Genomic DNA, 112161 nt, shown 5'->3' with positions numbered 1-112161 from the left:
GATAGTCCAGGAAACTGCTCGATCCAATCCGCGTTCATTTTGCGCTCTTTTCTGCTTCGTTTTCCCAAGGTGCCGTAATCTCGGGGTTCAGGCGTGGATGTGTTTCTTCACCCCAAAAGTAAAGAAGCGCCCCCGATATGAACATCGAAAGGGCGACGAACAAGAATGGCGCCTCCACCGCCCCCGCCAGATGGGCGGCAAGTCCGACACCAAGCGCCCCGATCCCATAACCCAGATCCCGCCAGAAGCGGTAAATGCCAATGGCCGATCCACGCCAGGCCGGGGGCGTGATGTCTGCCACCGCCGCGCCAAGGTTCGGATACAGCAGCGCCATGCCGAACCCCGCGATCCCCGCGGACACTGCCCACCAAGGGGTGGAGTCCACCACCGCAATCAACGCTACGCCCGCCCCGCAGATCCACATGCCAAGCACGCTCGGCCAGAAGCGCCCGACATGGTCGGACAGGCGACCAGTGACAAGCTGCGACGCCCCCCAGACGAAGCCGTACACCCCCACGATCCAGCCCATCTCGGTCAGGCTGGCACCTTTGGCGGTCAGGTAGACGGGTAGAATCACCCAGACCAATGCATCGACGAATTTTTCGACCAATCCCGCCTGCGACAGGGCAGCCAGCCGTCGGTCGCGCCACGTCATCAGGGCAAATACCTCTCCCGTATCCGGATGGTCCGAAACACCCTTAGGATAGCGCGGCGGGAACATCGGACGGGCTGTCCTGTGTGCCGCCGTTTCCGCCTTTGCCCACGGCAGGGTGTCCTTGATCCAGACCACGGTCAAGAAGATGCCAAGCACCACCACCGCCATTCCGAAGACAAGGAGGCCAAGCCGCGCGCCCAACGCCTCTGCAAAATATGCGGTTATGACTCCAGCCAGGGCGACACCGACATATCCTGAAAACTCATTCAAACCCATCGTGAGGCCTCGCTGGTCGGCGCGCGTGATGTCGAGCTTGGAAGTCTGTGTCATTGACCAGCAGAGTCCCTGATTGACACCCAGCAACACCGTCGCTGCGACGATCCAGCCCCAGTTCGGTGCCGCCCAGATCATGATGGGGATTGGTAGAGCGATGATCCACCCGACCAGTAGAACCCGCTTGCGACCGATGCGCTCTGAAAGGCGACCGGCGACGAAGTTCATGACCGCCTTGACCACGCCAAAGGCCATCACAAAGACGGCCAACATGACGAAAGATCCTCGCACCACTCCGAACTCGGTTTCCGCGAGCGCGGGTATGACTGTGCGAGTCATGCCAATGGCGAAACCAACCAGCAGGACTTGGATGAGTTGATGTGTGAACTGGCCAAAATTCTCACGGATGCCTAGCGGTAAGGAAGCAGTAGACATCGTACTTGGGTCCTTCGTTCACGGTTGCATCAACCTTTGCTTACTGAAACAGGCGATAGCCAGAATGTCACCCTCCAAACCTTGCGACGACAGTCTGCATTCCGCTCTTTGCGACCCTCAAAGGCAAAGCATCTCCGCCACCCCGCGCCGCCCGCCCTGCCGCGAAAGCTGCACCACCAGGTCCACGCTTCCCTCGCAGTACCGCTTCACCTCTTCGAACCCCATTCCAAGCCCGGCGGCCATCACCATGATTGCGAGGCGGTCGACGGCCTTCCGCGCGGTGTCTGCATGGATAGTTGTGAACGACCCACCGTGCCCGGTGTTGATTGCCTCGAGGAAGGTTCGGCTTTCCTCCCCGCGTAGTTCGCCCAAGATGATCCCATCCGGGCGCTTCCGAGGGGAGGCTTCCAGCAATCTCGCTGGCGTCCGTTCCCCTTGGCCACTACGATCCGCCTTGAGCGCTACCGCGTTCTCCTGACGAGGGAACAGCTCATAGACATCCTCAATGGTCAGGATCCGCTCGCCTTGATCCACCATCGACAAGAGGGACCGCGCGAAGGTCGTCTTCCCAGTCGAGGTGCCGCCGCAGATCAGGATGTTCATCCGCTCCTCGACGCAAAGCTGCATGGCCTCGACGACCTGCCCGGCCTCAGCCAGCTTCATCGCCTCCCCTGCCCTTTCCCGACGTATGGCATCGAGATCAACGAGACCGCCATGCATAAGACGCAGTTCAATCAACTGATCGGTAGCGACCTACAACGGCCGGAAGGTGATGGCCATCCCGCCTTCCACGATGGGCGGTGCAACGACCGGTGCTAGGATCGCCATGTCGCCCCAGACGATCTTTCAAGAAACGGTGGGCTTCTTTTCCGAGAACTGCACGCCGACGGCAGAAGCGATAGCCTGGCCGAGGTTGTTCGAGAGAACCCGGTCGATCTACAGATGTGCGAGCCGCTCCATGTGAGTCGCGCCCGTCCACTCGATCCAGACCTTGCCGTCGGGGTTGATCGCCACCTCGACCAGATCGTCCCGCAGGAACAGGGGCGCGAGCGGCGTAAGGTAGGTCCCGAGGAAACTTGGCCGATCATCCATCACCAGATTTCCAGATCGCGATCTACCATGACCGTGATCGCGGCCTCAGGGGCGACGGTGATGATCGGCAAAAGGCTTGTGTAGGCCTCGACGGCTAAGCCCATGGCGGCACTCAGGTCTTCGCCCATGCTCACGGCCGTGTCGGAACTGATCTCGTCAGTGTATTTCGCGGCGGCGACGGCGGGGGCTGCCCCGAGAAGGGAAATGAGCGCAGCTGACCCGAACCGCTCACCAAACCGGCTGTTGACCTTGCCGGTGATGCCAACGCGACCTTGGGCATCGCCACCGAAGGCTTCCATCTGCACGGACTGCCCGTCGGGTTTGACGAGCCGCGTCCAGGCGACGAGGATGCGACCCTGGCCGATGGCCACGTCTGAGGAATAGTCCCCGAAGAGACGCGAGCCTGCCGGGATCAGGATTTGGGCCTGATCGAAGGACCAGACTGGTCGCGTTACGATGGCTGTGATCTGGCCAGGCAGGCTCGAGTCGACCGCGTTCTCGAGGGTCGCTTCGATCATCGTTCCCTGAAGCACGGTGTTCGAGGGATTTGCGATGACCTGGCTCACTTCCGTGGCGGTGGATTCTCGCCCCGACTGCACGTAATCCCGACCTATCGCATCTTGGCCCGCGGCCGGGGCTTGGGACATCCCCACTGCATCCCCTGCCCCACCCGTCTGCCCATCGTTAAAGACGACCGAAGGCGAGGGCCACGCGAGCTGCGAGTTGCGCTTCACGCTCGGCGCGCTTGGCAGCCAATTCAGCCTCACGCATTCAGCAGCACCAGCGGTGTCGGCGCTTGCTTTCAGGACCGCGATCTCCTGATCGAACTGCCGCCGCATGTCCTCCATCAGCGCGAGGTTCTGCGACTGTGCTTCTTCGAGGGCGAGCGCCAGTTCCTTGGCGGTCTGGTCCTTCTCGGCATCGGTCCTGTCGGCAAGATCACCCAACTCGCGCTGCAGCCGTTCGACCTCGGACTGAAGTGTGGCGTTCCGCGCTTCGAGGTCTTCCCGCTGGGAAGCCAGTTCCCCTTCGATGTCGGAGAAGCCATCCCCGGCGGGTTTTGCCTCCGGGCCAGGTTCGATGGCGCCGAATGGCGAGAGCCTACCCCCTGATCCTGGAACTCTTCTACGGCGGAGGTTTCCACATCGGGGATGGTGCGGCTGGAAGGCCAGACCGTCCAGAGCGCCGCAAGGCTCGCCCCCGCCAGCAGCGCACCCATGCCAAGCTTGTGTTGCCGGGTCATCTTCGGCTTGGGTCGCTCGATGTTGTAGTCCGGTTCTGTGCCCTTCTGCGGATCAGTCATCTCGGGATCAGCCATTTCAGAACTCCCATCCCTGTAGCTTGGCGAGCAGGGCCGGATCAGTGGTCACGCCGCCATCCACCCGCTCGATGCAAAAACTGCGTGCCGATCCAGATCGAATAGGCGGAGCGCAGCCCCGAGACGCGGACGATGCTGCCCCGTGTGCCGGAGTTCAGCGTTACTTCGCGTCCCGTCGCATCGACGCCGAAGATCGATGGCCGGAGACCTGGTGCGAAGGCGAAGAAGGTCGCTTGCCCATCGTTCCAGATATGGACGGGTCAGGGTCTCGTCGCCCGACCAGGCACAGCCGATGTCGCGCGACCCTGCGGCTACCGTGGTGCTTTTCGTGCGGCTCGTGCCCGCCTCGGGATAGCGCAGCACCAGCCGGTAGGTCGGATTGCGGGAGCGCCCCTCGCTGATCGACAGCGAGATCGTGCGCCGCCCGGTATAGATCGTCATGTTGGTCTCGGCCCCGGCGATCCAGGGTTTCACGGAAACCGTGGTCCGGTTCGAGAGGACCTCGACCTAGAAGGCCTCGCTGTCGCCGAGAAGGACGGAAACGATCCGCTGTCCGGCGCCCAGTTCGATGGCGGAGTTCACGCGGAGATGCGTGTCGAGCCGGATGACGTCGACGGGGTTGTAGAGAACCGACCGGACGCGGGCATCGGCGCCCATCCAGGCGGCGCGTGATCCTGTGCGCCTTGGCTGGTACCGGTCTTCTCCATGCCCTTGCGGACTTCCTAACCCATCACGATGACGCCTGCCGTCAATTCTGGCCCGTTTCGGACTCGGTGTTTCGCAGTCCAGTCAGCTACTGGGACAGCCGCTTTTACGGAGACATCTTCGGCGTGTTCGAGGTGGCGCTGGAGCTATCATTGACCGCTGTACTATGTTGGCGGATGAGTCGATGGCTTGAGCGCGTTCTGCTTATCGGCCTCGCAGCATTCGTGGTTGTGTCCGTTATCCTTTCCGGCGGTTTGCAAGGACTATACGGCCCGGGCTGAGTGTCAGATGCTGGCCACCACATCGGCGAGCATCTGTCGCACCTGACCCGCAACCTGCTTCAATGCTTCATTCGGAATTGCAGTCATCGAGGCCACCGGATCAATGACGCTGAGCTCGACGCCACCCGGCACTTCGCGAAGGATGACGTTGCAGGGCAACATGGCTCCAACCCTCGGCTCCATCTCCATGGCCTGATGCGCCACGCTTGGATTGCAGGCCCCAAGGATGCGGTAGCCCGGCGTGGAGACGTCCAGCTTCTTCTTCATCGTCGCCTGCACGTCGATCTCGGTCAGCACGCCGAAGCCCTTGGCCGTCAGCGCCGCGCGGGTGCGGGCATCGATACCTGCCACGTCGGCACCGGGGAAGCTGCGGTCGATGGTGTAACTCATGATTTTCTCCTCAGGTTGGGCGATAACGCCGCAGAAGTTAAGCGTTGATCGCGACGAAAATGGTCAACGCAGATATGAACACGGCACCAATGGGCGGGGTCATCAGGAACCTGTGCTGAAGGCGATGCCAAGATCGGCTTCGACCAACGCCGGAAATTCGTTGACCCCGTCACTGACCAAGGCGACCGTGAGGCCCGCGCACACAAATCGCGCACCTTGGCGGCCTTTTGACCGGGCAGCACCTGCGCGAAATATTTGTCCAGCACGAGTTGTGCCGCGACTAATTTCGCCACGCCTTCACAAGTCATCATGATCGACCGCACGCCGCGCGCCCTCAGCCGCGCCACTGCGTCCCGCGATTCTGCGCGCACAATCAAGGGCAAGATGACACCCGAACTCTGCCCATTTGCACAGTCCGCCGCTGGCAGCCCAAGATAAGTAGAACAATCGGTCCTGCATATCAACGCAGAAGGTTGCGACCGATGCCTTGAAAATGCCTTTAGACCGAGCCCGGTTTGTCAGGCCCTTGCACTTAACTTGTTACGCGGTTTCTCCGGGACCCCGTCTACACATGCTCCGGCGGTGCTGACAGGTTTCCATGCGCTCTTTCTTTCAGCAGCGACGCTCACGGGAACGGGTAAAACCGCGACTAAATCGCCTCTGTCGGTCTTTACGTCGGGCTCGGCTGCTCGCCTAGCGTCGATACGGTCGCGCATGGAGCCACGGATCTCTTTACCTGCTCTTTGCATAGCTTATTTGGCTGTGAGTCTCGGGATCCACCGACATCACAAGGACCCCGGCGGCCGCTGACGTTGTTTCTAAATTAGGCGTCATTGGTTCGTCATCTGCAGGAAGGAGCCTGGCATAAGATCCCCCGTCGTCAAATATTCTGCCGGGCATGAAGAGAGCATCGACGATTGCCCCTAGTCGGGCTGGTAACCCGCGATTAATTGGCGCAGGCCGACCATCGCGCCTGCTACGATGGCGGCAAGCGTCACCGGCCCGGACCAAGCCAGCGTCGCGAAGGCCGTGACCCCCTGGCCGACCGAGCAGCCCATCGCCACCACGCCGCCGATGCCCATCAGCGCCGCGCCGCCGACCTGGCGGCCCAGTTCGCGCGGGTCCTCGCAGGCTTCCCAGCGGAAGAGCCCCCGCAGGATCGAGCCGGTCAGCGACCCGACCATCACCCCCACGACCGAGCCGACCGAGAAGGTGATCCCCCCGGCGGTCGCGGTCATCAGGTAGATCAGTGTCCGCCCGACCGGCGCGGTGAAGGACGGGCCCTCGACCGAGATCTCGCCCAGGCTTTCGGCGGCCAGCCAGGACGTGCCCATGAAGCCCCAGGCCACCGCCAGGCCGGCCGCCACGCCCCAGGCGATCTGCCGCGGGTTCTGGCGCAGGCCCGCATGCGCCAGAGCCCAGATCAGGAATCCGCCGGCGATAGCAAGGATGACCACAACCGGCGGCAGGCCAAGCTGGCCGAGGTCGTGCAGGATGCCCTGCGGGCCGGTCGCATCGGGCTGCGGAAACAGCATCACGCGCAAGGGGGCCAGCGGACCGGACAGCGCGACGAAGCCGAAGATGCCCATGACCACCACCACGACCAGCGAGCGCAGGTCGCCGCCGCCAAAGCGCACCAGCGCGCCAAAGCCGCAGTTTCCGGCCAGCGCCATCCCATAGCCGAAGACCAGCCCGCCGAAGATCGAACCGGCCACGTTCCACTGGATCGCATGGTAGAAGGTGCCGCCGAGGTCGATCAGCCCGGCCCTCGCGCCGAACTGCGTGGCAAGGATTGCCACCGCCAGCACGATGCCCCACAGGCGCATCCGCGTCTGGTCGCGGCCATAGACTGCCGATTCCAGGGCGCCGAGGGTGCAGAAATCCCCAAGCCGCGCCGCAAGGCCCAGGACCACACCGCCTGCCAGGCCTACAAGGGCCGCCAGCACTCCGATCGGGACCGTTTCCAGCACCTGCGCCTCCTCCGGCGGTTCAGCCGCCCTCTGATCTGTAAAGTTGTGCCAGGACCTCGATCATCCCGGAAACCTTGGGGTCCAGCAGCGAATAGAAGATGGCCTGCCCCTCGCGCCGGGCACTGACCAGACCCTCAAGACGCAATCGCGCCAGTTGCTGGCTGACGATAGCCTGACGCGCGGACAGGAGGTTTTCAATTTCCGTGACGCTTTTCGGCCCGGTGCGCAGGTGGCACAAAATTGTCAGCCGCCCGTCATGCCCCATCGCCTTCAGCAGCGTGGCGGCCTGTTCGGCGCATCGGACCAGCCCCTCCAGATCGGGATGCGCGTCCCCCGAGGCCGCGCCCGCCTGCCCGCTGTTAAGCTGTTCGTCCCCCGCCAAAGCGCCCGCCCCGGATTTCCCTGTCCCCGTTATTGCGTCCGGCTTTGCCAAAGGGCAACCCACCTCTCGCCAGGAGGCGCCATTCGCCGTGACAGCGCGGCGCGCGCGCCTCAGTCCTGCGCTGCCTCTCCGTCCTGCGCTGCCTCGGCGATCATCCGCGCCAGAAGCGGCCAGAAGAAATCCTCGCCCGGATAGCCTTCGATCCTGCCCGCCTCGGCCCCGTTCTCGACCAGCACGAAGGTCGGCGTGAAGACCGGAGGCGAGACGAGTTCCACCCCCTCGGGCAAGGGATCGCGCAACTGCAACCGGCGCAGAGGTGCGGCGCGGCCTTCCTCGGTCAGGGGATATTCCGGTGCGACCTCCTTGTTCCAGGCGGCGCAATGGATGCAGCCGGGCTGCTCGAACATCAGAAGCTGCACCTCGGCCGCCAATACGGCGACCGACGAGGCGAGCAGGAACGCCGAAGCCAGAAGGCCGGGATAAGTCACGTTGACAGCCTTATAGAAACATAGAACTATCGTAATCTACCTTTGCCCATCCGGCAAGGCAGCGCTTCCCATGGGAGGTGGGCGATGCTTGATATCTCGTTCGGCGGTGCCGCCCTGGCGGGGCTGCTGTCCTTCCTGTCGCCCTGCATCCTTCCGATGGTGCCCTTCTACCTGTCCTATATGGCCGGCCTTTCTGTGCGCGAGCTGCGCGACGGCGACACGATTGCCCCCGGCGCACGCGGACGGCTGGTGGTGCAAGCCCTGGCCTTCGCCATCGGCGTGACCACGATCTTCGTCCTTCTCGGCCTTGGCGCGACGGCCCTGGGCCGCAGCTTTGCCCAGTGGAAAGAGCCGCTGTCCTATGTCGCGGCCGCTGTCCTGATCCTGTTCGGGCTGCATTTCTTGGGCGTCTTCCGCATCGGCTTTCTCTACCGCGAAGCGCGCGTGGAAAGCTCGTCCAACCCGCGGACGCTGGCGGGGGCCTATGTGATGGGACTGGCCTTCGGCTTTGGCTGGACGCCCTGCGTCGGCCCGGCCCTGGCCGCGATCCTGATGGTGGCAAGCGGCATGGGCGACCTATGGCGCGGGGGGATGCTCCTCTTGGTCTACGGCCTGTCGATGACGCTGCCCTTCGTGCTGGCCGCCTTCTTTGCGGGCTCGTTCCTGGCCTGGGTCGCGCGGCATCGCGCGCTGATGGGCCATGTCGAAAAGGCGATGGGCGTGATGCTGATCATCTTCGGCCTCCTCATCGCCACCAATTCCGTGAACCTCATCGCCGACTGGATGATCCGCACGTTCGACTGGTCCGCGACCCTGACCTGACAGGAGAATCCATGCTGCGCCGTCTTTTCCTTCTTGCCGCCCTTGCGCTCTCCACTCCCGCCCTGGCGGTCGAGCTGGGCGACGACGGGCTGCACAAGCCCGACTGGCTGCGCGAGACCTTCAAGGACCTGCGTGAAGATCTGGCCGAGGCCAATGCCGAGGGCAAGCGCCTGATGATCACCTTCGAGCAGCGGGGCTGCATCTATTGCACCGAGATGCACGAGAAGGTCTTCACCGACCCCGCGATCGACAAGCTGATCCGCGATCACTACTTCGTCGTGCAGCTGAACCTGTTCGGCGATGTCGAGGTGACCGATTTCGACGGCACGGTCCTGTCGGAAAAGGACATGGCGATGCGCTGGGGCGTGATGTTCACCCCGACCCTGGTCTTCCTGCCGGTAGAGGTGGCCGAAGGCGTCTCGGCTCCCGAGGCCGCCGTCGCCATGATGCCCGGGGCCATCGGCACGGGCATGTTCGAGTCGCTTCTGATCTGGGTCCGCGACCATGGCTACGAGAGCGGCGAGAACTTCCAGCGATTCGTGGCCGAACGCATGGCCGAAAGCCCCTGAACCGGCAAGAATATTATAGGCATATATCTATATAGTGTTGCTCCTATATTTTTTGTTGCCCGTAGCCTGATTCCGCCCCATAGTCGTATGCGGAGGAATACAGGGAGGATAGGAATGACACGCCAGCCTTGTCTGGTGGCAGCGCTTTCGCTGTCACTTGCAGTGCCAGCCCTGGCAGAGACCGCGCCGAAGGACGTGATCTTCGACGGTGGCAAGGTCGAAGCGTCCCTGACCGGCGCGCCGGGCGATCCGGCCAACGGGGTCAAGGTGATGACCACCAACGCGCTTGGCAACTGCGTTGCCTGCCACACCATCGCGGCCCTGCCTGACGTGCAGTTTCCCGGCGACATCGCGCCTCCTTTGGACGGCGTCGCCAGCCGGTGGAGCGAGGCGGAACTGCGCGGGATCGTCGCCAATGCGAAGATGACCTTCGACGGCAGCTTCATGCCGGCATTCTACAAGACCGAAGGCTTCATTCGCCCGGGCGGCGGCTACACCGGCAAGGCGCCCGAGGGCGATCTGCCGCCGATCCTGACCGGCCAGCAGATCGAGGATGTGGTGGCCTACCTGCTCACCCTCAAGGAATGACGGGCTGACCGCCCCACAGAAAGGAGAGACCCCGTGACCCTGACCAGACGCAAGGCCCTGACTCTCGGCCTTGGCGGCATCGCCTTCGCCGCGATCCCCGGCCTGTCCACTGCCGCGACCGTCGAGGAACTGACCGCAGCCTTCACCGGCGGTGCGGCCCCCGGCACCAGCGGCATCACCCTGACCACACCGGAAATCGCCGAGAACGGCAATACCGTTCCCGTCTCGGTCGATGCACCCGGCGCGGTGGCCATCATGCTTATGGCCTCGGGCAACCCCGAACCGGCCGTGGCCACCTTCACCTTCGGCCCGGCCGCCGGCCGCCAGTTCGCCGCCACCCGCATCCGTCTCGCCAAGACCCAGGACGTGATTGCTATGGCCAAGATGGCCGACGGCTCGATCGTCCAGGCCCAGGCCACCGTCAAGGTCACCATCGGCGGCTGCGGCGGCTGAGATATCAGGAGGAAACACCATGGTCGAAGAAGTCAAACCGCGGGTGAAAGTCCCCAAATCCGCCGCCGCAGGTGAGATTGTCACTATCAAGGCCTTGATCTCGCACACGATGGAGTCCGGTCAGCGCAAGGGATCGGATGGCAACCTGATCCCGCGCAAGATCATCAACCGGTTCACCTGCGATCTGAACGGAGTGAACGTGATCGACGTCGCGATCGACCCGGCGGTGTCCACGAACCCCTACTTCGAATTCGACGCCAAGGTCGATGCCGCCGGCGATTTCAAGTTCACCTGGTATGACGACGACGGCTCGATCTACGAGGACGTGAAACCGATCAACATCGGCTGAGTGGAAAGGACAAGGGAGGAAAACAAGCCATGCACCGCACAGCCAAGACGATTGCAGCCTTCAGCCTTGCCTTTGCCGGTGCGGCTTTGGCGGACCCGGTCGAAGATACGCTGGTGATCGAGGGGGGCGACGGCGAAACGATCGAGATCGTGACGTCTGCACCAGCGCCTGCACATCTTGCCGATGTGATGGACACCATCTACTCCGGCTGGCTTTACCGCGAAGACGAAACGCGCGACCTTCAACGCGACGACTTCGACAATCCGGGTATGCTCTATGTCGACCGCGGGCTTGACCTGTGGAATTCGGCGATCGGCAAAGGCGGCGAAAGCTGCGCGGGCTGTCACCAGGGGCCCGAGACGATGGCGGGTCTGCGTGCGGTAACGCCACGCGTAGATGCGAAGACCGGCGCACTGATGACGGTCGAAAACTACATTGACGCCTGTGTGACCCAGCGCATGGGGCTGGAATCCTGGAACTGGACCGGCAACGAGATGAAGGACATGCTTGCCCTGATCTCGATGCAGTCGCGCGGCATGGCGGTCAATGTGGCCATTGACGGCGCTGCGGCCCCTTTCTGGGAAAAGGGCAAGGAACTCTACTACACCCGGTTCGGTCAGCTTGAGATGTCCTGCGCCAGCTGCCACGAGGACAACCAGGGCAAGTTCATCCGCGCCGACCACCTCAGCCAGGGTCAGATCAACGGCTTTCCGACCTATCGTCTGAAGGATGCCGGCATCCTGTCTGCCCAGCAGCGCTTCGTCGGCTGCGTCCGCGACACCCGGGCCGAGACGTTCAAGCCGAATTCGGATGAGTTCAAGGCACTTGAACTGTTCGTTGCCTCTCGCGGCAACGGGCTCTCGGTCGAAGGCGTCGCAGTACGCCACTAATATCGGGGCCGCGACTGTCGGCCCCGCCACTCAAACCTGTTAACTCCGGGTCGGCCTCTGACGCGCCTGCGCGATCCTATGTGGCCGCCCGGGCTCAAGGGAGACCCGGATGATTACCCGGCGCGAATTTCTTCAGGCCTCTCTCGCTGCATCGGCGATCTATGGGGCCAGCGGTTTCGGCAACTGGTCGCGGCTGGCGGCCCAGCAGGCGCTAACGCAGGACCAGCTCTTGCAGTTCGACGATTTCGGAAATCTCACCCTGATCCACATCACCGACATCCATGCCCAGCTGAAGCCGATCTGGTTCCGCGAGCCGGAGTGGAACATTGGCGTGGGTGATGCCAAGGGACAGCCGCCGCATGTCGTGGGCCGGGCTTTCCAGGACATGTTCGGCATCGCGCCAGGCAGCCCTGACGCCTACGCCCTGACTTACGAAGACTTCGCCGCGCTTGGCCAAGCCTATGGCCGGATGGGCGGGATGGACCGCGTCGCGACCGTGGTCAAGGCGATCCGCGCCGCGCGGCCCGACAGCATCCTTCTGGATGGCGGCGACACCTGGCAGGGCTCGATGACCAGCCTTCTAACCAAGGGGCAGGATTGCGTCAACGTGATGAATGCCCTTGGCGTCGAGGCGATGACCAGCCACTGGGAATGGACGCTTGGCACCGAACGGGTGAACGAGATCGTCGAAAGCCTGCCCTTCCCCTTCCTCGGTGCGAACATCTTCGACGCCGAATGGGATGAACCCGCGTTTGAACCCTACAGGATCTTCGACAAGGGCGGCCTCCGTATCGCCGTGATTGGCCAGGCCTTCCCCTACATGCCCATCGCCAACCCGCGCTGGATGTTCCCCGAATACTCCTTCGGCATCCGTGAGGAACGGATGCAAGCCGTGGTCGACGAGGTCCGCGCCGAGGGCGTCGATCTGGTCGTCTGCCTGTCGCACAACGGCTTTGACGTCGACAAGAAGATGGCCTCCCGCGTCACCGGCATCGACGTGATCCTGACGGGTCACACCCACGATGCGATCCCTGAACCCGTGCTGGTCGGGCAGACGATCCTCATCGCCTCCGGCAGCCACGGCAAGTTCGTCAGCCGCGTCGATCTGGACGTCCAGGGTGGCAAGATGCTGGGCTTCCGCCACAAGCTGATCCCGATCTTCTCGGACGTCATCACCCCAGACGCCGAAATGGCCGCCCTGATCGACGCCGAACGCGCGCCGTTCAAGGCCCAGTTGGAAGAGAAGATCGGCACGACCGACAGCCTCCTCTACCGGCGCGGCAACTTCCAGGGCACTTGGGACGACCTGATCTGCGATGCTGTCCGGTCCGAACGCGACGTGCAGATCGCGCTCAGCCCCGGCGTCCGCTGGGGCGCATCGCTCCTGCCCGGCGACGCGATCACGCGCGAGGACATCCACAACGTCACCTCGATGACCTACGGCCAGGTCTACCGGACCGAAATGACCGGCGAGACGATCAAGACCGTCCTCGAAGACGTCGCCGACAATATCTTCAACCCCGATCCCTACTACCAGCAGGGCGGCGACATGGTCCGCATCGGCGGCATGGGCTTTGCCTGCGACGTGTCGAAACCCATCGGCAACCGAATCAGCGACATGGTGCTGCTTGAAACGGGCGGGGCGATCGACCCGGCCAAGTCCTACACCGTCGGCGGCTGGGCCAGCGTCAACGAGGGCACCGAAGGCCCGCAGATCTGGGACGTAGTGGAAGCGCATATCAGGAAGCTTGGCACCGTCCGGCTTGAGCCCAACCCCTCGGTCACCGTGACCGGAATTTGAATAGGAGCGTTCGCCAGATGACCGACGAACCCACACGCCGCGCCTTTCTGGCCGGCACCGCCGCCGCCGGGGCTGGCCTTGTCGCAAGTGCCGCCACCGCCCAGACCCCCGATCCGCTGATCACCGAGGTGCAGGAATGGGCCTCGGTCTTCGGCGACGCGGTAGATGCCACGCCCTACGGGATGCCGATCGAGTTCGAATCCCACGTCGTGCGCCGCAATGTCGAATGGCTGACCGAAAGCACCGCCTCCTCGATCAACTTCACGCCGATTCATGCGCTGGAAGGCACGATCACGCCCCAGGGCTGCGCCTTTGAACGGCACCATTCCGGGGCAATCTCGCTGTCAAAGCAGGACTACCGGCTGATGATCAACGGGCTGGTCGACAAGCCCCTGGTCTTCACCTTCGAGGACCTGCTGCGCTTTCCCCGCCAGATCAGCATCGCCTTCTGCGAATGCGCGGCGAACGGCGGCATGGAATGGGGCGGCGCGCAGCTGGAAGGCTGCCAGTTCACCCAGGGCATGATCCACAACATGGAATACACCGGCGTCATGTTGCGTGACCTGTTGGCCGAGGCCGGGGTCAAGCCCGAGGGCAAGTGGGTCTACGTCGAAGGCGCCGATGCCTCGTCCAACGGCCGATCGATACCCTTGGAAAAGGCGCTGGACGACGTGATGGTCGCCTTCTTCGCCAATGGCGAGGCGCTGCGCAAGGAACACGGCTACCCCGTCCGCCTGGTCGTTCCCGGCTGGGAAGGCAACATGTGGGTCAAATGGCTGCGCAGGATCTCGGTCTATGACCAGGCCGTCGAAAGCCGCGAGGAAACCTCGAAATACACCGACATGATGCCCGACGGCCGGGCGCGGAAATGGACCTGGGTGATGGACGCGAAATCCGTCATCACCCAGCCCAGCCCGCAGGCCCCCATCCGCCACGGCGCCGGCCCCCTCGTCATCACCGGCCTCGCCTGGTCCGGCAACGGCAAGATCACCCGCGTCGATGTCTCGACCGATGGCGGCAACTCCTGGCACCCCGCCCGCATCACCGGCGAGGCGCGCTCCATGGCGCTGACCCGCTTCCACTACGACATGAACTGGGACGGGTCCGAGATGTTCATCATGTCCCGCGCAGTGGACGAGACCGGCTATGTCCAGCCGACCAAGCAGGCCCTGCGCGAGATCCGGGGCGTGAACAACGTCTACCACAACAACGGCATCCAGGTCTGGTGGGTGCGCGCCGACGGAGAGGTCGAGAATGTCGAAATCGCTTGAGATCCTTCTCGCTTCCCTCCTCCTCGCCACGCCCGCCGCCGCCGAGTCCCTGGGCCTCGGCCGCGAAGCCCTCCCCGAGGAAATCGCCGCCTGGGACGCCACTGTTCTGCCCGACGGCACCGGCCTGCCTGACGGCTCGGGCGACGTGCTGACCGGTGAGGAAGTGTTTGGCGCCAACTGCGCCTCCTGCCACGGTGAATTCGCCGAGGGGCTGGACAGCTGGCCCGTCCTTGCCGGTGGCGACGGCACGCTGACCGATCCGCGCCCGGTCAAGACCATCGGCAGCTACTGGCCCTATCTCTCCACCGTCTACGACTATGTCCACCGCTCGATGCCCTTCGGCCAGGCGCAGACGCTCTCGGTCGACGACACCTATGCGATCACGGCCTTCCTCCTTTACTCCAACGGGCTGGTCGAGGATGACTTCACCCTCACCCGGGAGAACTTCACCACCATCGTGATGCCCAACGCCGAGGGTTTCTACCCCGACGACCGCGCCGAAACCGAATACCCGCTGTTCCGCGCCGAACCCTGCATGGCGGACTGCCGCACCGCCCCGCCCGAGGTGACGAAGCGCGCCATCGAGTTGAACGTGACCCCCAAGGATGAGAACGGCAATCCTGCGGGCACACTGCCGTTGCTGACCGCAGCTTCTCAGACCGCACCGGCCGAAGCTGCGGCCGCTCCGGCCGAGACCCCTGCCGAGCCGGCAGCGGAAACCGCGCCCGAAGCGGCGTCACCCGAGACCGAGACCACCGCCGAGGAACCGGACGCAGCCGACGAGGCCGCCGCCGATCCCGCTCTGATCGAGGCGGGCGAGAAGGTGTTCCGCAAATGCGCCTCGTGCCACAAGGTCGGCGATGATGCGAAACACGCCGTCGGTCCCGCGCTGAATGGCGTCGTCGGCCGGACCATCGCCACGGCCGAGGGCTTCAAGTATTCCAAGCCCCTCGCCGAGCTTGGCGCGGGCGGCGGGATCTGGGACGCGGCCGCTCTGCATGCCTTCCTGGAAGACCCCAAGGGCTTTGCCGCTGGCACCAAGATGTCCTTCGCCGGCCTGAAGAAGCCCGAGGACCGCGACGCCGTCATCGCCTATCTCTCCACCTTCGCCGACTGATGGGATAGCTCCCGGACCCGCTCCGGGGGCACCCTGCCAAGGACCCGCCATGCTGACCCGCCGCCATTTCCTGACCGCTAGCGCCGCCACCCTCGCCGCCCCGCTGGCGCCGCGCCGCCTCTGGGCCGCCAGCACGCTGACGCTGGGCGAGACCCGGATCGACACGCTGTCGGACGGCAACCTCGTCCTGCCCGTCGACTTCATCCTTGGCGGGATGCCCGAGGCCGAGCTTCAGGATATTCGCGCCCGCTATGGCCTGCCCAGCGACCAGCTGACCCCGCCCTGCAACGTCACCCTCCTGCGCGACGGGACCAATACCGTCTTGTTCGACGTGGGCTCCGGCCCGGACTTCCAGCCCTCCGCCGGCAAGCTGACCGAGGCGCTGGCTGCCATGGACCTGACGGTCGAGGACGTGACCCATGTCCTTTTCACCCACGGTCACCCCGATCATCTCTGGGGCCTGCTGGACGATTTCGACGAACCGCTGTTCCCGAATGCCCAGCACATGATCGGGCAGGCCGAATTCGACTACTGGACCGATCCCGAGACCGCTAACACCATCGGCGAGGCGCGGGCCACCTTCGCGGCGGGTGCCTCGCGACGGCTGGGCGTGATCGCGGACAGCCTGCGCCTACTGATCGATGGCGAGGAACCGCTACCCGGCATCTTCGCCCGGCTGACCCCCGGCCATACGCCCGGCCATCTGGCCTATGAGATCGCCGGGCCGACGCCCGCGATGGTGCTGGGCGACTGCATCGGCAACCATCACGTCGCCTTCGAGCGCCCAGACTGGGCCTCGAACTCGGACCAGGACAAGGCGCTTGCCGCCACCACCCGCACAGCCCTGCTTGACCGGCTGGCGGTCGATGGTCACGCGATCATCGGCTTCCACCTGCCCGGCGGCGGGATCGGCCGGGTGGAACGCGCGGACAAGGGCTATCGCTTCGTCGAGGAGACATGACCGCGCGCGGCGGCGTCGCGGCAACTTTGGAGAGGGTGTGACCATGATTAGAACCGGACTTGCAGCCGTCCTTGCTTTCGGCCTTTCGACCGGCCTCGCCACCGCGCAAGAGGCGACGACCTACCCCTTCGACGGCAGTTTCGATGAGGCCACCATGGCTGTCGAGGCCGCCATCATCGGCAAAGGTCTTGTAATCGACTATCGCAGCCATGTCGGCGAGATGCTGAACCGCACCGCCGCCGATGTCGGCAGCGAGGTGAAGGTCTTCGACAATGCCGACGTGTTCCTGTTCTGCTCGGCCGTCCTGTCGCGCAAGGTGATGGAGGCCGACCCCATGAACATCGCCCATTGTCCCTATGGGGTCTTCGTCACCGACCGCGAGGGCCAGGTCGCCGTCGGCTACCGCCAGATGCCCGAAGGCCCGATGCAAGAGGTCCAGACCCTTCTGGACGAGATCGCTCGCGAGGCGACGGGGCAGTAACCGCCCGGCCTCCACTGCGTCTCTGCGGCCGCCAGGATGGTTAAACGTCCGTGAACGGCCGCGGATAATTCCTTGAAATCATTGGTCTCTGGCATTCTGTCCACCGTGGACAGCCGCTCAGGCCACCACCCGACCCCGGGCACCGGCCTGATCTACCAGCCAGTCAGTGATCCCCGCCCCCACCCACATGCAGAACAGCGCGAGCCAGGCTGTCGCCACAAAGATCGACCCCCCGGTGACCCCCGCCCCGATCGCGCAGCCCCCCGCCAGCATCGCCCCGAACCCCATCAGCGCCGCCCCCGTCATCGACCGTCGCATTTGACCCTCGCCCTCGTAGCCCTCGAATTTCAACTCGCGCCCGACCCAGGCCGAGACGAGCGCGCCAAGGAAGACCCCCGGCACCAGCCCGATGTCGAACCCCAGCGCCGGCTCCTCGGTCAGGAAGAACATAAGCGTGTTGGCCGAGGGCCCCGAGAAGGTGGCCGAGGTGACCGCCACCGGCTCGAAGGCGACCTGCGCCAGGCTGAAGGTCAGCACCCACCCCAAGGCGACCGCGAACCCCACGCCCGAGGCGAAGATCATCACCGGCAGCCCGACCCGATTGTGGCGGACAAGGACAAACGCCAGGGCCGCGATGGCGAGGCCCAGCCCCAGGCCCGCCTCGTCGGGCAGGCCGACCGCATGCAGCAGGTTCACATTCGCCCCGCCCGGAGTGACCCAGAGCCCCGCCGCCCATGCGCGGACCGGAGCAAGCCAGCCATGCAGCGACATCTGCGCCACCACCGCGAAGATCAGCCCCGAGATCACCGCCCGCAGGTTGCCCGTCGCCGCCAGCACCAGAAGCCGCCCGGAGCAGCCGCGCGCCAGCACCATTCCCGCGCCGAACATCAGCCCGCCCAGGATGGCCCCCGACCACGACCCCGCGACCGCCATCATCCGCGCCTCTTCCACCCGGAACAGACCCAGAAGATGCGCCGCCTGCACCCAGATCAGCGCGGTCGAAAAGGCCAGAAGCCAGACCGCCACCCTTGGCCCCAGCGCCCCCCGCGCGAATTCGACCGTCGCCGCGCGCAGACAGAACGAGGACCGCTGCGCCGCGATCCCGAAGACGGCCCCCGTCACCAAGCCCATGGCCGTAGCAACGGTGGTTTCATCCGCATGATCAAGAACCCAAATGAGATCCATTGGCACGCCTATTTTCTTAATCATGAGCGTGCTTTGGGCCTCATGCCTTGATCTTAATCAACAAGGTAAAGGGTCAGGTGAGTCGATCGCCACCGGTCCTACTGAACCCTCCCAGAACTCGCTCAGTTCTAGCCTAGGGTTCCGTCCATACTAAATGCTTAGGTCGATGAGGTGGCCACAGAAGTCAGAAGCGACGATTAAGTCCCCGTGCGAAGGAAGACGCTAGGCTAGCACAATCTAGACCTCCATACTGGCCGACGCAGCAACTGCTACAACAACGCCGTCGAAAACAGAATCAAACCGTACTCACATACACAGAAGTGGAACCTTAGCGTTAGCTAACGTCTTTATGTGGCTCGAAACCATAAGGTTTCTTTACGGATGAGGCTCCCATGCCCCGGATCACCCTGTTGCAGATCAACGACACCCATGGCTATCTGGAACCGCATCTCGAATTGGTCTGGACGGACGAGGGTCCCTCGGTCGCAACGATGGGGGGGTTCGCGCGCATCGCGACGATTCTGGCTGCCGCGCGAGCCGAGGCGCCAGATGCGGTGCTGGTCTTCGACAACGGCGACACCTTTCACGGCACGCCCGCCGTGACCCAAAGCCGCGGCGAGGCGGCGGTGCCCGTTCTGAACGCGCTCGGCCTTTCCGCGATGACCGGTCACTGGGACTTTGCCTATGGCCCGGTGCAGGCTGCGCGACTGGCGGAGATGCTGGGCTATCCGCTTCTGGCCGCCAACTGCCACCGCGAGGCCGATGACGCACCGCGCTTCCGCGCGACGCTGACCTGTTCGGCGGGCGGGGTGCGGATCGGCGTGATCGGGCTTGCGGCCACGATCCTCGACAAGACCATGCCGCCGTCGTTCTCGACGGGACTGCGCTTCACCGACGGGATCGAGGAAACCCGAGATCATGCCCTGCGCCTGCGGGCCGACGGCTGCGCCCTGATCGTCGTCCTGTCGCATCTGGGTCTGCCGCAGGATGCCGCGCTGGCGCAGGCGGTCGATGGTATCGACGTCATCCTTTCCGGCCACACACACAACCGGCTTGAAGAGCCTTGGATTGTCAACGGCGCCCTCATCATCCAGTCCGGCTGCCATGGCAGCTTCGTCGGGCGGCTGGATCTGGACATCGACGGCGGTTGCATCGTCGGGCACCGGCACCGCCTGATCCCTGTTTCCGCCAACCTGCCCGAGGATCCCAGGGTCGCGGAACTGGTAACCAGGGCCGTGGCCCCCGAGGCCGATCTGCGCGGTCAGGTGGTCGGCCAAACCGACCGCCTTCTGCACCGAGCGACCTGCATGGACTCCCCCATGGACGACGCGCTGCTTGCCGCCATCGCCTTTGCCGCCGGCACAAAGATCGCCTTCTCAAACGGCTGGCGCTACGGCGCGCCGATCCCGCCTGGCCCGGTGACGCTTCACGACCTGTGGTGCATCATCCCGGTCAATCCCCCGGTCGGCATCGTCTCGCTGAGCGGCGCCGAGATCGTGGAGATGCTGGAGGCAAGCCTCGATGCGGTGTTCGCCACCGACCCTTTCGATCAGCGCGGCGGATATGTCAAACGGTTCTGCGGCTTGACCGTGAACGCCAAACTTGAAAATCCGAAAGGGCACCGGATCGAGATGATCTTCGATGCCGAAGGCAATCGGCTCCATGACGACAAGTCCTACCGCGCCGCCTTCGTCACGAAGCAGGGAGTGCCCACGCGGTTCGGTCGGGATCGCCGGGAACTGGAGATCGCAGCCGTCGACGCCCTACGGGAGTGGTTTGGCGCCGACAGGCCAATGGCTGTGTCGCCGGGCCGACTGCGTATCGTGTGACCGACATCGGAGAGCTTCGAATGCGTCGAGGCCGGGAAGCACCATTCCGACGCCCGAGCGTTCACCAAACCGCGAGCGGGACGCCCCTTAAGCGCCCGTTAAGGTTGCCCTCGCATCCGGCGACGCATGAAAATGCCAAGATCCCTCGCGCTGGTCGCGCTCCTCCTGCTGGTTCTCGCGCAGGTCTCTCCCATCCATGCCCAGACCAAGCCGTTGGATGCGGATCAGGCCTTTCGCCTGACCGAAGATCCCCAACCGGACGGGTCGCGCCTGTTCCGGTTCGATATCGCTCCCGGATACTACCTCTACCGCGAAAACTTTCGCGCGCGTGCCGCCGAAGGTCAGGAGCAGCCGCTGGAAACCCCGCCCGGGGAGGTCAAGGAAGACCAGAACTTCGGTCGGGTCGAAGTCTATCATGGCAGCGTGACCGTCGGGCTGACCGGACCGGGCCCCGAGGTGACGCTGACCTGGCAGGGCTGCAAGGAAGACAGCATCTGCTATCCTCCGCAGAGCCGGGTCGTCGCGGCGTCGACCGATGGGACAGGCCTCGCTTCAACCGATGATGCAGCCGCTGTGGCGGCAAAGGCTCCGACGCTGACCCTTGCCGCCGAACCGGGGCTGATCGACGGGCTGGCGCGGCGGGGCGGCACTGTGTTGGTGCTGGCGGGCTTCCTCGGCTTTGGGCTGTTGCTAGCCTTCACGCCTTGCGTCTTTCCGATGATCCCCATCGTTGCGGGCATGGTTGCGGGCGGGACGCCTCGGCCATCGGCGCGTCGCGGGCTGGTGCTGAGCGGGGTCTATGTCCTCGCGATGGCCTCTGCCTTTGCCGCGCTGGGGGGCCTGGCCGCGTGGTCGGGGCAGAACCTGCAACTAGCTCTGCAATCGCCCGTGGTGCTGATGCTGGGCGCGGGAGTGTTCGGCGTGCTGGCGCTGGCAAGTTTCGGGTGGTTCGAACTGGCGCTGCCGCAGTCCCTGACCGCCGGTCTCGGCCAGGTCACCGGGCGGCGCGGATCGTTGAGCGGGGCGGCGGTTCTGGGCTTCACTTCGGCGCTGATCGTCGGGCCCTGCGTCACAGCGCCGCTCGCCGGGGCGCTTATCTACATCGCACAGACCGGCGACGTCGTCCTCGGGGCGGCGGCCTTGTTCGCGCTGGGGCTGGGACAGGGGCTGCCCCTGCTGGCGGTCGGCGCCTTCGGGCCGCAGATCCTGCCGCGCGCGGGTGCCTGGATGGGTGCGGTGCGCACGGTTTTTGGGGTGATGTTCCTGGGGCTGGCGATCTGGCTGCTGGCGCGGGTTCTTCCGGGGCAGGCGGTTCTGGCGCTGTGGGCCGCGCTGCTGATCGGCTCGGGCGGGGCGCTGTGGCAGCGGGGCTGGGCGCCGGCCGGAGCGGTTCTGGCGCTGGCCGGCGCCCTTCAGGGCGTCGGCGCCGGCCTTGGTGGCGGCGATCCGCTGGCGCCGCTTGAACCTCTGTTGCGGCAGGCGTCGGTGGACGCACCGCAGCAGTCGGCCGCGTTTAGGACCGTGACGACCTCCGCCGCGCTGGATGGGGCGCTTTCGGAAAGCGAAGGCCCGGCGCTGGTCTATGTCACGGCCGACTGGTGCGCCATCTGCCGCAGCATCGGGCGGGGGCCGCTGGCGGACCCGATTGTCACGGCGGCCCTGGGCCCGCTGACGCGGATCAAGGCCGACGTTTCGGACTTTGGAACCGAAAGCCAGGCCCTTCTGGACCGCCTTGGGTCGGTCGGTCCGCCGACGATGGTCTTTCTGGACTCTGCGCGGACCGAGGCGCCGGGCACGCGCCTGATTGGCGCGGTTGACAGCCCGATGATGCTTCGGTCCATCGACGGGGTGGCGCGGTGAACGCCGTCACCATCGGCCCGCTGGCGTTCGAGGCAACGCGCTTTGCCGCCATCCTGGGCATCGCGGCGCTGTTCCTTGCGGCAAGTCTGGCCGACTGGCTGGCGCGGCGGCGCGGCACGGATGGCGGGATCGCGGAGGCGGTCTGGCCGGTACTCCTGAGCTGGGCCGTGGGTGCCCGGCTGGGCTGGGTCGTAATGCACTGGGCCGACTATGCGGCGCATCCGGGGGATATCCTGCGGTTCTGGCAGGGCGGGTTTTCGCTGGGCTGGGGCTTTGCCGCAGCAGGCATCGCGGTCGGCTGGCAAATCCGGCGGCGCCCCGGGCGCGCGCGCTGTCGCTGGCGATGGTCTGCATCATGGCGGTGACGGTGGGGGGGCTGGCTCTTCTGGTGGGGAACGCCCCGGGCCGGATCGCGCTGCCCGATGCCACGCTGCAGGATATGGCGGGACGGCCGGTCTCGCTGATCGCGCCGGACGGCCCTTTGGTCGTGAACCTCTGGGCCAGTTGGTGCCCCCCCTGCCGGCGCGCGCTACCAATGATGGTCGAACAGGCGCAATTGCCCGGAGCGCCGCGTTTTGTCTTTGCCAATCAGGGGGAAACGGCGGTGCAGGTGCAGGCCTTCCTGACCCGGGTCGGCATAGGCCCCGATCACATCGCGCTGGACTTGACGGCCGGCATGATGACTGCCTTCGATGCGGCGGGGCTGCCCCTGACGCTGATCTCCGATGAACGGGGCGAGATGGTCTCGTCGCATGTCGGGGAAATCTCGCGCGCCGAACTGTTGCGCCAAATTGCCAAAATCTCAGGAGTGAAAAGATGATACCCCCTTTTCCGCTTCCACGATGCGCCAAGGCGCTGCCGTTGGGGGGACTGGTTGCGCTGGCCGGCTGCGTCGCTCCGCCCATGGCCGCCGCGCCACCGCCGCATGCGTCTGGTCTGTCGCCCGAGGTATTGGCGCATTATGATGCGATGCCCGATGGCGAGCGGACCATCCCGGCCATCGATCCGAAATACCTGTCGGCCGAAAAGGCGCGGCAGGAGGTGGGTTATTATGCCCCGCATCCGCCCGGTACGATCATTGTCGATCCGGAAGCCCGGTTTCTTTACCAGGTCATGCCCGGCAACCGCGCGATGCGTTATGCCGTGGCGGTGGGCCCCGATGGCTATGCCTTTTCGGGCGAGGCGACGATCCCCTATCAGCGCGACTGGCCCGGCTGGCGACCGACCGACAACATGATTAAACGCGATCCGGGACAGTATGCGCAATATTCTGATGGTCTGCCCGGCGGACTGTCGAACCCTTTGGGCGCGCGTGCGCTCTACCTGTTCCGGGGAGCGCGCGACACCCATTATCGCATCCACGGCACCTCGAACCCCTGGTCGATCGGACAGGCAACGTCGGCCGGGTGCATCCGGCTGTACAACCAGGATATCGTCCACCTTGCCGAAAACACCGCGCCGGGCACCCGCGTGGTCGTGGTGCCCAAAGAGCAGAGCGGCCTGTGGACGCATCCCCCGATCCCCATCCCGAACGGAGAACCGACATGACCCTTGATCTGACCCGCCGTGGCCTGATCGCTCTGGCAGGCACTGCCGGGACGCTGATGCTTTTGCCGCGGGCATCCCTGGCGCAGGAACTGACGCCGGAGGCCGTGTTGCGCGACCCCGATGCGCCTGTTCTCGGCAACCCGGAGGGCGATGTCACGGTGGTCGAATTCTTCGACTATCAGTGCCCTTTCTGCAAAGGGATGCATCCGATGCTGACAGATGTCGTGACCCGAGACGGTAATCTGCGGCTGGTGATGAAGGACTGGCCGATCTTCGGCGCGCCTTCGGTCTATGCCTCGCAGCTTGTGCTCGGGGCGCACGGGCTTGGCCTTTATGACGCAACCCATGCGGCTTTGATGAAGACAGAGGGGCGGCTGAGCGAGGCGCAGATCGACAAGGCACTGGCGCCCGTGGTCGATCCGGCGCGGGCGATGGCGTCCTACAAGGCGGACCGCGGCCGGTGGGACGAACTGCTGCAAAGAAACGACGCCCAGGCAACCGCCCTGGGCTTTCAGGGCACGCCCGGAGTGGCTGTGGACACCACGCTTTTCGCCGGCGCCATCGACCAGACCACGCTGGAACAGGCAATTGCCACAGCCCGCGCCGGATAAACCCCGACATTTGACCCAGAAGAAGGAAAAGACCGATGATGATGAAACGCCGCCAGACCCTGACGCTCGGCCTCGGGGCCGCTGCCGGCCTGATTATGCCTGCCGTGGCGCATGCGCAGAATAGCGTGCGCAACAATGTCTCCAGCTTTTCCATGCAGGACTGGCGCGACCATTTCGACACGCTGGGCAAGGCCACCATCGTGGCCGACACCGTGTCGCGCGCCCTGCATTTCTGGAGTGGTGATGGATCGGATTACCGGATCTACCCGACCTCAGTCCCGATTTCGGACGAGCTGACCAAGCGCGGATATACCGAAATCGTGCGCAAAAAGGTGGGGCCGAGTTGGACCCCGACCCCGTCGCAGATGGAGCGCCATCCTGATTGGAAACCGATCCCGCCCGGACCGGAAAACCCGCTTGGCACGCATGCGATGTACCTGTCCTGGCCCGCCTATATTATTCACGGCACTCATGACACTCGCAAGATCGGACGCCGATCTTCGGACGGATGCATCGGTCTCTACAACGAGATGATCGCTGAACTTTACGCAGTCTGTCCGGTGGGCACCCAGGTGCGTGTAATCTGACGCATCAGGCGGCCGGCAGAATCAGCTCGGCCGCCTCGCCACCACCTGGCCGAGGCAACAAGGTGAATTCCCCGCCCATCCGCTCAACCACGGCGGCCACAATGGAAAGCCCCAATCCGCTACCTCCACGCGAGGGGCTGTTGGCGCCACGATAAAAGCGGTCGGTGACATAGGGGCGGTCATGCTCGCCGATCCCGGGGCCGCGGTCCAGGATGCGAAATCGAACAACGTCCCCTTCGCGGACCATCCTTGCCTCTACGGTGGCTCCGATCGGCGAAGCGAGGACGGCATTTTCCAAAAGGTTGCGCAGAGCTGATGAAAGAATCGCGGACTGCGAGGTGCGCCATTGTCCGGCGCTGGCGTGCACATCCAACCGGACCCCGCGCGTGGTGGCAATGCCGGACAGCATTTCGGTCACCTCGGCGAGGATTCGGGCACCATCCTGTGCGGGGGCACCCGCGGCATCGACCGGATCCTCTGCAGCAACCATGTCCAACAGCTGCCGCACCATCCGGTCGGTGCGATCCACCCCGGTGGCGATTTGCGCCAGGGCATGGCTCCGCGTTGTCTGATCTGGGGCTAAAACCGCGATCTGGGCCTGTGTTTTCAGTCCAGCCAGCGGCGTCTTCAACTCGTGTGCGGCAAAGGCGGTAAAGCTCCGCTCTCGATCGCGCGAAGTTTCGACGCGCCGGAACAGTCCGTTCAGAGCCGCCACCATCGGACGCAGCTCGTGTACAATGCCGAAATCGTTGAGCGGCGCGAAATCGTCGGCGCGTCGGGCAGATAGCGCCTGTGCCAGCGCGTCAAGCGGTGATAATCCCCGACGCACCGACACCCAGGTCAGCACGGCAAGCATCGGCAAAATAAGCGCGGCTGGGCCCACCAATCCGAGGATCACGCCGTCGACTAGCCGGTCGCGCACACTTCGTGCGTCGCCGACCATCACTCTAATGCCCATACCTTCATCGACATGCGTGTAGACGCGCCAGACCATTCCATCGACTTCGCGCTCGGTGAAGCCGGACATGTTCCCGGCCAGCGCAACGGTGGGCGCACCATCCGATCCGCTTTTCAGCGTTCCGTCAAAGCCCCAGACCTGGCAGACCAACTGCCGCGCGAAATCATGCCGCCCTGAGTCAGGCAGAGCGGGCGCGCTGCCGTCCGGCACGACGATCCCGGCCAGATCTGCCGGAACAAAGCCATCGCTGCGGGCGATCAGTGAGGCCACCATCTGTGCCGATTCCTGCAAGCGGCGGTCCAGCACAAGATTGACTTCGGTTCGCGTGGAATGCTGGATCCAAAAGATCGCCGAAAGCCAGACCACTCCGGTCGCCGCAAGTAGCATCAGGAAAAGCCTGAAGCGGATCGATGTCAAATCACCTCCTCGGCAAGACGATATCCGACGCCGCGCACTGTTTCGATGAACTCTGCCCCCAGCTTTACCCGAAGCTTGTGAATGTGCACTTCAATTGTGTTGCTCTCGATGTCTTCCTGCCAGCCGTAGAGCCGATCTTCCAGCGAAGCCTTGGACAGGATCGCGCCTGGACGCTCAATTAATGCCTGCAGCAGAGTGAACTCGTGCCGGGAAAAGCCGACCTCCCGGCCTCCCTTTAGGCCGCGCATCCGGGCCGGGTCCAGTTCCAGACCGTTCCAGCGCAGGACGCTGGTGGCCCTCCCTTCGCGGCGGCGAAGGATGGCGCGCAGTCGGGCGGCCAGTTCCTCTAGTGCAAACGGCTTCGGCAGATAGTCATCCGCCCCGGCATCCAGCCCACGGATCCGCTCGTGTACCCTATCCCGAGCGGTTAAAAGAAGGACAGGAATGTCCTGCCCGGCGGCGCGGATCCGGGTCAAAAAGTCCAGCCCTGACCCATCGGGTAGCATCACGTCCAGCACTACAGCCTGAAAGACGCCATCTTGTAGCGCCGCCGAAGCATCGATGCACCCTGCCACCGCGTCGGGCGAGAAGCCGTGCAGCCGCAGCCCTACCATAAGCCCGTCGCGCAAAAGGTCGTCATCTTCGACAATCAGCACCCGCATCCCTTACCCTTTAGTCGATCCGCCCCCTGCCAGAACGCAGTGGCCTTAAGCCAGCCTTAAGATAGGATCAATTTCCACTCTGTAACCCGGGGTAACACATCCATTTAGTCCAAGATTCTGATCGTGCTGCCACATTCGCGCCGTCGATTTCCATAGATAGTGTGTCGGAGCCAGTGGCCGATCTGGGCGGTGCCCAGCAGGCCGCGATCAATACTGCGCAAGATATGACTGCACAGGGCACCAGCAACCGCAACATACGCTCGACCTTCGCCCCGAGGATGGGCGCTGCATGCACCTGTTCATTGCGGCCTGGGATACCGATGTCCGGCGGCTGAACGACACGGCCGGACTGCCCTACCACAGCGTCGTCACCGCCTTGATCTGAACCCCTGAGCCGAAGGGCAGAACGCAGGTCGATGGATCAGGCCAGTCCGGGCGGGCCAAATTGACAAGGAAAACCGGGTGATAAGCAATGGGCAGCACATTCTGGAAGCCATCGCCAGCACGCCCTGGTGGAACTGCGGCGGTTCGTGCCGCCCGGCAGCGCGCGGATCGTGGCCAAGATGGAATCGGCCAATCCCACCGGCAGCATGTAGGACCGGGCCGCGCTGGCCATCGTGCGCGGCGCGGCGCAGGGCGCGCGGCTGCAGTCCGGCGACACGATTGTCGAATGCACCAGCGGCAGCACCGGAACCTCGCTGGCCAGCGTCGGGGTCGCATCGGGTTACCGATGCCTGCTGGTCGCCTCCGACGCCTTCAGTGCCGAAAAGCTGGCGCATATGCGGGCGCTTGGGGCGGACCTCGAACTCCTGCGCAGCGACAACAAGAAGATCACCGTCGAACTGGTGACCGCCTTGATCGAGACGTCGCGGCAACTCAGCCAGAAGCCCGGCCATTTCTGGGCGGACCAGTTCAACAATGCCGATGTCCTGACCGGCTATGCCGACCTGGGGCACGAGATCTGGGCCCAGACCGACGGGCGCATCGACGCCTTTGTTCAAGGGGTGGGAACCGGCGGCTCGCTGCGCGGTACGGCCGAAGCGCTGCGCCTGCATGATCCGGCCATCCGCATCGTCGCGGTCGAACCCGCCGAGTCGCCGGTCCTGTCGGGCGGCGCGCCCGGGGGCAACCTGATTGAGGGCATCGGCATGGGCTATGTCGTGCCGCTGTGGAAACCCGGCCTGGCCGATGAGATCGTTGCGGTATCGGCCGGCGAAGCCATGGCGATGGCACGCCGGTTGGCCCGCGAAGAAGGGCTGTTCGGCGGCGCTTCGGCTGGCAGAACGGCTTGAGCCGCAGGCAAGCATCGTGACGCTGATGTGCGACAGCGGCATCAAGTATCTGAGCACCGAGGTCTACAAGACCGATTGACGCCCCACCCTCTGGCGAAATGCTTTCCACCAACGCCATGTCATTGTGCGCTGTCAGAGTTCTGGTAAGGACTCGGGGGTCAGGTGCCCTTTCGGGGGAGAATCGGGAAGCCCGCCGCTGTAACGGGGACGACGGAGCGATTGCCACTGGGGATACCCGGGAAGGTGCTTCGGTCGAACGAACCGGAGCCAGAAGACCGGCCTGACAGGACAGCCGACCGTTTGGAAGACGGGGCGGTGCCTGTCATTGCGAGGTTCAGAATGACCCGACACGATCCAGTTGCGCCAGGACCGGCGCGTATCTTTTCTCCGTCCGAGCGCCAGGCACTCTACGACATCATCGCCAGTCGGCGCGATGTCCGCAACGAATTCCGCCCAGATCCGATCGACCCTGCGGCTCTGCGCAGGGTGCTGGAGGCCGCTCATGCGGCGCCATCGGTGGGTTTCATGCAGCCGTGGAACTTCATCCTGATCCGCGATCAGGAACGCCGCGCGCGAATCCATGCCGCCTTTGCCGCAGCCAATGCCGAGGCGGAGGAAATGTTTGAAAGCGAACGTCAGCAGACCTATCGGGCGCTGAAGCTGGAAGGAATCCTCACCGCGCCCTTGAACATCTGCGTGACCTGCGACCGCACACGCGGCGGCAAGGTGATCCTTGGCCGGACCCATCAGCGCGAGATGGACCTTTATTCCACGGTCTGCGCCGTGCAGAACCTCTGGCTTGCGGCGCGCGCAGAGGGGATAGGCGTCGGCTGGGTCAGCATATTCCATCCCAAGGACCTGGCCGAGATCCTGCATATCCAGCCGCACGTCGAGATCGTTGCCTATCTTTGCGTGGGCCATGTTTCAGACCTGTTCGACCAGCCGGAACTTGCCACGCGCGGTTGGCGCCAGCGTCTCGATCTCGACGGCCTGATCTTGCAGGAGGAGTGGGCCTGAGGTCGCGCCATGCCGGCGGTTTAACGCTGTCGGCATGGATCGCGCCCTGATGCTCGGTCTTCCGCAGCACCGGCGCCCAAGGGTTTTGAAAAGCAGACATGGAATCCTCGCGAAACTGACGCACATCCGCCGACAGTGCAGGATGCGTTTAGGGTCTGGACCCGTGCCCCGCAGACACCCATCTTGCCCCGTTTTGCCGTGCGGATCGGTCGGGAACCCCGCCTGCCAGAACTCAGCCACGCCCGCGGTAGCTTGGCACGCCCTGATCGGGAACCCAGACCGCCTTCGGCACCGGACCGGTCTGGTAGAAGACGTCGATCGGGATGCCGCCGCGCGGATACCAATACCCGCCGATACGCAGCCATTCCGGGGCCAAAAGATCGACCAGCCGTCTGCCGATGGAAACCGTGCAATCCTCGTGAAAGGCTCCGTGATTGCGGAAGGCTCCGAGATAGAGTTTCAGCGACTTGCTTTCCACCAACCATTGTCCCGGCACATAATCGATCACCAGATGGGCAAAGTCAGGCTGGCCCGTCATCGGGCAAAGCGAGGTGAACTCGGGCGCGGTGAAGCGAACGCAGTAGGCAGTGCCGGCCTGCGGGTTCGCCACCTTTTCCAGCACCGCAGCCTCGGGGTTCTCCGGCAGCCGGGTGGCACTGCCAAGCTGTTTCAGATCCTTGTAGATATCCGTCATGTCGGTCTCCGTCGCGGTCAGACGCCGCGTTTGTTGCCCCAGATAAGGACGTGCAGTTGCGGCAACACATGGGCTGCGAACCAGTGGTCGGCGACGACCCGGTCGACCAGCCAGCGCAGGCGTTGCAGGATGCCGTTGATGTCGATGCGGGCGTTGTCGTCCTGCGGTCCGGGCGGGGTGTGATTGCCCGGCTGAAGGTAGACCGGCAGCGCCGGGAACCGCGCGGCGGCGGCGCGGGCATAGGTATAATCCGCCTCATCGAAGACCACGAATTTTAGCACCACGCGCGGCCCCGGACCGGCGGCCTCAACGCAGGCGCGCAACGCCTCCCAGTCGGTCTCCATCGCGCTCGACGGTGGCTTCGGGCTAAGCACCAGCAGATCGAGATCGGCAAACCAGTCCCGTGCCACCGAACCCTGCGTTTCCAGTGCAAAGCGGTAGCCTTCGGCCTTTCCAGCCGCGATCAGCCCACCGAGCGGCTGGATTGCCGGATTGCCGCCCGACAGCGACACCATCACCGGCAAGCCGCCCGACAGCGCGCGCACCCGGTCCAGCACGGCGCCGGGGCCCATCGGCAGCCAGTCAGCGCGGAATCGGCGGTCCACGGCATGCAGGCTGTCGCACCAGACACAGCGATAATCGCAGCCGCCGGTCCGCACAAAGACGGTGGGCTGGCCGATCAGCGCGCCTTCACCCTGGATCGTCGGTCCGAAAATCTCGCTGACGCGGATCTCGTCCTGGGCGGTCTGGGTCATGGCCGGAACTCCGCCCAGGTTTTCGGCGTCTCGCTCACCCGCACCGCAACCGTCTCCGGCCAGCGCGACGCGCACCAGTCATGGAAATGCCGTGCCAGATGCTCGGCGGTCACTGTATCATGGCCCAGCACCTCGTTCAGATGGCGATGATCGAAGTGTTCGTCGATGTAACGCTTGAAGGGCGCCAGTTCATGGTAGTCACGCACGAAGCCGAAGGCGTTCAACTCCGCCGCCACAAGCTCTACCACCACGATGTAATTGTGCCCATGCAGCCGGGCGCATTGATGGTCGGCCGGCAGTTGGCACAACTGATGCGAGGCGGAAAAGGCGAACTCCTTGGTGATGCGGAACATCAGACCGTCCCCCGCTTGACGGCTTCGCACCAGAAATCCGCGTCGGCGTATTCGGTCGGATCAGCAATCCCCGCCAGACCGAAGGCCTCGCGCCGCTCAACGCAGGTGCCGCAGCGCCCGCAATGGACTTCACCCCCCTTGTAGCAGGACCACGTCTGCGCAAAGGGCGTGCCGTGCCTTGCACCATCGGTGACGATGGCCGATTTCGGCACGTTCACATAGGGCGCCACTAGCTCAATATCGGCATATCCGTCCAGCGCACGGCGTTGCATGATTTGGAATGCGTCGATGAATCCGGGGCGGCAATCGGGGTAGATGAAATGGTCGCCGCCGTGCACCGCCGTGGCGACGGCATCCGCCCCGCGCGTCGCTGTAACGCCAAAGGCGATGGCCAGCATGATGGCATTGCGGTTCGGCACCACGGTGATGCGCATGGTTTCTTCAGCATAATGCCCGTCGGGCACCGCGACATCATCGGTCAGCGCCGAGCCGGACAGGCTTTGGCCAATCGCGCGAATGTCGATGATCTGATGCGGCACGTTCAGGCGCGTCGCACAGGCAGCCGCAAATTCCAACTCTTTGCGGTGCCGCTGTCCGTAATCAAACGACAGCAGCCCGAGCAGGTCATGTTCGGCCGCGACCCTGTGAGCCAGCGTAACGGAGTCCAATCCGCCGGAGCAGATCACGATGGTTTTCATGCAGGTGTCCTTGTTTTGACCGGGTAGGCTGCGACCGGTATTCTGAGTGCAGTGGCTATACTGCGACGATCGTGGCAAGGGAATACGAAAGCTGTGGCCCGATGCGCGCTTGGTCAGATCCACGCCGCAAGATAGCGTTTCGCCTGCGCGCAGGCTGTAGCCAGATCATGCCCCCGCGCCAGATGGACGGCGATGGCGCTGGCAAGGGTGCAGCCGGTGCCGCGGCGGCTGCCGGGTTTGCGCACATTGGCAAATCGAAGCGGGGCCCTCTCAGGGCGCAGCAGCCAGTCGATCGCCTCGGGGCCTTCGGCATGACCTCCTTTGAGCAACACCGCCCGCGCACCCATGGCGAAAAGGACACTTGCCGTATGGTCCAGTTCGGCACCAGGGGCGAGGCCGGTCAGTATGGCGGCCTCGGGCAGATTCGGAGTGACCACGGCGGCGCGCGGGAGCAGTCGGGCGATCATCGCGGCCCGCCCGGCGGGGTCCAGCAGCGAAACCCCGGCGCTGGTGGCCAGAACCGGATCAAGCACAAAGGGCACATCGGGCAACGCTTCGGCTACCGCCACGACGATCCCTGCATTGGCCAGCATCCCAAGCTTGGCCGCAAGCAGTGGACCGGCGGCGCGGATCTGTGCTGCGACCATGGCAGGCGGTACCGGAAGCACCGCGCAACCCCCCGCTGCATCTTGCGCCGTCACTGCCGTCGCCGCCACCCTTGCCGCGATCGCGTGATCGGCCATAACCGCTAGATCACGCGCCAGCCCGGCCCCTGTGGAACTGTCTAGCCCGGCGATGATCAGTACGCTCATTGCCCGTCCGCCAGCAGGGCCAGCACCTTGGCCCCGCGCGCCGCCAGCACCTGCGCGCCGCGCCACGCGCGCAGGCCGGTCGAACAGCACAGGACCACCCGTCCCGCCGGGATCGGCCAATCGGCCAGATCGCCGGGCGCCACCATCTGCGCCCCCTGAATGCGATGCACGGTGCCCCCGGGGCGCAAATCAATCACCGTATCGTTGGCGACAATCTGCGCGGCGGCGACAAAGCCAAAGCCCGGTGCCTCAGTGGCATCGTCAAAGCCGAAACCGCCAAACCGCCAGTTTGCCATATCAAGCGTTACAATCCGGCCCAGAGGCGATGGCTCCAGCCCGATCAGCACTGACAGCGTCATCTGTGCTTGGACTGCGCCAAGCGCCGCCACCGCTGGCCCCAGCACCCCGGCACCGGCACAACTGTCGACGTGCGCGGGCAAGTCGGGAAACACCGCGCGATAACTGGGCGCCGCCCCGCAAAAGCCGCCTGCATAGCCCGCCCGCCCGATGATCGAGGCAGAGATCAGTGGCTTGCCCGCCGCAAGGCACAGGTCGGACAGGGTGTAGGTCACGGCAAAGTTGTCGGCGGCGTCCACAACCAGATCGGCGTTAGCAATCAGACCGGGGGCATTGGCCGGATCGAGCCGGTCAACAATCGCCGTGGCTTGACCATCTGGGTTCAGCGCTGTGGCACGGGCCGCCGCAGCCACGGCCTTTGGCTCGCCAACGTCGGCGGCGCGGTAAAGCGTCTGGCGGTGCAGGTTGGACATCTCCACCTGATCCGGGTCCATGATCGTCAGGTGCCCCACACCCGCCGCCGCCAGCGCCGGGATCACCGTGCAGCCAAGGCCACCCGCGCCGATGATGAGCACATGCGCCGCCGTCAGCCGCGCCTGCCCAATGGCCCCGACACCCGGCACCTGCATCTGGCGCGCGTATCGGCTCATGCGATGGCTCCGGTCGCTTGCACCCAGAGGCGCGTCTGCGCCTCGGGGTCGTGGGCGGTCACCAGATCAGTAACGACAGCCGCCACATCCGCTCCCGCCGCGAACACCTCGGGCAGCCGCGCTGGTGTCAGCCCGCCGATGGCCACCAAAGGTACCGCCCCGATCCGCGATTTCCAGCGCGTCAGTTTGGCCAGCCCCTGCGGATGCCACGGCATCTGCTTCAAAAGCGTCGGCCAGATCGGACCCAACGCGATATAGGCGGGGTTCAAGTCAAGGGCCCGGTCCAGTTCCGCCCGGTCATGGGTCGACACCCCCAGCCGCACCCCGGCGCGGGCGATGGCGTTTGTGTCGGCGCTGTCCAAATCCTCTTGCCCCAGGTGGATGAAATCCGCCCCGTGATCCAGCGCCGCCTGCCAGTGATCATTAACGACCAGTTGCGCGCCGTGGCGGGCACAGATGGCCAGCGCCGTCGTAATCTGCGCCGGAACCTCGGCCACATCGCCCTTGAACCGCAATTGCACCAGCCGCACGCCCAAAGGCACCAGCCGCGCAATCATCGCTGCATCTGGCAGCACCGGGTAAAAGCGGGGCAGGATCATCGCAGCCCCCCAAGCCCCAGATCGGCCATGCCCAGAACCGGGGTCGACGGCACCGCCATGTCCCGCGGCGGCATCAGCCCCGCCTCAAACGCCGCCCGCCCCGCCGCAATCGCCTGACCGAAGGCCCGTCCCATGGCCACCGGGTCACCAGCCTTGGCGACGGCGGTGTTCAGCAGCACCGCGTCAAACCCCATTTCCATCGCCTGCGCTGCCTGACTGGGCGCGCCGATCCCGGCATCAATGATCAACGGCACGCTGGGGAAATGCGCCCGCATCGCGTTCAACGCATCCACATGGCGCAGCCCCCGGCCTGACCCGATGGGCGCGCCCCATGGCATCAGCACCCGGCAGCCCGCATCGAGTAGGCGTTCGGCCACGATCAAGTCTTCAGTAGTGTAGGGAAACACCGCAAATCCATCGGCGCAAAGTACCCGCGCCGCCTCGACCAACGCAAAGGGGTCAGGTTGCAGCGTGTCGGCATTGCCAATCACCTCCAGCTTGATCCAGTTGGTACCGAACACCTCGCGCGCCATCTGCGCCGTGGTGATCGCCTCTTGCGCCGAATGGCAACCGGCGGTGTTGGGCAGGATGCGCGCGCCGGTGGCCTGCAAGAGCGGCCAAAAGCCGTTTGCGCCGCCATTTGCGGTTTCCCGGCGCAGGGATACCGTGATTACCCCACAGCCGGCGGCAGCGATGGCATCGGTCAGCACCAGAGGTGAGGGGTATTGCGCTGTTCCCAACAGCAGGCGTGACGACAAGTCCACATCATAAAGCCGCATCTCAGCCCCCCTGCATCGGGGCCAGAACCTCGACCCGGTCGCCGTCGTGGAGCGGGGTTGTAGCGCGGGCGGCGACGGGGATGAAACCGCCGTTCAACGCGGTGGCAAGGGTGGAGCTGCCGTAGCCAAGGGCCGTCAGCGCATCGGCCAGATTTGCGGCGGCAACCTCGGTCGGGAGGCCGTTCAGTTCAATGCGCAAAGGCGGCCTCCTGTGGTGCAAGGTCGATTTCGTCAGCCAGTTGTTTGGCCAGTGCTGGGGCGGTCAAAAAGCCGTGGCGATAGAGCCCGTTCAGATGCCAACGCCCTGCCGCCTGTGTCAGGCGCGGCACATTATCGGCAAAGGCGGGGCGCAGGCCGCTGCCCATCTCGACAATCGCCGCCTCGGCAAAGCCGGGATGCAGCGCGAAGGCCGCCGACATCAACTCACTGGCGCTGCGCAGCGTGACCGGTCCGACGGCGTCGCTTTCCACCATCGTCGCACCGACCATGAACCGCCCGCCTTCGCGCGGCACGACATAGACCGGAAAGCGCGGATGCAGCAGGCGGATGGGTCGAGTCAGGGTGACATTGGGGCAATGCAGCAGCAGCATTTCGCCCCGCACGGCGCGCAGGCCCAGCAAGGTATCACGCGCCGCGATGCCACGGCAGTCGATATTGGCCTGATCGGGCGCAAGATGCGTATCATAGCGGATGGCCACCCTGCGTTGGCGCAACCCATCCGCCAGCGCCTGCAGGGCCACGCGCGGGTCCAGATGCGCCTCGGCCTCATAAAGAAGCGCATTGGCAAATCGGCCCGCAAGAGCGGGTTCAAGCTCCGCGATGCGGTCCGCACCGATCCGCGCGTAGCCCGTTGTGCGAGTAGCGAACCGATCAAGTTCCGCCCGGTCGCGGGCTGGGGCGACCACCAGCGTGCCGTGCCGCACCACGCCGGGCACCCGCGCTGCCCACCATTCGGCGGCAGTGGCGCCCAGTCGCGCCACCTCCGGCGGGGCACTTTCCGCCTCAACGAATGGGGCCAGCATCCCCCCCGCCAGCCAGCTTGCACCCGCACCCTCGGGGCCGCTGTCCACCACCTCCACGGACAGACCGCGTTCGGCCAGCACGGTCGCGGCGCACAGCCCCGCGACCCCGGCCCCCAGAATGGTGATCATTCCGCAACCTCTGCGGCAGGCAGATAAACCTCGCCCTTCTCGCGGAACTTCGCCGCCATCGCCGCCATGCCGTCCTTCTGCGCCTCGGCCCTTATGTCATGGCTGATCCGCATCGAGCAGAACTTCGGCCCGCACATCGAACAGAAATGCGCGGTTTTATGCGCCTCTTTCGGCAAGGTTTCGTCGTGCATGCTGCGCGCGGTTTCGGGGTCGAGCGACAAGTTGAACTGATCTTCCCAGCGGAATTCGAACCGCGCGCTGCTTAACGCATCATCGCGCGCCTGCGCCCCCGGCAGCCCCTTGGCCAGATCAGCAGCATGCGCGGCAATTTTGTAAGTGATCACCCCGGTTTTTACATCGGCGCGATCGGGCAGGCCCAGATGTTCCTTCGGTGTCACATAGCACAGCATCGCGGTGCCGAACCAACCGATCATCGCCGCGCCAATGGCGCTGGTGATATGGTCATAGCCGGGGGCGATATCGGTGGTCAGCGGCCCCAGCGTATAGAACGGCGCTTCGCCACAGGTGGCCAGCTGCTTGTCCATGTTTGCCTTGATCTTGTGCATCGCCACATGACCCGGCCCTTCGATCATCACCTGACAATCCTTGGCCCAGGCGATCTGCGTCAGCTCGCCCAAAGTCTCTAACTCTGCAAACTGCGCCGCATCATTTGCATCGGCGATGGAGCCTGGGCGCAACCCGTCGCCCAGACTAAAGCTGACATCATAGGCGCGCATGATGTCGCAGATTTCGTCGAAATGCTCGTAAAGGAAGCTTTCGCGGTGGTGATGCAGGCACCATTTCGCCATGATCGACCCGCCGCGCGACACGATGCCCGTCACCCGGTTCACCGTCAGTGGGATATGGTGCAGCTGCACGCCCGCATGGATGGTAAAATAATCTACTCCCTGTTCGGCTTGTTCTATTAGCGTGTCGCGGTAGATTTCCCATGTCAGGTTTTCGGCAACGCCATCAACCTTTTCCAGCGCCTGGTACAAGGGCACGGTGCCGATCGGCACCGGAGCGTTGCGCAGGATCCATTCGCGGGTGTTGTGAATGTTGCGCCCGGTCGACAGGTCCATCACCGTGTCGGCCCCCCAGCGGATCGACCAGACCATCTTGTCCACCTCTTCAGCCATCGACGAGGTGACAGCGCTGGTGCCCATGTTGGCGTTGATCTTGACCGCGAAGTTGCGCCCGATGATCATCGGTTCCAGTTCGGGATGGTTGATGTTGGCCGGGATGATTGCGCGCCCGGCGGCGATTTCCTGACGCACGAATTCGGGTGTCACATAGTCCGGGATCGACGCCCCGAAATCCTCGCCGTCGCGCGGGGTGGGCAGGGCGGCGGCGCGGCCCAAATTCTCGCGGATCGCCACATATTCCATCTCGGCAGTGATGATGCCCGCGCGGGCATAGGCCAGTTGCGTGACCGCCTTGCCGCCCATGGCGCGCAGCGGGTTGGTCTGCACCGGAAAGTCAGGCACCAGCCGCGTGCCGGTTGCAAAGCCGTTGTCGGCGGGCTGGACGCTGCGCGCCGTATAGGCCTCGCAATCTCCTCGCGCCGCCATCCACGCGCTGCGGACGGGGGCCAGACCCCTGGCAATATCGGTTTGTACCGCCGGGTCGGTATAGGGGCCGGAGGCGTCATAAATGGTTACCGGAGGCTCGCCAGCCGAGGGATGTACGGCGATTTCGCGCATCGGCACGCGAATTTCGGGATGGATCACCCCCGCCACATAGCGTTTGGAAGAGGCGGGCAGCGGCCCGGTGGTGACGGCGGGCAACGCAGGTGCAGTTGCGAGCGCGTTGGTCTGGTCAATTTGGTTCATCAAAGCCTCTTTCGCGTTGATGACCCGTGCTAAAGGGAGAGAAGCGGGGGTTTCCCCCATGGCACCTGACCGCAAAACTACGGAATAGGCGACCGCTTGTGCTTCCTACGCCAGTATCAACTGGGTCAGGTTCAAAGGGTCGCTTCACCGGGGTTGCCCCCCATCAGCCTCTCAGTCCCTTCGGCGGGACTCCCCTGACAGTGCCGGTTTTGTAAGCAGGCACAAACGTCCCGTCAATAGCCGCTGTCCGGTCAGTTTCTAAACAGCAGCGCCGACCCCAGTGCATCCCGCGCTGTCCCGACCATAAGTGCGGGCGTCTTTTCCATCCACGCATGAACCGTGGACCGTGCGTCGGGCATGGCAGCCAATCCGCCGCCCCCGGAGGTTCGCGCAAGGTGTCCGTCTGTCCACATCGTGTCATTCCCCGGCAAGCCGGACAGACGGGGGCGATGCTGTGGCCCCTGGCCGGGACGCGGCAAAGCTGCTCCGTTGCAGCCAGCGGGGCAACGATCGCGCGAGTGCCTTGTCGCCGATCAGGACGATCTGCTCCCGCGCGAACTCCTGTGCAAAGCTGCTGTGCCCCATCCAGACCGAAGTGATTGCGCGCAGATCAGCCGAGACATAAAGATCAACATCGAATTTCGGATTAACCATGCACAGGTCGGTTGCGCCATCCGTTCGGACGATCAGCCAGTAGTTGCAGTCCGGTTTCCCGTCGATCTTCAGGATGAACTGGACCACAACCTTGCGACGAGGCAGCTCGCTGACCACAATCTTGCGCCGGATGTTCCACATGAGGAGGTGATCGTCGAGACACTCAAGTTGAAGATCCGGATCGATGTGCCGATGCGCCCAGGCTCCAAGAGCGTGCACAAGAGGCTCAAGCTCGTCTGCCGTCGGCGTCGTACGATAGTCGATATGCCCGTCGGAATCCGTGGTCCGGGTCACGAGACCTTTCACTTCCATTTCCTTCAGGCGCCGCGAGAGCAAGCTGGGCGACATGCCCGGAACGCCGCGCTGGATTTCGGAAAAGCGGGTCGAGCCCGACCACATCTCGCACAGGATGAGCATGGTCCAGCGGGGCTCCAGCATCTCGCACGCCATCGCAACAGGGCAAAACTGCTGGTAACCTTGGGGTGCCATTGCATTTCTCCGAAGCGGTGCTGAACTCGATGATGCGCCATCGCGGCGGGTCCAGCTACTTCTGAAAGTGTAGTGCATCTTCTTCAATCTGTGTAGTGGATGCACGTCGCGACCCCGCGCTATCCTGCCTGCAACGTTCAGCGGAGCGGAGGGCTTTCATGCGAATGGCCGACACCGATTGCTCTGACAGCGGGTGCGATACCCCGATGTTCGAGGTCAGCCTTGATCCGGCGGACTGGGAACAGGCTCGGACCATCGCCCACCGCATGGTCGACGACGCGATCGAGCATCTGCGTGAAGTTCGCGAGCGGTCCGTATGGCGCGAGATGCCGCCGCAAGTGCGCGAGGCGTTTAGTGCGCCGCCCCCCGTCAGCCCGGAACCGCTCGGGGACGTCTATGGGACATTCAGGGACCAGGTCCTGCCCTATTCCATGGGCAACATCCATCCGCGCTTCTGGATGTGGTACATGGGCGCGGGCACCTTTACAGGGGCCGTGGGAGATTTCCTAGCGGCCATCGAAGGGTCCAACCTTGGCGGCGGAAACCACGCCGCGGCCTTGCTCGACGGCCAGGTGATCGGATGGATCCGGTCTATGATGGAGTTCCCTGAGACGGCGAGCGGAACGCTGGTGGATGGCGGATCCAAGGCCAACATCATCGGCCTCACCGTCGCAAGGAACGCCATGGCCGGGGGGGATGTGCGTGAGGAAGGGATTGCGGGCCTCTCACAACAGCTTCGGTTCTACGCCTCCGATCAGGTTCACAGCTGCCATCAGAAGGCCGTGGAACTCCTTGGTGTCGGCAACAGGGCGCTGGTGCGAGTGCCGACAGACTCCGAATGCCGCATGGATCTGGGAGCGCTCCGTTCGGCGATCGCAGTCGATCGCGCGGCGGGCTTCCGGCCGGCCTGCGTGATCGCCACGGCCGGCACCACCAACACCGGCGCCATCGACGACCTTCCGGCCATCAAAGCGCTATGCCGCGACGAGGGCCTGTGGTTCCACATCGACGGCTGCATCGGGGCACTCTTGGCCATTGCACCGCGCCACCGGCATCTGGTTGCCGGCATCAGCGAGGCCGACAGCCTGGCTCTCGATCTTCACAAGTGGCTGCACGTGCCGTTCGAGGCAGGATGCGCCATCGTCCGGGAGGCCTCGGTCCACCGGGCAACCTTTGCCCTTCATCCGGAGTATCTGGAGGAAAAGCCGCGAGGCATCGCCGCAGCAGAATACCTTTTCGACTATGGTTTGCAGACCTCACGGGGGTTCCGCGCGCTGAAGGTCTGGATGACGCTGAAAGAGCATGGACTGAATAGGTTAGGGCGGCTGATTGACCAGAACATCGATCAAGCCCAATACCTTTCTGACCTGGTCCGCAGCGACGAGCGCCTGGAACTCGTCGCGCCCACATTGATCAACATCCTCTGTTTCCGCTTCAACCCCGGCGGTTTAGACGAAGCGCAACTGCGCGAAATCAACAACGAGATCATGCTGCAGTTACAAGAGGACGGCACGGCTGCCCTGTCGGACACCACGGTCCATGGTCGGCATTGCCTGCGCGTCGCAATCTGCAACCACCGTACGCGACGCGAGGACCTGGACGTGCTGGTTCGGGAGGTTGTGCGGCTGGGCGAGAGCCTGATGATAGGCAGCTTGATCGAAATGCCCCTGTACACCCGACGTGCGGTCGGCGGGCAGGCCCTCCAGCCATCGCCGACGATTCAGATTAAGCCGAGGAGTAGAACGTCAGGGAAAGAACGAACGTCGAGCTGCTGAATACTGACTCATTCAAGGAAGGAGAGAAGCGATGAACCCGAACAAGGCACTCTGGGAGAAGGGCGACTTCACCAAAATTGCAGCGGCAATGCGCGATAGCGGCGATGCGCTGGTCGAGGGCCTGCGCCTGCGGCCGGGCATGGACGTGCTCGACCTTGGCTGCGGCGACGGCACGACCGCCCTTCCGGCCGCGCGGAGGGGTGCGAACGTCCTTGGCGTGGACATTGCCGCGAATCTGGTCGCCGCCGGCAACGCGCGCGCGGCCGAGGCACGCCTCGAGAACCTGCGCTTTCAGGAGGGCGACGCGTCTGACCTCAGGGATCTGACGGACGCCGGCTTCGATCTGGTAATCAGCATGTTCGGCGCGATGTTCGCGCCGCGTCCTTTCGATGTGGCACGCGAAATGGTGCGTGTGACCCGGCCGGGGGGCCACATCGTCATGGGAAACTGGATTCCGGGCGACCCGACACTCATCGCGCAGGTCCTCAAGACCAGCGCGGCTTACACGCCGCCTCCGCCCGAGGGGTTTGTCAGCCCGGTGAGCTGGGGGGTCGAGGATAACGTGCGCGAGCGCTTTGGCGCGGCCGGGGTGCCGACCGAGAACATTTCCTGCGCGCGCGAAACCTATGTGTTCCGGCATCCCGGCCCGCCGAGCGAACTGTTCGGGACCTTCAAGAAATATTATGGCCCGACCATGAACGCGTTCGAGGCGGCCACTAAGGACGGACGAGCGGATCAGCTGGACGCTGAGTTGAGCCAGCTGTTCGAGCAATATAACCAAGGCGGAGCAGGGAGGACCGAAATTCCGGCGACCTTCCTCAAGGTAACGGTTTCGAAACCATAGTCGCATCGGTCCTTTCGCAAACTTCCACAGTCGACCGGGCGGGTTGTGGCCAGACAGTGCAGTCCGAAGTGCAGCCCGGCGCGCGTCTGTCGAGGGACGATTGTAAATCATCTGCGCCGGTGCCGAGAATTTTCAGCGTCTAAATCGGGGCGACAGCCCCCAAAGAACGCGGACCACCTGAAACTGCCGGGCTGCGCGGGTCTCCTCCCGACGCAGCCCGATTTAATAGCTCTAAAGCGGGCAGCTTTCCATCTTCATGTAGACCGGTGGTCACACTCATCGATGCCCTCCCTGCTTTTTGATATCTTGGGCATCTGAGAAACCTGAAAGGCCGGCATCTGCGAGTTGTTCGAGATCGGGCAGATCGCGCAGCGATTGCATCCCGAAGGCGGCAAGGAAGGTTTCCGTCGTGACGAAGGTATAAGGCGCACCACGGCGGGGTTCGCGGGGACCAGTGCCGATCAGGTCGCGCTCGGCCAACCGGCCGATCAGATCGCGGCTGACCTCCTTCCCGAAGATGTCCTTCAACCCGTCGCGGCTGATTGGCTGATGAAACGCAATGGCCGCCAGCACGGCCAGATCGTATTCCGACAGGTTCAGCGCCTGGCTGCCCACATCCGCCGCGGTGCGGATCGCTGGGGCATAGGCGGGCTTGGTTCGCAGTATCCATCCCGCGCCGACCTGCGCCACCTCATAGGGTCGGCCTTCCAGATCCATTGCCAGATCCTCGATCAACAGATCGACCGATGCCCCCTGCCCCACCACGCGCGCCAGATCATCCCGCTCGACTGGTGCCGCGCTCGCAAACAGCACCGCCTCGATCCGGCGCATCCATTCCCGCCAGCGCAGCTCAGGGGGAAGAGCGGCCAGTTCGCGGTCAAGTTCTGTGTCCTCGCGCCGCCCCATGCTCAGACCCCGTACAGGCGGAACGTGTCCCGCCCTGTCAGTTCGCGCACAACGCCAAGCGCAACCAGTCGGTCGCAGAGCCGTCGCGCTGCCCGATCCGACATGAAGGCCAATGCCCCCGGCGCCAGCACATCGCACGACAGGAACAGATCGACCGCCCGGCCCGCCGCCTTGGCTCGCAGCTTCGGGGCCACTGCCCGAAGGCGGGCCGCCGCCCGGACCAGATCGCCGGCCAGCGGCAGCGCCTGCCCGACGGCCAAGACCACGGCGCGGTGACAGGCCAACCGCAGATCATCGCCCCGCAGGCGCAGATCGCGGGGCTTGAGCGTCAGCGCCAGAAGCGGCAGCACATGCGTTGCCCCCAACGCCCTTGCCAAAGCCGCATCGGCCAGGATCAGAGCGGCGACCTCCATCCGCGGATGATCGGTCAAAACCGCCTCGATCCCTCTCGCCGCGCGGTCCACCGGTGTCGGTCCGGTGGCATCAAGGCAAAGTGCGATCCGCTCTGCCGCTATCCCTTCCAACGCATTGAACAGATGCGCCACCGAAACCGGCCGCGCCGCCGCGCGTGACCACTGCCGTGCGATCCGCCCCGCCGGGCCGGGGTCGTCGCCCGGTCCCGTCAGGTGCAGCGCATCGCGCAGGGCGCCCTGCCCTTCCCTTCGCCCCGCCATCGCAGCGCAGTTCTCGGCTGCCGCCAGGGCCAGACGGTCGCGCCACAGCGCCAGAGGCACATCCCCCGACGTCATTGCCTGACCCAGATGCGCCAGCGCGGCCCCGGACCGGAAAGCCGCAGCCTCCGGCGCCTCGGACGGCGCATCGACGATCCAGCCCGGCAGCGGAGGCAGCATCGGCAAGGTTTCCAAAGGCTCGGCGCGCGGTTTTTCCATGCCTACAGCCTAATTTGGGACGGCGCTTTCTGCCAGAGAAATGCTTCAATAGCGCCGCAGCCTTATCAGCGCAATTGTGTCCAATAAGATTGCATTATCGGACACAGCGAGAGTATGGTCCACGGCATGGACCAAACGCCCGAGAAATTGCCCTCAGAGCCCCCTGAACGGTCCAATGTCCGTGAAGAGGACGATAGCCTTGGACCGGATAGCGGCGACCCTGCCCTGCCCTCCCACGTCGCAGGCTCCGGCGCACTGGATCGTCTTGTTGAAACCGCGCGGGACTATGCGCGGCAAGCAGTGTCGGAAAACACGCTCACAGCCTATGCCAAGGACTGGGCCCACTTTTCGCGCTGGTGCCGAATGCGAGGGGCCGACCCCCTGCCCCCCTCACCGCAACTCATTGGTCTTTATATCGCCAATCTCGCCGCCCCTGCCGGGCGGGCGCCTGCCCTTTCCGTTTCCTCGATCGAGCGACGGCTTTCCGGCCTCGCCTGGGGCTATGCTCAGCGCGGCGAAAAGCTGGACCGCAAGGATCGCCACATCGCAAGCGTCCTGGCCGGCATCCGGCGCAAACATGCGCGTCCGCCTGTGCAGAAAGAGGCGATCCTGCCCGAAGATCTGCGCGACATGCTGGCCACCCTGCGCCACGATCTGCGCGGCCTGCGCGATCGGGCCATCCTGCTCATCGGCTTTGCCGGCGGCCTGCGGCGCTCCGAAATCGTCAGCCTCGACCACGGCCGCGACGACACGCCCGATTCTGGTGGCTGGGTAGAGGAGCTGGAGGACGGGGTCCTAATCACCCTGCGCGGCAAGACCGGGTGGCGCGAGGTGGAAATCGCGCGCGGCTCCTCGAACCAGACCTGCCCCGTCCATGCCCTGACGCAATGGCTGCACTACGCCCAGATCGACTTCGGCCCGCTCTTCGTGGCGGTCTCCCGAACGGGGCTGAAGGCCACCGGAGAGCGGCTTTCGGACAAGCACGTCGCCCGGCTGATCAAAATGTGCGCCCGCGAGGCGGGCCTGCGGCCAGACCTGCCAGAGGCCGAGGGAATCCGGCTCTTCTCCGGCCATTCCTTGCGCGCAGGGTTGGCCAGCAGCGCCGAGATCGATGAACGCTATGTCCAGAAACAGCTCGGCCACGCCTCGGCAGAGATGACCCGCCGCTACCAGCGTCGCCGCGACAGGTTCCGCGTTAACCTGACCAAGGCCGCAGGACTGTAGCCCCCTGCCCTTCTGACGCGCCTTTGCTGAAATCCCAAGCTCCAAACTGACCGTCTAGATTTCAGCTAAGCGCTCCAATTGAAATCCGGGACAAAATGCGACGGCCGTGCAGTGACGACGCCGTTACTGGATTGGTACACGCAGGTTACTTTGCCGTTGATCCTGGTTGGGCAGGACAACGTGTGGGGCGGTCAATCTTCAAACCCTGCCAAAGCGTCGCAATGGCGGCCCGAGCAACCTGCATCCAAACATTGTCCATCTCGAACGCCCGGTCTTCGAAAAGTCGGACTCCAGCGCGTCAGGCTCGTTACCTTGGCAGTTGGCGGAAGCCGCTCCTTCGCCCTCAATCACGCGCACCCTGGAGGACGTTGGAGCTGCGTCGAGCTTAGGCGCGGGACAAGAGCGACGTCGGGCGCATTCGCGACAAGCTTTGTGTGATCAGGCCCGCCAGAACAGCTTTCAGAGCATCGCCTGGGAGAAATGCCGCAGCGAGGAAGGTTGCTTCCCCAAGCGTCTTGCCGAGCATTAGTGCCATGCCGGCGATCCCGAAAAGATAGAGAGCGCCAATTCCGCCGATCACTGAAGCTGCGGTGGCTGAAATTGCGGGGGAAAGTGTCGTGCGCTCCATGACCCATCCCGCGACGAATGCTGCAACAGGAAAGCCAACGAGAAAGCCCACTGATGGGCCAGCAAAGACCCCGATGCCGCCGCGACCGCCCGCTAGCAGCGGGAGCCCGGCTGCCACGAGCGTCAGAAACAGGAGCACCGCAAGCGCTCCACGCTTTGCTCCCAGGACCGTTCCCGCGAGCATGATGCCCAACGACTGTGCGGTGATCGGAACTCCTGCGGACAGATCGATCTTGGGGACCAGGCCCAGAACAGCGATCAGCGCCGCAAAAAGCGCAATGTGAGAAAGGTTGCGTTCCATCACGTCCCCCATTTTGCGCCGCTTAGACCAGCCAGAGTTCGCGAATGCAAGATTTTCTGAAACCTGGGCAAACATTCTTCCGTTTGACTAAGCGATCCGCCAGCAGCACGAGCGCCGCCCTGCGAAGACGCTTCGGTCCTACCCAAGACGTCGTCTCGTGGAGTCATTCGGTCGTTTATTGCTGATATATGAAACTGCAAATGGCCTGATTTTATGCCCCTGATCGGCTACGCGCGCGTCTCGACCGAGGATCAGACCCCCCTGCCCCAGTCGCAGGCCCTGAAATCCGCGGGCTGCGTCGAGATCCACGAGGAGCAGGCCTCGGGCGGCAATCGTGCGCGACCGGTGCTTGCGCGGTTGTTGGAACGCATCGGCAAGGGCGACACGCTGGTCGTCGTGCGGATCGACCGTCTCGCGCGATCCCTCTCGCATCTGCTGGAGGTGATCGAGCGGCTGGAAGCCAAGGGCGCCTTCTTCCGCTCGCTCATGGACCCGATCGACACGTCCTCCCCGCAGGGCAAATTCACTCTCCAGGTCCTGGGCGCCGCCGCTGAGTTCGAGCGCGCCCTGATCCGCGAACGCACCAAGGCCGGACTGGCCAGCGCACGGACCAAAGGCAGGGTCGGCGGTAACCCGGGCCTGCGCGCCCGTGATCCGGCGGCGCTGCGCAAGGTCCGGCTGGCGCGGCAGGACGGCTACATGGAACGCCTGAACGAGACGGCGCAGGACTGGGTGCCCCATGTGCGACGCCTGCGGCCCGACATGGCCTGGGAAGACGTGCTGCGCATCGTCAACGGCCCCCTGCCCCGCGAGCGCCAATGGACGCAAAGCCGCCTTTTGCGCGCAGTCAACGCCTATGTGCGGGACGGCTTCCTACCGCCCACAGTACTGGACCGCGCCGGCCGCCGCGAGACCGACGACCGCCTGCCCGCCATCGTCGCCGCCATCAAGGGCGCGGACCCCGACATCACACTTCAGGCGATCTGCACTCGACTGGAAGCGATGCGCGAGCGTACGCCCCGCGGGCGGACAAGCTGGCAACCCTCCTCGGTGAAGATGCTGCTGGAAAGGGCTGAGAGGCTGGGGCTGCTTGCGTAGTCGAGATACCTTGCAAATTCTCCATGACATGGAAGGATTACAAGGCTTTGGCCAGCGCCATGCTCAGAAACTCTCTGCTCACGCAAAGGGGTTGATGATGCGAAGCTGGCCTTCGACCAGCAGGCCATCTTGCATGTCCTCGCTCCACAGCGTGGTGCAGCCCGCAACCAAAGCGCTGGCCACGATCATCGCGTCGTAGATCGAGAAGCCGTAGCGTTCCGCCAAGGCACGGCCGACGTCATGGGTCTGGAGGGTCAGGTCTTCGACGGGGCACAAAGCACGCACTCCTTCGAGAAACGCCCCTGCTTCTTCCCAGCTTAGGCCAGCCTTGCGGCGACAGTTCACCAGCGTCTCGTTTAGGACCTGAACGCTGATCCGGGGCCCCTGCCCCAGGATAATCTCGGCGCGATCGGCCTTTGGGCCATCGTCGAGCAGGTAAAGAACGACATTCGTGTCCGCGAACTCAGCGCTCATGCGCGTCATCTCGGCTCAGGCGCTCTGCAGCGGGCAGCTTGCCCCGGAAGCGGCGCAGACCCGTAAGCACCTCATCCGCGCGCGCCAGACGACGAACTCTGACCTGGCCGTCGTCCTTGACCAGATCGATCTGATCGCCTTCCTTGAGGCCAAGTTCCCGGACAAGCTCCGCGGGCAAGCGGACAGCGAGCGAGTTGCCCCATTTTGCGACCTGCATCGTGACCTCCTGCGTTGATCTACGTTTCGTAATGTATATCAAATGGGTTGCGCCGACAAGCTTGTACCCGTACCCGGGCTACTCTTGTGCGTCCCGCAACGGCTGACACCAGATTTAGAAAGGTCTTGCACGAATCTGAGTCCTCCGGCAATAGTCACGGAAAAGGGCGACTAAACGCCGAAATCCGTGAACACGCCACGGACGCGAGAGGGCAGATGAGCAGAGCCGAGACACCGGAAGACCTGAACGCTGTGATCCGTCAGCACTCTGAGTTGCTGGCGGCGCAACTGCATTCGCAGCGTGAGAGCCTGTTCCCGCCCGACGCTTCTAAGACTATGCGCAAATTCACCTCAGGTGAAGCTGCTGCTCTGCTGGGCGTCAACGACTCATACCTCAGAAAGCTTCACCTTGATGGCAAGGGGCCGTCGCCCGAAGTCTCATCGGGGAACAGGAGGCACTACTCGGCCGAAGATATTCATAACTTAAGGATACTGCTGGAGAAAACGGCTCGCAAGCCGGGAGATTACCTGCCTGGTCGTCGTGCTGGAGACCATCTTCAGATCATCGGGGTAATGAACTTCAAAGGTGGAAGCGGCAAGACAACCTCCTCGGCGCATCTTGCTCAAAGGTTGGCCCTCAAGGGGTACCGTGTCTTGGCGATCGACCTTGATCCGCAGGCCTCGCTCACGGCCTTGCACGGGGTTCAGCCGGAATTTGACCTGCTTGACGGCGGCACGCTCTACGATGCGATCCGCTACGAAGATCCTGTTCCGATCGCCCAGGTCATCCGCAAGACCTACATACCAAACTTGGATCTGATTCCCGGAAACCTCGAACTCATGGAGTTCGAGCACGAAACGCCGCGGGCACTGTCTCGCGGCAACGCGGGCTTGTTCTTCTTCCGCGTGAAGGAAGCTCTGGCGCAGGTCGATGACCGGTACGATGTCGTCGTTATCGACTGCCCTCCGCAGCTCGGGTTCTTGACCATGTCGGCGCTGTCTGCCGCGACGGGCGTTCTGGTGACGATCCATCCCGAGATGCTCGACGTGATGTCGATGAGCCAGTTCCTCAGGATGACGGCCGACCTCATGGATGTCATCGCCGATAGCGGAGCCGACATGTCGCATGACTGGATGCGCTATCTCTTGACCCGCTACGAGCCGACGGATGCACCACAGAATCGCATCGTTGCCTTCCTGCGAACTATGTACGGAGACAAGGTATTGAACGCACCGATGCTCAAGTCGACGGCCATCTCGGATGCCGGCCTGACAAAGCAGACCCTGTACGAGGTCGAACGGAGCGCCTTCACCCGGACAACCTATGACCGGGCAGTCGAAAGTCTGAATGCCGTCAACGATGAGATTGCCCAGCTCATTCAGAGGACGTGGGGGCGCTGATGACCGATAGCAAGAAAAAGCGCATGTCCATGCTCGACAGTCTGGCAGCAGCGGGGACGCCCCCTGCCCCGGGCAGCATGATGTCAAGCAATCGGGCCCTGCGCTCCGCGCGTGATGCCGTAGATGCCCATCATGTCTGGGAACTCGACCCGGTCGAGATCGAGGACGAGAGGTATTCGGATCGCCTCGACCCCAAGGATGTGGATGATCTGCGTGCGTCGATCGAGCAGAACGGCCAGACCGTCCCCATTCTCGTAAGGCGCCACCCGACCGAGACCAATCGCTATCTACTCGTCTATGGACGCCGCCGTCTTGAGGCCATTCGTGCCTCCGACAAGGTCAAGAAGGTTCGAGCGCTTATCGCGAACCTGGACGACACGGCCGCGCTGCGTGCCCAGGTTTCCGAAAACACTGGAAGGCGCGATCTGAGCTATATCGAACGCGCCCTCTTCGCCCAGGAGCTGCTCGCCAGCGGCTTTGGTTCGCAGGCTCAGATTGCCGAAGTGCTGAATGTGACCCGTTCTGCTGTGTCGATGTCGATCTCGGTTGCCAAGTCGATCGGGACCGACTTGGCCCGTGCGATTGGACCGGCTCATGGAATCGGGCGCCCCAGATGGGAATCGTTGGCGAAGGAACTCTCCAATACCGGCATGGGCATGGACGAGCTTTGCCGTGTTGCAAGTGATGCCCGAGGCAAGGCGGCTGCAGTCGAACAGGCCGAAGAGGAGCCCCAGCTTGATCCTTCGGTCGCGGCATTTGAAGCCGTTGTCCGCCATGTGAAGAAGACCACTGGTCCTTCTCTTGGCAGAAAGCCGAGACCCAAAGCGACGCCTCTTTTGATCGATGGCGCACCTGCGGGCGCCATAAAGCGGTCGGCTCGGGCGGTCAGGCTGGACCTTACGGATGTGGACGATGCCTTTGCGCAGTGGCTCGACGCCCGTGCGCAGGACGTCCTCGACGAGCTTCATGATCGCTGGAGACGCGAGACATGAAGAGAGGCAGAGCAGCAACAAAAAGGAGGCACGGTACAGGCTAAAGAAAAGGTCCCGCAAAGCTTGCGCTCCACGAGACCCCAACTTTGATCTTAGCACCTTCAAGGTAGTGGGCCAGCGCGCAAACCGCAAGTCATATGTGATTCGCGGAACGGTCTTTCTATGCCTTCGTGAACTGACATCATGGAGTACACACCGATTTCGCCGTTTATGCGGCCAATCTCGCACGCCCATCTGCGCGTGGTCGAGCGACCTGAGGCGTCTGTTCCGGGCAAGCCCATCAACAAGTGGGAACTCCTGCGCGAACTGTCCAAGGCGCAAGCGGCCTTTGGGGTCACGGAACGTGATCTGACGGTCATGCAGTGTCTCCTCAGCTTCTTCCCGGACGATGCGCTTGGCGGGAACGCTGAAATGGTCGTCTTCCCGTCCAACAAGGCGATCTGCGAGCGCCTGAATGGCATGCCCTGCTCCACCATGCGCCGACACTTGGCGCGCCTTGTCGAGGCAGGCTTGCTCATGCGGCGCGATAGCCCCAACGGGAAGCGATATGTCCGCAAGCACGGCGAAGAGCGCGTGGCTTTTGGGTTCGACCTGTCGCCGCTCTACTGTCGGACCGAGGAGATTACACGGGCCGCAGAGGCCGTGCGTGAGGCCGAGGACCGTGTGCGGCGACTGCGGGAGGTCGTGAGCCTGATGCGGCGCGATCTCGCCGCCCTCGCGGAGTTTGGAGAGGAGCTCCAGCCAGGCCTTGGCCTATGGGATCAGTTTCGCGACAAGGCTGTCCTCACAGCGCGCGCCCTGCGCCGCAAGCTTACGCTTGAAGAGCTCTCCGCATATCGGATCGGCCTCGAAGCCCTTCTTGATCATGCACGCAACGTCATTGATGGGCCTGAAACAGAAAAAATGAACACCAATGGTGCCCAGTTTGAGCGCCATCATCATAATTCAAATGAAGAATCTATAGATATTGAACCTGCCTTAGAAAAAGGAGGGGCGTCGGCCGCCGCGCCAGATGTTGAAACGGATGCACCTGGTGCTAACGTGGAAGAAGCGGACACAAGACGCGTGCCAAAGATCCCGCTCCATCTGGTGATCGCTGGCTGCCCGTCGCTCAAAACCTTTTACCAGGGCGACATCCGCCATTGGCATCAGCTCTTCGACGCGGCTTGCCATGTACGGCCCGCCATGGGGATCAGTGCGTCCGCTTGGGAAGAAGCACAACGGTTCATGGGCCCTGAGCAGGCATCCATCGTAGTTGTGGCCATGCTGGAACGCTTTGCCGACATCCGATCGCCCGGTGGCTACCTCCGCGCGCTGACATCGAAGGCGGCAGCGGGCGAGTTCTCCTGCGGGCCGATGATCATGGCGCTGATGTCCCGGCGAACCGCGGCATAATGTTCACAGCTGTGAACTGGCTCGAGCGGGACGAGAGTTCACAGCTGTGAACTACATGACAGGTCGCAAGACGATGAACGAACAGAGGGAAAGGTTGGGGGTTTGAGGGGTGACGGGAAGTGAGATCGGGAGAGTGGCTCCCGGCGCCCGTCGCGGAGAAGATCTGATGGCGAAAGCAGCCCAGAAAGTCACCCTGTCCCCCGCACGGGACATCCCCTTCGACAAGCTCGCGCTGAGCCAGTCCAACGTGCGGCGCATCAACGCTGGCGTCTCGGTCGAGGAACTTGCCGAGGACATCGCGCGGCGCGGCCTGCTGCAGGGCTTGAACGTCCGGCCCATGCTCGATGCCGATGGGGTGGAGACCGGCATGTTCGAGATCCCGGCCGGTGGTCGTCGCTTCCAGGCGCTGTCGTTGCTGGTGAAGCAGAAGCGGCTGGCGAAGACCGCGCCGATCCCCTGCATCGTGCGAGATGCCGCGTCCGAGATTCTGGCCGAGGACGACTCGCTCGCGGAGAACATGCAGCGCGTCGCCCTGCATCCGCTCGACCAGTTCCGTGCGTTTCAGGCGCTGCGCGAAAAGGGTCAGGGCGAGGAAGCGATCGCGGCAGCGTTCTTCGTGACGCCGCAGATCGTCAAGCAGCGCCTGAAACTTGCCTCCGTGACCCCTGCCCTGCTCGAGGTCTATGCCGAGGATGGCATGACGTTGGAACAGCTGATGGCGTTCACGGTGAACCCCGACCACGGGCGTCAGATGCAGGTCTGGGACGCGGTGAAGAACTCCTGGAACAAAGAGCCCTACGCCATCCGCCGCATGCTGACCGAGAGCTCGGTTCGGGCCTCGGATCGTCGCGCCGTCTTCGTCGGTATCGATGCCTATGAGGCCGCGGGCGGTGTTGTGCTGCGCGATCTCTTCCAGGGCGATGATGGTGGTTGGCTCGAGGACCCTGCCCTTCTCGATCGGCTGGTGGCCGAGAAGCTTCAGGCTGAAGCCGAAGCGCTCACTTCCGAAGGCTGGAAGTGGATCGAGGTCGCGACCGACCTGCCCTATGGCTACAGCCACGGTCTGCGGCGTCTCCTCGGTGATCCCGCGCGGATGACCGACGAGGAAAGCGCGTCCCATGCGGCGTTGCTCTCCGAATACCGCGCGCTGGAGGAGGAATACTCCGGCCAGGACGAGTACCCCGAGGAGATCGATGCGCGCCTCGGTCAGCTCGAGATGGCGATGGAAGCGCTCGAACAGCGGGCCTTGATCTACGACCCGGCCGAAGTTGCGCGCGCGGGCGTCTTCGTCACGCTGGATCGGGATGGCAGCCTGGCTGTCTATCGCGGCTATGTCCGGCCCGAGGACGAGCCGCGCGAGGAGACCGCGGTCCAGGAGGGCGACGACGCGGACGGCATGGGGCAGGGGGGTGATGTCGGGGGTTCCAGCTGGAAACCGTCGGCGACCTCTGCTGGCGGCACCGTCATTACTTCGGGTGGTCAACCGATCGGCGCCGATCCGACCGATGATGAGGACGATGGCGCGCTGAAACCGCTGCCCGAGCGGCTGGTCATGGAACTGACCGCCCACAGGACCCTTGCACTGCGCGAAGCCATCGGACGCTCGCCGGACGTCGCGCTGACGCTCCTGCTCCTGAAACTGGTGACGGATACGTTCCGCACCTCCTCTGCCTCGGGCAGCTGTCTCGAAGCCTCCGTTCGTCACGTCTACATGTCGGCGCAGGCGCCCGATCTGAAGGACAGCGTCGTGGCGAAGCTCGTCGATGAGCGTCACGCCGCCTGGGAGGCCGATCTGCCCCTCGGCGATGATGTGGCGCTCTGGGACTATCTTGCGGCCCTCGACCAGGGCAGCCGTCTGGCTCTTCTGGCGCATTGCCTCAGCTTTGGGATCAACGCGCTCCATGAGAAGGTGAACCCCTATGGAGCGGGTATCTCGGCCAGCGGTCTGACCCGCCGCATGGCTCATGCCGATCTGGTGGCCCGTGCCGTCGATCTCGACATGGTCAAGGCAGGCTGGGAGCCGACCGTCGATGGTTACCTCAACCGTGTGCCCAAGGCCCGGATCCTCGAGGCTGTGCGCGAGGCAAGGGGGGAGGGCACCGCGCAGCTGCTCGACCATCTGAAGAAGGGTGAGATGGCCACGGAAGCCGAGCGGCTCCTCAAAGGCAGCGGCTGGTTGCCCGAGGTCCTGCGCCGGGCCGATCTGGTGGCGTTCGACGGCGAGGCGGTCGGAGAAGGGCAGGGGGAGGACGCTGGTCAGCCCGAAGAGGTCGATCTCCCGGCCTTCCTGACGGCTGATCTGCCGGACAGCTATGCGTCAATGATGGCAGCGGAGTGATCTGAGCCATCCGGGGCGGGGAAACCCGCCCCAATCTCACAAAATACAGCAATATCAATATGATGAATGCGAACACTCGCATTCGGGATGAGGAATCATGTCTGCAACGACCATCATCGACACAGCCCCTTTGGGGGCGCTGATTCGCTATACCGACGGTAATCCCAAGCCGCCAGCACGTTTCACCAAGAAGCTCGCGGCCTGGGAGCGCTCGAACGGTGTCGGCCGCCTTGTGAAGAAGGAACCGCCCAGGGTCTATCCGACCTGGACCGCTCCGGCCTCCTTCACGCTCCATGAGGGGAATTTCTCCTCGGACGGGGTCATCCTGGTCACCATCATGCGCAGTCATTCGGCGGATAGCCGTCTGATCTTCGAGGTGGCCGAGGAACCGAAGCCCGGGCAGGTCTGTGTGCTGCTGGACTTCGGGGGCAATACGGAACTGCTGCATCTGGCGGAGTCCGTCACCGCAGCCGAGCTTTGGATCGCGCGGGAGGGCTATCGCAACGCACGGTTTGAGATCGTCGGCGCCGACGACGGCGATAGGGCAGGGGGCGCGGACCTGGCCGCCTGAGCCCTGTCAAGGCGTGAGGGGACTGCCCTCCGGCAGGCCTCTTACCGACCACACCCCTCGTCCCGCGAAATCGCGGGGCATCAAGGGATTCATCCCCCAAGAAGCAGGTCTTCAGCCAAGAGCCTGCCCGGGAGGCTGGCAGCGTTACATGCATCAGCGGGACAACCGGCTCCTGACGTTGGGGCACCATCCCCCGCTCGCCATTCCCTTCCTTGCCCCGAATCCCGTCTTCGAGATCAACCCGCGAGGGGTCGGACTACGGGCAAGCCCGTGCCGCCGGGTGGATTCGGACGAGCCGAACGCACCCGGTGATGTCAGCCAGTCTTCGGGCCTGCGGGGTCCTGTCGCGCGGGGGATGGTCCCCCGCCTCCAAGACAGGAGCCAAACAGATGTCCCGCAAAGATGCTCACGCTTTCGCCGCCTCCCTCGCCGCCACGCTCATGGTCTCAATCGTCGTCTTCCAGGCAGGGGATGGAACCTTCGGCGCCGTCCCCGCCGATGAAATCGACGGCGACGAGGTCGTGATCGTCTCGGAATACGATCCCTTCGGGTGAGGCTTCGGCCTCACTTCCAGAGGGCCCGGGTACGGCGCAGACGCGCCGCCGGGCCTATCGTCGGCCGAGTGGCCTTGCGCCGATGAAATGCACGGTCATCGGACTATTGCGCGCCTGCCATCACTGGCAGGCCATCCTCGCGCCATTCCGGCAAACCGCCGTCAAGGCGGCGCGCATTGAGGCCGTGTTTGCGTAGGGCGGCGACAGCCTGGTGGGCATAGATGCAATAGGGGCCCCTGCAATAGGCCACGATTTCGGTGGCCGGATCGAGCGTCGGGACAATCCGCTCGATCTCCGTCAGCGTCATGTTGAGCGCCCCCGGAATGTGACCCACAGCGTATTCATCTGCGGGGCGTACATCGAGCACGGTCACAGAGCCCTCGGCGATCCGGGCTGCTAGGTCCTCCCTGCTTACTGGCTCAGGGGCATCCTCGCCGCTTGAAAGCCCTCGCAAGAGGCGCTCGACTTGCGCGAGGTTCCGCTCCGCGACGACGCGCAGAAGGTCCATGAGCGCGAGCGTCTTCGCGTCGGTCAGCCGGTAGATCACCGCCTTGCCGTCGCGGCGACTGGTGACGAGAGCGGCTCGGCGCAACTGTTGTAGGTGTTGCGAGCAGTTGGCGATGGTGAGGTCCGTTTTGTCGGCCAGCGCCTCCACCCCACGCTCCCCTTGCGCCAGTTGTTCTAACAGCATCAGACGCGCCGGTGCCGACATGGCGCGCGCGACGAGGGCGTATTCCTCCAGCAGGGCGAGCTTAGGGCCGATTGACAAATCATGTCTCCTGACGCTACATCATTCAAGCGATAACTTGAATAATAGCGACTCCATCGCGCCCCACAAGCCCCAAGGCCCGCGCCCCATGTCCGAGACCATCCTTGCCACCGAGGCGACCATCCGTCTTGCCATCTTTCTGGGTGTTCTGGCAGCGATGGCGCTTTGGGAAGTGGCAGCCCCCCGGCGTCGGCGGGAGATTCCTCGGGTGATCCGCTGGACGAACAATCTCGCGCTCGTGGTGGTCGACACAATCATCCTACGGCTGTCGTTCCCGATCCTTGCGGTCGGGTTGGCCGTCATGGCCGAGGATCGCGGCTGGGGCCTGTTCAACAATCTCGATGTGCCGTTCTGGGTCGCGATCATCGTCTCGATGCTGCTGCTCGATCTGACGATCTATCTTCAGCATGTGATGTTCCATGCAGTGCCTGGGCTCTGGCGGCTGCACCGGATGCATCACGCCGATCTCGACTTCGACGCAACGACAGGTCTGCGCTTCCACCCGGTGGAAATCCTCATTTCGATGGGTATCAAGCTGGCGGCGGTTGCGGCCCTGGGCCCGCCAGCTGTCGCAGTGCTACTGTTCGAGGTGATCCTCAACGCGACCGCACTGTTCAACCACGCCAACATCGATCTGCCGCGCCCGGTGGACAGGGTGCTGCGCCTCTTCGTCGTCACCCCGGACATGCACCGCGTCCATCATTCAGTCGACCCGCGCGAGACCAACTCGAACTACGGCTTCAACCTGCCGTGGTGGGACCGGCTCTTGGGTACCTACATCGCCCAACCGGCAAAGGGGCACGAGGGGATGGACATAGGGATCGAGCAGTTCCGCACGCGCCGTGACCTGTGGCTTGACCGGATGCTGACGCAGCCGCTGCGCGGACCAGTCAGCGGTCATGCTCTTGACTTACCGATAGCGCCAAAGGACCGACAAGCTTGACCCTCAAACAGTAACGCGCCAATTAAGCGGAATTTGGTTCCCGGCCTTGCGATCTGGGGCTTGTTGGACGTTATGCAGCCTTCGGCCAGCGGCGATGCAGGTCGTCGATCACCACGGCGTGGGCGTGAAGCTCGCCATGCTCGGCCAGATGCGGGTGGCCTGGTGGAAGTTCCGGGTGGTCATGCGGAAGGATTGTCTGGTCGTTCGCGGGCCAGAGGTGCCACACGGCGGCAAGGCCTGCGGCGCCGATGACGGCCAGACTGATGGCCGCCACCGAAAGTCCAGCTCCCGCGCCGATCCATCCGGCAAGTGGATAGGTGACCAGCCAGCACGCATGCGAAAGTGCGAATTGCGCGGCAAAGACAGAACCCCGGTCGGCCTCGCGCGCTGAGCGATTGATGATCCGCCCGATGGGGGTTTGCGTCAGCGAGAAGCCGAAGCCGATCACGGCCCAAAGTGCGATCAGCGCGGCAAGGCTACCCACCAGCGGCACCAACGCCACGCCTGCGACCATCAGAGCCGCCCCGCCGATCATCACGGGGCGGTCTTCCAGACGGTCCAGGATGCGCGGCAGCAGGAAAGCCGCCAGCATCGACCCGGCGCCAAAGCCTGCGAAGGCGAGCGCCACGGCTTCCTCGCCCAGACCCAATCGGGCCTGCACCAGAACGACCGTGTTCACGTAGACCATTGCGCCGGCTGCGGCGACAGCGGCCTCCATCACCATCAGCCCGCGCAGGCGCGGGGTGCGGGTGTAGATGCGGATGCCCTTGGTTACGTCGGCCCAGAAGTGGCCGGGTTCGGCCTTCGCCCGCGCTGGCAGGCGCGCCGTCACAACAAGCGCAGCCGAAGCAAGAAAACCCACGACCGTGCCCAGAAACAGCACTGGGAAGCTGACGACCGTCAGAAGCGCCGCAGCCAGCATGGGCGAGGCGAGCTGTTCGAGATCTTCGGCTAGCCGGAGGAGGGACAAGGCGTTGGTGTAGTCGTCCTCGTCTTTCAGCACGTCGGGAATGACTGCCTGGAAGGCCGGGGTGAACCCGGCCGAGGCGGCCTGAAGGGCAAAAATCAGGACGTAGACCTGCCAGACCTGATCCACGAAGGGCAGGAAGGCGATCACGCCCGCCCGGATCAGGTCCAGTGCTACAAGAAAGGCTCGGCGCGGCAGGCGTTCGGCGATGGCCGCTGACACCGGCGCAAGCGTCACATAGGCCACCATCTTTATCGCCAGGGCCGTGCCCAGTACGGCCCCTGCGTTTTCCCCCGCCAACTGCCAGGCGAGAAGGCCAAGCGCGACGGTGGCAAGCCCCGTGCCGACCAGCGCCACGATCTGTGCGGCGAAGAGATGTCGGAACGTGGGGTTGCGCAGGGCGCTAAGCATCAGAGCAGCTTTGTCAGGGACTTGATCTCGGCCAGATCATGAGTCCCTGCGCCCGTCAGGCAATGGTCTATATGGTCGTGGATCAGCGCCCGCTTTGCCTCGGCCACGGCGCGCTCGACGGCGTGCAGCTGCGTGGCCAGATCGACGCAAGGCCGCCCCTCCTCGATCATGCCGATGACGCGGCGCAGATGCCCCTCGGCGCGCTTCAGTCGGGTGGCGATGGCGGGGTGGCTTGCGTGGGTGTGATCTTCTGCCATATAGAGGAGATTATCCCCCCTGGGGGGATGAGGCAAGAGAGTGAAGGGGGCCAACCCCAAAGGACGAGGATGCGAGCAATCTCGGTAACTTGGGCAGCGATCAGGGCGCTTTGCGTCTGTCTGCTCATGGCCCTGTCGCTGGCGGTTGCTCCGGCCGTGGAAGCGTTGAAGCACGGGCCCGGCGCGATGGCCGCAGAGGCTGATCATCGTGCCTATCATGCCGAGCATGGCCATGTGCATGACATTGCCGGGTCGGATCATCATGACTCGAGCGATCATGATCATGTTGGCGCGGCCTTGCTCGCGGCGCCAGGAGCCGAAGTCCCGCCACCCCCTGCGCGGACGCTGCGCCCCGCCTCCTTTGCGGCTGATGGGACTACCCGTGACGGGCCGCGACGGCCACCCCGACTGACGATGACCTGAGCCGCCGCCTGCGTCAGCGGGCGGTCCGACAGTTCCATCAGTCAGGAAAATCTAACGATGACATCCAACCCAAGGGCGCACCGACGCCCATCCCTGCCGTGGCAGGTACTTCTCGCGGTCGCCACCACTCTTGCCGCCCTGCTGCTTGCGGGCGCGGCCCTTGCCCACAACGTCACCGAAGGCGACGCGGGCTATGTGCAGGAGGTGACGGGCTTCCGCCCCATCGCCTTCATCTATCTCGGCGCCAAGCACATGGTGACGGGCTACGACCACCTTCTCTTTCTCGCCGGGGTGATCTTCTTCCTCTACCGGTCCAAGGACATCGCCACCTACGTCAGTATCTTCGCCATCGGCCATTCGGTCACGATGATCGCGGGCGTCTGGTGGTCCATCTCGATCAACGCCTACATCATCGATGCAATCATCGCGTTTTCGGTGGTCTACAAGGCGCTCGACAACCTCGGCGCCTTCCGCCTGTGGTTCGGGGTTCAGCCAAACACCAAGGCCGCGACGCTGATCTTCGGCCTGCTGCACGGCTTCGGCTTGGCCACCAAGATTCAGGATTACGATATCTCGCCCGACGGCCTGCTGGGTAACCTGATCGCCTTCAACGTGGGGGTGGAGCTTGGCCAGCTGATGGCGCTCGCCCTGATCCTGACGGCGATGACCCACTGGCGGGCGCGCCCCGCCTTCGCGCGGCAGGCCTATGCCGCGAATGTCCTGATGATGGTGGCTGGCTTTGCCCTGATGGGCCTGCAGATCACCGGATATTTCGTCGCCTGAAAGGAGGGCGAGACCCATGACCAACCGTTTCGATATCTCGAAAGCCCCCTTGCGGCCCGAACCCCGCCATCCTGCGGCGGCTGCACCCATCCAGTCCGTTCCGGCGACACCCGGCGGGTTGATCCGGTCCACCCTGCTGGCCGCCGGGGCGGCAGGGGCGATCCTCGTCCTCTTCTGGCTGCCCGCCGAATACGGGATCGACCCGACCGGCGTCGGTGGCCTGACCGGGCTGACCGAGATGGGCGAGATCAAGCAGCAGCTTGCTGCGGAAGCCGAGGCCGATGTCCAGGCCGCCGCAGCGGCGCCTGTCGCTGCCGTTGAAAACACGCCTGCCACGGCCGCCCCCGCGCCCGAAATCCTGGAGCGGCTTGACCGGATCGACGCCCAGCTTGCGGCCATCTCTGCCGTGATCGGCACGCCGCCCAGCCTGACCGAGCCTGCGGCGGCTGCCACGGTCGTTGCAGAACCAGCGCCCGAAGCGGCGGCAGCCCCTGCGCCCGACCCGGTCGAGGCCGCCGTCGCCGAGGCCGCCGCACCGGAACCGGCCACCCCCGAATGGCGCGATGAGGTCAGCTACACACTGAACCCTGGCGAGGGGATCGAGGTGAAGCTCTCCATGGAGGAAGGCCAGACCGCCCGGTTCTTCTGGACGGCGAACGGCAGCGTGGTGAACTTTGATCTTCACGGCGACGGCAGCGGCGAGAGCATCAGCTACGAACAGGGCCGGGCCGTGCCCGAGGCCTCAGGCGACCTCACTGCCGCCTTCACTGGCAACCACGGCTGGTTCTGGCGCAACCGCACCGAGGCGCCGGTCACCGTGACCCTGCGCACGGGTGGGGATTACGCAGAGATCAAGGCTCCGTGATCACTTCGGCGGGGGCAGACCAAATCTGTCTGCCCCCGCCGGGCTCGATGTTTCTAGATCGCACTCATAAGCGGGACGAAAATTCGCTAGCCCCGCTGAAAACTGCCCTGCGCAGTTTCTACGTCCCCTGGCTAGATCTCCATTTGGCTAGAGGTCTTCCCAGAAGCCAGCGCGTCTGCGAACCACTGCGGTTTCCGGCCGCGGCCAGACCATGTGATGCCTGCGTTCTCAGGGTGACGATACTTCGCCACGGCTGGCGCACGGGTGGTTTTCACCTCAATACAAATCAGGTCGGCGAGGGAGTAGCCCATCTCCTTGGCGATGGCTTCCAGCTTGGCGCGGGCTTCGGCCTTATGACGGTCCTCATAGGTGGAAATCGCCTTGGCGAGGTCCTTCTGCAATTGCCGCAGTTCCTTGAGCGACATCGCCTCGAGATTGAAATCAGCCATTGGGCCCTCGTGTCCTGAATGATGCGTCCGGGATAGCCGTCAGGCTGCAACATCGCAACTCCTACGGAGGACGCCGCGATAGGGCAGGGAGATGAGGTTGGCTTGAGCTGCCGGGTCGGCGGTTTCGCAACTGTTTCAACCCGGTTGCCTTGGTGAGGAAGGCCGAGTTCTGCGAGAGCCCCAGGTCGCCCCTATCCCCGGTGCCATCCCTTCGACTGACAATCCCCTAAGCCTGTTCGGCCTCTGGCGCGCAACCCCGCGTCAGTCCGGCCCGTGTTGCCCCTCTGGGGCTGCCCGCTCCACTCCGGCCCTCTGGAGGTTTCCGGTCGCCGTTCCGCCTCCCGTGCACGCCTCAGCCGACAGGCTTTTTCCGGGTCTTGTCGAAGGGACGGTCCCAGGGACAGGAAACACAGGAGCTTACCATGCAGAACATCGTTAACCTCGCCGGCAACATCGGTCAAAAGCCCGAAGTGCGCTCGACCCAAAGCGGCACGAAGATCACCAACTTCACCCTGGCCACCTCGCGGCCGCGCCTCTCGGAAGGTCGCGTGATCCGCGACGAGAACGGCTACCGGGTCATGGACACCGAATGGCACCGCATCACCTGCTTCAACGGCCTCGGCAAGACCGTCGCGGAGCACTGCGAAAAGGGTATGAAGGTCCTCGTCCATGGCCGCATCCACTACACGAAGTGGACCGACGCAACCGGCACCGATCGCTACGGCTGCGAGATCATCGCCGAGAAGGTTGACTTCCTGAGCCGCCCGAAGTCGGCCGAGAACGAAAACCCCGAGCTGGTCGACCGCGACGACGAGATCCCGTTCTGAGGAACGGGGTCTCCCCCTCGGGCCCGGCGGAGCAACCCGCCGGGTTCTGGGCTTCGCGACCGTCGAATGCCCCTCCCGTCCAATCGGTCATTTCGATAGCTGGGCCGCCCCAGAAATCGAAGGATGGAAAATGAAATCAACGTCTTCTGCACTCACGCCGCGTAAGATCGCCGAGTTTTGCAAGAGCCGGTTCACGATGATCTTCACCGAAGGTGAGGTGCGCTTGCTCTACGGCTGCTTGGTCGACCTGCTCGAGCGAGCCGAATACCCGCCCTATCGGGGCAGTGGCCTCGACTTGCCGTCTCTGTCGGCCATGCTCGACATCAATGTCGAGCGGCTCCGCGCCCATCGGGCGCACTTGCAGCCGATCTTCGATGCTGTGGCACGGGAAGTTTCGAATGTGGCCTTGCGACAGGCTCGCACGGCGAGCCACTCAATGCGTTCCAAGGTCACCGCGCCTTCCCCGAACCGTGCTGACGTTCCCACGACCAGCACCGAGAAGGTTCGCAAGAAGCCCGGTGTCCGGCCGCGGGCGATCGTCGAGTTTCCCGAGCCACTGGACACGACATGGAAGGACCCCGCGACCTTTGGCGAAGCCCTTCAACTGCATGCCCGCCGTCATGGCGAAACCATCTACCACCTCTACAACGCGGTGGTTAGACCCGAGGACGGTATCAATCGTAGCACGCTGATCAGCTGGGGGCGCGGCAAGAAGGTCCCGCGCGCCGCGATCAGCCTGGAAATCTTGGGCGGATCGAACGTCGCTATCGGCTACGCGCAGGCTACTTCCTGAGCCTGTCCGGTACTCCGGATCGAGCACCAGGCGATTTTGATCTGGACGACATTTCCCCATCTGAGCGCCGGCGTCTAGCGTGGCACCTGCCCGAAGATTTCAACCGACGGCCAAGCCAGGAGAAGGCAGAAATCCTGAACTGGGTCCGCACCGTGATCATAAGCGGGTCAACGGACTATCGCAGGTATCAGGCAGCGGCCATTCGCCAGTGCTATGCGGTTCGCTTCAGCTGTGCCTCGGGGCCGGTCCGCAAGTCTTCACCCGCACGGACGCCGGAAGAGTCTGGCATCGTCATCGCGCCGAAGCGCCTGAGCGACGAGATGGCCGAATTCCTTCGCTTCAAGACGTCGACATTCGCTGCCTTCGGCATGCAGCGGAATGGGGTGTGGGGCACGGAAACAGCTCCCCAGAAGGTGGAGCATTTCGGGCTGTGGTTCGGGGCGTTCGTGGCCCCACCCGAGAGCGAAGTACAGGGTCTCGGTGTCGATCCAAAACTTCTGACCTTTGCCATGATGATCTTCCCCCAGGTTTGGGATTGGTACCTTCATTGGCGCGAGCGTCGTCGCGGCTTTTACACCAAATGGGAGATCGACCTGCTATCGATCGCTGCAGCGATCTGCCGAGAAGAGACCGGTTGGCTGCGTCAATCGCCCCGCATGGGGAGCAGCCTTCGGCCGATTGAGGGCTTGGTTACCGAGGCTGATATCAACGCGGTGCAGTCGGATTGGCCCGCCGCCTGCGACCGCATGTACAAACACGCCCGTCGTCGGATCAAGGAGATCGACCGCGTTGCCCGCATTCATCGAGACCCTTTCGAGCCCATCCTGCCGGTGCTCGAAGCGCCAAGTCCGGTCGGCGAGTACCGCAAGATCACCGAAGAAATCCTGCAGCGGATGCCAGATGAACGGAACAACGCCCGTGCGGCAGCAGAAGCTGTCCGCGCTTTCCTGATGCTGCGCATCGGTCTTCACACGGGGCTGCGGCAGAAGAACTTGCGCGAACTGATGCTGTGTCGGTCAGGGACTTTGCCGACCTCGGAGCGCAAGCTGGAGGACCTTAAGCGGGGCGAATTGCGTTGGAGCAGCCGCGACCAGGGTTGGGAAATCTTGATCCCGTCGGTCGCCTTCAAGAACGCCAACTCATCGTTCTTCGGCTCAAAACCATTTCGCCTGATCCTGCCGGACCTCGGGCGACTTTACGAACTGATCGAAGCTTGGATCGAGCGGCATCGCGCGCGGCTGATCGGCGAGGCGGCTGACCCGGGTACGTTCTTCGTCAAGACGGCGAAGATGACCAGCACCAATGCGGCCTACTGCCAGAACACATTCTATGAGGGATGGCGCACCGCGATCCAGCACTACGAGATCTATAACCCTTGGACCAAGCGCGGCGCGATTGAAGGCCTGTTGCCGCACGGGCCGCACAATGTGCGGGACGTTCTGGCCACCCATATCCTGAAGCGCACCGAGTCCTACGAACAAGCGAGCTACGCCATTCAGGATACACCGGATATGGTCGCGCAGCACTACGGTCGGTTCTTGCCTCAGGACAAATCCGAGATCGCGGCACGGATCCTGAACCAGGTCTGGGAAGCGGCCTGATCAGATGAGGCGGTGTGGGTCCGGACGTGTCCCGACCCACACTCCAAATCCGAGAGTGGCACTGCCTAGTGGCATGTGATAGTGGCGTAGGCTCGCTTTACCCTATCTTTTTCCGAAGCTAGCGAATATGTTACGTGTCACTCCTAGTGGCATTCCGGAGTCCGCTTGACCTACATCGTGTCCCCATCGCGGATTGAGCCTGCTCGGCTCGAAGATGGCATCCCGCTTGACCTGGTCGAGACAGCAAACCGGCTGATCCAATCGTCGCGCGGTTTGGGTCGCAATATGCCTGTCCGTACCTTAGCCGACTTGGCCGCGATGGTGCGGATGATGAACAGCTACTATTCCAACCGTATCGAGGGCAACAACACCCGTCCGCGCGACATCGAACGGGCGCTCGCTGGTGACTTTGACGCTGATCCGGGACGTCGGGCGCTGCAGCAAGAACATGCGGCGCATGTCCGCCTGCAGGAAGAGATCGACCGCCGGGCGGTCGAGGGCACTCTCCCAGATCCGAGTGACCCGTCGTTCATCAAATGGCTGCACGAAGCCTTCTATGAAGGTGCCACCGAAGAGATGCTGACCCTGCGCCATGGCGGCCAGGTGGTCCGGATCGTGCCCGGGGAGTGGCGGCAGGGCGATGTGGAAGTTGGCGCCCATGTCCCGCCCCCGTTTGATGCGGTTCCCTCGTTCATGGCGCATTTCCACACCCGGTTTCGGTTGGATTGGCTTCATGGTCAGGTCACGCGCACACTCGCCGTGGCGACGGCGCACCATCGCTTCAACTTCATCCACCCGTTCTACGACGGGAACGGTCGCGTCAGCCGTTTGATGTCGCATGCGATGGCTCATCACGCCGGGATCGGGGCGGGCGGGCTTTGGTCAGTTTCGCGTGGCTTGGCGCGCGGTCTGCAAGACGGTCTCCCGGGCCGCGAGGAGTACCGCGAGATGATGCAACTTGCTGATCGTGTCCGTCAGGGCGACCGTGATGGGCGCGGGAACCTCTCTTTGGCAGCGCTGGTCAGCTTTACCAAATGGTTCCTGGCGGTTTGCGAGGATCAAGTCACCTTCATGGCGGGCATGTTCGACTTCGACCGACTGGGCGAGCGGCTGGCCCGTTACGCTGCGCTTTCAGGTCTCGGCGAGAGGGCAGGGGACCTGCTACGCATCATCCTCCTGCGCGGTGAGGTCGACCGTGGTGACGTGGCCGCCCTGCTGGGCGTGGCCCCACGAACTGCACGGGCCACGATGAAATCCCTCCTGGACGATGGCGTGGTCGGGTCCGAGACTCCGCGTGGAGCCTTGATGCTGCGCTTTCCGAGCAAAACCCACGATGTGTTGTTTCCACGTCTGTTTGATGCCGTTTGACGGCGGCTGATCTCTGGATCGCGCGGGAGGGCTTTCGCAACGCGCGGCTCGAGATAGTCGGTGCCGAGGACGGCAAGGGGGCAGGTGGCGCGGACCTGGCCGCCTGAGCCCTGACAATGCGTGAGGGGCCTACCCATGGGCGTGCCTCTCACCGACCACACCCAGGTCCCGCAAAATCGCGGGGCAACAAAGGATCCATCCCCCAAGACGGAGGTCATCAACCAAGAGCCTGGCCGGAAGGCTGGCGGCGTTCCAAGCATCAGCGGGACAACCGGCTCCTGACGTTGGGGCACCATCCCTCGCTCGCCATTCCCTTCCTTGCCCCGAATCCCGTCTTCGAGATCAACCCGCGAGGGGTCGGACTACGGGCGAGCCCGTGCCGCCGGGTGGATTCGGGGCATGCCCGAACGCACCCGGTGATGTCAGCCAGTCTTCGGGCCTGCGGGGTCCTGTTGCGCGGGGGATGGTCCCCCGCCTCCAAGACAGGAGCCAAACAGATGTCCCGCAAAGATGCTCACGCTTTCGCCGCCTCCCTTGCCGCCACGCTCATGGTCTCGATCGTCGTCTTCCAGGCAGGGGATGGAACGTTCGGCGCCGTCCCCGCCGATGAAATCGACGGAGACGAGGTTGTGATCGTCTCGGAATACGATCCCTTCGGGTAAGGCTTCGGCCTCACTTCCAGAAGGTCCGGGTACAGTGCAGACACGCCTCCGAGGCCTTTGACAGCCTAAGGACCGGCGAAGCCGGTCCGATGCGCGCTGATCATCCACCTGCCACCGGCCGGGTATCTTCACTTTGGATGGACAGTAGGCATTTACTTCATTGATCTGCAAGGTTGCAAACGAACTTGGCATGCCGACTAAGGTCTTCAATCCTTCCTAGAACTTCCACATCTTGCCCAGCGGTGCCGATCGGGCGAAGTGGTGGATTGTCGCCATGCCGGCATGGGCGATCAGATAGACCCAGACGAGATTGGCGAGCGCAAAGTGAATCGTCATGGCCAGCGAACCATCGGGTTCAGGTGATTGGAGGCCTGTCCAGACCTGCGCCGCATAGACCCCGCCGCTGACCGCCATAGCCGTCATTAAGAGCAGGCCGAGTCCGTGAACTGCCGATGCAAGGGGACCGGTTTCCTCATAGGCGGGCAGTTGTCCGTGCAAAAGGCGGCGCAAGTGGTTGCTCACGTCCGTCGCGAAGGCGCGGCGTCGCGCGCTCGAGAACCAGGGGAAGAGCGCCGAGGGAGCCGTTCCGCGACTCCGGAACGTCAGGGTCATCCAGAACAAGAAGGCAAAGGCCAGCGCCGCGAAACCGGAGTAGCGGTGAAGCTGGAAGATCGCGTCGCCTGCCGTCGTGTCGGTCGGGCCCTGCATGATGAGGCTTGTGGCAAGTTGGGTGCAGATGGACAGAGCAAGCCCTGCATGGACGAGGCGGGTCGAGAGGCTGTGCTGATCCGGCTGAAGAGTTTCAAGTGCGAGGGACATTGGAGGGAAGCCTTGTTGGCGGGTTGTTCCCCTCATATGGCAGCCGCCGTCCCGGATTGCCTTGCCGCCACCTTACGATTTCGTAAGAACCGACGCCTCCGGCGCAATCGAATGGAAAACCATTGAAACCCGGAGTCCTGGCCCGTTGTCCTCGAGAACCAGCTCGGCCCCATGCAGAGCGGCGATGGCCGCGACAAGGCTGAGGCCAAGCCCGGTTCCGGAAACCGATCGGCTGGCGTCGAGCCGCACGAACCGCTCCAGCACCCGGGCGCGGTCGGCTTCGGGAATGCCCGGGCCATTGTCCGAAACCTCAAGGAAAGGACGCGCATCGCGCAGTCCGGCCCTGATCCGGACGTGTGTCGGGGGCGGGCAATGCCCGATGGCGTTGGCCACGAGGTTGGTCAGGGCCTGCGAGAGCATGTCCTCGTCTCCCTCCACCTTGATGGGCATCATGGGCAGGTCGAGATCGAGGGTGTGGCCCCTGTCCTCGGCAGAGGCTTGCAGGATCTCGTGAACTGAGGCCGCCAGCGCTGCCAAGTCTACCGCTTCGTCGCGCCGCGCCACCGTGCCGGATTGCAGGCGGGCAAGTCGGAGGATCGCATCGAATGTCGCCGAGATGGCGTCGATATCTATCAGGGCCGAGCCGATTTCGTGCCGAGTCTCGGTCGGCACATCGGCAGACAGGGCCTGAGGCTCGAGCCGCATCCGGAGACGCGCGAGCGGGGCGCGCAGGTCGTGGGCGACATCGGTGGAGACCTGCCGGATAGACGCGACCCCCGCTTCGAGCCGGTCGAGCATCCGGTCCACCCGGACTGCCAGCGCCGCCAGATCGTCATTGCCGGTGTCGCCGATCCGGCGGTCAAGTCTGCCTTCGCCAACTTCGTCCAGGACCCTGTCCATCCCGTCAATGCGCCTTTCGTTCTTACGGGCGATAACGACCGCGAGTCCTATGGACAGGAGCGTGGCAAGAACCAGCGACCAGGCGGTTGTCTGGATCAGGATTTCGCCGCTTTCAGCGACCCATGCCTCGTCACGTGCCGCGATAACCCAGCCTAGGTCGGTCCGGATTCCGTAGGCAAGGTAGGCCTCGGCACTCTCGGTGCCGGTCACGTCGCTTTCCGGAATGTCCTGACCGACCAGCAGCCGTCGCGCGCCTTCGAACGGCTCGGCGACATGCAATGATCCGAGTGCCTGACCGGATCCGGCGTCGACAAAGGCGAACAGGCTAGCACCGTCCCGGCTGGATCGCACTTGCGCGAGGATCTGTTCCCGCAGGTCAGTCCTGTCCCCTGTTGCCGCGATCCTTGCGAGACTTTCAGCTCCCGACCTGACGTCAGCGGATAGGCGGGCAGTCATCTCGCGCGACAGGAACAGGTAGGAGAGCCCTCCCGCGGACAGTGTGCCGATGGCAAACACCGCCGACAGCGCCAGAGCGAAGCGCATCGACCAGGACAGTGGCCGCCTCATGGCTGGAGCACGTAACCGACCCCGTGCAGCGTCACGAGGTAGTGCTTGTCGAAGGGCTTGTCGATCTTGTTGCGCAGTCGGCTGATATGGGTTTCGACCACGCTGGTCTTGGGGTCGAAATGGAGCCCCCAGACCGATTCCAGAAGCACGGTTCGGGTCTGAACGCGACCGGGCCGTTCCATGAAATGCTTCAGGAGCAGGAATTCGCGGGGCTGAAGGTCGATACTTTCGCCATCTCGCGTGACTTCGCGTTTCAGCAAGTCGAGCCGCAGTTCACCGATGACGAGTTCCAGTACCTCATCGCGCGTCGCTGGCCTTCGGCAGATCGTGTCGATCCGAGCCAGCAGTTCGACGAAGGCGAAGGGTTTGACGATGTAATCGTCGGCGCCGCCCCGCAGGCCCGCCACCCGGTCGTCGACCGCGCCCATTGCCGTCAGCAGGATCGCGGGTGTGTCGATCTTGGCCGCACGCAGTGACTTCAGCACCGACAGACCGTCGAGCCCGGGCATCATGCGGTCGAGGATCAAGAGCTCATAGTCACCCGACATGGCCTGAGACAGCGCGTCTTTCCCGTTGGTCAGATGGTCGACGACATGGCCTTCCCCGGAGAGACCCTTCACCACGTAGGCGGCTGTTTCGCTATCGTCTTCGGCCAAAAGGATCTTCATGCGCCGCGGTCTTTCCAAAAATGCGTCCCGGCCGCCTAACGCGGCCGGGCAATGGTCTGAATTTTCGAGGGGACGTTGGATCAGCCGTCGTTCGTTTCGCCGTCGTGATCTTCTTCGTCCTGGCCGTCGCCCTGATCCTCGTGATCATCCATAGACGAAGACAGGGCCGAGGCGAAGACTTCGCCGGTCTTGGCGTCGATCAATACGGTCCAGGGCTGTCCGTCGCTGCCGATCACCACCGCCTCGTAGGCCGCGCGCCCGTTCTCGTCGCCAAAGGCGACGGTCGCCAGCGTGCCGGCATGGGCCTGAAGGGCGGCATCACTTGCTTGGCTGATCGTGACCGATGCGGAGCGGAACATGTCGAGCTCGCTCTGGTCCATGGTTTCGGCCGATGCCGCGAACGGCAGGGCCCCAAGGAGCGCGGCGGGCAGGAGGAGTATGGTCTTGCGAAGCATGGGATAGGTTCCTTTTAATGCACAGGTCTTTTCGCCTGCATTCTACAATTGGGCATCGAGTCCAAGGATCGCTTTTCCGGCTTTTTACAACTTCGTAAGAACCAAGGCTTTGGGAATTTTACTGTTTTCAGATAGGGTTTCCCGAGGGTAGTCACATCCCGATCACCGAAACGCCGAGCGGACCGGAGTGAGGATGGCCCAACTGAACTTACAATTCCTGCGAAGCGCCGCGCCCATCATTCTGGGCGCCGGTCTCTTCGCCTTGGGGCTCTATGCGCTCTATCACCTCCTGAAGCCCGTCAACCCGGCCGACGTCGCAGCGCAGATCAGGGCGACTCCAATGGGTGCGCTTGCCGCGGCGTTCGGGGCGACCGCCATCGGGTACGTCGCGCTTATCTTCTATGACTGGTTCGGCCTTCGGTTCATCGGGAAAACGCTTGACCGGGGCGTCGTGGCGCTGGGTGGCTTCCTTGGATATGCCTTCGGCAACACGATTGGCGTCAGCGTCATCTCCGGCGGCGCGGTACGATACCGGATCTATTCCGCCGTCGGCCTGAACGCATTCGAGGTGGCCGCCGTTTCTGGCTACATTGCGATCGCCCTCGGCACTGGATTGACCCTCGTCGGCATCGCGGCCCTGGCCGTCCATCCCGCCGCAGTCGGTGCCTGGCTCCCCTATGCCCCATCGACTATCCAGGTCGTTGCCGCCGGGATTACCACGGTTTCGGTTGCCCTCATCGCCTGGATGTCCGTCTCGCAGCGTTCGCTGAGCATTCGCGGTCATGAACTGCACCTGCCGCCGCCTGCCGACCTTACCGGACAACTTGTCGTCACCCTGATCGACATCGCCGCTGCCTCGTTCGCCTTGTGGGTTCTTCTTCCCGCCGGAAAACCCGACTATGCTACCTTCGTCGCCATCTATGCCGCCGCGACGATGATCGGAGTGCTGAGCCACGTTCCGGGCGGCATCGGTGTCTTCGAGACGGTGGTCATCGGCACCTTGCCTGGCTCGGTGCCGGCCGGGGATGCAGCTGCGGCACTGCTCCTCTTCCGCCTGGTCTACTATCTGGTTCCGTTCGCATTTGCCTTCCTGCTGGTCGCCCTGAACGAGATCCGGCTGGCCAGCGGCTTCGGCAGCCGTCTTATTGCCCGGGCACCGGCCCTGCAACCGGCCTTTGCCACGCTGCACGGGTTCTCGCCGGGTGTCGTCGCAACCGTCGCCTTCGGCTTAGGGGCCTGGCTGCTGCTCATCACGATGTTGCCTTCCGTGCGCGCGGAAGCGATGGCGGAAGGCGACGTCGTCGGTGTGCTTCTGCTCGAAGGCGGAACCCTCGCGTCGGCGATTGCAGGCGTCACGCTGATCATCGTGTCGCATGGCCTCGCGCGCCGGGTTTCCTCGGCCTGGTGGTTCGCCATCGGTGCGCTGTCGGCGGGGGCCGTCGCGTCGCTCCTCAACGATTTCGCGTTCGAGAACGCGGCTTTCCTGGGGGCCGGTGCGCTTCTGCTCCTGCCGTTCAGGAAAGCTTTCGACCGACCCGGCCGCCTGACGGCCGGCGTCTTCGATACCCGATGGTTCGCCACGGTCATCGGCGTCGGGGTCGCAACCGCTGCGTTCTTCTTCTTCGTGCACAAGGCCGTCCCGTATTCGAATGACCTGTGGTCGGAGTTCTCGCACGACTCGAACACACCCCGTGCGCTCCGAGCGGGACTCGCGGCGACCGCGCTCATGTTCTTTTTCGGGATCTACCTCCTGACGCGCCCGATCCGGCGGAAACCGCCCGAGGAGGCGCGCCCGGCATCGATGTCCCAGGCCGCCGTCCTGTGCGAGATGTCCGAAGACCCGCAGGCCTGGCTGAGCCAGACCGGAGACAAGCGGTTCCTGTTTTCCGAAACCGGAAAATCCTTCATCATGTATGCCGTCCGGGGCGGATCGTGGATTGCGCTCGGCGACCCGGTTGGCGAGCGGGCAGAGTTTGAAGCACTCGCCTGGTCCTTTGCCGACCAGGCCGCCCGGTCCAACGCGCGCTCCGTCTTCTACGAGGTCAGCGCGCGCAACCTCGGGCTCTGGGTCGAACTCGGCCTGACGTTGCACAAGGTCGGAGAGGAAGCGGTCGTCCGGCTTCCCGAGTTCAGCCTCGCGGGCGGTCGGTTCAAGACCATGCGCGCCGCGATGAGCAAGCACCAGCGCGACGGGTACGAGTTCACCATGTTGACATCGCCCCATACCCCCGAACTCATTGCCGAACTTCGTGCAATCTCGGATGCGTGGCTCGGCGGCAAGACCGGACGCGAGAAGGGCTTTTCTGTCGGGCGCTTCGATCCGGACTATCTGGCGCTGTTCGACATCTCGGTTGTACGAAGGGATGGTCGCATCGTCGCCTTCGCCAATATTCTGGCGTCAAAAGGCGGCGCACACCTGGCCGTCGATCTGATGCGCTATCTGCCCGAAGAGGCCTCGGGCCTCATGGAATACATGTTCCTCAGCCTCATCGAACACTACAAGGCGAAAGGGGCGCTGGAATTCAGCCTTGGCACCGCGCCTCTGTCGGGGCTGTCCGAGCGGTCGGTCGCGCGATCGTGGAACCGTTTCGGGCGGCTCATCTATCGTCACGGCGGCGCATTCTACAACTTCGAGGGGCTCAGGACCTTCAAGCAGAAGTTTCAGCCGGACTGGCGCCCGCGCTATCTGGCGCTGCCGCCCAACGTCTCGCCGATGCGCGTTATGGGTGACGTGGCCCTCCTGATTGCGGGCTCGGCGCGCGGCCTGATTGCGAAGTGACCTCATGAGCCTGTCCCTCGACCAGATCCTTCCCTCGCTCCAGGCGCTCGGCGTTCTCAGTTACTGGCTCATTGGGCTCGCCTCGATGCTTGAGGCGTTCTTTGTCACCGGCGTCGTCATTCCCGGGACGCTAATCGTGGATGCCGGCGGCATCCTCGTCCAGCGCGGGTTGCTGGACTTCTTTGATCTCGCCTGGTTCGTCGCGCTCGGGTCGGTCCTCGGATCGGAACTGAGCTACTGGACCGGCAAGCTGGCCATGAACCGCCTGCCGGGCCGGCGCCGCATCGGGGAGTCCGCCGCCTTTGCCCGCGCCAAGGGACTTTTCGAGAAGCGGGGCGGTATGGCACTGGTAATCGGCCGGTTCCTCGGGCCGGTGGCGGGGCTCGTTCCACTCGTCGCGGGCATGGCAGACATGGACCGCCGCAAGTTCCTGATCTGGAACATCCTGGGCAGCATTCCCTATGCGCTTGCCCATGTCGCGATCGGCTATTTCCTGGGCGATGTCATGGGCCGGATCGGCGGATCACTGACCCGGGTCGCGGTCTTGACCGGTGTCGTTCTTCTGGCGCTGATCATTCTCTGGACCACGCTCTATTCGGCGCTGAGACTGCTGCCGCTCGTATGGGCGGTCATGTCTGCCGCGCTGCGCAGTCTCGCAGACATCCCCGCAGTGCGGCACCGGATCGAGGACCACCCTGAGACAGCACGCTGGGTCGAGGCGCGACTCGACCGCAACGCGTTCTCGGGGCTGACGCTCAGCCTCTTGGCACTGATCTTCGTCTATATCGGTGCCGTCTGGGCCGACTCCGTCTTCGAGTTTCTCTCGGGCGATCCCTTGATTGGGCTCGACAACCGTCTGTCCGAGTTGATCCACCATTTCCAGTCGCCGGGTCCGATCCGGGTGGCGTCGTTCATCACCGCAGTTGGCGGCTGGCAGGTCGTTCTGCCGGTCATGGTGGCGGCGCTGATCTGGCTGATAACGGAAGGGCGGCGCGCGCTCGCGGTTGGACTGGCGGTTTCGGTGGCCGGAAACACCATTACCGTTGCGGCGCTCAAACTCGCCTTCGGGCGTCCGCGCTCGCCTCTCGGTGTCTTCGCCGAGACCTCTGGCAGCTTCCCTTCCGGACATGCTGCGGCTTCGGTCGCAGCCTATGGAATGCTGATGTATGTCGTCTGGCGGGCGGGGAGGCTCCGTGCCGAGACGGCGCTTCTGCTGGCTGGCCTCATGGCCTTCGCCATCGGCGTCAGCCGCATCTACCTGATCGAGCACTACCTCAGCGATGTCCTGAACGGCTGGCTGGTCGGTGCGCTCTGGGTGACGGTCGGCATCGCGATCTCGGAATGGCGACTGTCGCAGACCTCCGCCGCGACGGCGCCGATGGCCGACAGGGCGAGGGTCGCGGTTCTCTCCCTGGCCGCAGGACTGGCCGTGCTGGCCGCGTCAAACGTCTGGCGCTATGACCATCCGCGCAATGTCCCTGTCCAGGTCGCTGATCAGGTTCTGTCAGATGCCGCTGCTCTGGCGCAAATGGGCCTCCCTGCGCAAACCGAGTCGCTGATGGGCTCGCCGGTGCATCCGGTCTCTCTCGTCGTTTTCGCCCGAGACGAATTTGCTCTTTCCGATGCTGTCCTCGCATCGGACTGGACAGCGGCGCAGCTGCCGACCCCGGGCCTTGTCTTCGACGCAATCTTCGCAGCGGTCGGCGGCAGCGAAGATTCAACCGTCGAGACCGTCTCGCATTTCTGGCGCGGGCAGCCCAACGATCTCGCCTTCGTGCAGCGTGCGCCGGGCGCGACGTCATCGCTGGCCGATCCAAAACTCCGCTTCTGGCGCACCGAATTCGTCACTGCCGATGGGTTGCGCGCCTTTGTCGGAACCGTGGGTGTCGACGAGGCAGGAGAGACGGAAACGACGCAGCCCATTGGGGCCAGCCCGATGCTCCGAGATACGCTTGTTCAGGGCCTTGTGGCACGTGGCGCGACCGTCCTCGCCGCGTCGCACACCTCGGACAACGTCGTGTCCATCGTCCTGCCCTGAGAAAATCAGCTTCTTACCGAAGTGTAAGAAGCTTGCCAGACGCTTCGGGAAAGTCGCTGTCAGAACCGCGCATACGGACCTCGGTTGGAGGCCCGCGTGCATATCGACAGGACGCCTCCCATGAACGCCACCTTTCGGAACTTTGCCTTGTCGGCGACGCTGATAGCTGTCCCGGCCGCAGGGTTCGCGCTGGCCGAGATGATGATCTCGCCCGCCGCACAAACCACCGCCGCAACGCAATCGCCCGGGCTGGGCGACCTCTCGGCCTACAAGACCATCGTGGCCGATACCCAGACCATCGCCGCCACCGGCGATCTCAAAGCCGCCGAACACCGCATCACCGACCTTGAGACTCTGTGGGACCAGAACGCCTCGGCCCTGCGGCAAGCTGACCGTGCCGCCTGGAATACAGTCGATGCGGCCGCTGACGAGGCCTTCTCGGCTTTGCGAGCGGGAACTCCCGACCAAGCGACCGTCGATGCCGCGCTTGCTGCCCTGTCCACCACGCTCGATGCCCCCGTGCCAGCTGCAGCGTCTAGCCCCATTCAATACGTCTCCGGCATCGCCGTGACCGATGAGAGCGGCCGCGCCATCCCTTGCGAGGACCTGATCGGCCAGCTTCGCAGTGCGATCGGCAACACCACTCCGCCCGCCACTGTCGCCGACCTGCAGTCCAAGGCGCTCGAGCGCTGCAATGCCGATGATGACGCCCATGCCGACGCCTTCTCGGTGCAGGCGCTGGCCCTTCTGAACGGATGATCCCATCATGACTGACGTAACTTTCGCCGACTTCGACCGCCCCAAGCTACAACCCGTGGGCGTGAACCGGGTGCCCGAAGTCACCCCCGGGTTCTGGCTCATCAAGCTCATGGCCGTGACCATGGGCGAAACCGCCGCCGACTTCCTTGCGGTCAACCTTGGCCTCGGTCTTGGCGCGACGACGGTCCTGATGACCGCTGTCCTTGTCGCAGCCATGCTCTGGCAGTTCCGCCAGAAGGCCTACGTTCCTGCTTATTACTGGATTGCGGTCGTCCTGATTTCGGTCGTCGGCACATTAATCACCGACAACATGACCGACGCGCTTGGGATTCCGCTGCTCACCTCGACCATCGGCTTCACGCTCGCGCTCGCTGCCATCTTCGCGGTCTGGTTCGCGATGGAACGTACGCTTTCGATCCACGAGGTATACACCTTCCGTCGCGAAGCCTTCTACTGGCTTGCGATCCTTTTCACTTTCGCTCTCGGCACGGCGGTCGGCGACCTGATCTCCGAAGCCTTCGGCGTGGGCTTCGCCGGGACCGGGGTGCTGTTCGGGCTGATCATCGCCTCGCTTGCCCTTGGGTATTTCGCTCTTGGCCTCGACGGGATGTGGGCTTTCTGGCTCTGCTACATCTTCACCCGCCCGCTCGGTGCGTCCTTTGGCGACTTCCTGGCACAACCGACCGAGTTCGGCGGCCTCGGACTTGGGACCATCGTCACCAGCTTCGCCTTCCTCGCGGTAATCGCCGGGACGGTGTTTGTGATGACCACCCGGGCCGCACCGGACCCGGCTGAGTGATCCCGGCCAATCCAGACGACGTTGGCCCCGGCGCATGTCGGGACCATCGCTCCCCCGATAAGGACCCAACCCATGCCTTCCTCCAATTCTGCTGTCTCGACCCACGGCCTCGGAATATCTTATGGCGATGCTGTGGCGCTTCATCCGCTGACGCTTGATGTCCAGAAGGGCGAAGTCTTCGGCTTTCTCGGCCATAACGGCGCGGGCAAGACGACGACCATCCGTCTTCTGACAACGCTGCTGGAACCGACCACTGGCAGCGCACGCGTTGCGGGGCATGATATCATCTCCGATCCTTTGAAAGTTCGCGCGGCCATTGGCTATCTGCCAGAGAATGTGCGCCTTTATGACCGGTTCACGACCCGCGAAAACCTGATGTTTTTCGCCCGCCTGTCGGGCTTGGAAAAGCCCGCTGATGCGGTGCACGAAACGCTGGACTTCCTTAATATCACGGAATTGGCGGATCGCCGTGTTGGCACCTTTTCCAAGGGAATGCGGCAGCGGGTCGGCCTTGCACAGGCGATCCTGCACCGGCCCGACGTCCTGTTTCTGGACGAGCCGACCTCGGGCCTCGACCCGATGGGCGTGCGCCAACTGCGCGAGATTATCGACCGACTGAACGCCGCCGGGATGACGATCTTCATGAACACGCACCTTCTGTCGGAAGTGGCGCGCAGCTGCACGTCCATCGGTGTTCTGGCGCAGGGCAGGCTCGTCTTCCGCGACACGATGCAGGTGGTCGCCGCCCGCTATGACGAACACAGCCTGGAAGAGCTTTACGTTGGCGTCGCCGCGGGGCACTCCGAGGTGGCGGCATGACCCCTTCGCGACTTCTTGCGCGCCAATCGCTGGCGGGGTTGATGCGGGATCGTTCGGTTCTGATCCTTGTGGCGTTCTTTGCGGCGATGGTGATGGTAACGGCTTGGCTTGGCTGGTCTGCCACGAACACCGTCAACGCGATCTACGCCGATGCGGCGCAATACCTGGCCGGCGCAGGCCAGCCCGTGCCGTCGAACCCTGTCGGCCAGTCCGCGCCCTTGGCGGTTCTGCGCAACCTTGGCGTCTACATCAGCCTGATTGGCACCTTCGGCGCGATCGTGATCGGGCAGCTATTGATCGAGGCTGACCGTCGCGCTGGGACGCTGCCTTTGCTCGGCACCCGCCCATTTGCGCGGCGCGACTACGCCTTGGGTAAGATGCGCGCCCTTGGGGTCGCGACGGGCGCCATGATGGCAGTTGCCGGTCTGATCTCTGTCGCCACGCTGTTCACCATCCCGTCTCTGGTCGTCAGGTCGGCGGATCTGGCCCGGCTCGGGTTGTTCCTTATCCTTGGCTGGGCTTACATTACCACCTTCGGGCTGGTCGCCCTCGGGGCTGCGGCCCGGATGCCAGCAACAGCAAGCGGGTTGATCTCGGCATCGGTGGTCTGGTTGGTCGTGACTTTCGTCTTGCCGGAACTGACGGCGAACATCCATCCGACCGCCTCGATCAACCCTGTATCGACCTTGGCGGCCACGCCGGATTCGGCCTTCTTCCGGGTGACATCGACACTTCTTGGCCCCGTCTCCCTCTCCGAGGCCTTCGCATGGCTGTCTGGCGATCTGCTCAGCTTCCTGCCGGACGGCCTTGCCCCGCGCGGTCCGGTTCCGCCGTTGGTCACCCTGCCGCTGGCGCTGCTCCTCGCCTTCCTCTTCGCCCTGCGCTCTGCCGCAAAGCTTGACCTTACCGCCGGAGGCCCCGATGCCTAATATCCTTCCCTCCATTCGGGGCAGCGTCATGACCATCGCGCTGCGTGACGCGCGTGAACAGTTGCGCGACCGATTTTTGTTCTGGGCGACGCTGGCCCTTGTCGTCGCCTCCACCGCCTCGCTGGTCACCGGGGCCATTGCGCTCCACAGCGATGCTGCGACTTATGCCGCCGCGCGGGATCAACTGCTTGCCCTTGGCAAGGATGCCGCTGCCATCGCGGCGCCCGAGTTCTATCCGCTTAAGTTGATGCGCGGCATGATCGAACAGGTCGAGATCATGGGGGCGGTCATCGCGCTGGTTGCGGGCTACCGCGCCGCTGCTGCCGAACGTGGACGACAGACGCTGGCCCTGATTCTGACCAGGCCGCTACCGCATTGGGCCTACCGCCTTGCCAAGATCATCGGTGGCATGGGGCTCGCGGCGGTTTCGCTGGGGATCGTGATCATCGCCACAGCCATCCTGTTGCCCGTCGTCTCGGGCATCGGCCTTGGCACGGACGACGCGCTGCGGCTGGCCCTGACATGGGCGGCTGGCGTCTTCTACCTGACGGTGCTCTTTACGCTTGGTTTCGGACTCAGCCTCTGGGCCAGAAGCCCGGCCAGTGGCCTGATCGCGGCCTTCGCACTGTGGATCCTCGTCGTTCTGGTCGCCCCGCAGATTGGCGATACGATGGATCCTGACAATCAGGTTGCTGGCGGCGTCTTTGCCCAGCTTTCGGTCCCGAAGGCCGAACAGGATCGAATCAAGGCCGGGTTCGCTGGATACGAGACCTTCCGCAACGGGATCGAGGTTGCCTCGGTCACCAAGCACTTCGAGCGGTTCACCTTCGCCATCCTCGGCATAAAGGACACGTACACCGGTGCCCCCGTCGACAAGGTGCTGGCCGAGAAACGGGGCGACCTGCTGTTCCTTTTCCTCTTCTCCCTCGGGCTTGGCGGCCTTGTGCTGCTGCGCCCGATCAACCCCGACCGTCTGACCAAGGAGTCCTGACATGAAGACGATCCTCTCCACCACCCTGGCGGCCCTGCTCCTGAGCACGAGCTTGGTCCATGCCCAGACTTCGGGCACCGACACGGACGGCGATGGCGTGCCGGATATCTCGGAGCCGCTGCTGCATACTGACCCGATGAACCCTGACACCGATGGCGACGGCCAAAACGATCTGGCCGACAGCGATCCGGTCAACGCGCCCGACCCCACGGTTGCGGGTGGAGCGACTTCCACCTATCGGCTTGGCGAGATTCTCGTCGAAAACAACGTCGATCCCGCCACAAAGACCGACGCGCCCGACCATCTCGAGATTCAGGTGTTCAACGATGGTGCTGCCGACCTGACGGCTCTGACGATGTACTACACGCTGACAGATGCCGATAGTGGCGCAAAGGAAGCCTACGTCTTTCGTCCGCATGTCACCGTACCCGCCGGCGGAGAGGCTCGCATTCATGTCGACGAAGGCACCGCACCGGGCCATCTCCGAGCCAATCCGAACTCGCTTTACGTGACCAGTCTTGCGGGAAAGCACGTCACGGTCTCGGTCCAGGCCGATGGATTTGCCGCAGTTCAGGGAGCTGTAGAGAAGGATCCGGGCGGCGCAGAAACTGCGGACTGATCGTCCCGTTACTGGACGGCGATGGAATGTTTCACCAACAATGTGGGACATTACACACACCGCCTGGAGCGCATGGAGAAGCGGATGCCGAGGTCATCGGCTCCGCATCTCGGCGACACCGGCCGGCAGATGTTGAAGGAGCCATGCATGCGCGATGAAACCGAAGGGCGGCAGCCCTATCCTGCGAAACCAGGACGGCATTTCCACTGGCCGACACACCACGCCTCGTCAGTCTTCGGCGATGACTGGTTCGGCAAACGTGCGGAAACCTTTGCGCGGCTTTTCGGAACTCCCGTCTTCCTCATCGCGCAAACCGTGATCGTGGGCGCCTGGATCCTGATCAACGTTGGCGGGTGGACGAAATTCGATCCATATCCGTTTATCCTACTGAACCTCATGTTCAGCCTCCAGGCGGCCTATGCCGCACCGCTGATCCTTCTTGCCCAGACGCGACAGGCGGATCGCGACAAGCTGGACGCTGCCGCCGATGCTCAGCATCGCGAGGCCCTGGCCGCGGCCTCGGAACAACGTCAGGCTATTGCCGCGCAGCAGACGGCCCACCTTGTCGAACTTTTGAAACAGAATACCGAGCTGACAGAACTCACGCGGAAGCTTAGCGAGCGTATTGAGAAGATGACAAGCGAGGTACACGGTAAGGTCATCTCGCGCGGGAGTTGAAGTTTGACCTGCTCAACAAGACCATGTCTTGGTCGTTGCCAACGCAGACCCGGAACTCGTACCTGCGCAGTCAAAACGGTAGGAGGGTTCGCTCAGCCGACCTTCACACTCCGAAAATGCTGCAGAAATTACGAATGGCCGGTTTGGTGAAACCGCTCCGCATCGCTGACAATCATTGCGGTTGGCCGGGCTGGGCCAATCGCGTCGACCAAGACCTCAAGTTGTAGCCAGATCGCTCGCGGTCTTTCCCGCCTCCAACGCCTCCACGAACCACTGCGGCTTGCGCCCACGACCGGACCAGGTGAGCGCCGGGTTCTCACGGTGCCGGTATTTCGCCGCAGCAGGCGCGCGGGAGGATTTCGTCTCAGTGCTGACGAGTTCGGCCAGAGAGTAGCCCAGGTCCCGGGCGAGAGCTTCCACCTTGGCGCGGGCTTCCGCCTTCTGACGATCCTCGAATGTGGAGATCGCCTTGGCAACGTCCTTCTGCATTTTCTTCAGCTCGCCAAGCGACAATGCCTCGAGATCGTAGTCAGCCATTGATGCGGTCCGTGTCCTGAATGTCCAGGTATCGATAGCCCGTCGCGTCAGGGTGCCGCAACTCCCGGGGGGCAAGGGCAAGGGAAGGGGTGACGGAGGCTGGTGATCGGCACTTCCGTCGCCAAGGAGGTGCTGAACTCGGAGTCAGGCTGTCCCGATTGGCAAGGGGACATGGTCTGGCATGGGCTCCCCGCGGATCTCTGGCTTCTGGGCCATCCCTTCGACTGACAATCCCCTAATCCCGTTCGGGCTCCTGCGCGCAACCCCGCGTCAGCCCGGGCCGTGTTGCCCCTTTGGGGCTGTCCGCTCCACCCCGGTCCTCTGGGGGTTTCCGGCGTCCGTTCCGTCCACCGTGCACGCGTCACCCGACGGGCTTTTTCCGGGTCTTGTCGAAGGGACGGTCCCGAAGACAGGACACACAGGAGCTTACCATGCAGAACATCGTCATCCTCGCCGGCAACATCGGTCAGACCCCCGAAGTCCGCACTACCCAGGGCGGCACCAAGATCACCAACTTCAGCCTCGCCACCTCCCGCCCCCGCATCTCGGAAGGTCGCGTGATGCGCGACGAGAACGGCTACCGGGTCATGGACACCGAATGGCACCGCATCACCTGCTTCAACGGTCTCGGCAAGACCGTCGCAGAGCACTGCGAAAAGGGCATGAAGGTCCTCGTCCACGGCCGCATCCACTACACCAAGTGGACCGACGCCACCGGCACGGACCGCTATGGCTGCGAGATCATCGCCGAGAAGGTCGACTTCCTGAGCCGCCCGAAGTCGGCCGAGAATGAAAATCCCGAGCTGGTCGACCGCGACGATGAGATCCCGTTCTGAGAACGGGATATCTCCTCCAGCCCGGCGGGGAAACCCGCCGGGTTCGATCCATTACTGTTCGATCGCAGAGGTTTCTGCTCGCAGACTTTGCGAGTGAGAGGGCTTCAGCGCAGCCTGAAAGAAAACACGGTCGATCCCGACGCGAAGAACCATCGCGTCGGGATCACCACTCTTAAGTAGCGTTCAGCTCCGCATATTCCCCGCCCGTGCGTAGGGTCACGGTCACTGGCGCTTCGGTGCGGTTGCGCCAGAACCAGCCATGGTTGCCGGTGAAGGCGGCGATCAGGTCTCCGGTGGCCTCGGGCACGGCACGGCCCTGCTCGTAGCTGATGCTCTGACCCCCGCCATCACCGTGGAGGTCGAAGTTCACGACGCCGCCATTTGCCGTCCAGAAGAAGCGGGCGACCTGGCCCTCTTCCATCGTGAGCTTCACCTCGATCCCCTCGCTAGGATCCAGAGTGTAGCTGATTTCATCGCGCCATTCCGGGGCTGCGGCCTCGGCCACGGCTTCTTCGACGGGTTCTCCGGTAGTGGGGGCAGCTTCTGCCTCAGGGGCAGCTGGCGCCGCGGCTGTTTCCACCGGGGCCGTGGCCGCTAGTTCGACAGCAGCGGGTGGCGCACCGATCACGGCCGCCAAGGCGGCAAGCTGGGCGTCAATCCTGTCCAGACGCTGGACGATCTCAGCAGGGACGGCGACGGGGGCCTGGGCGGGAGGAGCGACAGCCTCGGCTGCTGCAGCCTGAGCGTCAGCCTCTGCTTCGGCGGCAAGCTGCTGCTTGATCTCGCCCATCTCCGTCAGGCCGGTCAGCGCGCCGACGCGGGTGGGGTCGATGCCGTATTCGGCCGGAAGCCAGAACAGGACGAGGATCGCCCCTGCCGCCCCGGCGGCGATGAGCGTCGACCGGATCAGCCCGCCCGACGTGGCAGGAACGGACTGGACGGGTGCAGCCACGCCGTGCTGGCGAGGTTCGGCCCGCAGGGGCGGCGCCTTGGAGATATCGAAACGATTGTTCATGGGTCTCGCCCTCCTTTCAGGCGACAAAATAGCCGGTGATCTGCAGGCCCATCAGGGCAAAGCCAGCCACCATCATCAGGACATTCGCGGCATAGGCCTGCCGCGCGAAGGCGGGCCGCGCCCGCCAGTGGGTCATCGCCGTCAGGATCAGGGCGAGCGCCATCAGCTGGCCAAGCTCCACCCCACGTTGAAGGCGATGAGGTTGCCCAGAAGGCCATCGGGCGAGATCTCATATTCCTGAATCTTGGTGGCTAGACCAAAACCGTGCAGCAGGCCGAAGATCAGCGTCGCCGCCTTGGTGTTCGGCTGGACCCCGAACCAGAGGCGGAACGCACCCAGGTTGTCTAACGCCTTGTAGATCACCGAGAAGGCGATGATCGCGTCGATGATGTAGGCATCGATCGATATCGACCACCAGACGCCCGCGATCATCGTGATCGAATGGCCGATGGCGAAGATGCTTACGTAGGTCGCGATGTCCTTGGACCGGTAGAGGAAGAAGATCACCCCGGCGAGGAACAGGAGGTGGTCATAGCCCGTCACCATGTGCTTGGCGCCGAGATAGATGAAGGTGATGGGGCGGAAGCCCGTCACCTCCTGCACATAGCCTGCGTCGCCTTCGATGACAGCGTGCGCGAGGGCCGCGCCTGCAAGCAGCAATGCGGCAAGGGTGGTGGCGAGGGCGGTCCTCGGCACCGCGCTTGCCATCAAGATGGTGGCCTATGTGACTCTGGCCCCGGTGGCCGCCGCGATTGCGGAACGCCTGCCGCGCCGTGCGTTTCTGGTTGCACTGGACCTGATCCGCGCAACCGTGATCGCCTTCTTGCCCTTCGTGGATCAGGCCTGGCAGGTCTATGTCCTGATCTTCTTCCTGCAGGCCGCCTCTGCCGGGTTCACCCCGGCCTTCCAGGCGGTCATCCCAGACGTCCTGAAAGACGCGGACGACTACACCAACGCACTGTCACTCTTGCGGCTGGCCGAGGATCTGGAGCAGCTTGCCTCGCCCATGCTGGCGGCGGCCTTGCTGACCGTCGTTAGCTTCCCTGTACTGTTCGCGGGCACGGTCGCTGGCTTTGTCGCCTCGGCACTGCTCGTGGTCACCGCGCGCCTTCCGGAGCAGGTGGCGTCAGACTCCGGCCACTTCTGGGCCGACGTAACCAAGGGCATCCGCATCTACACCCGCACCCCGCGTCTGCGCGGACTGATGATGATGGAGGCTGCCGTCGCGGCAGCCGGAGCCATGGTCTACGTCAACACGGTCGTGCTGGTGCAGGCCCGGCTGGGACTGGGAGAGGAAGCTGTGGCGCTTGCCTTCGCGGGCTTCGGTGCCGGGTCGATGCTGGCGGCCTTCCTTCTGCCGCGCATACTCGACCGGCTGGAGGACCGTCCGGTCATGATCGGAGGTGCGGCGTTGATGGTCGCAGGCGTGGCGGTGGTGCCCCTGGTCGGCGGCCTTTCCGCGCTCATCGCTCTTTGGGCCGTGATCGGCTTCGGCTTCTCGCTGACGCAAACTCCTATCGGACGGATCATCAACCGCTCCGCGCGCGAGGCCGACCGCGGAGCGGTCTTCGCCGCGCAGTTCGCGCTGTCCCATGCATGTTGGCTGGTGACCTATCCCCTTGCAGGCTGGATCGGCACAGGCGCAGGATTGTCGGCTGCGGCCCTGACTCTAGCAGTCATCGGCGCTGCGGGGTTGCTGGCGGTGCTCGGCATATGGCCTTCCAACGATCCCGCTGTGGTGGTTCACGAACATCCGGACCTGGCACCTGACCATCCGCATCTGGCAGAACACGGGGCTCAGCATTCCCACGCCTTGATGATTGACGATCTGCATCGAAGATGGCCGAAGGCAGCCTGACCCTCAGGCGAGTTGACGCCGCAAGGGGATTAAGCCGATCATCGCAATCGAGGCGAAGGCTGCGCCGGCAAGGAAGGTAGCCTCGGACCCGAACGCTTGCCAAAGGCCTCCCGCGATTACGCTTGCCAGCAGCATTGCTGCACCGGTGATTAGGTTGAACATCCCGAACGCCGTTCCGCGCAATTCGGACGGAACGGCTTCGGCAACCAAGGCGGAGAGCAGCCCCTGTGTCAGACCCATATGCAGCCCCCAGAGCATGACCCCAAGCCCAAGGCCCAAGACCCCCGGTAGAAGTGCCAGTACAAGATCGGCGGCAATCAGCAGGACCAGGCCGCTCATCAGCAAAGTGGGGCGGTCCATCCGGTCGGACAGTACACCTGCAGGAAGGGCAGACAGAGCATAGACGGCGTTCATGCCGACTAGAACCAGCGGAACCAGCATCAGAGACAGCCCCACCTCCTCCGCACGCAGGATGAGAAACGCTTCGGAAAACCGTGCAAGGGTGAACATGGTCGCAAGGCCGACAATAGCCCAGTAGATGCCACCTAGGAGGCGAAGTTCGGCTCGGGACAAGGGGTTGCGTACCTTGCGCAGCCCTGCCGGCCGCGGCGGTTCCTTCACCGCAAACACGATCAGTCCAAGGGCCATGAACGCCGGAATGACTGCTATCCAGAAGACCGCGCGGAAGTCATTGGCAAAAGCCCACATCAGCAAAATGGCCAACAACGGTCCGAGGAATGCTCCGAGCGTGTCGAGCGATTGGCGAAGACCGAAGGCCGCGCCACGCCGACCTTCTGGGGCAAGGTCGGCGACCAGCGCATCGCGCGGTGCGCCTCGTATACCTTTGCCGATACGGTCGATGAACCGGGCTCCGATCAAGGCATCCATCCCCGATGCCAGAGGAAAGACAGGCTTCGCAATCGCCGCAAGGCCATACCCGATGGTAGCCAGTTCCTTGCGTCGTCCGATCCGGTCTGACAGTGCCCCGGAAAAAACCTTGGTGATCGCGGCCGTTGCCTCCGCGATGCCTTCGATGATGCCGACGGCCAAAGCCGTCGCGCCGAGTCCCACCGTCAGGTAGACAGGCAAGAGTGCGTGGATCATCTCGGACGACACGTCCATCAGCATCGACACGAATCCAAGCGCCCAAATGCCTGCTGGAAGTCCCCGCCAACCAAAACCAGAGCCTGTGACTCCAGGGGTGGTACCTGAAGGAAGGTCGCGGGGTTTCGGACTGGTTGGCTGGTCGCTCATGAAACGCGGGTAACTTCAACGGTCAAGTGATCTGGCCCAAGGGAACATATTCGGCTTTTGCCGCGCATGTGATCAGAGACGTCCCGCGCAATCGCTGCGGTGCTCCAGTGTTACGCGGCGCGAGTCTGCACCTCGATGGTAATGTGCGAAAGCTCGTGCATGTCTGCCAGACGCTTGCGGTATTCCTCAACAGGCTTTGGATCGGTGCTGACAATGGACAAGATCGCCCCGTGATGTCCGGGACCAAGCTGCCAGACATGCAGATCGACGACTTCGTCGGTCGGTGTGGCAATGGCGGAGCGGATGTCGTCGGGCAGATCTTCGTCCTCTGGGATGTAGTCCACGAGAACCACGCCGCTATCGCGCAACAGGCCCCATGACCACCTCAGAATGACCAGCGCGCCGATAATCCCGATCACCGGGTCGAGCCATGTCCAGCCATAGCTGCGCCCCGCGAGCAGCGCGACAATCGCCATGACAGAGGTCAGTGCGTCGGCCAGTACGTGCAGATAGGCAGCACGCAGATTGTTGTCGCGCTCGCCCGAGGGCGCGTGGCCGCCGTCATGGTGATGATCGTCATGATCATGATCGTGGGCATGATGGTGATGATGCCCGTGATGGTGATGGTCGTCTTTCAGCAACCATGCGCTGACGAGGTTCACAACTAGACCGATCACGGCCACGATGATCGCTTCGTCGAAACGGATAGGCACCGGGCTGTAGAGCCGGATCAGGCTTTCCCACCCGATGAGCAGTGCCACGATGGCAAGCACTGTCGCGCTGCCAAAGGCCGCCAGATCACCAATCTTACCTGTGCCGAAGGTGAACCGTGGGTTGCTGGCGTTGCGGCGAGCAAAGCGGTAGGCCAAAGCGGTAATCAAGAGCGCTGAGGCATGGGTCGACATGTGCCAACCATCGGCAAAAAGCGCCATGGAGCCGTAGATCGTTCCGGCAGCGATTTCGGCAACCATCATCACCGCCGTCAGGGCGATGACCGCCCATGTCTTGCGTTCGTTGCGGTCGTGGTCCCGACCCAGAAAAACGTGATCATGTGGTCCGGATGCGCTCATTGTCATTTCAGATGCCTCCGCATGACTTCGACAAGCTCCATCGCGCCTGCAGCGCGAGCGGCATCGTCATCGGCTTTGACCACATGGCTCTGCAGGTGATCTTCCAAGAGCTCCACAACCAGACCGTTCGTTGCCCCGCGCACCGAAGCGGCAAGGTTCAAAATGTCTGCACAGGGGGCGCCGGCCTCGAGCGAACGCTCGATCGCCTCCATTTGCCCTTTCAGACGACGTACGCGAGCCAGGAGTGTAGCTTGGTGGTGGGATGTGTGACTCATAGGGTAGGGGGCTACCCTATATTTCCAAGTCCTTCAAGGATGAATTTGTGGCTCACCCTTCGACAGGGTTGGACCGATGCTGGTTACGGCCCGAAGAGTAAGAGGAGTGCCGGTTTCCCGGTGACGGGTTGAGGGTTGGGAGAGTGGCTCCCGGCGCCCGTCGCGGGAGATAACCGATGGGCGTTGTTGAAGTTCTGGATCCGGTCGCACCGACGCGGACTGGTGGCTGGAAAGTCGACGTGAGCCGGGGTGAGCGGAACGGGCGGGTGTCGTCCGAATGGTTCAACCGGCCAGATGATGAGCGGTATCTGTCGCTCGACGATCTCTGGACATCGGTGAAGGGCCGCTCCGAGCGCAGCCGCAGCCGGATCGTGCAGACCGCCGACATCCACGTCGAGGCCGCGCGCGACAACCCGGAGCGCTTGCACCTGATGCTGCCGAAGGCACATGAACCGGTCGCACCCACGCACTGGGCCTTCGGCCAGCTTGCCAGCATCGTTGGCGCTCCGGCTTCCTACTTGCGGCAGCTGCCCGCGCCGCTGGCGGGGATCAACCTGCAATACGGCCTGACCAACCACCGCGCCGAGCAGGTGAAGACCTTCGAAACCGAAGATGGCCGCACCGAACTGCGTGCCGTGACCGGCCCCGACTATGGCCGCATCCATGACCATGAACTGGTCGAGGCGGTGCAGCGCATCGCGGGCAATGGCACCGGTGACACGCGCTGGAAGGTGCCGGGCGTGCTCGACTGGTCGACCGGGGTCTACAACCCCGATGTCGAGATTAGCCGCGACACTACCACGCTCTATGCCTCGGACCGCGATGTCTTCCTCTTCTTGGTCGACGATCACAACCCGATCGAGGCGGGCCGTTTGCCCGATGGCTCCCCCGATCTCTATTTCCGGGGCTTCTACTGCTGGAATTCCGAGGTGGGCGCGAAGACACTTGGGATGGCGAGCTTCTATCTTCGCGCGGTGTGCCAGAACCGCAACCTGTGGGGCGTCGAGGATTTCCAGGAGATCACCATCCGCCACTCGAAGTATGCCGCATCCCGCTTTGCCCATGAGGCGGCCCCGGCGCTGACGCGCTTCGCCAATTCCTCGCCGCAGGGCTTCGTGAACGGCATCAAGGCCGCACGGCAGCAGATCGTCGCGCGGACGGACGAGGACAGGGATGACTTCCTGAGAAAACGCGGCTTCTCGAAGGCGGAGTCGGGCAAGATCATCGAGAAGGTGCTGATGGAAGAGGGCCGCCCGCCCGAGAGCATCTTCGACTTCGTGCAGGGCATCACGCGGCTCGCGCGCGACAAGACCCAGCAGGACGCCCGCCTCGACATGGAAGGGCGCGCCAAGAAGCTCATCGATCGGGTCGGCTGACGCCGGGCCCGACATCGCGACCGCCCTCGCGCGCGGCGGTCGCACTTTCCCCTTCAAACAGCATGCCGCAGGCCCCGCCTCGAGAGGGCAGGGGGCTTCGGCCTGCGCTTTTCAGCGAGATCCCATGACCCCCCAGGAAGAAACTATCGTCCTCGAGGCACGTGACATCCTCGGCCGCTACCTCAGCCAGAACCCGGTCATCGGCAGCTGGCAGGCGCTCATGGACTATTGCGCGCTCACCGTCCGCGGACCGGTCGAGCGCTTCCACGTCCTCTATCTCGACCGCAAGAACCGCATCATCTCCGATGAGCTCCTGTCGACTGGCACAGTTGATCACGTCCCGGTTTATCCGCGCGAGGTGATCAAGCGGGCGTTGATGCTGAACGCCAGCGCCTTGATCCTGGTCCACAACCATCCATCGGGCGACCCGACGCCGTCGGAGGCAGATCTCAGCATGACCAAGGAGATCCAGAAGGGCTGCAAGTACCTCGGGCTGACGCTGCACGACCACATCATAGTTGGTGCCGGGACGGAGCTGAGCCTGCGGGCACTCGGCAAGCTCTGACGCTGCGGCCAGATCCATCACCGTCGCCCCTTCGAGGAAGAGGGCGGCGGTTTGGTCTTTGACGGTGAAGCGGGGAGAGAGGCTTCCCGCGCCGTCGGAGATCTGCCCATGTTCGACCTGCCCTTGCCGAACCACCCGACCGCCTACGCGCGGGGCGTTCCGCCGCTTTTTCCCTCGGGCGACGCTGACCCCAATCATCCCTTCGCCCTGACCCTGTCGCGCCGCGCACCGACTGATCTCATGTCGGGCCGCGCCGCGCCCCTAGTGCTCGCCCGCTTCGCGACGCTGGCCGAGGCCATGCAGGGCGCGATCGACCATGCCGAGGGGATGGACACGAACGCCGCGCCCCAGCTTCTGGCGATCCTCGACCGCGACGAGCGCCTTGTGCTGGCCGGGGCCGCCAGCGACCACGCCGTCGCCTGGTGCCACCCGGTGACGAGCGGTGCCGAGGCGCGGGGCGTCGTAACCGAGGCAAGCCAGCTGCGCGCGCAGGCGGGCCGCGCGGCTGCTTGGGGTGAGCCCGATCTGGCGCAGCGGCTACGCCACCGCGCCGATCTTCTTGATGCGCGTCTCGTCGACCCGCTCTGGCGCGCCTTCGCCGCCCGGGCGCTGCAGGTCGCGGCGTGATGCCCGAGAGGCAGAGAAGGGCCGGGGGATTTGGAGCTTGTCCGGGGGAGAGAGATCGCCCGGCCCGGCTTCAATCCCTTTCCCCTACAGGAGACCCCCGATGACCCTGACTGAACCCACCCTCGCGCCGCCGATGGCACCCACGACCGTCGACATGGCGCAGATCTTCGCGGCGCATGCCGAACGCACCACCCGGATCGAAGCGCTGCGCCCGGGCAACAAGGACCGCCTCTTCGACGGCCTCATGGCCGCCGACATCACCCATGTCACAGTGACTTTCGACGGTGCCGGGGACAGTGGCCAGATCGAAAGCATCGGCGCCTGGTCCGGCGAGACCGCCGTCGAGTTCCCAGCGACCGAGATCGCCTATGCGGCATTGACCTGGGACGACCCCGAGGTCGAGATGCGGCAGCTCTCGCTGGAGGATGTGGTCGAGCAACTCGCCTACGATTTCCTCTCCGATACCCATGGCGGTTGGGAAAACAACGACGGCGCCTACGGCGAGTTCTGCTTCGACGCCGCGGCCCGCTGCATCCACCTCGAGTTCAACGAACGCTTCACGTCGTCCGAACTCTACACTCACCATTTCTGAGGGGGCGGGTATGGCACATCCCTATCACCACGCCCTGTCCTCGGTGAAGAAATGGGGCGGCACGGTCGACGATTTCATCTCGGTGCATGCCTGGTTCGATGCCAGCAAGGAGATCACGGCCGACTTCCGGCATCGGGCGCTGCGCCACCATGCCGAGGGCATCTTTATGGCCGTTACATGGACAGGCAAGTGTAAAGGTGCAGGGGTATTGGGTAGGAACAGGCCGACCGCCGCGCTCCCCAAAAAGCTGGCGGTGGTCGGCCTGTTCCGTGTCCGGGGGCGTATTTCATTCCAATTCCTCGCCGAGGTCGGTCAAGAGTTGTTCGACTCTTCTTGCGACGGCGCAATGACGTTCGACTTCGCGCGACCAAGAGCGGGCGCGCGCGTCTTCGGCGAGAGACAGTTCCAATCGACGGCGTTCGCGCAGCCGCGGCGCGTAGCACGGCGTCGTTACAAAGCGAGAACAGCTCAGGTAAAGGTCGCATTCGCAAGGACCTTCCGAGGGCAACCTCAGACAATGTCCCAGTTCCAGCGCAGTCTTGAAGAAGTTGCTGCGAAGCCAGTCGACCGCGCTTTCGCCAAGATTTCCGGATCGGATCACTTCCGCTCCTGCACCCGCAATCATGGCGCCTGGTTCCAGAACGGACTGGTAGTCGCGCAGCACCTCTGCGTCGCCGATCCGCGCATATACCATAGTCATCTGAGGGCTTTCGTGGCCGAGGACGCTCATGATGGTGTGAAGCTTTGCACCGCGTTCTGCGAGTTCGGTTCCGAGCGTGTGGCGGAATCGGTGCATGGTCACGGTTGGCCTGCCTCGGGCGTCGACCAAGCCCGTGGCGGCACACACCCGCTTCAATGGCGCACCAAACAGATGGCGTCCGCTCATCAGTTTTCCGCGCCAGACGAACACGAACCGGACGAGATCGCCTGTCCGTTCGTCGGGCAGCATTCGGTCTGCGACCTTAGCGCGGAGACCCAGCACAACCCGAAGGGCCTCTGCGGCCTCATCATGCAGTGGGATTTGGCGCTCACGGGCGGTCTTACCGACAGGCAGCCGAAGGCGCGCCGTGCCATCGGCGTATTGGTCGAGGCAGTCCACAGATAGGCGCTGAATTTCGCTGCGGCGCGCACCTGACCACCTAGCGAGGAGCATAGCTGCGCGCTGGAACGGATCGGAAAGCGCCCGGATTTCCTCCATCAGCCGTTCGAGCTCAGCACGAGGGATGTATCGGGGAATTCGGTCGGGCACGCGCGGCAGATCGCGTTTTGCCACGAGCGGCCATCGCGGCACTTCAGTCCACGCCCAGTCCTCGGCATCCTTGAAGAATTGTGCCAGCCGGACAACGCGTCCCCTCTGAGAATTCGCAGTGAGTGGTCGCCCGGTCTTTGGCGACAACTCGGTCTTCATCGCGTTCATCCAGCTGACGATGTGCTCATGCTTTACCTGCCCAAAGGTGCGCACTTCTGGTGCCGTTTTGGCCAAATGCTGCAGAAATCGGCGGGCGGTAAGCGCGTGGTGGTACACGGTGACCGGTCGCAAGCTTGGTGCACGGCGTACAAGCCATTCATCGATCAATGCGCCCATTTCAGGCTGTGCCGCCTTCAAATCCGCCGATGGCATGATCTTTCGCGGCGGGTCGTCGACTTGCCCGCGGTGATAGAGTGCCAAGCGCAGCTGGCCGATCATCGTAATCCAAGCTTTGGAGACCAGACGATACCGGTCGCTCGAGGTCCAGTAGGCACCAAGATCTGATCTATCGCCGAACATCCGAACGGCGACGAGGAGCTCATTGATGTCGTTCTGACGCAAAGCGCTGACCAGTTGGGGTCCCTGGTGAAGGGCGAGACGCCCGAGCGTCCACCGCATTGCTCGATCAGCACCCGCATAGACGAGACCTAGGTCTGTCGCCTCGCGCGCAAGTCTCTCGACACCGAGATCGATATCCAACAGCCGTGCCACGTCGTGAACGCAAAGGTCGCCGACGGCGAGCAGCCACGGATAATCCAATCGTAGATGCCCTTTCAGCGCCAGATAGTAGAGATAGGCGCGCGCGAAATAGGAGGGTCGATCCTGAAGGGTAGCTCTGGTTTGCCCGTTGATCCGACCGACACGGACTGCGAGCGGCGCGGCCAGCCATTCTTCAATGTGTGGCCAGGCCTCGACGAATTGCTTGCGCTGACTTCGGCGTTGTTGGACGAACTGCTTCGTCGGATAGCAGCGTTGTAGAAACGCGTCGTATTCATCGGCCGAACAGTGGCTGCTGCGAAAGAGAGATGGGGCATTGATCGAACGTGCCTGCATCGCTGCCGCGGAGACTGGGCCCCGCATCACTTTGCGCCTTCCGCAGGGTCCTGCACCTTCTCGTCTGGAAGGCCGAGGGCACGGCGATATTCGGCGACAACAATCGGATCGGAAACCCGGGTGTAAACGCGGGTTGCTTCTGGCGATGCATGACCAAGCCTTCGCTGAAGCGTCAGCTCGCGCATCCCGGCCTCCCACATCTTTGTTGCATGTGTATGGCGCAGGGCATGTGGGGTCACCCATGGTTTACGTATGTTCGCACGATCGCACGCCCTCGCAAAAAGCTTGGCCAGCGCGGCGTAGGAAAGTGGCTCATGCCTGCGTGGGCCACTGCCACCGACTAGAAACAGGAAGGGACTGTCTGTATCCTGTGGTCGTTCGGTCATGACATATCCGCTGACTGACTGCAGCGTTGCAGTTTCATGCAAATCGACGACGCGCTCAGATCGTGACTTGCTCCGAACGCCGCGCGGGTGATCGAAACGCACCCTGACGGTCACCCGTCGCCTGCCATATGCGATGTCGGCGAGGTGCAAGCCAAGCACCTCACCTGGTCGCAGACCGCCGTCGAGCATCAAGCGAATGATTGCCAGATCGCGGCGCGTTCGCAGCTGCGCGATCAGCGCGTCGACCTGCTCATCCGCCATCGGGCGGGGCAAACGATGGATCTGCCGCAACCGCACCGGGCTCCGTAAGGCCGACTGCGAGGTGACGCCAGTCAGGAACGGTCGATGGCGTTCAGCGACATGTGCGGCAGCGCGATCATGAATTCGGGTGATCGGGTTTGGGCCAGCAAAACGATCAGTGAACCGCGCCCATTCGAAGAATGAAGAAACCGCTGCAAGCACCCGGTTGATCGTCGCCGTGCTGAGCCGAGCAGATCGTTCTCCATCGGTCGCGGCCAACGACGGGTACGGCCCGGTGCCGCGGCGACGGCTCGGCTTGCTGCGCAGATGGATCAGCAAGTCAACCGCGCGCGCCGGTGTCAGCGCACGCCAATCCCACCCCTGTTCATCAAGAAAGGAAAGAAGATGCGAAAGATCGTGCTGATAAGCGCGCGCGGTGTTGGGAGAACATCCCGACCCATTCAGGTACGTCACGAACGCGGCGATGGTTGCAGCGAACGAAGATGGATCAGGGCCGGCGCCTTCAAGCTTTGCATCCACCATGGCGCATCTCCGACTGAGTCTAAATCGCCTGCCACGATACGCCCGAAGTCGGTTTTGACCGACTCTGTCTATATAATGCTGGAGACGATCTTCGGGCCGACGATCACACTGTCGACGGGCCGGATCATCCCAACCCGATGGGTCGGCGAGCAGCACGTCCGCGAAGATTTGGGCTTCATCCCCAGCTTTTCGGACTGGGTCAAGGCGATCCGGCCGGAACCTTGGATGGGGCGAACTGAGAAGCTTGAGCCTTTGGTCGATCCGCACCTGGTATCGCCCGTGTTGGAGGTCAAGTGACGTGGACCCGTTCTATCCCCATCTGAATCTTCCCCTGACGGCAAAACCGCGTGATGTCATCAAGGCTGCGGTCAAAGCGCTGCATCCGTGGATTCGCCGCCAGCCCGGTCTGCGGCTGTCGCGGCGGCGGTTCTACCGCGACATGCTGAATGCGCATGAGGCTGCACAGGACAGGGCAAGGTCAGCGTCGTCCTGACCGGCAGACACCCGACCCCAAAGACTTACCCCCCTCCAATCACACCGCCCGGCCCTTCGGTCGGGTGGTTCTCATTCAGGAGTCACCTATGGCTGATTACTTCACGCATTTCTCGTGCCTGCTCGATGTTGGCACTTCGGAAAACGCACTTGCCGCGCATCGCATGTTCGTCCAGTCGCGGCTTGAAGACGCGGACCGCGATGAACCACTTTGCAGCGGCTTTGAACTTTCGCTGCAAGAGGGCGACGCTGCGCATATCCTCTGGATCCACGACGATGAATCTGGCGACGTCGAACAGGTGATCGGCTTCGTGCTGTGCCTTGCCGAGGCGTTCGACCTCAAGGGCCTTTGGGGTTTCACCTACGCTCTGACCTGCTCCCGGCCACGCCTCGACGCCTTCGGCGGCGGCGCGCATGTCATCGATCTCGGTGCCCGCAAATCCATCGGCTGGACCAGCAGCCAGGAATGGCTTGCCGCCGCGCTGAACGGGGATGACGTCGATGCCTGAAGTCATCTGCACCACCGTCTACCAGTTCCCCGAACTCTCGGATACAGCCAAAGAAAAGGCGCGCAGCTGGTACCGCGAACTCGAGCCCCATGACGCTTGGTGGGACGCGGTCTACGAGGATTTCGAGCGGGTCTGTGAAATCCTCGGCATTCGTTTGAAGACCAGGCCCGTTCGCCTTATGGGTGGCGGGATGCGGGCCAAACCCTGCATCTGGTTCTCCGGCTTCTGGAGCCAGGGCGACGGGGCGTCCTTCGAAGGGTACCTCAGTCACTCGAAGGGCGCACCGGCGCGCATCCGGGACTACGCCCCGACGGACGCGACGCTGCACGGCATCGCCGACCGCCTGCAAGCCATCCAGCGGCGGAACTTCTACCAGCTCGCCGCCGAGGCCAGTCACCGTGGCCGATACTATCACGAATATTCCATGTCGGTGGACGTCACGCGCGACAGCCCGACCTGCCAATCGCCGACCGAAGATGCCGAAGAGACCTTGACCGAAGCCCTGCGCGATCTCGCCGACAACGATTCATTATGCACCTCTTTCTAAGTGTTTGTAATCATTGGGAGCGTGGCTTGCCGAGGGTCGCGACACGGGGCTTTACGGTGCTTCACGGCTTCGACAACCTCCTCGCGCTCCAGATCGACAACCTTTATCTGATGTGGAGCATGCCGCATAACCTGTTCAGCAGGCAGGATTTTCTCTTTGATCAAGCGGCGGACAACGTGATGTGACACGCCGAGCTTCTCTGCCGCTTCGGCCATCGTCAGCCACCCGCCCTGTTTGTCGGCTGACGCGTAAGCTCGTATGCCATTGATCTTCCGGGTGGAGGAAACACGCTTCGCAGTCCAACTGTGATCGCACCCCGTGCGCAGGCTCATTCGGTTGAGCGTCGCCGCAATGTCACTATCACTCCAACGCCCGGCCATGGATCGGATCAAGGTCAAAGCATCTTCGGAAGTCACGCGGCCATGCTGGCCGGGTTTGGGCTTCTTGACGCGCAGCTGGGAGTGTTGGCCACCTTGCCAGTGGATGGTCAGGATCACTTCGCGACTTTGCTCATCGACGTCCGCGACAATGTCTTTGATCAGCGTGCGCACCAAGCGTTGGCGAGTCCGTGCGCTGACGCCAGCCGCGTTCCAGGCCGCGGCCACGTCTTCAGCCAAGCCCTCAAGGTCGGGCGGTTCCACTGCGGCGATGGGGGCCTCCCCAACGTCAACGCGCATTCTGCACGCCTCGAGACGCTGCAGGGTCGCCTCCCAGTTCCGTTCAAGCGTTGCGGCAATAAGCCGGTTCTCGGGATCGCAGGCCGCATAGCGGCGCTCTGCCAGCCCAGCCTCATACTGCGCCTTCTGCAAGTCGAGTTCCGCAGCGCGTCGTCGTTCTTCGCTGGCCATTGTCAGCATTCGTTCTGCCTCCCTAGCTGCTTCTACCGCAACGGGCTGCACCACGCGAAGAATCTCCGCGGCGATCGCGGCGTCGATCCGCGACCCGCCAAAATGAAGACACCGGTTGTGGCCAAGCATCGAATTCATATAGTCGCAACGGTAGACCGGGCTCAGGGCCTGGCCGGGATAGGTGACCGTGATACGGCAGCCGCATCGCGCGCAGGACATCAACCCAGAGAGCAGCGCGCGCCCGCCGCGCCCAGACTTTACACCGCCTTTCCGACCGTGCGCATTGGTCGCCAGGTGGCCCAGATTGCGCTCATATTCTTCCCAGCCGATATAACCTTCATGGTGGTCCTTCAGAAAGATCTCCCATTCTTCCATGGGCTTGCCATGGCCGTAGGACTTGTGTGCTCGCCCATCGACTATCTCGGCGCGGGGTCCGCTTTTCCCATAAGCGTAGATCCCAGCATAGAAGGGGTTCTTTAGCACAGAGATAACGTTACGATACCGGACTGGTGTCCAATCGAATGAGGTCATGTATCGCCCTTCGGATGGGCGTGGGAACGAGAGCTTGTCCTGCGTCAGCGACAAAAGGACCTGACGGCCGCTTTTCAGTTCCCGGAAGCGGCTGAAGATCAGGCGGATGGCCTCCTGCACACGCAGATCGGGATCAAATCCAAGGCCCGCATCGCGGTGCCAAACATAGCCGATGGGTACGTTGATGCGCAGCTCGCCCCGTTTGGCCTTGGACCGAGCCGCCTCGAGCATACGCGCCCGTAGAATGCCGAGTTCGAACTCGCTGATCGTTCCCTTCATGCCGAGCAACAGACGATCATTGGGGGAACAAGGATTGTAAATGCCGTCTTGGTCGATGACCCGTGCGTCGGCTAGACCGCAAAGCTCCAGCAGGTGGTGCCAGTCACGCCCGTTTCGGGCGAGGCGCGAAGCGTCGAGGCAAAGCACTGCGCCCACATCCCCGGCGCAGAGCCAGGCGACGAGACGTTCGAAGCCTGGGCGGGCGACAGCGCCGCTGGCTGAGCGCCCGAGATCATCGTCGATGACCTCGACCTGTTGGAATCCATGCCGACGAGCCGTATTCACAAGGTCGTACTGGCTTCGCTGGCTTTCAAGATTGTGCAGGACCTGACTTTGTGTCGATTGCCGCACATAAACGACAGCCTTGCGCTTCAGAATTGCCGGGGGAAGAGGGCTAAGCGCGTTCATGCGGCTCCTCCTTCCCGGCAGCCTCGGTCGCCTCCATCAGCAGGTTCGCCAGCGCCACCAGGACTGCTTCGCGTTGCCTCGGGCTCATGCCGCGCATCTTGTGGGAATCGAACGCCATGATCATTTGGCGGGAACTCTCGGGCGGATTCGATGTCGATCGCTTCATCGGGGGGAATCTCCAGAACTGAACTTACAGTCGAGGAGCATACCCGTCCGCGATGAGTGGCGAGGAATTCGGCGAGTTCGACGAGGGCGCTAAGCGAAACGCGCGCCTCGCCAATCGCCATGCCCACGCAGGCGACCGGATCGAGCATCCAGGTGGAAATTATGATGACATGCCCCGGCGCGGCTTCAACGCGCGCCATCGCACCGTTCCGGGACCGATCGACGCCTTCGCACCGCACCCGCCTTCCGAAAAGCGGGTGGTAAGGGTAATGCACGGTCACAAACTCGCCGATATGGGCAGAATGACCCTGAGATGGCCCGTTGGCTCTATCGGCAGCTTCAGGCCGAATACGATCACCTCACGTCGGACGAGGCCATCGAGGAGGGCATCATCGTCAACGAGTACACCTTCACCGAAGGAGGGCGGCGGTTTGGGTCAAGTTGAAGTGGCGCGCATTGCAAACTGTCAGAAACTTGCGTATATTTCTGACAGGAGAAAGATCATGGAACGACTTTCAGAACAGATCATCCAGCAGGCTGCCGCCTTGCCAGAAGGAACGCCGCTTGCGGCGAAGGGGTTATTGCACCTCGGATCGCGGGCTGCAGTGGATCAGGCCCTCTCGCGCCTGACCGAGCGCGGCCAACTCATCCGGGCCGGGCGTGGCGTTTATCTGCGTCCTGTCCAAACGCGGTTTGGGCCGAGAAGCCCTTCGATTGAGCAAGCAGTTGAGGCTTTGGCTCAGCAACGTGGAGAGGTCATTGTGCCCAACGGTGCCGCCGCTGCGAATGCGCTTGGCCTAACGACTCAAGTACCTGTCCGGTCTGTTTACCTGACCTCTGGGCGCAGCCGAACCCTGACGATGGGCAAGCAATCCGTCGAGCTGCGCCATGCGCCGAAGTGGCAGCTCTCGCTTGCCGGCAAAACTGCTGGGCAGGCCGTCAGGGCCTTGGCATGGCTCGGGCCAGAGCAGGCAGAGAGCGCGTTGCAAACGCTAAAGGCAAAACTGCCGAATGCCGTGTTGATGGAGTTGGTGATGGCGGCACCCCAGTTCCCCACATGGCTTGCCCGCACTGTTGGTAAAGTCGCGCATGGCTGAAGCATTTCTAACCCTCGAGGCGGCTGATCGCCTCGATGTTTTGGGTATTGCCGCAGATCGTCTCGGTCGGCCCTCGCATCTGTTGGAAAAGGATGTGTGGGTCGTCTGGGCCTTGCAGGTTCTTTTTGAATCCGCTGTCAAAGACGATCTGGTGTTCAAGGGCGGCACCTCTCTTTCGAAAGCCTACGGCGTCATTGACCGGTTTTCTGAAGATGTCGATCTGACCTATGACATCCGCGCCCTCGTGCCTGAGTTGGTGGAGGCGCGGGGTAACGCCATTCCTGCGACGACCAGCGAAGAGCGCCGGTGGTCGCGTCGGGTTCGCGAGGTTCTGCCCCTTTGGGTCGCGGACACAGTTCAGCCGATCATCACGAAGGCTATTGCTCTGCAGGGCCTTCAAGCAGCGATCCGCCCAGATGGCGACAAGCTCTTCATCGACTACCCGCCAGTCGCCAAAGGTACGGGATATGTCTCACCAAGTGTCATGCTCGAATTCGGGGCAAGATCGACAGGTGAGCCCGCATCAATGCGCAGCATCGTTTGTGACGCGGCGGGGCCTGTCGAAGGGGTGAGTTTCCCAACAGCCCTTCCCCGGGTTATGCATGCAGAACGTACTTTCTGGGAGAAGGCCACCGCCATACACGTCTTCTGCCAGCAAGAGCGCATGCGGGGCGACAGATTTTCCAGGCACTGGCACGACCTCACCCGACTTGACGCCGCCGGCATTGCTGACGCTGCCATTGGCGATCATGCCCTTGCGCGTGCTGTCGCCAGCCACAAAAGCATGTTCTTTGCGGAAAAGGATTCGCACGGCCAGAAGATCGACTATCTGGCTGCGGTCACTGGTAGGTTGCAGCTGGTTCCTGCCGGAGCAGCCTTTGATCTACTGGCTGAAGACTACCGACGCATGTCGGAGGACGGGCTCTTCGCGACGGAGCCCGAAGCATTTCACCTGCTCATGGAGCGGTGTGAAATCATCGCACGTAAGGCAAACGCTCTCGCGCCGCAGACCTAGCTGCAGTCCAGCTAAGTTCACCTATTCCCGTCGATCCACTTCGACATCAGGCCTTTATCGCGAAAGCATTCATCCGGGACAGCGCGCCGTTTGATGCGTGCGAGACGCTCGGCAAAGGCGACCTGCTTGGAGGACGGCCGGCTGTCGAGCGCGGAGAGGGGTTTCATCTGCGCCTGCGCATCGATCCAGGTGCTTAAGGAGCGCCGATCCTGCTGGATCTCCCACGGCAGCAGGGTCTGGTTTCGCAGGGCCAATGACCGCGCATAGGCGATCTGACGCGGGGTGGCGGGCAGGGCAAAGGTCGTGGCTTCCATGGGATATCTCCCTTGTGGCGTTGAGTTTGTATATAGAACATTAAGGGAACAAAATCAAGCCGCGCATCCGTAGTTCCGGGGTTTGAGAGGCAGAGGGGAGCGGGAAAAGGCTAAACCGAAGGGGGACAGAGAGAGTGCCCCGACGGTTTGTCCTTGTCCCAATCCGGAGATCCCCGATGACGTTTCAGACTTCAGTCGCAACTGCGCTGCCGCTGGTAGCCCCGCTGCAATGCCCCGACACCGCCGCCGCTATTGTGATCGTGGCGCAATCTCTGCAGCCGGATCTGGCGCAGGGTTTTCAGATCGACGCCCTGCGCCTGCGTCTCGAAATGGAGCGCACCTTTGGCGGCACCGATGCGATGGGCGCTTGGGATTGGAAACTGGCGTATGAGGCGGGCGAGGTTGCGCTTGTCCTCTTCCTGCGGAAATTCGGCCGTGCGCTGTTGGCTCGGGCTGGCTCGCCTGCAGCGCTGCTGCCCATCCTCGCCAAGGTGGCGGGCCTCTTGCCCACGCACACCCGGCGCTCGGAGGAGATGGAGCGATTCCAGCAATTCTCGACGCCGCTGCCTATGGGACTCGCGGCGCTCGCGGCTGCGCAGATCACTCCCCGTGACTTGGTCCTCGAGCCTTCGGCCGGGACCGGGCTTCTGGCGATCCTCGCCGAGATCGCGGGCGGCAGCCTCGCACTGAACGAGTTGGCAGACACCCGCGCCGACCTTCTGCGACTGCTGTTTCCGGGCTGCCCGGTCACTCGCTTTGACGCCGCGCAGATTGACGATCATCTCGACGCGGGCATGCGCCCGAGCGTCATCCTGATGAACCCGCCGTTCTCGGCGGTGGCAAATGTCGATGGCCGCACCACCGAAGCGACGGCGCGGCATCTGCGCTCGGCGCTTGCCCGGCTGGCCCCTGGTGGGCGGCTGGTCGCCATCACCGGTGCCGGTTTCGCGCCCGACGCTCCGGCCTGGGCCGAGACTTTCGACCGCCTAACCGAGTCCGCGCATCTGGTTTTCACCGGCGCTGTGTCGGGAGCCGCCTTCGCCAAGCATGGCACCACTTTAGAGACCCGGATTTCGGTCTTCGACAAATGCTATAGTGGCGAGATGGGTGGCGTCACCGCTGACCTGCGTCAGCCAACGTCTCCGGATGTAGCGCATCTCCTCTCCCGGATCACCGCTGACGTTCCGCCACGCTTTGAGTCGGATCAGGCCGCCACGGCAAGTCAGAGCCGTTTTTCCCTCTTCGCGGGAAACTCTGCCCCCTCCACGCGCAAGGCCATTGGCATATCTCGCGTGACTTCTGCGGCCCAACCCGCGCAAGCCATCGCTAAGATCGAGGCCGAAGACCTCGCCTATACCCTGTGCGAGGGGCGCGACAACGATGATACTGCGCGCCTGTCGGATGCGATTTACGAGACCTTCCGCCTGCAGGCGATCGACATCCCCGGGGCAGAACCACACCCGACCAAGCTGGTGCAATCGGCGGCCATGGCCTCGGCCGCGCCCCCAAAACCCAGCTACCGCCCGAAGCTGCCCGCTGCCGTGTTGCGCGATGGCCTTCTGTCCGACGCGCAGCTGGAGACCGTGATCTACGCTGGTGAAGCGCATGGCGCCTGTCTCGCGGGGTCGTGGACAGTCGATGAAACCGGCGACATGGTCTCGGCCGCGCCCGATGATGCCCCTGACGCCATCCGTTTCCGTCGTGGCTTCTTTCTTGGCGATGGCACGGGGGCGGGCAAGGGCCGCCAATCGGCCGGGATACTGCTCGACAACTGGTGCCAAGGCCGCCGGAAGGCCCTCTGGGTGTCAAAGAGCGACAAGCTCTTGGAGGATGCTCAGCGCGATTGGTCGGCTCTCGGGCAAGAGCGGCTGCTTGTCACGCCGCTGTCGCGCTTTGCGCAAGGCCGCGACATCCCCCTCACCGAGGGCATCCTCTTCACCACCTACGCCACACTTCGCTCAGAAGAACGCGGGGCCAAGAAATCCCGCGTCGACCAGATCGCGGACTGGCTCGGGGTCGACTTCGATGGTGTCATCATCTTCGATGAAAGCCACGCGATGGCCAATGCCGCCGGCTCGAAGGGCGAGCGTGGCGACACTGAGGCCTCGCAGCAGGGCAGGGCAGGCCTGCGCCTGCAGCACAAGCTACCGAATGCGCGGGTGGTCTATGTCTCGGCCACCGGGGCGACCTCAGTTCACAACCTCGCCTATGCACAACGCCTCGGCCTTTGGGGCGGGGAAGACTTCCCCTTCGCAACGCGCGCCGAATTCGTCGAGGCCATTGAGGCAGGCGGCGTCGCCGCCATGGAGGTGTTAGCCCGCGACCTGCGGTCTCTTGGCCTCTACACCGCCCGTTCGCTCTCCTATGACGGCGTCGAATACGAGATGCTGGAGCATGCGCTGACCCCGGAGCAGCGCGGCATCTACGATGCCTATGCCGGGGCTTTCGCCATCATCCACAACAACCTCGCCGCTGCGATGGAGGCCGCCAACATCACTGGCCCGGCCAGCTCGACAGGCTCCAACGGCACGCTGAACCGCCAGGCCAAGTCCGCCGCGCGCTCGGCCTTCGAGTCTGCCAAGCAGCGCTTCTTCGGCCACCTTCTGACCTCGATGAAAACCCCCACGCTGATCGCGTCCATCGAGGCCGACCTCGCAGCGGGCCATGCCGCCGTCATCCAGATCGTCTCGACCGGCGAGGCGCTGATGGAACGTCGCCTCTCGGACATCCCGACCGAGGAATGGAGCGACATCCGCGCCGACATCACCCCGCGGGAATATGTCCTCGATTACCTCGCCCATTCCTTCCCGGTGCAGCTCTATGAGCCCTTCACTGACAGCGAGGGCAAACTGTCGTCGCGGCCCGTGTTCGGTGATGGCCAGCCCGTCGAGTGTCGGGAGGCTGCCCGCAGCCGCGACGCCCTGATCGAAAAGCTGGCCTCGCTTCCCCCCGTGCCCGGCGCGCTGGATCAGATCGTGCAGCGCTTCGGCACCGATCTCGTGGCGGAAGTGACGGGCCGCTCGCGCCGCATCGTGAGGAAGGGCGAAGGGCATGCCGCGCGCCTCGTCGTGGAAAGCCGGGCGGGGTCTGCCAATCTCGCGGAAACCGCCTCTTTCATGGATGACCAGAAACGCATCCTGATCTTCTCAGATGCTGGCGGCACGGGACGCAGCTATCATGCAGATCTCGGGGCGAAGAACCAGCGACTGCGCGTCCATTATCTTCTGGAGCCGGGCTGGAAGGCGGATGCGGCCATTCAGGGACTGGGTCGCACCAACCGCACCAATCAGGCGCAGCCGCCGCTCTTCCGGCCCGTGGCCACGGATGTGAAGGCAGAAAAGCGTTTTCTCAGCACCATCGCCCGTCGCCTCGACACGCTCGGTGCCATCACGCGCGGCCAGCGCCAGACCGGCGGGCAGGGGCTGTTCCGACCCGAGGACAACCTCGAGTCGCCTTACGCCCGCGATGCCCTGCGCCAGCTTTACCGCAAACTCTATCGCGGCGATGTGCCGGGCTGCTCACTCGGGGCCTTCGAGGATGCGACGGGGCTCAGCCTGACCGATGACAATGGTCTGAAGGACGACTTGCCGCCGATCACGACCTTCCTCAATCGCCTGCTGGCGCTGACGATTGACATGCAGGCCGTGCTGTTTTCGGCCTTCGAGGAATTGCTCGACCAGCGGATCGAGGGCGCCATCGCGGCCGGGGTCTATGACCTCGGGCTCGAGACGCTGCGCGCCGAGAGCTTCCACGTCACGGATGCACGGGTGATCTACACCCATCCCGGCTCCGGTGCAGAAACCCAGCTTCTGACCATCGCGGAGAAGCGGCGCAACACGCCGACCTCGCTGGCCGATGCGCTGGACTGGCTTGATGACCCGAAGGCACGGCTCCTGGTCAACAGCCGCTCGGGCCGGGCCGCCGTGCAGGTGCCTGCCACCAGCCTGATGCTGGACGACGGCACCATTGAGCCGCGCCTGCGTCTGATCCGTCCGACCGAGGCGAGCACAGTCCCGGCCAAGATGATGGAGGACACCCACTGGCTGGAAGCCGACCGCGCCACCTTCGCCGCCGCCTGGACCGCGGAACTGGCTGAGGTGCCGGAGTTCTCGGAAGCCACGCTGCACATCGTCGCGGGGCTTCTGTTGCCGATCTGGAAGCAGCTCCCACAGGACGAAACCCGCGTCTACCGGCTCCAAACCGATGACGGCCAACGCATCATCGGCCGCCGCGTCTCACCCGCCTGGGTCGCGACCACGCTTGCGGATGACGCGCCGAAGCTCAGTGCAGCGCAGGTCCATGCCCTCGTTCTGGAGGGCAAGACCGTGGTGCGGCTGGCCGAAGGAATGGAGTTGCACCGCTCCCGCGTCATGGGGGTCAACCGGATCGAGCTCTCCGGGTTCACGGAAGCGCAGAAGGACCGGCTCAAGGCTGATGGCTTCTTCTCGGAAATCATCAGCTGGAAGCTGCGGCTATTCTGTCCCGCCGATGCGAGTGGGATCGCCGTGCTCGACCACCTGCTTGCACGCTTCACCATCCAGGGTCTACATGCACGCAAAGGTTGTTAATCGTGTGTGCCATGTCATTGGAAACAGAAGATCTGCTGCGGGATCTCTCGCAAAATGCCGAGAGCGTTTGCCGCCATTATCTTCCCGCCGGCAGGCGGGAAGGCTCCTATTGGATGGTCGGTGATCTGCAAAACAATCCGGGCCGCTCGCTGTTCGTCAGGCTGACCGGTCCCACCTCGGGGCCGGGAGCTCGGGGCAAATGGACCGATTCAGCCACGTCGGAATTCGGCGATCTCCTCGACATCATCCGCGAACGCACGGGGATCACCCGCTTTCCCGACCTTTTGGCCGAGGCCCGCGCGCATCTTGGCCGTCCGCAGCCGGTTCTCCCGGATGCCAATTCCCCACGCAGCCAAAAATCCCCGTCGGGTACGCCAGCAGCAGCGGCGCGCTTGTTTGCGGCCTCGCTGCCATTGGCAGGCACTCTGGCAGAAGCCTACCTGCGCGCCCGGGGCATCACCCAAGCGTTGCCGAGTTCAAGCCTGCGCTTCCACCCGAAGTGCTGGCATCGGGATGAGGGCCAGACCAAGCCTGTTCCCAGACCTGCGATGATCGCGGCGGTCACCGATGGGGCAGGGGCCCTGCAGGGCGTGCATCGCACTTGGCTTGAGCCCGACGGACAGGACAAGGCGGCTGTCGACACACCGCGGCGGGCTATGGGTCACCTCCTCGGCAATGCTGTCAGGATCGCTCCTGCAGATCAAACCCTCGTGCTGGGGGAAGGCATCGAGACCATGCTGTCCGTTCGCGAGGCGGCACCTTCGTTGCCCGTCTGGGCGGCGCTCTCGTCGAGTCACCTCGGAGCCGTCTTATTGCCTGCAGGGTTGCAGCGCCTTTACATCGCCATCGACCGCGATCCGGCGGGGCAGCGCGCGGCGGAAAGGTTGACCGCCAGAGCAACCGAGGCCGGGATTGCCGTACGGGTGCTCGAGCCGCGTCTCGGGGATTTCAACGACGATCTCCGAGCCCACGGCGCTGAGGCGCTGAGCCAGCACCTGGCACAGCAGATCGACCTCGAGGATCAGCATCGGCTGACGATCTGAACCCTAAAAGCGCAAAGGCAGTCTGGAAGCGGGGCAGGGGTCACGCAGCGCTTGAGGAACCGGGTCGCGTCTTTCCACGCATCCCGGCTGTCAAACCCGCGCAGGCACCCGCACGTCCTTCAAGAGATGGGCAGGCGGCCGTCAAAGCGGCCGCCCCTTCAAGGACGGGGGGCAACTGATTTCCGCCGGCGGGGCTCGCCCCGCCTTTGCATCGCGAAGCAAATCAGCCGCCCCCCGTCCTCCTCCACATGCGTTCCGGCCCCAAAGAAGGGGTGAAGGGGCGTCCCCAGTGACAGCTTTCGCAGCCCATGAAGGCCGCGCGGGATGTCGCGCGGGACCGAGCAGCCGGAGGCAAAAGACCATGACGACCCAATTCCAGAGCGAGGATTTCGACCGCAGCCCCGCCCTTTCCCAGACCGCCTGGGCGCTTCAGGAGCTTCAGCTCTACGGCACCCGTGCCTTCCAGGACGAGGTCGATCTGCGCCCGATGCCGGAGGCCGAGCGCCTTATCGACGCGGTCAGCGATATCTTCGATGCCCTCGTCGCAACCCTTGGGGACACCCGCATGGAACCCGACCTCGAAGAATTGCTCTGGGGTCAGGTCAACCTCTTCCACCGCGCCGCCGCCCGCACGGAACGCCTGCTCGATGACAACGAAGTGGCGCAACACCGCCTGCAGCGCGAACAGGACGGCTCCGAGGTGAAATCCACCGAGCTTGAGCGCTTGACGGCCGAAGGCACCAGCCTTGTCGAACGGCGGCATTGTCTTGAAGCCTTCCGCGACCGCAGCGCGGAGGCGTTTGAGCTTCATACCGGTTCGACATGGCGGCCGCGCTCTGGCTCGATGGTGAACCACAAGCACCTGACTGCAGCGCTGATCGACAGCCGCGATTTCCTGGCCGCCAAGCGCCGCTCGGAAACCGAGGTGATGCTCCCCACGGGCCCCAAGGTCGCCCTCACCGGCGGGACCGACTTCAACGATCATCGCCTGATTTGGGGCAAGCTTGACCAGGTCCGGACCAAACATCCCGACATGGTGCTCTTGCACGGTGGCAGCCCCAAGGGAGCTGAGCTCATCGCCGCCAAATGGGCCGAAGCCCGCGGCGTGACGCAGGTTGCCTTCAAGCCCGACTGGACCAAGCACGCCAAGGCCGCGCCATTCAAGCGCAACGACGCCATGCTGGACGTGCTGCCCGTGGGCGTTCTTGTCTTCCCGGGAAATGGCATCCAGGAAAACCTCGCCGATAAGGCCAAGAAGCTGGGCATCCCTGTCCTGAAGTTCGAGAAGGGGGCGTGAGCCCCCTTTTTATCGACACTGGAGCAAAGGCGAATTTTTGTAGTCGCCGCCCTGCTGGTTCATCGCTAAGTTGATGAAATACATAGTCAGGGGTGCTTATGACTGCCATCGACCGAATCCTACAGTCTTACCGCGACGCTGCAGCTACAGAGCGTGAAAAGGGCACCTATTTCGAACGGTTGGCCCTCGTGTTTTTCATGAATGACCCTGTTCAGTCAGAAGAATATGAAGCGGTCTGGACTTGGTCGGAATGGGCAAAAACCAATGGCCGCGACGGCAAAGACGTCGGTATCGACCTGGTTGCAAAACTGCGTAATGAGGCAGGCTTCGCAGCCATTCAAGCAAAGTTTTACGCTGCGGATGCCCGTATCCAGAAGGCCCACATCGACAGTTTTATTTCGGCTTCTGGCAAGGAGCCTTTCAGCAGGCGCGTCGTTCTTGATACTACTGAAAAGGAATGGGGTACCAACGCCGAGGAGATGATCCGGGACCAGGCAATCCCCGTCGTTCGCATCGGCCTGACCGACCTTCGCGAAAGCCGGATCGACTGGACGATTTTTGAGGCGCGCGGCGAAATCGTCCTCAGCGCCAAGAAGTCTCTGCTGGACCATCAGAAGGATGCGCTGGCAGACGTCAGCAAGGGCCTCGCGGCGGCCGACCGCGGCAAGATGATCATGGCTTGCGGCACGGGCAAGACCTTCACCTCGCTGAAGATCGCAGAAGCCATCGCAGGCAAGGGCAAGCGCGTCCTGTTTATGGTGCCGTCGCTGGCACTCATGTCCCAGACTGTGCGTGAATGGACAAATGACACCGAAACGCCAATCCGGGCCTTCGCCGTCTGTTCTGACGCCCATGTCGGCAAGCGCCGCAAAAGCACGGACGACATCGCGGAAATCGAGATCCACGATCTAGCGTTCCCGGCCACCACTGACCCGGTCAAGGTCGCAGAGAAAGCGGGCGAGGACGATCCGGATCGGATGACCGTCATCTTTTCAACCTACCAGTCCATCGTCACGCTTTCCCGCGCGCAGGAAGCGGGACTGCCCGAGTTCGATCTGATCATCTGCGATGAGGCGCACCGCACCACGGGCGCCACCCTTGACGGCGAGGAAGAGTCGAACTTCGTCAAGATCCACAGCAATGACAATGTGAAAGCCCGCAAGCGCCTCTACATGACGGCGACGCCCCGGATATTTGGCGACAATGTGCGCAGCAAGGCGGATGAGGTCGGCGCCGAGCTGGCCTCGATGGATAACCCGGCCCTCTTCGGCGAGACACTGTTTTACCGGGGTTTCGGCTGGGCGGTTCAGAATGGCCTGCTGACCGATTACAAGGTCATCGTTCTGGCGATGGACGAGGGCCTGGTCAGTGCGGCCGTGCAAAAGCGGCTCGGCGATGCGGGCAGCGAACTGGTTCTGGACGACGCCACCAAGATCATCGGCTGCTACAAGGCGCTGACCAAGATTGACCTGAAGGCCGATGTCTCCACCGACCCCCATCCTATGCGCCGCGCGCTGGCCTTCGCCAAGGACATCCGCAGTTCCAAGCTAATCCGTGACGAATTCACCGCCGTGGTCGATGAATACCTCGGCCAAGACAGCCTGATCGACGAAGACATCCCCTCTGACCACCTCCAGTGCCAGATTGAACACGTCGACGGCACCTTCAACGCCAAAACACGCGGCACTTTGCTGGATTGGCTGAAGGCTGACGCGGGCGACAATGTCTGCCGTATCCTGACCAACGCCCGCTGCCTGTCCGAGGGCGTCGATGTTCCCGCCCTCGACGCCATCATGTTCCTCCACCCCCGCAAGAGCCAGATCGATGTCGTCCAGTCAGTCGGCCGCGTGATGCGCCGCGCCGACGGAAAGAAGATGGGTTACGTCATCCTGCCCGTGGGCGTCCCTGCCGGGGTTCCGCCCGAACAGGCGCTGGCCGACAATGAACGCTACCGCGTCGTCTGGCAGATCCTGAACGCCCTGCGCGCCCACGATGAACGCTTCGACAGCACCATCAACAAGGCGTCCCTCGGTCAGGACATCTCGGACAAGGTCGAGATCGTCGGCATCAATGCCGAATCTGAAGAACTGCGTTCCGTTACCGCTGTCGTCCAGAACCTGCCGAGCAAGACCAAGGCCGCCAGTTCCGGCATCGGGTCGGGCAGCGGCGGTCCCGGCGACGATGTCATCGAAGGACCAGAACCCACCCAAACCGAAATGACCTTCTCGATCGACGAATTCTCCCGCGCCATCATGGCCAAGATCGTCAAGAAGTGCGGCACCCGCGACTATTGGGAGGACTGGTCAGCCTCCATCGCCGAAATCGCCAAGAACCACATAACCCGCCTGACTGCCCTGCTGAAGGATCCCGACACCGAGGCCCGCCGCGCCTTCGATGCCTTCCTTGGCGAACTGCGCGACGATCTGAACGACACCATCTCCGAAGGCGACGCCATCGAGATGCTGGCACAGCACATCATCACCCGACCTGTGTTCGAAACCTTGTTCGAAGGCCACAAGTTCACCGCCGAAAACCCCGTCTCCCGCGCCATGCAGCGCGTGCTGGATGTGCTGAACGAGGCCAACCTCGACAAGGAATCCCGCGACCTCGAGAAGTTCTACGCCAGCGTCAAGCTGCGGTCACAGGGCATCACCGATCCGCAGGCCAAGCAGAAACTGATCGTCGAGCTGTACGACAAGTTCTTCCGCCGTGCCTTCCCCCGCACCACCGAAAAGCTGGGCATCGTCTACACCCCTGTCGAGATCGTGGATTTCATCATCCATTCGGTGAACGAGGTACTGCAGTCCGAATTCGGCCAGACCCTTGGCTCCCCCGGCGTCCACATCATCGACCCCTTCACCGGCACCGGCACCTTCATCACCCGCCTGCTGCAATCCGGCCTGATCGCGCCCGAAGAGATGGAACACAAGTTCCGCCACGAGATCCACGCCAACGAAATCGTGCTGCTGGCCTATTACATCGCCGCAATCAACATCGAGGCGGTCTATCACGGGCTGCAGGGCGGCGAGTATGTGCCGTTCGAGGGCATTTGCCTGACCGACACCTTCCAGATGTATGAAAGCGACGACCTGATCTCGCATTACATGCCGGATAACTCCGAGCGGCGGAAAAGGCAGAAGGAGACAGATATTCGGGTGATCGTAGGGAATCCGCCTTATTCGGCGGGTCAGGGCAGTGCGAACGACAACAATGCCAATGTGGTCTACCCGACGCTAGACGGTCGCATCCGCGATACATATGCCGCGCAATCCGCGAACACAAATATGCGGTCGCTCTATGACAGTTACATTCGGGCTGTTCGATGGGGATCAGATCGCATTGGTGAAGCTGGCGTCATGGCCTACGTCAGCAATGCCGGTTGGCTTGACGGCACGGCGGCAGATGGTATGCGCGCCTGCTTGGAAAGCGAGTTCTCGAACCTTTATATCTTCCATCTGCGCGGAAATGCACGAACATCGGGTGAGCAGCGCAGGAAGGAAAGAGGAAATGTTTTTGGCGAAGGGACGCGGACACCAATTTCTATCAACGTGTTCGTCAAAGACCCTGGCGCTGCCAAGCATGGTCAAATCCACTTTCACGACATCGGTGACTATCTCGATCAGAAAGAAAAGCTCTCTATTGTACGCGAATTTGGAAGCATAAGCGGTATTTCCAAAGTCAACGGATGGGTCCCAATAATTCCAAATCAACATCATGATTGGATCGGTCAGCGCGGACAGGACTTTGAGAAGTTTCTGCCGATCTCGGCAAAGGGCGGCATCGAAGCTGGCCTTTTCGAAACGCATTCGGCGGGTTTGAAAACAAATCGCGACGTATGGGTCTACGATTCATCCAAGAGACAGCTTGAGGCCCGTACTCAGGCAAGCATTCGATTTTTCAATCACCAAGTTGATCTAAGGCAGGTCAATCCCAACTACTCCATCGACACGGAACCAACAAAATTCAAATGGTGCCAAGCAACGATAGGGAGTGTCGAAAAAGGCAGAAAGATCGAGTTCCATGAGCAGGTTATTCAGCAGGCCATGTATCGGCCCTTCTTGAGGAATTGGGTTTACAAGCACAAGTCCTTGAATTGGAGCAGTTATTTGATGCCCCGGTTCTTTCCTGAGGCGTCGACCAATAACCTTGCAATCTGCGCTTCTGGGCCGGGTGGGCGAGGGAACTTCTCCGCGTTGATGACAAATGCAGTTCCCAGCATCCACTTTTCTGATGTCGACGGGGTGCAGTGCTATCCACTGAGGTTGTTCTCCGACACACCGGAAGTAGCCGAAACTGACCTGTTCGCGTCGACAGCACCATCAAAAGAAGGTCTCGACGGGATTACGGACGCAGGCCTAAACCACTTCCGGGATGCCTATCCCGGTGAGACTATCACCAAGGAAGACCTGTTCTACTACGTCTACGGCCTGCTGCACTCCGAGGACTACCGCACGAAATACGCCGACAACCTGTCCAAAGAACTGCCCCGCATCCCCCGCGTGAAAACCGCCGCCGACTTCTGGGCCTTCTGCCGCGCGGGCCGCGAACTCGGCGATCTGCATGTGAACTATGAAACCGTCGAACCCTACCCGGTCACGATCAAGCAAGGCGACCTGCGCCTGGCCGACATCAAGAACCCCGAGGCCTTCTACCGCGTCACGAAATGGGCTTTCGGCAAGGCGGGCAAGGAAAAGGACAAGACCACCGTCATCTACAACGCCAACATAACCATGCAGGACGTGCCCTTGGAGGCCTACGACTACGTCGTGAACGGCAAGCCCGCGCTGGAATGGGTGATGGAACGCCAGGTGGTCAAGACCGACAAAGACAGCGGCATCGAAAACGACGCCAACCGCTATGCCATCGAGACGATGAACAACCCAGCCTACCCCCTGGAACTGTTCCAACGCGTCATCACCGTCAGCCTGCGAACCATGGAAATCGTGCGCGGCCTGCCGAAGCTGGACGTGATGGCATGATGATCCGGGGCTTGATGCTTGCACTTACATTGATCCCGACCGGCGTCAGTGCACAGCAGGGGTTCAGTTGTTCCTACGGTGACCGGGGAGCATGCCTCGGATTTGGCGATACGGTCTGCTCGAGCAGTGGCATGTGCGTCGACCAGAACGCAGCCTGTTTCGACAAGTACCAATGCGACTACGAAGGCTTCACGTGCAAATCCAACGTGACCGAATGCGCCGCAGCCTATGACAAGCTGCTCGGTGAAAACAACACGTTGGTTGATGAATACAATGGCCTGCTCAAGAAGCACAAAGAGCTGGCCACAGAATTTGACGAAACGATCACCGCAGCCCGGGCGCTGAAATCCGACTACGACCGATTGGAGGCCACCTTGGCCGACATGGAAACCTGTCTGCTCTACGCCAGCACACTTGATGATGCGAAGCTTTGTACGCCCTGAAAGGTTTTCCCGGCTTTCAGTGAAGCGTCCTGCCTGTTAGATTCTGGATACCTTACTGCCCGGTAGAAATGTCCGCATCCTCTGACCAGTTCGAAGTTTTCCCCCGCTTGCTGCATTTGCGGCGGCTTGACCCTGCGCGCAACATGCGGCGCTACTATCGGATGGCAATTGAGAGCGATCTCTTCGGTAAGTCCAGTCTGGTGCGAGAATGGGGGCGGATCGGATCACGTGGGCAGATGCTAGTCGAAACCCACTCTGACGAAGGGCAGGCCGTCAACGCCCTGATGAAACTTGCGCGAGCCAAGGAGCGGAAAGGTTACGTTCGCTGACGGGCGGACCAGAGAGGTCCAACGCGACCCAAGGCGATCTGAAATCGCTTCGAGCGCTGACAAATTGTCATTCAACACAGGTAGGCGATGCTTTTCGCGTTCCTTGCCATGAGCGATAGAACTGGTTTCTAGGCACCTTCTCCAAGGTGCTGTTTCCGGGGCTGCGCCTCGGCTATGCCGTCATCCCGGATCCACTGCTCGAAACCATCATGGCGTTGCGCAGCCGCACGGACCGCAGCCCGCCGACGCTTGCCGAA

The 112161-nt window shown here is 63.4% G+C and carries 114 protein-coding genes, 3 pseudogenes and 1 riboswitch (1 of these 118 only partly in view); of the genes and pseudogenes, 67 read left to right on the top strand and 50 right to left on the bottom strand.

The window, feature by feature from the left end; translation table 11 throughout:
* From GU927_RS13570 to GU927_RS13515, 12 genes are all read right to left on the bottom strand, one after another.
* On the bottom strand, positions 1-38 hold the start of the coding sequence (locus GU927_RS13570; protein WP_161762989.1) for a Crp/Fnr family transcriptional regulator. It extends 631 nt beyond the left edge of the window; only the first 38 of its 669 coding nucleotides appear in the window; its start codon is at positions 36-38; its stop codon lies off the left edge, out of view.
* Positions 35-1363, bottom strand: coding sequence for an MFS transporter (locus GU927_RS13565; protein WP_161762988.1), 1329 nt, complete (start codon positions 1361-1363; stop codon positions 35-37). The genes GU927_RS13570 and GU927_RS13565 overlap by 4 nt, the downstream gene beginning before the upstream one ends.
* Before the next feature lie 117 nt (positions 1364-1480).
* The gene (locus GU927_RS13560) at positions 1481-2026 is read right to left on the bottom strand and encodes an ATPase, T2SS/T4P/T4SS family (RefSeq protein WP_161762987.1); all 546 of its coding nucleotides are present in this window, start codon (positions 2024-2026) and stop codon (positions 1481-1483) included.
* 273 nt (positions 2027-2299) lie between these two features.
* Positions 2300-2455, bottom strand: a complete 156-nt coding sequence (locus tag GU927_RS13555) for a hypothetical protein (protein ID WP_161762986.1) — start codon at positions 2453-2455, stop codon at positions 2300-2302.
* Complete coding sequence (locus tag GU927_RS13550; protein ID WP_161762985.1) at positions 2455-3402, bottom strand: TrbI/VirB10 family protein; 948 nt, start codon at positions 3400-3402, stop codon at positions 2455-2457. The genes GU927_RS13555 and GU927_RS13550 overlap by 1 nt, the downstream gene beginning before the upstream one ends.
* 419 nt (positions 3403-3821) lie before the next feature.
* Positions 3822-4214, bottom strand: a complete 393-nt coding sequence (locus GU927_RS13545) for a hypothetical protein (protein ID WP_161762984.1) — start codon at positions 4212-4214, stop codon at positions 3822-3824.
* Between the two features lie 66 nt (positions 4215-4280).
* A complete protein-coding gene (locus tag GU927_RS13540) occupies positions 4281-4430 on the bottom strand; it encodes a hypothetical protein (protein WP_161762983.1) in 150 nt (49 codons plus the stop codon).
* A gap of 332 nt (positions 4431-4762) precedes the next feature.
* Positions 4763-5149: a DUF302 domain-containing protein gene (locus tag GU927_RS13535; RefSeq protein WP_161762982.1), complete on the bottom strand. Its 387-nt coding sequence runs from the start codon at positions 5147-5149 to the stop codon at positions 4763-4765.
* The gene (locus tag GU927_RS13530; protein ID WP_161762981.1) at positions 5146-5472 is read right to left on the bottom strand and encodes a hypothetical protein; all 327 of its coding nucleotides are present in this window, start codon (positions 5470-5472) and stop codon (positions 5146-5148) included. The genes GU927_RS13535 and GU927_RS13530 overlap by 4 nt, the downstream gene beginning before the upstream one ends.
* Before the next feature lie 600 nt (positions 5473-6072).
* Positions 6073-7119, bottom strand: coding sequence for a YeeE/YedE family protein (locus GU927_RS13525; protein ID WP_332838503.1), 1047 nt, complete (start codon positions 7117-7119; stop codon positions 6073-6075).
* Between the two features lie 19 nt (positions 7120-7138).
* Entirely contained in the window at positions 7139-7501 is a 363-nt protein-coding gene (locus tag GU927_RS13520; RefSeq protein ID WP_394357678.1) for an ArsR/SmtB family transcription factor, read from the bottom strand.
* Positions 7502-7611: 110 nt separating this feature from the next.
* Positions 7612-7989, bottom strand: coding sequence for a thioredoxin family protein (locus tag GU927_RS13515; protein ID WP_161762980.1), 378 nt, complete (start codon positions 7987-7989; stop codon positions 7612-7614).
* 84 nt (positions 7990-8073) lie between these two features.
* Between GU927_RS13515 and GU927_RS13510 the strand changes: the two genes are divergently transcribed.
* The 11 genes from GU927_RS13510 (at position 8074) to GU927_RS13460 (ending at position 17291) form a co-directional block, all read left to right on the top strand.
* Positions 8074-8811, top strand: a complete 738-nt coding sequence (locus GU927_RS13510) for a cytochrome c biogenesis CcdA family protein (RefSeq protein WP_161762979.1) — start codon at positions 8074-8076, stop codon at positions 8809-8811.
* 11 nt (positions 8812-8822) lie between these two features.
* Positions 8823-9380 carry a SoxW family protein gene (locus GU927_RS13505; protein WP_217765651.1) on the top strand — a complete coding sequence of 186 codons (558 nt, stop codon included), beginning with the start codon at positions 8823-8825 and terminating at the stop codon, positions 9378-9380.
* 114 nt (positions 9381-9494) lie between these two features.
* The gene (gene soxX / locus GU927_RS13500; RefSeq protein WP_161762978.1) at positions 9495-9968 is read left to right on the top strand and encodes a sulfur oxidation c-type cytochrome SoxX; all 474 of its coding nucleotides are present in this window, start codon (positions 9495-9497) and stop codon (positions 9966-9968) included.
* 33 nt (positions 9969-10001) lie between these two features.
* Entirely contained in the window at positions 10002-10421 is a 420-nt protein-coding gene (gene soxY / locus GU927_RS13495) for a thiosulfate oxidation carrier protein SoxY (RefSeq protein ID WP_161762977.1), read from the top strand.
* A gap of 19 nt (positions 10422-10440) precedes the next feature.
* Positions 10441-10770, top strand: coding sequence for a thiosulfate oxidation carrier complex protein SoxZ (soxZ, locus tag GU927_RS13490; protein WP_161762976.1), 330 nt, complete (start codon positions 10441-10443; stop codon positions 10768-10770).
* 29 nt (positions 10771-10799) lie between these two features.
* The gene (gene soxA, locus GU927_RS13485) at positions 10800-11660 is read left to right on the top strand and encodes a sulfur oxidation c-type cytochrome SoxA (protein ID WP_161762975.1); all 861 of its coding nucleotides are present in this window, start codon (positions 10800-10802) and stop codon (positions 11658-11660) included.
* 109 nt (positions 11661-11769) lie between these two features.
* On the top strand, positions 11770-13461 hold the full coding sequence (soxB, locus tag GU927_RS13480; protein WP_161762974.1) for a thiosulfohydrolase SoxB: 1692 nt from the start codon (positions 11770-11772) through the stop codon (positions 13459-13461).
* Positions 13462-13478: 17 nt separating this feature from the next.
* Positions 13479-14732 carry a sulfite dehydrogenase gene (gene soxC, locus GU927_RS13475; RefSeq protein ID WP_161762973.1) on the top strand — a complete coding sequence of 418 codons (1254 nt, stop codon included), beginning with the start codon at positions 13479-13481 and terminating at the stop codon, positions 14730-14732.
* Positions 14716-15849, top strand: coding sequence for a c-type cytochrome (locus tag GU927_RS13470; RefSeq protein WP_161762972.1), 1134 nt, complete (start codon positions 14716-14718; stop codon positions 15847-15849). Before soxC ends, GU927_RS13470 begins: the two co-directional genes overlap by 17 nt.
* A 49-nt stretch (positions 15850-15898) precedes the next feature.
* Complete coding sequence (locus GU927_RS13465) at positions 15899-16810, top strand: MBL fold metallo-hydrolase (RefSeq protein WP_161762971.1); 912 nt, start codon at positions 15899-15901, stop codon at positions 16808-16810.
* A 43-nt stretch (positions 16811-16853) separates the two neighbouring features.
* Positions 16854-17291 carry a DUF302 domain-containing protein gene (locus GU927_RS13460; protein WP_161762970.1) on the top strand — a complete coding sequence of 146 codons (438 nt, stop codon included), beginning with the start codon at positions 16854-16856 and terminating at the stop codon, positions 17289-17291.
* A 117-nt stretch (positions 17292-17408) separates the two neighbouring features.
* Here GU927_RS13460 and GU927_RS13455 read toward each other — a convergent pair whose 3' ends face one another.
* The gene (locus GU927_RS13455) at positions 17409-18476 is read right to left on the bottom strand and encodes a YeeE/YedE family protein (protein WP_161762969.1); all 1068 of its coding nucleotides are present in this window, start codon (positions 18474-18476) and stop codon (positions 17409-17411) included.
* A gap of 392 nt (positions 18477-18868) precedes the next feature.
* Here GU927_RS13455 and GU927_RS13450 point away from each other — a divergent pair, with 392 nt between their 5' ends.
* From GU927_RS13450 to GU927_RS13420, 7 genes are all read left to right on the top strand, one after another.
* Positions 18869-20305 carry a bifunctional metallophosphatase/5'-nucleotidase gene (locus tag GU927_RS13450; protein ID WP_161762968.1) on the top strand — a complete coding sequence of 479 codons (1437 nt, stop codon included), beginning with the start codon at positions 18869-18871 and terminating at the stop codon, positions 20303-20305.
* Positions 20306-20437: 132 nt separating this feature from the next.
* On the top strand, positions 20438-22165 hold the full coding sequence (gene dsbD / locus GU927_RS13445; RefSeq protein ID WP_161762967.1) for a protein-disulfide reductase DsbD: 1728 nt from the start codon (positions 20438-20440) through the stop codon (positions 22163-22165).
* A complete protein-coding gene (locus GU927_RS13440) occupies positions 22162-22530 on the top strand; it encodes a prolipoprotein diacylglyceryl transferase family protein (protein ID WP_161762966.1) in 369 nt (122 codons plus the stop codon). The genes dsbD and GU927_RS13440 overlap by 4 nt, the downstream gene beginning before the upstream one ends.
* Positions 22521-22985, top strand: coding sequence for a TlpA family protein disulfide reductase (locus GU927_RS13435; RefSeq protein WP_161762965.1), 465 nt, complete (start codon positions 22521-22523; stop codon positions 22983-22985). Before GU927_RS13440 ends, GU927_RS13435 begins: the two co-directional genes overlap by 10 nt.
* 83 nt (positions 22986-23068) lie before the next feature.
* Positions 23069-23713, top strand: a complete 645-nt coding sequence (locus GU927_RS13430) for a L,D-transpeptidase (protein WP_217765650.1) — start codon at positions 23069-23071, stop codon at positions 23711-23713.
* Complete coding sequence (locus GU927_RS13425; protein WP_161762963.1) at positions 23710-24324, top strand: DsbA family protein; 615 nt, start codon at positions 23710-23712, stop codon at positions 24322-24324. Before GU927_RS13430 ends, GU927_RS13425 begins: the two co-directional genes overlap by 4 nt.
* Before the next feature lie 35 nt (positions 24325-24359).
* On the top strand, positions 24360-24911 hold the full coding sequence (locus GU927_RS13420; protein WP_161762962.1) for a L,D-transpeptidase: 552 nt from the start codon (positions 24360-24362) through the stop codon (positions 24909-24911).
* Between the two features lie 4 nt (positions 24912-24915).
* Here GU927_RS13420 and GU927_RS13415 read toward each other — a convergent pair whose 3' ends face one another.
* Entirely contained in the window at positions 24916-26286 is a 1371-nt protein-coding gene (locus GU927_RS13415; protein WP_161762961.1) for an ATP-binding protein, read from the bottom strand.
* On the bottom strand, positions 26283-26948 hold the full coding sequence (locus GU927_RS13410; RefSeq protein ID WP_161762960.1) for a response regulator: 666 nt from the start codon (positions 26946-26948) through the stop codon (positions 26283-26285). The genes GU927_RS13415 and GU927_RS13410 overlap by 4 nt, the downstream gene beginning before the upstream one ends.
* Before the next feature lie 608 nt (positions 26949-27556).
* Here GU927_RS13410 and GU927_RS13405 point away from each other — a divergent pair.
* Together GU927_RS13405 and bluB are read left to right on the top strand one after the other, a co-directional pair.
* Positions 27557-28240 carry a PLP-dependent cysteine synthase family protein gene (locus GU927_RS13405; RefSeq protein WP_269770129.1) on the top strand — a complete coding sequence of 228 codons (684 nt, stop codon included), beginning with the start codon at positions 27557-27559 and terminating at the stop codon, positions 28238-28240.
* 143 nt (positions 28241-28383) lie between these two features.
* Positions 28384-28538: riboswitch (cobalamin riboswitch) on the top strand.
* Between the two features lie 41 nt (positions 28539-28579).
* The gene (gene bluB / locus GU927_RS13400) at positions 28580-29257 is read left to right on the top strand and encodes a 5,6-dimethylbenzimidazole synthase (RefSeq protein ID WP_161762959.1); all 678 of its coding nucleotides are present in this window, start codon (positions 28580-28582) and stop codon (positions 29255-29257) included.
* 232 nt (positions 29258-29489) lie between these two features.
* On the opposite strand, the gene queF is transcribed toward bluB, so the two are convergent.
* The 12 genes from queF to GU927_RS13340 form a co-directional block, all read right to left on the bottom strand.
* Positions 29490-29951 carry a preQ(1) synthase gene (queF, locus tag GU927_RS13395; protein ID WP_161762958.1) on the bottom strand — a complete coding sequence of 154 codons (462 nt, stop codon included), beginning with the start codon at positions 29949-29951 and terminating at the stop codon, positions 29490-29492.
* 17 nt (positions 29952-29968) lie between these two features.
* Positions 29969-30706, bottom strand: coding sequence for a 7-carboxy-7-deazaguanine synthase QueE (queE, locus tag GU927_RS13390; protein ID WP_161762957.1), 738 nt, complete (start codon positions 30704-30706; stop codon positions 29969-29971).
* Entirely contained in the window at positions 30703-31059 is a 357-nt protein-coding gene (locus GU927_RS13385; RefSeq protein WP_161762956.1) for a 6-pyruvoyl trahydropterin synthase family protein, read from the bottom strand. Before GU927_RS13385 ends, queE begins: the two co-directional genes overlap by 4 nt.
* Positions 31059-31757, bottom strand: coding sequence for a 7-cyano-7-deazaguanine synthase QueC (queC, locus tag GU927_RS13380; protein ID WP_161762955.1), 699 nt, complete (start codon positions 31755-31757; stop codon positions 31059-31061). The genes GU927_RS13385 and queC overlap by 1 nt, the downstream gene beginning before the upstream one ends.
* Before the next feature lie 113 nt (positions 31758-31870).
* The gene (locus GU927_RS13375) at positions 31871-32569 is read right to left on the bottom strand and encodes a hydroxymethylpyrimidine/phosphomethylpyrimidine kinase (protein WP_161762954.1); all 699 of its coding nucleotides are present in this window, start codon (positions 32567-32569) and stop codon (positions 31871-31873) included.
* A complete protein-coding gene (locus tag GU927_RS13370; RefSeq protein WP_161762953.1) occupies positions 32566-33516 on the bottom strand; it encodes a HesA/MoeB/ThiF family protein in 951 nt (316 codons plus the stop codon). The genes GU927_RS13375 and GU927_RS13370 overlap by 4 nt, the downstream gene beginning before the upstream one ends.
* Positions 33513-34115, bottom strand: coding sequence for a thiamine phosphate synthase (locus tag GU927_RS13365; protein WP_161762952.1), 603 nt, complete (start codon positions 34113-34115; stop codon positions 33513-33515). The genes GU927_RS13370 and GU927_RS13365 overlap by 4 nt, the downstream gene beginning before the upstream one ends.
* Complete coding sequence (locus tag GU927_RS13360; RefSeq protein ID WP_161762951.1) at positions 34112-34894, bottom strand: thiazole synthase; 783 nt, start codon at positions 34892-34894, stop codon at positions 34112-34114. The genes GU927_RS13365 and GU927_RS13360 overlap by 4 nt, the downstream gene beginning before the upstream one ends.
* A gap of 1 nt (position 34895) precedes the next feature.
* Positions 34896-35093 (bottom strand): sulfur carrier protein ThiS, encoded by a 198-nt coding sequence (gene thiS / locus GU927_RS13355; protein WP_161762950.1) that lies wholly within the window; start codon positions 35091-35093, stop codon positions 34896-34898.
* Positions 35083-36045: an FAD-dependent oxidoreductase gene (locus tag GU927_RS13350; protein WP_161762949.1), complete on the bottom strand. Its 963-nt coding sequence runs from the start codon at positions 36043-36045 to the stop codon at positions 35083-35085. Before GU927_RS13350 ends, thiS begins: the two co-directional genes overlap by 11 nt.
* Positions 36042-37877 (bottom strand): phosphomethylpyrimidine synthase ThiC, encoded by a 1836-nt coding sequence (gene thiC, locus GU927_RS13345; RefSeq protein WP_161762948.1) that lies wholly within the window; start codon positions 37875-37877, stop codon positions 36042-36044. The genes GU927_RS13350 and thiC overlap by 4 nt, the downstream gene beginning before the upstream one ends.
* 417 nt (positions 37878-38294) lie before the next feature.
* Entirely contained in the window at positions 38295-38969 is a 675-nt protein-coding gene (locus tag GU927_RS13340) for a winged helix-turn-helix transcriptional regulator (RefSeq protein WP_232489217.1), read from the bottom strand.
* 215 nt (positions 38970-39184) lie between these two features.
* Between GU927_RS13340 and GU927_RS13335 the strand changes: the two genes are divergently transcribed.
* Together GU927_RS13335 and GU927_RS13330 are read left to right on the top strand one after the other, a co-directional pair.
* The gene (locus GU927_RS13335; protein WP_161762946.1) at positions 39185-40795 is read left to right on the top strand and encodes a pyridoxal phosphate-dependent decarboxylase family protein; all 1611 of its coding nucleotides are present in this window, start codon (positions 39185-39187) and stop codon (positions 40793-40795) included.
* Between the two features lie 31 nt (positions 40796-40826).
* Positions 40827-41639, top strand: coding sequence for a class I SAM-dependent methyltransferase (locus GU927_RS13330; RefSeq protein ID WP_161762945.1), 813 nt, complete (start codon positions 40827-40829; stop codon positions 41637-41639).
* 276 nt (positions 41640-41915) lie between these two features.
* Here GU927_RS13330 and scpB read toward each other — a convergent pair whose 3' ends face one another.
* Positions 41916-42545: an SMC-Scp complex subunit ScpB gene (gene scpB / locus GU927_RS13325; RefSeq protein WP_161762944.1), complete on the bottom strand. Its 630-nt coding sequence runs from the start codon at positions 42543-42545 to the stop codon at positions 41916-41918.
* Positions 42546-42547: 2 nt separating this feature from the next.
* Positions 42548-43435, bottom strand: coding sequence for a DUF1403 family protein (locus GU927_RS13320; RefSeq protein ID WP_161762943.1), 888 nt, complete (start codon positions 43433-43435; stop codon positions 42548-42550).
* Between the two features lie 126 nt (positions 43436-43561).
* Between GU927_RS13320 and GU927_RS13315 the strand changes: the two genes are divergently transcribed.
* Positions 43562-44659, top strand: coding sequence for a tyrosine-type recombinase/integrase (locus tag GU927_RS13315; RefSeq protein ID WP_232489216.1), 1098 nt, complete (start codon positions 43562-43564; stop codon positions 44657-44659).
* A 385-nt stretch (positions 44660-45044) separates the two neighbouring features.
* Here GU927_RS13315 and GU927_RS13310 read toward each other — a convergent pair whose 3' ends face one another.
* Positions 45045-45587: a biotin transporter BioY gene (locus GU927_RS13310; protein WP_161762941.1), complete on the bottom strand. Its 543-nt coding sequence runs from the start codon at positions 45585-45587 to the stop codon at positions 45045-45047.
* A gap of 213 nt (positions 45588-45800) precedes the next feature.
* Here GU927_RS13310 and GU927_RS13305 point away from each other — a divergent pair, with 213 nt between their 5' ends.
* Complete coding sequence (locus tag GU927_RS13305; protein WP_161762940.1) at positions 45801-46685, top strand: recombinase family protein; 885 nt, start codon at positions 45801-45803, stop codon at positions 46683-46685.
* A gap of 78 nt (positions 46686-46763) precedes the next feature.
* Here GU927_RS13305 and GU927_RS13300 read toward each other — a convergent pair whose 3' ends face one another.
* Positions 46764-47159, bottom strand: a complete 396-nt coding sequence (locus GU927_RS13300) for a PIN domain-containing protein (RefSeq protein WP_018065892.1) — start codon at positions 47157-47159, stop codon at positions 46764-46766.
* Complete coding sequence (locus GU927_RS13295) at positions 47149-47376, bottom strand: AbrB/MazE/SpoVT family DNA-binding domain-containing protein (protein WP_018065893.1); 228 nt, start codon at positions 47374-47376, stop codon at positions 47149-47151. Before GU927_RS13295 ends, GU927_RS13300 begins: the two co-directional genes overlap by 11 nt.
* A 215-nt stretch (positions 47377-47591) precedes the next feature.
* On the opposite strand from GU927_RS13295, the gene repA reads away from it, so the two are divergent.
* The 6 genes from repA (at position 47592) to GU927_RS13265 (ending at position 54626) form a co-directional block, all read left to right on the top strand.
* Positions 47592-48776 carry a plasmid partitioning protein RepA gene (gene repA / locus GU927_RS13290; RefSeq protein ID WP_161762939.1) on the top strand — a complete coding sequence of 395 codons (1185 nt, stop codon included), beginning with the start codon at positions 47592-47594 and terminating at the stop codon, positions 48774-48776.
* Positions 48776-49768, top strand: coding sequence for a plasmid partitioning protein RepB (repB, locus tag GU927_RS13285; RefSeq protein WP_161762938.1), 993 nt, complete (start codon positions 48776-48778; stop codon positions 49766-49768). Before repA ends, repB begins: the two co-directional genes overlap by 1 nt.
* 183 nt (positions 49769-49951) lie before the next feature.
* Positions 49952-51163, top strand: coding sequence for a plasmid replication protein RepC (repC, locus tag GU927_RS13280; RefSeq protein WP_161762937.1), 1212 nt, complete (start codon positions 49952-49954; stop codon positions 51161-51163).
* A 166-nt stretch (positions 51164-51329) separates the two neighbouring features.
* The gene (locus GU927_RS13275) at positions 51330-53501 is read left to right on the top strand and encodes a ParB/RepB/Spo0J family partition protein (RefSeq protein WP_161762936.1); all 2172 of its coding nucleotides are present in this window, start codon (positions 51330-51332) and stop codon (positions 53499-53501) included.
* A gap of 97 nt (positions 53502-53598) precedes the next feature.
* Entirely contained in the window at positions 53599-54072 is a 474-nt protein-coding gene (locus GU927_RS13270) for a hypothetical protein (RefSeq protein WP_161762935.1), read from the top strand.
* 389 nt (positions 54073-54461) lie between these two features.
* Entirely contained in the window at positions 54462-54626 is a 165-nt protein-coding gene (locus tag GU927_RS13265; RefSeq protein ID WP_007803240.1) for a hypothetical protein, read from the top strand.
* Between the two features lie 103 nt (positions 54627-54729).
* On the opposite strand, the gene GU927_RS13260 is transcribed toward GU927_RS13265, so the two are convergent.
* A complete protein-coding gene (locus GU927_RS13260) occupies positions 54730-55395 on the bottom strand; it encodes an ArsR/SmtB family transcription factor (protein WP_161762934.1) in 666 nt (221 codons plus the stop codon).
* An 88-nt stretch (positions 55396-55483) separates the two neighbouring features.
* Here GU927_RS13260 and GU927_RS13255 point away from each other — a divergent pair, with 88 nt between their 5' ends.
* Positions 55484-56338, top strand: coding sequence for a sterol desaturase family protein (locus tag GU927_RS13255; RefSeq protein WP_161762933.1), 855 nt, complete (start codon positions 55484-55486; stop codon positions 56336-56338).
* 70 nt (positions 56339-56408) lie between these two features.
* Here the strand turns inward: GU927_RS13255 and GU927_RS13250 are convergent, their stop codons facing one another.
* Together GU927_RS13250 and GU927_RS13245 are read right to left on the bottom strand one after the other, a co-directional pair.
* Entirely contained in the window at positions 56409-57716 is a 1308-nt protein-coding gene (locus GU927_RS13250; protein WP_161762932.1) for an MFS transporter, read from the bottom strand.
* A complete protein-coding gene (locus GU927_RS13245; RefSeq protein ID WP_161762931.1) occupies positions 57716-57973 on the bottom strand; it encodes a metal-sensing transcriptional repressor in 258 nt (85 codons plus the stop codon). Before GU927_RS13245 ends, GU927_RS13250 begins: the two co-directional genes overlap by 1 nt.
* Positions 57974-58453: 480 nt before the next feature.
* Between GU927_RS13245 and GU927_RS13240 the strand changes: the two genes are divergently transcribed.
* Together GU927_RS13240 and GU927_RS13235 are read left to right on the top strand one after the other, a co-directional pair.
* Complete coding sequence (locus tag GU927_RS13240; RefSeq protein ID WP_161762930.1) at positions 58454-59179, top strand: HupE/UreJ family protein; 726 nt, start codon at positions 58454-58456, stop codon at positions 59177-59179.
* A gap of 16 nt (positions 59180-59195) precedes the next feature.
* Entirely contained in the window at positions 59196-60044 is an 849-nt protein-coding gene (locus GU927_RS13235) for a hypothetical protein (RefSeq protein ID WP_217765646.1), read from the top strand.
* Positions 60045-60175: 131 nt separating this feature from the next.
* Here the strand turns inward: GU927_RS13235 and GU927_RS13230 are convergent, their stop codons facing one another.
* A complete protein-coding gene (locus GU927_RS13230; RefSeq protein ID WP_161762929.1) occupies positions 60176-60493 on the bottom strand; it encodes an H-NS histone family protein in 318 nt (105 codons plus the stop codon).
* 422 nt (positions 60494-60915) lie between these two features.
* Here GU927_RS13230 and GU927_RS13225 point away from each other — a divergent pair, with 422 nt between their 5' ends.
* The 5 genes from GU927_RS13225 to GU927_RS13205 all read left to right on the top strand — a co-directional run bounded on the left by GU927_RS13225 (position 60916) and on the right by GU927_RS13205 (position 65744).
* Positions 60916-61320, top strand: coding sequence for a single-stranded DNA-binding protein (locus GU927_RS13225; protein ID WP_161762928.1), 405 nt, complete (start codon positions 60916-60918; stop codon positions 61318-61320).
* A gap of 130 nt (positions 61321-61450) precedes the next feature.
* Entirely contained in the window at positions 61451-62113 is a 663-nt protein-coding gene (locus GU927_RS13220; RefSeq protein WP_217765644.1) for a hypothetical protein, read from the top strand.
* 320 nt (positions 62114-62433) lie between these two features.
* Positions 62434-63714, top strand: coding sequence for a hypothetical protein (locus GU927_RS13215; RefSeq protein ID WP_217765642.1), 1281 nt, complete (start codon positions 62434-62436; stop codon positions 63712-63714).
* A 165-nt stretch (positions 63715-63879) separates the two neighbouring features.
* Complete coding sequence (locus GU927_RS13210; protein WP_217765640.1) at positions 63880-65082, top strand: Fic family protein; 1203 nt, start codon at positions 63880-63882, stop codon at positions 65080-65082.
* Between the two features lie 497 nt (positions 65083-65579).
* Positions 65580-65744 carry a hypothetical protein gene (locus tag GU927_RS13205; protein ID WP_007803240.1) on the top strand — a complete coding sequence of 55 codons (165 nt, stop codon included), beginning with the start codon at positions 65580-65582 and terminating at the stop codon, positions 65742-65744.
* Positions 65745-65960: 216 nt separating this feature from the next.
* Here the strand turns inward: GU927_RS13205 and GU927_RS13200 are convergent, their stop codons facing one another.
* The 4 genes from GU927_RS13200 to GU927_RS13185 all read right to left on the bottom strand — a co-directional run bounded on the left by GU927_RS13200 (position 65961) and on the right by GU927_RS13185 (position 69153).
* A complete protein-coding gene (locus tag GU927_RS13200; RefSeq protein WP_161762927.1) occupies positions 65961-66563 on the bottom strand; it encodes a cytochrome b/b6 domain-containing protein in 603 nt (200 codons plus the stop codon).
* 72 nt (positions 66564-66635) lie between these two features.
* The gene (locus GU927_RS13195; RefSeq protein WP_161762926.1) at positions 66636-68006 is read right to left on the bottom strand and encodes a sensor histidine kinase; all 1371 of its coding nucleotides are present in this window, start codon (positions 68004-68006) and stop codon (positions 66636-66638) included.
* A 20-nt stretch (positions 68007-68026) separates the two neighbouring features.
* Positions 68027-68698 carry a winged helix-turn-helix domain-containing protein gene (locus tag GU927_RS13190; RefSeq protein ID WP_161762925.1) on the bottom strand — a complete coding sequence of 224 codons (672 nt, stop codon included), beginning with the start codon at positions 68696-68698 and terminating at the stop codon, positions 68027-68029.
* Positions 68699-68778: 80 nt separating this feature from the next.
* A complete protein-coding gene (locus tag GU927_RS13185) occupies positions 68779-69153 on the bottom strand; it encodes a PepSY domain-containing protein (protein WP_161762924.1) in 375 nt (124 codons plus the stop codon).
* A gap of 193 nt (positions 69154-69346) precedes the next feature.
* On the opposite strand from GU927_RS13185, the gene mprF reads away from it, so the two are divergent.
* The 9 genes from mprF to GU927_RS13140 all read left to right on the top strand — a co-directional run bounded on the left by mprF (position 69347) and on the right by GU927_RS13140 (position 79564).
* Positions 69347-71932 carry a bifunctional lysylphosphatidylglycerol flippase/synthetase MprF gene (gene mprF / locus GU927_RS13180; protein ID WP_161762923.1) on the top strand — a complete coding sequence of 862 codons (2586 nt, stop codon included), beginning with the start codon at positions 69347-69349 and terminating at the stop codon, positions 71930-71932.
* Between the two features lie 4 nt (positions 71933-71936).
* Positions 71937-73970, top strand: a complete 2034-nt coding sequence (locus tag GU927_RS13175) for a bifunctional DedA family/phosphatase PAP2 family protein (RefSeq protein ID WP_161762922.1) — start codon at positions 71937-71939, stop codon at positions 73968-73970.
* A 120-nt stretch (positions 73971-74090) separates the two neighbouring features.
* Positions 74091-74729 carry a hypothetical protein gene (locus GU927_RS13170; protein ID WP_161762921.1) on the top strand — a complete coding sequence of 213 codons (639 nt, stop codon included), beginning with the start codon at positions 74091-74093 and terminating at the stop codon, positions 74727-74729.
* Between the two features lie 7 nt (positions 74730-74736).
* A complete protein-coding gene (locus GU927_RS13165) occupies positions 74737-75528 on the top strand; it encodes a COG4705 family protein (RefSeq protein WP_161762920.1) in 792 nt (263 codons plus the stop codon).
* A 132-nt stretch (positions 75529-75660) separates the two neighbouring features.
* Positions 75661-76347, top strand: coding sequence for an ABC transporter ATP-binding protein (locus GU927_RS13160; RefSeq protein ID WP_232489215.1), 687 nt, complete (start codon positions 75661-75663; stop codon positions 76345-76347).
* A complete protein-coding gene (locus tag GU927_RS13155) occupies positions 76344-77276 on the top strand; it encodes an ABC transporter permease (RefSeq protein WP_161762918.1) in 933 nt (310 codons plus the stop codon). The genes GU927_RS13160 and GU927_RS13155 overlap by 4 nt, the downstream gene beginning before the upstream one ends.
* Before the next feature lie 28 nt (positions 77277-77304).
* Complete coding sequence (locus tag GU927_RS13150) at positions 77305-78267, top strand: ABC transporter permease (RefSeq protein WP_217765638.1); 963 nt, start codon at positions 77305-77307, stop codon at positions 78265-78267.
* 1 nt (position 78268) lies between these two features.
* On the top strand, positions 78269-78886 hold the full coding sequence (locus tag GU927_RS13145) for a hypothetical protein (protein WP_161762916.1): 618 nt from the start codon (positions 78269-78271) through the stop codon (positions 78884-78886).
* A 147-nt stretch (positions 78887-79033) separates the two neighbouring features.
* Positions 79034-79564: a DUF1003 domain-containing protein gene (locus GU927_RS13140; RefSeq protein ID WP_161762915.1), complete on the top strand. Its 531-nt coding sequence runs from the start codon at positions 79034-79036 to the stop codon at positions 79562-79564.
* A gap of 216 nt (positions 79565-79780) precedes the next feature.
* Here the strand turns inward: GU927_RS13140 and GU927_RS13135 are convergent, their stop codons facing one another.
* Positions 79781-80101 (bottom strand): H-NS histone family protein, encoded by a 321-nt coding sequence (locus GU927_RS13135; RefSeq protein ID WP_161762914.1) that lies wholly within the window; start codon positions 80099-80101, stop codon positions 79781-79783.
* Positions 80102-80203: 102 nt separating this feature from the next.
* Between GU927_RS13135 and GU927_RS20505 the strand changes: the two genes are divergently transcribed.
* Positions 80204-80329 carry a hypothetical protein gene (locus tag GU927_RS20505; RefSeq protein ID WP_269770128.1) on the top strand — a complete coding sequence of 42 codons (126 nt, stop codon included), beginning with the start codon at positions 80204-80206 and terminating at the stop codon, positions 80327-80329.
* A gap of 203 nt (positions 80330-80532) precedes the next feature.
* On the top strand, positions 80533-80937 hold the full coding sequence (locus tag GU927_RS13130) for a single-stranded DNA-binding protein (protein ID WP_161762913.1): 405 nt from the start codon (positions 80533-80535) through the stop codon (positions 80935-80937).
* Positions 80938-81109: 172 nt separating this feature from the next.
* On the opposite strand, the gene GU927_RS13125 is transcribed toward GU927_RS13130, so the two are convergent.
* On the bottom strand, positions 81110-81952 hold the full coding sequence (locus GU927_RS13125; RefSeq protein ID WP_161762912.1) for a hypothetical protein: 843 nt from the start codon (positions 81950-81952) through the stop codon (positions 81110-81112).
* Between the two features lie 16 nt (positions 81953-81968).
* Positions 81969-82660: pseudogene (locus GU927_RS13120) on the bottom strand (HupE/UreJ family protein).
* On the opposite strand from GU927_RS13120, the gene GU927_RS13115 reads away from it, so the two are divergent.
* Entirely contained in the window at positions 82626-83810 is a 1185-nt protein-coding gene (locus tag GU927_RS13115) for an MFS transporter (protein WP_394357677.1), read from the top strand. The pseudogene GU927_RS13120 and the gene GU927_RS13115 sit on opposite strands and share 35 nt — an antisense overlap.
* A gap of 3 nt (positions 83811-83813) precedes the next feature.
* On the opposite strand, the gene GU927_RS13110 is transcribed toward GU927_RS13115, so the two are convergent.
* The 3 genes from GU927_RS13110 to GU927_RS13100 form a co-directional block, all read right to left on the bottom strand.
* Positions 83814-84938 (bottom strand): MFS transporter, encoded by a 1125-nt coding sequence (locus GU927_RS13110; protein WP_232489214.1) that lies wholly within the window; start codon positions 84936-84938, stop codon positions 83814-83816.
* Between the two features lie 236 nt (positions 84939-85174).
* A complete protein-coding gene (gene dmeF, locus GU927_RS13105) occupies positions 85175-86134 on the bottom strand; it encodes a CDF family Co(II)/Ni(II) efflux transporter DmeF (protein ID WP_449301134.1) in 960 nt (319 codons plus the stop codon).
* 2 nt (positions 86135-86136) lie between these two features.
* Positions 86137-86346 carry a metal-sensing transcriptional repressor gene (locus GU927_RS13100; RefSeq protein ID WP_394357676.1) on the bottom strand — a complete coding sequence of 70 codons (210 nt, stop codon included), beginning with the start codon at positions 86344-86346 and terminating at the stop codon, positions 86137-86139.
* A 239-nt stretch (positions 86347-86585) separates the two neighbouring features.
* Here GU927_RS13100 and GU927_RS13095 point away from each other — a divergent pair, with 239 nt between their 5' ends.
* The 5 genes and pseudogenes from GU927_RS13095 to GU927_RS20695 all read left to right on the top strand — a co-directional run.
* Positions 86586-87785, top strand: coding sequence for a DUF932 domain-containing protein (locus GU927_RS13095; protein WP_161762907.1), 1200 nt, complete (start codon positions 86586-86588; stop codon positions 87783-87785).
* Positions 87786-87909: 124 nt separating this feature from the next.
* Positions 87910-88350 (top strand): JAB domain-containing protein, encoded by a 441-nt coding sequence (locus GU927_RS13090; protein WP_161762906.1) that lies wholly within the window; start codon positions 87910-87912, stop codon positions 88348-88350.
* A 108-nt stretch (positions 88351-88458) separates the two neighbouring features.
* Complete coding sequence (locus GU927_RS13085) at positions 88459-88977, top strand: DNA repair protein RadC (RefSeq protein WP_161763088.1); 519 nt, start codon at positions 88459-88461, stop codon at positions 88975-88977.
* 100 nt (positions 88978-89077) lie between these two features.
* A complete protein-coding gene (locus GU927_RS13080; RefSeq protein WP_161762905.1) occupies positions 89078-89569 on the top strand; it encodes a DUF6878 family protein in 492 nt (163 codons plus the stop codon).
* Positions 89570-89579: 10 nt separating this feature from the next.
* Positions 89580-89759: pseudogene (locus tag GU927_RS20695) on the top strand (DUF6915 family protein); the annotation flags it as partial.
* Positions 89760-89855: 96 nt separating this feature from the next.
* On the opposite strand, the gene GU927_RS13075 reads toward GU927_RS20695, so the two are convergent.
* Both GU927_RS13075 and GU927_RS13070 read right to left on the bottom strand, forming a co-directional pair.
* Positions 89856-91871, bottom strand: coding sequence for a tyrosine-type recombinase/integrase (locus tag GU927_RS13075; RefSeq protein WP_217765637.1), 2016 nt, complete (start codon positions 91869-91871; stop codon positions 89856-89858).
* A gap of 26 nt (positions 91872-91897) precedes the next feature.
* The gene (locus GU927_RS13070; protein ID WP_045682654.1) at positions 91898-93040 is read right to left on the bottom strand and encodes a tyrosine-type recombinase/integrase; all 1143 of its coding nucleotides are present in this window, start codon (positions 93038-93040) and stop codon (positions 91898-91900) included.
* Positions 93041-93115: 75 nt separating this feature from the next.
* Here GU927_RS13070 and GU927_RS13065 point away from each other — a divergent pair.
* The 3 genes and pseudogenes from GU927_RS13065 to GU927_RS13055 all read left to right on the top strand — a co-directional run.
* A pseudogene (locus GU927_RS13065) lies at positions 93116-93337 on the top strand (DUF6915 family protein); the annotation flags it as partial.
* Positions 93338-93621: 284 nt separating this feature from the next.
* Positions 93622-94041: a hypothetical protein gene (locus GU927_RS13060; RefSeq protein ID WP_161762903.1), complete on the top strand. Its 420-nt coding sequence runs from the start codon at positions 93622-93624 to the stop codon at positions 94039-94041.
* Positions 94034-94588 (top strand): antitoxin of toxin-antitoxin stability system, encoded by a 555-nt coding sequence (locus GU927_RS13055; protein WP_232489213.1) that lies wholly within the window; start codon positions 94034-94036, stop codon positions 94586-94588. Before GU927_RS13060 ends, GU927_RS13055 begins: the two co-directional genes overlap by 8 nt.
* Here GU927_RS13055 and GU927_RS13050 read toward each other — a convergent pair.
* On the bottom strand, positions 94585-96654 hold the full coding sequence (locus tag GU927_RS13050; protein WP_161762902.1) for a recombinase family protein: 2070 nt from the start codon (positions 96652-96654) through the stop codon (positions 94585-94587). The two genes, GU927_RS13055 and GU927_RS13050, sit on opposite strands and share 4 nt — an antisense overlap.
* Positions 96655-97132: 478 nt before the next feature.
* Here GU927_RS13050 and GU927_RS20500 point away from each other — a divergent pair, with 478 nt between their 5' ends.
* Genes GU927_RS20500 through GU927_RS13040 form a run of 3 tightly spaced genes read left to right on the top strand, consistent with a single transcriptional unit; the run spans position 97133 to position 98931 of the window.
* Positions 97133-97264, top strand: coding sequence for a hypothetical protein (locus tag GU927_RS20500; protein ID WP_269770127.1), 132 nt, complete (start codon positions 97133-97135; stop codon positions 97262-97264).
* Positions 97265-97322: 58 nt separating this feature from the next.
* Positions 97323-97916, top strand: a complete 594-nt coding sequence (locus GU927_RS13045; RefSeq protein ID WP_161762900.1) for a DUF6088 family protein — start codon at positions 97323-97325, stop codon at positions 97914-97916.
* A complete protein-coding gene (locus GU927_RS13040) occupies positions 97909-98931 on the top strand; it encodes a nucleotidyl transferase AbiEii/AbiGii toxin family protein (RefSeq protein ID WP_161762899.1) in 1023 nt (340 codons plus the stop codon). Before GU927_RS13045 ends, GU927_RS13040 begins: the two co-directional genes overlap by 8 nt.
* A gap of 17 nt (positions 98932-98948) precedes the next feature.
* Here GU927_RS13040 and GU927_RS13035 read toward each other — a convergent pair whose 3' ends face one another.
* Complete coding sequence (locus tag GU927_RS13035) at positions 98949-99245, bottom strand: hypothetical protein (RefSeq protein WP_161762898.1); 297 nt, start codon at positions 99243-99245, stop codon at positions 98949-98951.
* Between the two features lie 176 nt (positions 99246-99421).
* Between GU927_RS13035 and GU927_RS13030 the strand changes: the two genes are divergently transcribed.
* The 6 genes from GU927_RS13030 (at position 99422) to GU927_RS13005 (ending at position 111904) form a co-directional block, all read left to right on the top strand.
* Positions 99422-103813, top strand: a complete 4392-nt coding sequence (locus tag GU927_RS13030) for a bifunctional class I SAM-dependent methyltransferase/DEAD/DEAH box helicase (RefSeq protein WP_161762897.1) — start codon at positions 99422-99424, stop codon at positions 103811-103813.
* An 11-nt stretch (positions 103814-103824) separates the two neighbouring features.
* Positions 103825-104856: a DUF7146 domain-containing protein gene (locus GU927_RS13025; protein ID WP_161762896.1), complete on the top strand. Its 1032-nt coding sequence runs from the start codon at positions 103825-103827 to the stop codon at positions 104854-104856.
* Positions 104857-105217: 361 nt separating this feature from the next.
* Positions 105218-106153, top strand: a complete 936-nt coding sequence (locus tag GU927_RS13020; protein ID WP_161762895.1) for a DUF2493 domain-containing protein — start codon at positions 105218-105220, stop codon at positions 106151-106153.
* Positions 106154-106251: 98 nt separating this feature from the next.
* Complete coding sequence (locus tag GU927_RS13015; protein WP_161762894.1) at positions 106252-111132, top strand: DEAD/DEAH box helicase; 4881 nt, start codon at positions 106252-106254, stop codon at positions 111130-111132.
* Positions 111129-111575, top strand: coding sequence for a hypothetical protein (locus GU927_RS13010; RefSeq protein ID WP_161762893.1), 447 nt, complete (start codon positions 111129-111131; stop codon positions 111573-111575). Before GU927_RS13015 ends, GU927_RS13010 begins: the two co-directional genes overlap by 4 nt.
* Before the next feature lie 68 nt (positions 111576-111643).
* A complete protein-coding gene (locus GU927_RS13005) occupies positions 111644-111904 on the top strand; it encodes a WGR domain-containing protein (RefSeq protein ID WP_161762892.1) in 261 nt (86 codons plus the stop codon).
* Positions 111905-112161 lie beyond the last annotated feature (257 nt).

Source organism: Paragemmobacter amnigenus, assembly GCF_009908265.2.
In the GTDB taxonomy this organism is placed as follows: Bacteria; Pseudomonadota; Alphaproteobacteria; order Rhodobacterales; family Rhodobacteraceae; genus Paragemmobacter; species Paragemmobacter amnigenus.
This window is presented reverse-complemented; position numbering and strand designations above follow the sequence as displayed.

Excerpts from the sequence above, each read along its gene's own strand:
- GU927_RS13555 (WP_161762986.1), bottom strand. The coding sequence starts at position 2,455 with ATGGATGATCGGCCAAGTTTCCTCGGGACCTACCTTACGCCGCTCGCG.
- GU927_RS13545 (WP_161762984.1), bottom strand. The coding sequence starts at position 4,214 with ATGACGATCTATACCGGGCGGCGCACGATCTCGCTGTCGATCAGCGAG.
- GU927_RS13350 (WP_161762949.1), bottom strand. The coding sequence starts at position 36,045 with ATGATCACCATTCTGGGGGCCGGGGTCGCGGGGCTGTGCGCCGCGACC.
- GU927_RS13265 (WP_007803240.1), top strand. The coding sequence starts at position 54,462 with ATGTCCCGCAAAGATGCTCACGCTTTCGCCGCCTCCCTCGCCGCCACG.
- GU927_RS13315 (WP_232489216.1), top strand. The coding sequence starts at position 43,562 with ATGGACCAAACGCCCGAGAAATTGCCCTCAGAGCCCCCTGAACGGTCC.
- GU927_RS13025 (WP_161762896.1), top strand. The coding sequence starts at position 103,825 with ATGTCATTGGAAACAGAAGATCTGCTGCGGGATCTCTCGCAAAATGCC.
- GU927_RS13235 (WP_217765646.1), top strand. The coding sequence starts at position 59,196 with ATGACCAACCGTTTCGATATCTCGAAAGCCCCCTTGCGGCCCGAACCC.
- GU927_RS13275 (WP_161762936.1), top strand. The coding sequence starts at position 51,330 with ATGGCGAAAGCAGCCCAGAAAGTCACCCTGTCCCCCGCACGGGACATC.
- soxC (WP_161762973.1), top strand. The coding sequence starts at position 13,479 with ATGACCGACGAACCCACACGCCGCGCCTTTCTGGCCGGCACCGCCGCC.
- GU927_RS13465 (WP_161762971.1), top strand. The coding sequence starts at position 15,899 with ATGCTGACCCGCCGCCATTTCCTGACCGCTAGCGCCGCCACCCTCGCC.
- GU927_RS13305 (WP_161762940.1), top strand. The coding sequence starts at position 45,801 with ATGCCCCTGATCGGCTACGCGCGCGTCTCGACCGAGGATCAGACCCCC.
- dmeF (WP_449301134.1), bottom strand. The coding sequence starts at position 86,134 with ATGAGCGCATCCGGACCACATGATCACGTTTTTCTGGGTCGGGACCAC.
- GU927_RS13340 (WP_232489217.1), bottom strand. The coding sequence starts at position 38,969 with ATGCTGGAGCCCCGCTGGACCATGCTCATCCTGTGCGAGATGTGGTCG.
- GU927_RS13125 (WP_161762912.1), bottom strand. The coding sequence starts at position 81,952 with ATGAACAATCGTTTCGATATCTCCAAGGCGCCGCCCCTGCGGGCCGAA.
- GU927_RS13205 (WP_007803240.1), top strand. The coding sequence starts at position 65,580 with ATGTCCCGCAAAGATGCTCACGCTTTCGCCGCCTCCCTTGCCGCCACG.
- GU927_RS13470 (WP_161762972.1), top strand. The coding sequence starts at position 14,716 with ATGTCGAAATCGCTTGAGATCCTTCTCGCTTCCCTCCTCCTCGCCACG.
- GU927_RS13100 (WP_394357676.1), bottom strand. The coding sequence starts at position 86,346 with ATGGAGGCGATCGAGCGTTCGCTCGAGGCCGGCGCCCCCTGTGCAGAC.
- scpB (WP_161762944.1), bottom strand. The coding sequence starts at position 42,545 with ATGGGGCGGCGCGAGGACACAGAACTTGACCGCGAACTGGCCGCTCTT.
- GU927_RS13145 (WP_161762916.1), top strand. The coding sequence starts at position 78,269 with ATGAAGACGATCCTCTCCACCACCCTGGCGGCCCTGCTCCTGAGCACG.
- GU927_RS13455 (WP_161762969.1), bottom strand. The coding sequence starts at position 18,476 with ATGGATCTCATTTGGGTTCTTGATCATGCGGATGAAACCACCGTTGCT.
- GU927_RS13090 (WP_161762906.1), top strand. The coding sequence starts at position 87,910 with ATGACCCCCCAGGAAGAAACTATCGTCCTCGAGGCACGTGACATCCTC.
- GU927_RS13175 (WP_161762922.1), top strand. The coding sequence starts at position 71,937 with ATGAGCCTGTCCCTCGACCAGATCCTTCCCTCGCTCCAGGCGCTCGGC.
- GU927_RS13410 (WP_161762960.1), bottom strand. The coding sequence starts at position 26,948 with ATGCGGGTGCTGATTGTCGAAGATGACGACCTTTTGCGCGACGGGCTT.
- GU927_RS13050 (WP_161762902.1), bottom strand. The coding sequence starts at position 96,654 with ATGAACGCGCTTAGCCCTCTTCCCCCGGCAATTCTGAAGCGCAAGGCT.
- GU927_RS13200 (WP_161762927.1), bottom strand. The coding sequence starts at position 66,563 with ATGTCCCTCGCACTTGAAACTCTTCAGCCGGATCAGCACAGCCTCTCG.
- GU927_RS13110 (WP_232489214.1), bottom strand. The coding sequence starts at position 84,938 with ATGCTGATGGACGTGTCGTCCGAGATGATCCACGCACTCTTGCCTGTC.
- GU927_RS13300 (WP_018065892.1), bottom strand. The coding sequence starts at position 47,159 with ATGAGCGCTGAGTTCGCGGACACGAATGTCGTTCTTTACCTGCTCGAC.
- GU927_RS13320 (WP_161762943.1), bottom strand. The coding sequence starts at position 43,435 with ATGGAAAAACCGCGCGCCGAGCCTTTGGAAACCTTGCCGATGCTGCCT.
- GU927_RS13330 (WP_161762945.1), top strand. The coding sequence starts at position 40,827 with ATGAACCCGAACAAGGCACTCTGGGAGAAGGGCGACTTCACCAAAATT.
- GU927_RS13225 (WP_161762928.1), top strand. The coding sequence starts at position 60,916 with ATGCAGAACATCGTTAACCTCGCCGGCAACATCGGTCAAAAGCCCGAA.
- mprF (WP_161762923.1), top strand. The coding sequence starts at position 69,347 with ATGGCCCAACTGAACTTACAATTCCTGCGAAGCGCCGCGCCCATCATT.
- GU927_RS13085 (WP_161763088.1), top strand. The coding sequence starts at position 88,459 with ATGTTCGACCTGCCCTTGCCGAACCACCCGACCGCCTACGCGCGGGGC.
- GU927_RS13070 (WP_045682654.1), bottom strand. The coding sequence starts at position 93,040 with ATGGTGGATGCAAAGCTTGAAGGCGCCGGCCCTGATCCATCTTCGTTC.
- GU927_RS13015 (WP_161762894.1), top strand. The coding sequence starts at position 106,252 with ATGACTGCCATCGACCGAATCCTACAGTCTTACCGCGACGCTGCAGCT.
- GU927_RS13425 (WP_161762963.1), top strand. The coding sequence starts at position 23,710 with ATGACCCTTGATCTGACCCGCCGTGGCCTGATCGCTCTGGCAGGCACT.
- dsbD (WP_161762967.1), top strand. The coding sequence starts at position 20,438 with ATGCCAAGATCCCTCGCGCTGGTCGCGCTCCTCCTGCTGGTTCTCGCG.
- GU927_RS13020 (WP_161762895.1), top strand. The coding sequence starts at position 105,218 with ATGACGACCCAATTCCAGAGCGAGGATTTCGACCGCAGCCCCGCCCTT.
- GU927_RS13165 (WP_161762920.1), top strand. The coding sequence starts at position 74,737 with ATGACTGACGTAACTTTCGCCGACTTCGACCGCCCCAAGCTACAACCC.
- GU927_RS13040 (WP_161762899.1), top strand. The coding sequence starts at position 97,909 with ATGGCTGAAGCATTTCTAACCCTCGAGGCGGCTGATCGCCTCGATGTT.
- soxX (WP_161762978.1), top strand. The coding sequence starts at position 9,495 with ATGACACGCCAGCCTTGTCTGGTGGCAGCGCTTTCGCTGTCACTTGCA.
- GU927_RS13130 (WP_161762913.1), top strand. The coding sequence starts at position 80,533 with ATGCAGAACATCGTCATCCTCGCCGGCAACATCGGTCAGACCCCCGAA.
- GU927_RS13560 (WP_161762987.1), bottom strand. The coding sequence starts at position 2,026 with ATGAAGCTGGCTGAGGCCGGGCAGGTCGTCGAGGCCATGCAGCTTTGC.
- GU927_RS13510 (WP_161762979.1), top strand. The coding sequence starts at position 8,074 with ATGCTTGATATCTCGTTCGGCGGTGCCGCCCTGGCGGGGCTGCTGTCC.
- queE (WP_161762957.1), bottom strand. The coding sequence starts at position 30,706 with ATGACCCAGACCGCCCAGGACGAGATCCGCGTCAGCGAGATTTTCGGA.
- soxB (WP_161762974.1), top strand. The coding sequence starts at position 11,770 with ATGATTACCCGGCGCGAATTTCTTCAGGCCTCTCTCGCTGCATCGGCG.
- soxA (WP_161762975.1), top strand. The coding sequence starts at position 10,800 with ATGCACCGCACAGCCAAGACGATTGCAGCCTTCAGCCTTGCCTTTGCC.
- GU927_RS13005 (WP_161762892.1), top strand. The coding sequence starts at position 111,644 with ATGTCCGCATCCTCTGACCAGTTCGAAGTTTTCCCCCGCTTGCTGCAT.
- GU927_RS13195 (WP_161762926.1), bottom strand. The coding sequence starts at position 68,006 with ATGCGCTTCGCTCTGGCGCTGTCGGCGGTGTTTGCCATCGGCACACTG.
- GU927_RS13170 (WP_161762921.1), top strand. The coding sequence starts at position 74,091 with ATGAACGCCACCTTTCGGAACTTTGCCTTGTCGGCGACGCTGATAGCT.
- GU927_RS13245 (WP_161762931.1), bottom strand. The coding sequence starts at position 57,973 with ATGGCAGAAGATCACACCCACGCAAGCCACCCCGCCATCGCCACCCGA.
- bluB (WP_161762959.1), top strand. The coding sequence starts at position 28,580 with ATGACCCGACACGATCCAGTTGCGCCAGGACCGGCGCGTATCTTTTCT.
- GU927_RS13540 (WP_161762983.1), bottom strand. The coding sequence starts at position 4,430 with ATGGGCGCCGATGCCCGCGTCCGGTCGGTTCTCTACAACCCCGTCGAC.
- GU927_RS13420 (WP_161762962.1), top strand. The coding sequence starts at position 24,360 with ATGATGATGAAACGCCGCCAGACCCTGACGCTCGGCCTCGGGGCCGCT.
- GU927_RS13010 (WP_161762893.1), top strand. The coding sequence starts at position 111,129 with ATGATGATCCGGGGCTTGATGCTTGCACTTACATTGATCCCGACCGGC.
- GU927_RS13215 (WP_217765642.1), top strand. The coding sequence starts at position 62,434 with ATGGCCGAATTCCTTCGCTTCAAGACGTCGACATTCGCTGCCTTCGGC.
- GU927_RS13360 (WP_161762951.1), bottom strand. The coding sequence starts at position 34,894 with ATGCGGCTTTATGATGTGGACTTGTCGTCACGCCTGCTGTTGGGAACA.
- GU927_RS13505 (WP_217765651.1), top strand. The coding sequence starts at position 8,823 with ATGCTGCGCCGTCTTTTCCTTCTTGCCGCCCTTGCGCTCTCCACTCCC.
- GU927_RS13035 (WP_161762898.1), bottom strand. The coding sequence starts at position 99,245 with ATGGAAGCCACGACCTTTGCCCTGCCCGCCACCCCGCGTCAGATCGCC.
- thiC (WP_161762948.1), bottom strand. The coding sequence starts at position 37,877 with ATGAACCAAATTGACCAGACCAACGCGCTCGCAACTGCACCTGCGTTG.
- GU927_RS13430 (WP_217765650.1), top strand. The coding sequence starts at position 23,069 with ATGGCCGCCGCGCCACCGCCGCATGCGTCTGGTCTGTCGCCCGAGGTA.
- GU927_RS13190 (WP_161762925.1), bottom strand. The coding sequence starts at position 68,698 with ATGAAGATCCTTTTGGCCGAAGACGATAGCGAAACAGCCGCCTACGTG.
- GU927_RS13460 (WP_161762970.1), top strand. The coding sequence starts at position 16,854 with ATGATTAGAACCGGACTTGCAGCCGTCCTTGCTTTCGGCCTTTCGACC.
- GU927_RS13250 (WP_161762932.1), bottom strand. The coding sequence starts at position 57,716 with ATGCTTAGCGCCCTGCGCAACCCCACGTTCCGACATCTCTTCGCCGCA.
- GU927_RS13385 (WP_161762956.1), bottom strand. The coding sequence starts at position 31,059 with ATGTTCCGCATCACCAAGGAGTTCGCCTTTTCCGCCTCGCATCAGTTG.
- GU927_RS13230 (WP_161762929.1), bottom strand. The coding sequence starts at position 60,493 with ATGGCTGATTTCAATCTCGAGGCGATGTCGCTCAAGGAACTGCGGCAA.
- repA (WP_161762939.1), top strand. The coding sequence starts at position 47,592 with ATGAGCAGAGCCGAGACACCGGAAGACCTGAACGCTGTGATCCGTCAG.
- GU927_RS13255 (WP_161762933.1), top strand. The coding sequence starts at position 55,484 with ATGTCCGAGACCATCCTTGCCACCGAGGCGACCATCCGTCTTGCCATC.
- repC (WP_161762937.1), top strand. The coding sequence starts at position 49,952 with ATGGAGTACACACCGATTTCGCCGTTTATGCGGCCAATCTCGCACGCC.
- queF (WP_161762958.1), bottom strand. The coding sequence starts at position 29,951 with ATGACGGATATCTACAAGGATCTGAAACAGCTTGGCAGTGCCACCCGG.
- GU927_RS13155 (WP_161762918.1), top strand. The coding sequence starts at position 76,344 with ATGACCCCTTCGCGACTTCTTGCGCGCCAATCGCTGGCGGGGTTGATG.
- GU927_RS13295 (WP_018065893.1), bottom strand. The coding sequence starts at position 47,376 with ATGCAGGTCGCAAAATGGGGCAACTCGCTCGCTGTCCGCTTGCCCGCG.
- GU927_RS13240 (WP_161762930.1), top strand. The coding sequence starts at position 58,454 with ATGACATCCAACCCAAGGGCGCACCGACGCCCATCCCTGCCGTGGCAG.
- soxZ (WP_161762976.1), top strand. The coding sequence starts at position 10,441 with ATGGTCGAAGAAGTCAAACCGCGGGTGAAAGTCCCCAAATCCGCCGCC.
- GU927_RS13535 (WP_161762982.1), bottom strand. The coding sequence starts at position 5,149 with ATGAGTTACACCATCGACCGCAGCTTCCCCGGTGCCGACGTGGCAGGT.
- GU927_RS13055 (WP_232489213.1), top strand. The coding sequence starts at position 94,034 with ATGCCTGAAGTCATCTGCACCACCGTCTACCAGTTCCCCGAACTCTCG.
- GU927_RS13335 (WP_161762946.1), top strand. The coding sequence starts at position 39,185 with ATGGCCGACACCGATTGCTCTGACAGCGGGTGCGATACCCCGATGTTC.
- GU927_RS13080 (WP_161762905.1), top strand. The coding sequence starts at position 89,078 with ATGACCCTGACTGAACCCACCCTCGCGCCGCCGATGGCACCCACGACC.
- GU927_RS20500 (WP_269770127.1), top strand. The coding sequence starts at position 97,133 with ATGGCCCGTTGGCTCTATCGGCAGCTTCAGGCCGAATACGATCACCTC.
- GU927_RS13045 (WP_161762900.1), top strand. The coding sequence starts at position 97,323 with ATGGAACGACTTTCAGAACAGATCATCCAGCAGGCTGCCGCCTTGCCA.
- GU927_RS13185 (WP_161762924.1), bottom strand. The coding sequence starts at position 69,153 with ATGCTTCGCAAGACCATACTCCTCCTGCCCGCCGCGCTCCTTGGGGCC.
- GU927_RS13220 (WP_217765644.1), top strand. The coding sequence starts at position 61,451 with ATGAAATCAACGTCTTCTGCACTCACGCCGCGTAAGATCGCCGAGTTT.
- GU927_RS13150 (WP_217765638.1), top strand. The coding sequence starts at position 77,305 with ATGACCATCGCGCTGCGTGACGCGCGTGAACAGTTGCGCGACCGATTT.
- repB (WP_161762938.1), top strand. The coding sequence starts at position 48,776 with ATGACCGATAGCAAGAAAAAGCGCATGTCCATGCTCGACAGTCTGGCA.
- GU927_RS13435 (WP_161762965.1), top strand. The coding sequence starts at position 22,521 with ATGGCGGTGACGGTGGGGGGGCTGGCTCTTCTGGTGGGGAACGCCCCG.
- GU927_RS13270 (WP_161762935.1), top strand. The coding sequence starts at position 53,599 with ATGTCTGCAACGACCATCATCGACACAGCCCCTTTGGGGGCGCTGATT.
- GU927_RS13565 (WP_161762988.1), bottom strand. The coding sequence starts at position 1,363 with ATGTCTACTGCTTCCTTACCGCTAGGCATCCGTGAGAATTTTGGCCAG.
- GU927_RS13030 (WP_161762897.1), top strand. The coding sequence starts at position 99,422 with ATGACGTTTCAGACTTCAGTCGCAACTGCGCTGCCGCTGGTAGCCCCG.
- GU927_RS13365 (WP_161762952.1), bottom strand. The coding sequence starts at position 34,115 with ATGATCCTGCCCCGCTTTTACCCGGTGCTGCCAGATGCAGCGATGATT.
- queC (WP_161762955.1), bottom strand. The coding sequence starts at position 31,757 with ATGAAAACCATCGTGATCTGCTCCGGCGGATTGGACTCCGTTACGCTG.
- GU927_RS13140 (WP_161762915.1), top strand. The coding sequence starts at position 79,034 with ATGCGCGATGAAACCGAAGGGCGGCAGCCCTATCCTGCGAAACCAGGA.
- GU927_RS13075 (WP_217765637.1), bottom strand. The coding sequence starts at position 91,871 with ATGCAGGCACGTTCGATCAATGCCCCATCTCTCTTTCGCAGCAGCCAC.
- GU927_RS13375 (WP_161762954.1), bottom strand. The coding sequence starts at position 32,569 with ATGAGCGTACTGATCATCGCCGGGCTAGACAGTTCCACAGGGGCCGGG.
- GU927_RS13450 (WP_161762968.1), top strand. The coding sequence starts at position 18,869 with ATGCCCCGGATCACCCTGTTGCAGATCAACGACACCCATGGCTATCTG.
- GU927_RS13060 (WP_161762903.1), top strand. The coding sequence starts at position 93,622 with ATGGCTGATTACTTCACGCATTTCTCGTGCCTGCTCGATGTTGGCACT.
- GU927_RS13310 (WP_161762941.1), bottom strand. The coding sequence starts at position 45,587 with ATGGAACGCAACCTTTCTCACATTGCGCTTTTTGCGGCGCTGATCGCT.
- GU927_RS13370 (WP_161762953.1), bottom strand. The coding sequence starts at position 33,516 with ATGAGCCGATACGCGCGCCAGATGCAGGTGCCGGGTGTCGGGGCCATT.
- GU927_RS13135 (WP_161762914.1), bottom strand. The coding sequence starts at position 80,101 with ATGGCTGACTACGATCTCGAGGCATTGTCGCTTGGCGAGCTGAAGAAA.
- GU927_RS13095 (WP_161762907.1), top strand. The coding sequence starts at position 86,586 with ATGGGCGTTGTTGAAGTTCTGGATCCGGTCGCACCGACGCGGACTGGT.